Here is a 108,372-nt window from a genome sequence, read left to right as displayed (position 1 = left end):
CGAAGACTGGTAAGCTGCGCTTCGCGCAAGCGAAGGGTCAGCCGTGCGCGCAGTTGCTTTTGCAAGCAAAAGCGACGAGAGCGCACCAAGGTCTACAAATAAGAAACCCCCGCCGAGCAATCGGCGGGGGTTTTTCGTTGACCGTTTGAGTAAGGCTTGTTTCATTCGCCCCATGGGTAAAAAGTTTCAATATGTTGTCTACAAAATCACGTTCCCAAACGGGAAGATTTACATCGGGAAAGACGTCGGTACAGACGGCCATACGATCCGTTATTTCGGGACGTGGAATTACGCGAGAGTTGAACGTGACTTCACCAAAGACCAACTGGCCGACGTCACCATTCGGCGCGAAATTCTATTCGAAAGTTCTGACAAGGTTGAGGTCGGACGAATGGAGATGGAATTGATCGTCGAGCATGGAGCAAATGACCCCACGTTTGGATATAACGCCGTTCCAAAATTCAGGCCCTCGTTCAATTTTCCCCATACGTCGATGACGTCCAAGGGCTCCGCCCGGGATCATCGCAATCGCTCCCCCGGAGCGATAGCCACTCAGGGCTCCGCCCGTTCGTAACTCAAACGCCCTCCCAGAGCGTTTGCCGCGCCCAGGGGCGCGAACCGTTACTCACCCCACCGATAATTGAAACTCACCGATACCCGATCGAACTCGCTTGCGTTCATCACCACCTCGTGGCGCAGCCAGCTTTCCCAGAGCATCAGGTCACCGACCTCTGGTTTCAGGTAGATGAAGTTCTGCATCTCGCGCCGTGCGTCTTTGAGACGGGGCGGGGCGGCCATCATGCGCGAGTGGCGCGGATCTTCGAGGCGGAGCGCCGATGCGCCTTCGGGCATCGCCACATAGGTTGTCCCCGAAATAACCGAATGCGGATGGATATGGGCGGAATGGTAGGCCCCCTCGGGCAGGATGTTGATCCACAGATCTTCGAGGACGAGTTTGCGATCATCGAGGTTGAACTGCAAATCCTGCGCAAAGGCCGCGACGTGTTTGTCGAGCGCCTCCACCATGTCCTTGAACACCGGAAAGCGCCACGGCAGGTCGGTGAGCGAGGCATAGGAGGTATAGCCGGGATAGTTGTTTTCCTCGCACCACTGTTGACCCGCCTCGTCGTCCTCCGCGATGGAATAGCAGCTGTCGAACAGCTCCTCCTCGCTGATGTTCGCGCCGACCTCGTTGAGGCGGGCTTTGTACAGGCGGGTGACGAAGAGGCTTTCGATATCGGACATGGGATTTCCCTCGGAATGATGCGTGGACAACCAAAGGTCGCCGCCGCGTGACAAGAATGTCTTAAGCACAATCACCTAGTCTCGCAATCATTCGGCATTCTTTTGCCCCACCGATCTACGCACGACCCACGCATGACCCATTCAACGGCGGACCGCGCATTTGCTTCGATTGATCTCTCTCCTGTTGCCCGCGTTGATACCCTCGTGGCGCTTCTTCAAAACGGTCGAGGCCTCGCCGCGTGTCGAGTACCGATTGGGGCAGGGGACGCCGTGTGGGACGCAGTGGGGACCGTGGCAAGAGGCCCGCCCACGCCCTGCCCGCATCCCGTTTGTGCGCCAGTTGCGCCGCATGGTGTGGAACCCGCGGTGGAACGAGGCGCTGTACATGGTGTCGCTCTCCGAGCGCCTGATCATCGCGCCCTCGGCCCATAGTGTGGACCGCCTCAATGCGCTGATCGCGGCGGAAGTGGCGCCGCAGGCCGGTGGGGCGCTGCAATTTCGCATCGCCTTTCTCGACAAAGAGGGCGCACAGATTGTCAAAACCATCGAATATGAAAGCGACCCTGTGCCGCTCTCCCGTCTGCGTCAGGCGGCCGGCCGCAATGAGGCCCGCCCGTGAGTATGGCCCTGTCGCTGGCCGACACCGTGCGCCTCACCGAGGTGTTGCTGTCCCTTGCCATCATTCAACAAAGTGCCGAACACATGACCCGTGCGGGTACAGAGCGTCTGATCTTTGGCACCCGCGTCCTGATCGCGCTTGGCTTGCTTTTGGGCGGCAGCGCGGGACTGGCCATCGGGGCGCTCTTTGCCGTTGAACTGGGGATGCTGCACCGGTTTCAGGGGCCGTATAATGGCGGATCATCCAAAATGACGCTGCTGATCATTGCCTGTCTTGGCGCCTACCACCTTGCGCCCACCGATCGAACCCGCGAACTGGCCATGGCCTATCTCGCGGCGCAACTGACCCTGTCCTATTTCGTGTCGGGCTATGTCAAGGTGATCCGGCCCGAATGGCGCTCCGGCGCGGCGCTGACCGATGTGTTCCGCTTTTCGGCCTATCCCGTGTCGGAGCGGCTGCGCGAATGGGCCGGTCGCCCGCGCGTGCTGTGGGGGATGTCATGGGGCGTCATGGGGTTCGAACTGGCCTTTCCGCTCACCTTGCTCCATCCGCTTGCCCTCATGGCGGGGCTTTTGGTGGCGGCGTGTTTTCATCTGTCCAATGCGCTGTTCTTTGGCCTCAACCGCTTCTTCTGGATCTGGATCTGTGCCTACCCGTCGATCCTTTGGTTTCAGGATCGCGTGTTCGGGTGAGGGGGCGTGCGGGGCGCGTCCTGTCCTGAACGGCTCCGCACCCCAATAAATCCTAAGCTTTCGCTTGCCCCGCGTGATTGCATCCCCTATAGAGCGGCATCGCGCAGATTCCCCGTCAGGGGAGTCGTGTGCTTTGACATAACCCACTGGGCCGATGGTTACCCCGAAACGGGCGCCTACCAGTGCCACTAGGAACGAAGGAGAGGCGAACATGAACGCCCAAGAAATGCGTGCCAAAACGCCGGATCAGCTCCGCGAAGAATTGGCAAACCTGAAGAAAGAATCCTTTAACCTGCGCTTCCAGCAGGCCACGGGTCAGCTCGAAAACACCGCTCAGATTCGCAAAGCCCGCCGTTCGGCCGCGCTTGTGAAAACTATTCTGAACGAAAAAGCCGCAGCAGCGGCTGAATAAGGAGCGACACCTATGCCTAAGCGTATTCTTTCCGGGGTCGTAACCTCGAACCAGAACGAACAAACTGTAACCGTGTCTGTGGAGCGTCGCTTCAAGCACCCGGTTCTCAAAAAGACCATCCGTAAGTCCAAAAAATACCGGGCTCACGACGAAACGAACCAGTTCAACGTTGGTGATGCCGTCCGTATTCAGGAATGTGCGCCAAAGTCGAAAACCAAGCGCTGGGAAGTTCTCGTTTAATTCAGTTTGAACGGGCTTCCTCCCAGCTTAATCGAAACCCTGGGGAACTTGGCCGCTGCAGGCCACCTCATAGGTCGGGAGAAACTAAATGATCCAGATGCAGACCAATCTGGATGTAGCTGACAACAGCGGCGCTCGCCGTGTTCAGTGCATCAAGGTCCTCGGCGGTTCGCACCGTCGTTATGCGTCCGTGGGTGACATCATCGTCGTTTCGGTGAAAGAAGCCATTCCGCGCGGCCGTGTGAAAAAAGGGGACGTGCGTAAAGCCGTCGTCGTTCGCACAGCCAAAGAAGTTCGTCGTGATGATGGCACAGCGATCCGTTTCGATCGCAACGCTGCCGTGATCCTCAACAACAACAACGAGCCCGTAGGTACACGTATCTTTGGACCGGTTGTTCGCGAGCTTCGCGCCAAAAACTTTATGAAGATCATCTCGCTTGCTCCGGAGGTGCTGTAATGGCTGCTAAACTCCGTAAAGGCGATAAAGTCGTCGTACTTGCCGGTAAGGACAAGGGTAAAAAGGGCGAAATCGCGTCCATCAACCCCTCCAAAGGCAAAGCCATTGTGGAAGGCGTAAACGTCGCCATCCGCCACGCGAAACCGACACAAGGTGAAAACGGGGGCCGTCAGCCGGTCGCTATGCCCATCGACCTGTCGAACCTCGCACTTCTTGACAAAAACGGCAAAGCAACGCGCGTCGGCTTCAAATTCGAAGACGAGAAAAAAGTGCGCTTCGCCAAAACGACAGGGGACGTAATCTGATGCTCGACGCTGACACCTACACCCCGCGTCTCAAGTCGCTCTACAAGGACACCATTCGTGCCACGCTCAAAGAAGAGTTCGGCTACAAAAACGATATGATGATCCCGCGTCTGGACAAAATCGTTCTCAACATCGGTTGCGGCGCTGAAGCTGTGCGTGATTCCAAAAAAGCGAAATCCGCTCAGGAAGATCTCACCGCCATCGCCGGTCAAAAGGCACTCACCACAATCGCCAAGAAATCCATCGCTGGTTTCCGCGTTCGTGAAGACATGCCTCTTGGTACGAAAGTCACCCTGCGTGGCGACCGTATGTATGAATTCCTCGATCGTCTGATCACGATTGCTATGCCTCGTATCCGCGACTTCCGCGGCGTATCCGGCAAATCCTTTGACGGCCGTGGCAACTACGCCATGGGCATCAAGGAGCACATCGTGTTCCCCGAAATCAACTTCGACAAAGTCGACGAAGTTTGGGGTATGGACGTTGTAATCGCCACCACGGCGAAAACCGACGCTGAAGCCAAGAGCCTGTTGACCGCGTTCAACATGCCCTTCAACAGCTAATCGCGCGAGGAGTTTAGACACATGGCTAAGAAATCCATGATCGCACGAGAGGTCAAGCGCGAGAAATTGGTGGCAAAATATGCTGCCAAACGTGCCGCTCTCAAAGAGATCATCTATGATCAAGAGAAGCCGATGGAAGAGCGTTTCCGCGCCTCCCTGAAGCTTGCAGACCTGCCGCGCAACAGCTCGGCTACCCGTTTGCATAACCGCTGTCAGTTGACGGGCCGTCCTCACGCTTACTACCGTAAGCTCAAGGTCAGCCGGATCATGCTGCGGGAACTGGGCTCGAATGGCCAGATCCCCGGTATGGTGAAATCGAGCTGGTAAGGGAGAGATATTATGAACGATCCTATCGGCGATATGCTTACCCGCATCCGCAACTCTCAAATGCGCGGCAAATCCGTGGTCTCTACACCAGCGTCCAAGCTGCGTGCATGGGTCCTCGATGTGCTGCTCGATGAGGGCTACATCCGCGGTTACGAAGGTGGCACTGATGTCAACGGTCACGCGACCCTCGAAATCAGCCTCAAGTACTACGAAGGCACCCCTGTTATTCGTGAGCTGAAGCGTGTTTCCACGCCCGGCCGTCGCGTATACCTCGGTGTTAAAGACATCCCAACGGTCCGTCAGGGCCTCGGTGTGTCGATTGTCTCCACCCCCAAGGGTGTGATGTCGGACGCAAACGCTCGTGCCAACAATGTTGGCGGCGAAGTGCTTTGCACGGTCTTCTAAGGAGCGCGCAATGTCTCGTATTGGTAAAAAACCGGTCGACCTGCCCAGTGGCGTAACCGCTACTGTCTCCGGCCAGACCATCGAAGTTAAAGGTTCCAAAGGAACCCTTTCCTTCACCGCAACTGATGACGTCACCCTGACGCTCGGCGATAACGTTATTACTGTCACACCCCGTGGCAGCTCCAAACGTGCTCGTCAGCAGTGGGGCATGTCGCGCACAGTCATCGCCAACTTGGTGACCGGTGTGTCTGACGGCTTCAAAAAAGAACTCGAAATCAACGGTGTTGGTTATCGTGCGGCAATGCAGGGCAACACCCTGAAATTGTCTCTCGGTTACTCGCACGAGGTCAACTTCGAGGTGCCTGACGGTGTAACCGTTACCGCCCCGAAACAGACTGAAATCGTTGTGGAAGGTGCTGACGCACAACTCGTCGGCCAAGTCGCGGCAAACATCCGTGAATGGCGCAAGCCCGAGCCCTATAAAGGCAAAGGTATCAAGTACAAAGACGAGTACATCTTCCGCAAAGAAGGTAAGAAGAAGTAAGGACGCTCAAAATGGCAAACAGCAAAAGAGACCTGTTCTTGAAGCGCCGCCTGCGCGTCCGGAACAAACTTCGCAAGAGCAATGTCGGCAAGCTCCGCTTGTCGATCCATCGCTCCAACAAGAACATCAGCGCCCAGCTGATCGACGACGTTCAGGGTGTAACCCTCGCGTCCGCATCCTCGCTCGAGAAAGATCTCGGCGTGGTCGGAACGAACAATGTCGCCGCTGCTGCCAAAGTTGGCGCAGCACTGGCAGAGCGCGCCAAGAAAGCCGGCCACGAAGTATGTTACTTCGACCGCGGCGGTTTTCTCTTCCACGGTAAAGTGAAGGCCTTGGCCGAAGCGGCCCGTGAAGGTGGCTTGAAGTTCTAAAGCACATGTGGGGGACGGGGTTTCGTCCCCCCGATGATCCAGGTCGGGCGCGCCAGTTGCGCCCGTCACTGCGATCGAGATTAGCGGCGCGCAATGCGCCACCTTAAAAGGATAGTTCTATGGCAGAACGTGAAAACCGTCGTGGCCCACGCCGCGATCGTGAAGAAACACCAGAATTTGCTGATCGCCTGGTCGCGATCAACCGCGTTTCCAAAACCGTGAAGGGTGGTAAGCGTTTCGGCTTCGCCGCACTCGTCGTTGTTGGCGACCAAAAAGGCCGCGTTGGCTTTGGTAAAGGTAAAGCGAAAGAGGTCCCCGAGGCCATTCGCAAAGCCACCGAGCAAGCCAAGCGCCAGATGATCCGCGTTGCGCTCAAAGAGGGCCGCACATTGCACCACGACATGGAAGGTCGCCACGGCGCCGGTCGCGTTGTGATGCGGACCGCCCCACAGGGTACCGGTATCATCGCCGGTGGTCCAATGCGCGCCGTGTTCGAAATGCTCGGCATTCAGGACGTTGTTGCGAAATCCACCGGGTCCCAGAACCCCTACAACATGATCCGCGCGACGTTGGACGGCCTTCGTAAAGAAGCCTCCCCCCGTTCCGTGGCTCAGCGTCGTGGCAAAAAAGTCGCCGAAATCCTCCGCAAGGATGATGCTCCGGTTGCTGAAACCGCTGAAGCGTAAGGAGACGGACACATGGCTAAAACTATCGTTGTAAAACAGATCGGTTCCCCGATTCGTCGCCCCGCCAAACAGCGTGCGACACTTGTGGGTCTCGGCCTCAACAAAATGCACAAGACCCGCGAATTGGAAGATACACCTTCCGTACGCGGCATGGTGGATTCCATTCCCCACCTCGTCACGATCATCGAAGAGCGCGGCTAAGTCTTAACGCATATACCTCTACAACGCCCCGTGGTCCTGCCGCGGGGCGTTTTGCGTTTGTCCGCCCGCACGTGCCGTTCCCGCAGCTGTCTGACGGTGCCAATCGCCCCCCCTCTGATCGCGCGTTTCAGTCCCGCGTGCCCACGGTGTCCGGCCTGCGGCCCTCCCCACAATTAGCGAGTTTCCAAACCGCCCGTTATTTGTGCAGGATTTGCATATCGGCTAGTCCCAAATAGGGGGAAGTCAAACGCAACGGTTCTCTCTAGATGAGCGCAATCCGTGCAACTCCTGCACGAAAGCATCATGTATAGGACCGCTCACAATGGCGTTTATTTCCTCCTCACGGGCCGTTGCGTTCGGTCAATCACCCTCCCGCGTTCTTTTGGACGCCGTGTTGGCTCCGCTGCGCCGTTGGTCGGCCTATCGCGTCACATATCGCGCGTTGGCACGTCTTGACGATCAGATGTTGAATGACATCGGCTTGGCCCGTGGCCAGATCGAAACCCTGTCGCGCACCCTCGCGTCCAACCGCTGATCGACCGCGACGACCACCCTCCCTGTCGACGGACTTGAACGCCTCGCCCTCACCGGCGGGGCGTTTTGCATCTGACCCACGCCGCTCTCACCCGAACTTGATTTGCTCCCGCGTCCCCGCGCCCTATATTTTGCGGATAACACAACAGGGAGACACTCTCATGACGCACACACGCCGCTCGTTTCTTACCCACGCTGCCGCAGGCGGGATCATCACCGTGCTGCCGTTTGCCGCCCGCGCCGAACACCACATGGCCGACAGCTTTGCGGACGGGGCCGTGACGATCCACCCCGTCCACCATGCCTCCTTTGTGATGCAAACCCCCGCAGGGGTGATCTACGTCGATCCCGTGGGCGACGCGGCGGACTATGCCGACCTGCCCGCCGCCGATCTCATCCTTGTCACCCACGAACACGGCGACCACTACAATGCCGACACCCTCGCCGCCCTCAAAGGCACCGCGCCGCTGATCGTTAACCCCGCCGTGCGCGATATGCTGCCCGAGAGCCTCAAAGACGGCGCGATGGCGATGGCCAATGGCGACAGTCACACATGGGGCGGTGTCACCATCGACGCAATCCCCGCGCATAACACCACCGAAGACCGGATGAATTTCCACCCCACGGGGCGCGACAACGGCTATGTCCTGTCCATCGACGGGTTCCGGACCTATATTTCGGGCGATACCGAACCCACGCCCGAGATGCTCGCCCTGACCGATATCGACCTGTGTTTCCTGTGCATGAACCTGCCGTTCACAATGACGGCGGAACAGGCGGCGGAGGCGGTGGCGACCTTTAAACCCGCCTACGTCTACCCGTATCACTACCGTGGCCGCGACGATGGCACTCAGGACCCCGCGCATTTTGCCGAACTGGTCGGCGGGGCCTCCGAAGTCAGATTTGCCCCGTGGTATAAAGACGGCGAACTCGGATAGGGCGCAGCCCCATACCGATTGACATCCCCGCCCGCTCGCGCCCTATGAGCGGGCGGTTTCCATTGCGCACACCCCCTAAGGTGGCCGCCTGACACCCACGACTGAACGGTCTGCCACCGGAGCCCGCCCGATGAACCTCTTTCTCCTGACGGCCCTCGCCATGGTGGCTTTTGCCGCCAATTCGATCCTCAACCGTGTCGGATTGTCGGGCGGGGATATCGGTCCCGCAGGGTTTGCCCTGATCCGCCTCGCCTCAGGGGCGGTTGTCCTGTTGGCCCTCCTGCGGGCGCAAGGCCGCAACCGCCGTCCCCCACGCCCCACGCCCAACATCGCCACCGTTGCGGCACTGACCGCCTATATCGTCGGGTTTTCGTTCGCCTATGTATCGCTTGACGCCGGTGTGGGCGCGTTGCTGCTGTTCGGCGGCGTGCAACTCACCATGTTCCTCGGGGCCTTCTGGTCGGGACAAACCATCGCCGCGCGGCGATGGCTCGGCATGGCGATCTCGCTTGGCGGGCTGTGCGTCCTCGTCTGGCCGACAGGCGTCGTGCAGATGCCCCTTGGGGCCGTCGCGCTGATGCTCGGCGCGGCACTGGGATGGGGGATCTATTCCCTGATCGGCACCCGCGTGTCCGACCCGCTTGCCGCCACCGCATGGAATTTCGCCTACGCGCTGCCGCTCGCGGCGATCCTGTGCCTGCCGTTTGTGGGCGGCGAGCCGCTTGCCATGCAGGGGGTGATCACGGCCAGTGTCTCGGGCGCGCTGACGTCCGGTTTGGGCTATGCGCTCTGGTATCGCTTGTTGCCGCAACTTGGCGCAACCACGGCGGCACTGGCGCAACTCTCGGTCCCGGTGATCGCACTCGGCGCGGGCATAGCCCTGCTCGGAGAGCCCCTCACCCCCCGAGCCGTGATCGCCTGCGCACTGGTCTGCGGCGGAATAGCCTTTGCCCTGAGGGCCTCCTCGGCCTCAAAGCGTGACTAGGCGCGACTCGGGATGAGTGCGTCTATCAGGTCAATCTACAAACCATTAATTTTCTGGACAGATTACGCCGCCCATATAACATTGCGGAATGACTTAAGTTGAAGTGGAGCATGGTATGGTCAAGAGTAAAGACAAAAAATCAATGTTTGTAGGACAAAATATCTTTGATGTTGTGGAGGGGAAGTATGGGAGCGGTTGGGCCGCACTGAACGTAGAATTGAAGAGTTGGCATAGACATGAGTCAACTGGCGACTCGATTTTGCTAACTCACGAAGTAGAAAACTATGCTGAGTTTGAACACTATATAGAAGAACTCAAATTTCATTTGGATGAACTGAAACCAAAAGCAAAACGACATTTTTTGAAAATGAAAAAGGAGAGTTCTGCTTCCGATTGACGCCCCCACTTGCCAAGCAATCCCCCGCCGTTTATACGCCCCCAGTCGGGCATCAGTCCGTTAAGAATCAACATTTGTAAGCCGTGTTTGCCCACTCCGTCGCTGGAGGGCAGTTCCGGCAAAGGAGAAGCGACATGAAGCTACATGAATTGCGTGACAACGCAGGCGCCACAAAATCCCGCAAACGCGTTGGTCGTGGTCCAGGTTCCGGCACCGGTAAAATGGGTGGCCGTGGTATCAAAGGTCAGAAATCCCGTTCGGGTGTAGCGATCAAAGGCTACGAAGGCGGCCAGATGCCCCTCTACCAACGCCTTCCAAAGCGCGGCTTTAACAAACCGAACCGCAAAAAATTCGCTGTTGTGAACCTCGGTCTCATCGAGAAATTCGTGACCGAAGGCAAACTCGACGCCAAAGTCGAGATCAACGAAGATGCACTCGTCGCGTCCGGCCTCGTGCGCCGCAAGCTTGACGGCATCCGCGTTCTCGCCAAAGGCGACGTCAAATCCAAGCTGACGCTCAACGTCACTGGCGCCTCCGCATCCGCGATCGAGGCTGTTGAAAAGGCGGGCGGCACGCTCACCGTAGCAGTCAAGGCCGAAGCGGCAGCCGAATAAGGGTTGTGGTGAGGGGCCTCGCCCCTTACATCAGCTTGTAAGTTTTCCAAGCGCCGCCTGTCGGGAAACCGATGAGGCGGCGCTGTTCGTGAATAGAGAGACCTAAATGGCATCCGCAGCAGAACAGATGGCGTCGAACCTCAACTGGGGCACCCTTGGGAAGGCCAAAGAGCTTCGTCAGCGTATAGTATTCACCCTCGGTCTGTTGATCGTCTATCGTCTTGGCACATATATCCCCGTGCCGGGCATCGACGGCAACGCGCTCCGTGATTTTATGGAGCAAGCCTCCGCAGGTATCGGCGGTATCCTGTCGATGTTTACGGGCGGTGCATTGGGCCGGATGGGCATCTTTGCGCTCGGGATCATGCCGTATATCTCCGCATCGATCATCGTACAGCTTTTGACGGCGATGGTTCCCTCCCTTGAGCAGCTCAAGAAAGAGGGCGACGCGGGTCGCAAAAAGATCAACCAGTACACCCGCTACGGCACCGTGCTTCTGGCGCTGTTTCAGGCCTACGGTTTGGCCGCGTCGCTTGAGGCCGGTGATCTGGCGCATGAGGCGGGGTGGTATTTCCGTGCGGGTGTGATCATCACCCTCGTTGGCGGCACCATGTTCCTGATGTGGCTCGGTGAGCAAATCACCCAACGCGGTATCGGCAACGGGATCTCTTTGATCATCTTCGTCGGGATCGTCGCCGAAATCCCCAGTGCCTTGGCGCAATTCTTTGCCTCGGGCCGTTCGGGAGCGATTTCGCCGTTCGTGATCTTGTTCGTGATCGTTATGGTCGTGGCCGTGATCGCCTTTGTGGTGTTCATGGAGCGCTCGTTGCGCAAGGTCCACATCCAGTACCCGCGCCGTCAGCAGGGCATGAAGGTCTATGACGCGCAATCGAGCCACCTGCCGATCAAGGTGAACCCCGCAGGTGTGATTCCCGCGATTTTCGCCTCCTCTCTTTTGCTGTTGCCGACCACCATCGCGACCTTCTCGGGTCAGGGCGATCTTGGTCCCGTCATGTCGACACTTCTGGCCTACTTCGGTCCGGGGCAGCCGCTCTACTTCTTGTTTTTCACGGCGATGATCGTCTTCTTCGCCTATTTCTACACTGCCAACGTGTCGTTCAAAACCGACGACATCGCGCAGAACCTGAAAAACCAAAACGGCTTCATTCCGGGCATCCGTCCGGGGAAGAAAACCGAAGAGCACCTCGACTATATCGTCGCGCGTGTCCTCGTCCTCGGGTCCGCCTACCTCGCAGCCGTCTGTTTGCTGCCTGAAATTCTGCGGTCCCAGTTCGCGATCCCCTTCTACTTCGGGGGGACGTCGGTTCTGATCGTTGTTTCCGTTACGATGGATACGATTCAGCAAATCCAGTCTCATCTGCTGGCCCACCAGTATGAGGGGCTGATCGAAAAGTCGCAGCTGCGCGGGAGGAAGCGCAGCAAGAAAGGGACCGCAAGACGATGAATATTATTCTGCTTGGACCGCCTGGCGCGGGAAAAGGGACGCAAGCACAACGCCTCGTGGAGGAGCGCGGCATGGTGCAGCTGTCAACGGGTGACATGCTTCGGGAGGCCCGCACGTCGGGCACCGATATGGGCAATAAAGTCGCCGCAATTATGGACGCAGGGCAACTGGTTACGGATGAAATCGTAATCGGCCTGATCGAAGAGAAAATCCAACAGGGCAATGCCGCGGGTTTCATCTTTGACGGCTTTCCCCGCACCCTGGGCCAAGCAGACGCGCTCAACGAGCTTTTGTCGCGCAACGGCGCCCAACTCGAAGCGGTGATCCAGTTGGAAGTGGACGACAGCGCGTTGGTCCACCGGATCGTCAACCGCGCGAAAGAGGCGGTTGCCGCAGGTGGCAAGGCCCGCGCAGACGACAATGAGGACAGCCTCAAAACCCGTCTGATGGAATACTACAAAAAGACATCTCCCCTGATCGGCTACTACTACGCCCGCGGGGATCTGCGCACCGTTGACGGCCTGCAAGGCGTCGACGACGTTGCATCCGACATCGCCAAGGCGCTCGCGTAACCGCGACATCGACCCGAACTCTGAAACGAGGCGTCGCATCTGCGGCGCCTTTTTTCGTTGCTCCACGGCGCTTTGCCACCTAAAAACAGACATTAAAGTACGAGGAGTATGCAGGGTGCTTGGAAAACAATTCAAATGTGAATTTTCAGTCTCGGAAGCCATCGGCCAACTGGTCATCTGGATCCTGTTGACGATCGTAACCTTGGGTCTGGCGCTGTTCGTGATGCCCTACTACTTTTTGAAAGCGCCCCTGAACCGCACCTATGTTCTGGATTCCGATGGCGAGAAAATCGGGCGGGTGAGTGTCGAGGTTACCTTTGGTGACGTCTTGGGCCACGCGCTCGTCTGGTTGCTTTTGTCCATTGTAACGCTCGGCTTGGCCTACTTCATCTACTGGCCCGCCGTGATCAAGCGCCTTTTGAACGCGGCGAAAATCACAACGCTGTAGGGGATGAGGCGGACATGCCCTTGACGGTCCGCCAAAACCTCCGTATGGCACATCATCCCTCCTGGGATTAAAGATTCGCAAACGGGTCGCTCCCGACGCGATGATCATAGAATTCAGCTGACGCCCGCAGGTCGAGATACCCGCGGGTTTGACGTTGTGAAAAAAGGTTCTGGACTTACGGAACCGCAACGAAAAGGAAATACCACGTGGCACGTATCGCCGGCGTAAACATCCCGACTGCAAAGCGGGTTCCAATCGCCCTCACCTATATCACCGGTATCGGCAGCACCTCTGCTGAAGCCATCTGCGAAGCCGTAGGCATCGATCTCACCCGTCGTGTGAACGAATTGTCCGACGCCGAAGTTCTTGCTGTCCGCGAGCACATCGACGCCAACTACACCGTAGAAGGTGACCTGCGTCGCGAAACGCAGATGAACATCAAACGCCTGATGGATCTCGGCTGCTACCGTGGCCTGCGTCACCGTCGCAACCTCCCCGTACGCGGTCAGCGTACACACACCAACGCTCGCACTCGCAAAGGCCCCGCAAAGGCCATTGCCGGTAAGAAGAAATAAGGGAGATCTGATCAATGGCACGCGATACTCGTCGTACGACCAAGAAAAAGGTCTCCAAGAACATCGCCTCCGGCGTTGCTCACGTGAATTCGACCTTCAACAACACCAAAATCCTGATCTCAGACGTGCAGGGCAACGCGATCGCTTGGTCGTCTGCTGGCACCATGGGCTTCAAAGGCTCGCGCAAATCCACCCCTTACGCCGCTCAGATGGCTGCGGAAGACGTGGGTAAAAAGGCGCAGGATCACGGCGTTAAAACCCTCGAAGTCGAAGTGCAGGGCGCAGGCTCTGGTCGTGAGTCCGCGCTTCGCGCACTCGCCGCTGCCGGCTTCAACATCACATCCATTCGTGACGTGACGCCAATGGCGCACAACGGCTGCCGCCCACCAAAGCGTCGCCGCGTGTAATCACAGCGAACTATTTATGGATCGCGCACCATTCTGTGCGCGGTCCGTTTTTGCGTTTTTAGATCCCTCGGGACGTTTCTCGCTTACGGACATGGACGAGAAACAAGCATGGAGGCTACTGCATGATCCACAAGAATTGGGCCGAGCTCATTAAACCCCAGCAGCTTGAAGTGAAGCCCGGCAACGAGCCGGCACGTCAAGCCACCATCATCGCTGAACCGCTCGAGCGCGGCTTCGGCCTGACGTTGGGCAACGCATTGCGCCGCGTTCTGATGTCGTCGCTGCAAGGTGCGGCGATCACCTCTGTTCAGATCGACAACGTTCTGCACGAATTTTCCTCCATCGCCGGCGTCCGCGAAGATGTCACCGATGTGATCCTCAACCTCAAAGGCGTGGCTCTGCGCATGGAAGTCGAAGGGCCAAAGCGTCTTTCCATCTCCGCAAAGGGTCCTCTCGTTGTCACCGCCGGTGACATCTCCGAAAGCGCCGGTATCGAGGTTCTCAACAAAGACCACGTGATTTGCCACCTCGACGATGGTGCCGATCTGTTCATGGAACTGACCGTCAACACCGGCAAGGGCTACGTCGCCGCCGATAAGAACAAACCAGAGGATGCGCCGATTGGCCTCATTCCTGTGGATGCGATCTATTCGCCTGTGAAAAAAGTGTCCTACGACGTGCAGCCGACCCGCGAAGGTCAGGTGCTCGACTATGACAAACTCACGCTGAAAATAGAAACCGACGGGTCCGTGACCCCCGAGGACGCCGTGGCTTTCGCTGCGCGCATTCTTCAGGATCAGCTCGGCATCTTCGTGAACTTCGACGAGCCCGAAGCGGCCGGTCGCCAGGAAGAAGACGACGGCCTCGAATTCAACCCGCTGCTGCTCAAGAAAGTGGACGAGTTGGAATTGTCTGTGCGTTCGGCAAACTGCCTCAAGAACGACAACATCGTCTACATCGGCGATCTCATTCAGAAGACCGAAGCAGAAATGCTGCGCACGCCGAACTTCGGCCGCAAGTCGCTCAACGAGATCAAAGAAGTGCTTTCGGGCATGGGTCTGCACCTCGGCATGGACGTCGAAGAGTGGCCACCTGAAAACATCGAAGATCTGGCCAAAAAGTTCGAAGACCAGTTCTAAAGAATTTTCGGCCTCGGGACGCTGTTTCGGGGCCGGATTCGACCGCAGACGTGCTTGAACGTCGGGTCACAAAGTCTTGCAAGAGGTGAAAGGGACTGCCTCGAAGTCTTGTAAGTTTTGAACAAGCGGGTCGCATTCATGTGTATGTGGCCCCAAGGAGAGCCGGTGACACGCATCGCCGGTCAGACAAAGCAAAACGACGATTTAGGAGATACCAAATGCGTCACGCAAAAGGCTACCGCCGCCTCAACCGTACCCACGAGCACCGCAAGGCGCTCTTTGCAAACATGTCCGGCTCGCTCATCGAGCACGAGCAGATCAAAACCACGTTGCCAAAAGCCAAAGAGCTCAAGCGCATCATGGACAAGCTGATCACCCTCGGCAAACGTGGCGATCTTCACGCCCGCCGTCAGGCTGCCGCAGTGCTCAAGCAGGACAAAGATGTTGCGAAACTCTTTGAAATTCTCGGCCCGCGCTACGCAGATCGCCCCGGTGGCTACACCCGCGTTCTCAAGGCCGGCTTCCGTTATGGTGACATGGCGCCTATGGCCATCATCGAACTGGTTGACCGCGATCCGGCTGCAAAAGGTGCCGCTGACAAAGCCCGCCTAGCTGCTGAAGAGGCCGCCTACGCCGAAGAAGATTAATCTCTTCGACCAGACCAAGATCGGAAAGCCTCGCCTCACCGGCGGGGCTTTTTACTATGTCGTAAGGGCATGGGGCCAAGTTATTTCTTGATTTTCAAAGCGACAGTCGCCACTCTGCACCGGCCGCGAATGCAGTGTGACGGTGGTTTTGGTGCCGCGTTTTTGAACATATGTCCGCGGTCCGGTGCCTGAATGGCCGCCCCCAAATCAATATCGCCACCCCTGTCCAAGGTCCGTGTTCGATGTGTAAAGATTTAGTGCCAGTCGTGTAAATAAGGTAGAATTGCATATGAGTAGCCCCGCAGAAATGACCCGCCTGCTCTCGAAGTTGGGTGGGCTTAGTCCCTCCGGATACTCGACTGCGCTTCACATCCGCTACGCGTCGCCGCTCTTTATGGACCTGTCCTATCCGTCCGACTGGATCGAACATTACACCATCAACGCCTTTGCTTTGCGCGACCCGATGATCGCATGGGGGCTGAGCTGTGAGGGGACAACGCGGTGGAGCGAGACGGGATTGCCTGACCCGTTCAACATCATGGGACAGGCGGCGGATTACGGTCTTAAATACGGTGTGTCGGTGTCGTGTGGCGAGGTGCGCTCCCGCTCGATCGTCGCCTCTGCGCGGGCCGATCGCGAATTTACGGACGCAGAGATGAAAGAAATTGCTAAAATTGCCCGCATTCTTCATCAGGTGTCCGAACCGCGTCAGCAATTGACCCCCGCGCAGGTACAGGCCCTGCGTTGCATCGCGTCCGGGGACCGCTATGCCGCCGCGGCCTCGAAACTTGGCATTTCCGAAAGCGCCCTAAAGGCGCGTTTGGTATCGGCACGCGAGCGCCTGATGGCCCGCACCACCTCCGAGGCAATCCAGAAAGCCAAAGATATCAGGCTGTTGTAATTCGCAACGTGATCGGTGCGGCGGACACTTCCCTGTCGCGGGGCAACCGCGTAGGATTGCGCCATGAGTGATCTTTTCGCCCCCCACACTGCCGCTGCGGCGCCTGACGCCACCACCCGTCCCTTGGCGGACCGTTTGCGACCCAAGGTGTTGGCCGATGTTATCGGGCAACAACAGGTGCTTGGCGCCGATGCGCCGCTCGGCGTGATGCTGTCCTCCGGTTCCTTGTCCTCCATCATCTTCTGGGGGCCGCCCGGGGTCGGGAAAACCACCATCGCCCGTCTTCTGGCGCATGAAACCGACCTCGCCTTTGTCCAGATTTCCGCGATATTTTCCGGTGTTCCGGAGCTGCGCAAAGTGTTTGAGGCCGCAAAGCTGCGGGCGACGAACGGGCAGGGGACATTGCTGTTTGTGGACGAGATCCACCGCTTTAACAAAGCGCAGCAAGATGCGTTTTTGCCCCATATGGAGGATGGGACAATTTTGCTCGTCGGGGCGACCACAGAGAACCCGTCGTTCGAATTGAACGCCGCTGTGCTATCGCGCTCGCAAGTTATGGTGCTCACGCGTTTGAGTGTCGACGATCTGGCCAGGCTTGGCGCCCGGGCCGAACACGAGTTGGGCCGCAAGATGCCGCTTGATGAGGGTGCGAAACGCGCCCTTTGGGAGATGGCGGACGGCGACGGGCGCACGCTTTTAAACCTGATCGAGCAAATTATGGCGTGGACGGTGACGGGCGACCTCGACGCCGGTGAACTTGCCAAGCGCCTGATGCGCCGCGCGGCGAAATACGACAAATCGGGGGACGAACATTACAACCTGATTTCCGCGCTGCACAAATCTGTGCGCGGTTCCGACCCCGACGCGGCGCTCTATTGGTTCGGGCGGATGTTGGAGGGCGGCGAGGACCCCCGTTACCTCGCCCGTCGCCTGTTGCGCATGTCGGTTGAGGATATCGCGCTTGCAGATCCGCAGGCGCAAACCATTTGCCTGACCGCATGGCAAACCTTTGAGCGGCTCGGCTCGCCCGAGGGCGAACTGGCTTTGGCGCAGGCCGTGATCTATCTCGCCCTCGCGCCCAAAACCAACGCGGGCTACGTGGCCTATAAGGCCGCGCGGGATGCCGCACGCAAAACCGGATCAGAACCGCCGCCCAAACATATCCTCAACGCGCCGACACAGATGATGAAAGACCAAGGATACGGTGCGGGATACGCCTATGACCACGATGCCGAGGACGGGTTTTCGGGTCAGAATTTCTTTCCCGAAACGCTCCCGCGCACCCAGTTCTATCACCCCGTCGAGCGCGGGTTCGAACGGGATCTGGCCAAGCGGGTGGCCTATTTCCAGAAACTGCGCGAACAGCGCGAGAGTTGACATCTAGCGCGTTGCGACCCAAGACGGGCGGGAAAGGATCCTGACCTATGACACCGCTTGTTCAAGTTGCCATCGGGGGCGCAATCGGCGCCTCGGCCCGTTATCTGACGGGGCTTGGTATGGCGCGTGTGTTGGGCAAGGGATTCCCGTGGGGAACCGTGACGGTGAACTTTGTCGGCTCTGTGTTGATGGGGGTGGTCATCGTGGTTCTTGCCCATGAAAACGGCAACAGGTTTGCCCCGCTCATCATGACGGGCGTTCTTGGCGGCTTTACGACTTATTCGGCGTTTTCGCTTGATGCGATAACGATATTCGAGCGCGGCGAGATCGGGTTGGCAGCGGCCTATGTGATCGGCACACTCGTCCTCGCCCTCGGGGGAATTGCCCTCGGCCTATACGCTGCACGGAGTTTTTACGCATGAGCCGTGTCCAAACCATCATTATTGATGACGACCAACCAGAGCAGCGCCTTGACCGGTGGATGCGCAAGGTGTTCCCGCAGGTCAAACAAGGCCAGATTGAAAAGATGTGCCGCAAGGGCGATCTGCGTGTGGATGGCGCGAAAGCCAAATCCAACACACGGGTCGGACCGGGGACGGAAATTCGCATTCCGCCGCTGCCCGACACCAATGTGACCTACGCCAAAGAGACCACGCGCGTGTCCGACAAGGACGCGGCGATGATGCGTGACTGTGTACTGTACAAGGATGCGCACCTGATCGTCATCAACAAACCTGCGGGTCTTCCAACGCAAGGCGGGTCAAAACAGACGCGCCACGTCGACGGTTTGTCGGTCGCCCTTCAGGAGGACTTTGCGGAAAAACCGCGCCTCGTGCATCGTCTCGACAAAGATACCTCGGGTGTTCTGGTTCTGGCCCGCACGCCCGCGGTGGCGAGCAAATTGACCGAAGCCTTTCGCCACCGCAACACGCGCAAGATCTATTGGGCGCTCGTTGCGGGGGTTCCAACGCCCTACCTCGGCGAGATCAAATACGGTCTGGTCAAGGCCCGGGGTCGTGGCAAGGGCGGTGAGGGCGAAAAGATGATCGCCGTGCATCCGCGCGAAATTGACAGCACCGAAGGCGCCAAGCGCGCCCACACCCATTACGCCACGCTCTACCGTGTGGCCTCGCGGGCCTCGTGGGTCGCGATGGAGCCGATCACGGGCCGCACGCACCAGTTGCGCGCCCACATGGCCGAGATTGGCCACCCGATTGTCGGCGATGGCAAATACGGGGGCTCCGGTCAGGAAAACATGGGCGACGGATGGGGCGCACAACTGGGCGGTATCATTTCCAAAAAACTGCACCTGCACGCCCGTTCATTGACGTTCGAACATCCCGTGACGCGCAAACCGATCACGGTCACGGCGCCGCTGCCCGAGCATATGGCGCACTCGTGGGACACCTTCGGGTGGAGCGAAGATCTCGCCAGTCTTGATCCTTTCGAGGAGCTGCATTGATGAAGCTCGTTATCTTCGACGTTGATGGCACTTTGGTCGATAGCCAGGCGCATATCGTGTCGTCGATGACGGCGGCCTTTGCGGCTGTGAACCTGCCCTGTCCTGATCGCAATGCCATCCTGTCGATCGTTGGCCTGTCTCTGCCCTATGCTGTGGCGGATCTGGCGCCACAGGCCGATACGGACACCTGTGCGCGGATGGTCGCGGCCTACAAGGATGCGTTCAATGCCATCCGTTTGGACATGGGCGCGACAGGGTTCCCGCTCTACGCGGGGATCGAGACAGCGGTGCGAACCCTGGGGGCGCGTGAGGATGTGTGTTTGGCCATCGCGACCGGAAATAGCCGACGCGGGTTGAATGCGTTGATGGGTGACTGGGCGTTTTCGGATCTGTTTATCAGTACGCAAAGCGCCGATGAACATCCCTCGAAACCCAACCCGTCGATGGTTGCGGCTTGTCTCGCGGATGCGAATGTTGCGGCGGCGGATACGATTGTCGTGGGGGACACCACATACGACATGGAGATGGCCCGCGCCGCGAAATGCCACGGGCTTGGTGTGCTGTGGGGCTATCACGGGCGCTATGCGCTTTTGAGTGCGGGGGCGGCACGTGTACTGGATGACGTTGCAGGGCTGTCTGCGGCACTTGATGAAATTTGGAAGGGTTAGGCACGATGTCGGATTGGGCGGCGAAACGGTTTTGGACAGACACAACGGTCGTTCCCGAGGGGGACGGATTTGCTGTGCATCTTGACGGACGCCCCGTGCGCACCCCCGCCAAGGCCCCGTTGATTGTCCCGACCCAAGCTTTTGCCGACCTCATCGCGGCCGAATGGGACGGGCAAGACGGCAAAATCGACCCGGAGACAATGCCCGCAACCCGCAGTGCCAATGTCGCCATCGACCGTATCGGATCGGTCCATGCGGAGGTGGTCACGATGATTGCCGACTATGGCGACAGCGATCTGTTGTGCTACCGCGCCGTTTTCCCCGAAGCTCTCATCGAGCGTCAGGATGCGGTCTGGAACCCGCTTCTGGTTTGGGCCGAAACCGAATTCGGGGCACGTCTGGAAACCCGTGCGGGGGTGATGCACGTTCCACAATCGCCCGCCGCACTTGCGCGCCTGCACGCCGTTGTGGATGCGATGACCGCATTTGAGCTGGCCGCCTTTCATGATCTGGTCTCCTTGTCGGGGAGCCTTGTGATCGGGCTTGCCGCAACCCGCAATGCCCGGCCTGTCGAAGCGCTTTGGGACGCTTCGCGCCTCGACGAGACGTTTCAGATCGAACAATGGGGCGAAGACGAAGACGCCGCAGTCGAAGCCGCGATAAAACGCGAGAGTTTTTTGCGTGCCCATGAATTTTACCATGCGGTCCAAAATTAGGGCAATCCGTCTCAATATCGGGGTTTTTGCGGCTTAGTTTCAGGTAGACGTAGAGTAAACATGTGTTTTCCTTATAGCGCCCTTGACGATCTGGAATGAATCCTCTCAACTTAACGCATTGGAGGGGCGTTCGCCCAATTCGATGACGACACTGGCCGCACAGCGGTTGGAAAGAGCGCCGTTAAGGGCGCAATATCAGGAAGAGGTAAAAATGAAAAAATCCGTATTTTTTAGCGCACTGACGATTGCCGGTCTCGCGACTGGCGCGGCAATGGCTCAGGATGGTGGCTCCCCGACACTCGCCTCCGTCAAAGAGCATGGTGCGCTGAAGTGTGGCGTGAACACCGGCACACCCGGTTTCGCAGCCCCAGACGCGAATGGCGTTTGGAAAGGCTTTGACGTGGACTTTTGCCGCGCTGTTGCATCCGCAATCTTCGGCGATCCCGAAAAAGTTGAATACACACCGCTGAGCTCCGCTGTCCGCTTCACGGCGCTGTCGTCGGGTGAAATCGACGTTCTCGCGCGCAACACCACATGGACATTCACCCGCGATGTGGACCTGAAAAACACATTCGTCGGCGTAAACTACTACGACGGTCAGGGCTTCATGGTCCCCAAAGACCTCGGCGTGTCCTCCGCGAAAGAACTGTCCGGCGCAACCGTCTGCATCGAGACCGGTACAACAACCGAGCTCAACCTTGCTGACTACTTCCGCGTCAATGGCATGGAATACGAACCCGTACCCGTGGAAAGCTTCACCGAAGCCCAGACACAGTTCCTTGCCGGTGCATGTGACGTGTACACAACCGACGCCTCCGCGTTGGCCGCTGCGCGTTCCGCGTTCGAAAACCCCGAAGGCTACGTTGTCCTTCCGGAAATCATTTCCAAAGAGCCGCTCGGCCCGCTCGTTCGCCACGGCGACAGCGCATGGGGTGATCTGGTTCGTTGGACCCTCTATGCGATGGTTTCCGCCGAAGAGCTCGGCGTGACATCCGCAAACGCAGCCGAACTGGCACAGGGCACCGAAAACCCCGAGATCAACCGTCTCCTGGGGTCCGAAGGCGAACTGGGCGGGATGCTCGGTGTCGGAAACGATTGGGCTCTCAACGTGATTACCCAAGTCGGCAACTACGGCGAAAGCTTCGAGCGTAACATTGGCGAGAGCACACCAATCGGTCTCTCACGCGGCCTGAACGCCCAGTGGAAAGACGGCGGTCTCGTCTACTCCCCACCCTTCCGCTAAGTTTTTCTGAAAAGAGAAGGGCGCGGAACTTTCCGCGCCCTTCGATCATTTACCATCCCGCATAAGAACAAGACTCTTCACGGTCGCGGATACAAGCTGCACTGAATGAGGGGCTATCAGGGGAAAACAGGGGACCGTCTCACATGACGACTATGACTGATCCGCCGAAAGGCGAAGGCTTTCGCCTTAGTCAGCTGATTTACGACACGCGCTACCGTTCGATCACGATTCAGGTGATCGCGTTGCTCGTATTCATGATGTTTGCCGCATTTTTGATCCGCAATACGATCATCAATCTCGAAACGCTTGGCAAAGATATTGACTTTAGCTTCTTGGGCTATTCATCAAACTACGACATCAACCAACGTCTTATCCCGTATGTGTCGTCTGACACGCACCTGCGTGCGGCGGTTGTCGGGTTGCTCAACACGCTTCTTGTCGCGTTTATGGGCTGCATCCTCGCGACGGTCATCGGCGTTATTGCCGGCGTGCTGCGCCTGTCCAAAAACTGGCTGACCGCCAAAATCATGACCGTCTATGTCGAGACGTTCCGCAACATTCCGGTGCTGCTCTGGATTCTGGCCTTTATGGCGGTTCTGTCCGAAAGCCTGCCCGTCCCGCGGGCCTTTAAGGGGGCCGATGCAACAGCCTCTATGTGGCTTTGGGACAGTGTCGCCGTGACCAATCGTGGCACCTACATCCCGATGCCGGTCTGGGGCGCGAACTCGGCCTTTGTGGTTGTCACGTTCCTCTTGTCGCTTCTTGGCATGTGGATGTTCTCTAAATACGCTCTGCGCCGTTTTGAGGCCACGGGCAAAATCTTGCCGACATTCTGGATCAAGCTGGCGATCTTTGTCGTGCCATCTGTTGTGGTCTATTTCATTTTGGGCCGTCCGATCGGCCTGTCCTACCCCGAGTTCAAAGGGTTCAACTTTACCGGTGGTCTGCACCTGCGCAACTCGATGCTCGCACTCTGGCTCGCGTTGAGTTTCTACACGGGATCCTACATCGCCGAGATTGTCCGCTCTGGTATTCTCGCGGTCTCACAAGGCCAAACGGAAGCCGCCTATGCCTTGGGCCTGCGCCCGTCCCGGACCATGAACCTCGTGATCCTGCCACAAGCCCTGCGCGTGATTATCCCGCCGCTCATCTCGCAATACCTCAACCTGACCAAGAACTCGTCGCTCGCTCTCGCTGTGGGCTACATGGATCTGCGCTCGACCCTGGGCGGTACAACGCTCAACACCACAGGGCGTGAATTGGAAGCCATGTTGTTGATGATGTTGATGTACCTTGTTGTGTCGCTGTTCATCTCGTCGAGCATGAACCTCTACAACAAAGCTGTGAAGCTGAAGGAGCGGTAAGATGAGTGATACACATGCACAAACCGTCGCCTATGTTCGCGACACAATGCTTGACCAAAAACCCGCGCCACGTTCCCAGGTCGGAGCAATCCGGTGGGTGCGCGAGAACCTGTTTTCGGGGTGGTTCAATTCCATTCTCACCCTCGTGTCGATCTACGTTATCTTTAACATCGTTGCGGGATCGTTGCCGTGGATGGTGGGCGGTGTCTGGCACGCGGAAAGCCTGTCTGAATGCCGCGACATCCTGAATGCGAAATTCGGCAACACGCATTATGCCTGTTGGGCGGTTCTCACCGAGCGGTGGAATCAGTTGCTCTACGGATTCTACCCTGAAACGGAATACTGGCGCGCCAATCTGGCCTTCTTTTTGATGCTCGCCGCTATTGCTCCGATCTTGTTTGACGCCTTGCCGCGCAAACTTTTGTGGATCTCTCTGGCCTTCCCGTTCCTGATGGTCTGGCTCGTGTGGGGCGGATCCGTTTGGGGTCCCGTTGGTGCCGCCATCGGTTTCGCGATCGGCGCACTCGTGATGACGGCCCTCGCCAGATACGGTGACGTGCCTGCGATGTTCGGGGCGGTTTTGGCGGCGGTCGTGTGGTGGTTGTTCATCGGGCCATCCGTCATGGGCGGGGTCGAATCCCTGCTTCCGATCGGCCACCTGAAAGAGGTCGAGAGCCGCGAACTGGGTGGCTTTATGATTTGTGTGATCATCGGCATTGCGGGGATCGCCTTGTCGTTGCCCATCGGTGTCATTCTGGCGCTCGGGCGCCAGTCCGATCTGTTCATTGTCAAAATCATCTGCGTCGGCTTTATCGAGTTCATTCGTGGGGTGCCGTTGATTACACTGCTGTTCACGGCCTCGTTGATCCTCAACTACTTTTTGCCGCCGAACACCAATTTTGACCTGACCATCCGCGTGATCATCATGGTGACGATGTTCGCCTCTGCCTATATGGCCGAAGTGATCCGTGGCGGCCTCGCCGCCTTGCCCAAAGGACAGTATGAAGCGGCCGATGCGCTTGGCCTTGATTACTGGAAAGCACAGCGTCTGATCATCATGCCACAGGCGTTGAAAATCTCCATTCCCGGTATCGTGAACACCTTTATCGGGCTGTTCAAGGACACCACGCTCGTGATGTTTATCGGTATCTTTGACATGCTCGGCCTCTCGAATGCCATTCGTGCAAACTCCGCATGGAACGGGATTTATTGGGAGCTTTTCATCTTCATCGGTCTCGTTTTCTGGGCGAGTTGTTTCGCCATGTCGCAATATTCGCAGTGGTTGGAGCGCAAGCTTCGCACAGATCACCATTAAGAAAGGAGACCTAGAACATGTCTCTCGTACAAGAACGCACCATCGACCGCAGCCATATGCAGGTCTCCGACGAAGTCGCGATCCAGATTACCAATATGAACAAATGGTATGGTGATTTTCACGTCCTGCGCGACATCAACCTCACGGTTAATCAAGGTGAGCGGATCGTCATTGCGGGGCCGTCCGGCTCCGGCAAATCCACTATGATCCGCTGTATCAACCGCCTTGAAGAGCACCAGCAGGGTCAGATCATCGTCGATGGCACCGAGCTGTCCTCGGACCTCAAAAACATTGACAAAATCCGTTCGGAAGTGGGCATGTGTTTTCAACACTTCAACCTCTTTCCGCATCTGACCATTTTGGAAAACTGCACGCTTGCGCCCATGTGGGTCCGCAAAACACCTAAAAAGGAAGCCGAAGAACTGGCGATGCACTTCCTTGAAAAGGTGAAAATCCCCGAGCAGGCCGACAAATATCCCGGTATGCTTTCGGGCGGTCAACAGCAACGTGTGGCCATCGCCCGTTCGCTGTGCATGCAGCCACGTATCATGTTGTTTGATGAACCGACATCGGCGCTTGACCCCGAGATGATCAAAGAGGTGCTCGACACCATGATCGAGCTTGCGGAAGAGGGCATGACCATGTTGTGCGTGACACACGAGATGGGCTTTGCCCGTCAGGTCGCCAACCGCGTTATCTTTATGGACCAAGGGCAGATCGTGGAGCAAAACGAGCCCGAGGAATTCTTTAACAATCCGAAATCGGATCGTACAAAGTTGTTCCTCAGCCAGATCCTTGGTCACTAAACGACCGGAAATGGCGTATGGCCAGACAGACAAAAGGGCGCCCGATGTGGCGCCCTTTTTGCATGTTCCCGGCGTTTCTGCCTAGCGTTCCAGATCGCGCGGGGTGGTGAACTCGAGCACGCGGTTCTCGCCAAACCGGGCCTTCGCCCATGTTGCGACATCGACCTCGAACACGGTTGTGGCCGCGGTGGGATAGCGTACGAAATCGGGATGCGTGACGGGTTGTGCCGCAAAATGCGACACGAAATCACCGATGCCGGGATTATGGGCGATGAGCAAAACCGTGTTGCCCTTTGCCTGTGCAAGGGTGCGCAGAATCTGAAAATCGGGCGCATGGTAGAGCGCCTTTGTCGAGACCTGCATGGGGGAAATTCCCGCCGCATCCAACACGCACGCACAGGTCTGTGTGGTGCGCACAGAGGACGACAGCAGAACCGTGTCGGGGATGTACCCCGTATCGGCCAACCACCGCCCCATGGTCGCGGCATTGCGCAGGCCACGCTTGTTTAACGTGCGTTCGAAATCGGGCAGCAGGGGATCATCCCAACTTGATTTGGCGTGACGCATCACAATGAGGCGGAGGGTCATGGGTCAGCCCTGTGATTTCGCACTGGAGGGCGTGTCACGGATCAATGACCCCGCGCCGTGCTCGGTATACAACTCAAGCAGACAGGCATTGGGCGCACGCCCATCCAAAATAACCACCGCCCGTACGCCATCGCGCAGCGCATCGAGCGCGGTTTGGGTTTTCGGGATCATGCCGCCGGCGATGACCCCCTCTTCGGTCAAAGAGCGGATCTGGTCGGAATTGAGTGAGGTTAGCACCTCGCCATCGCTGCCTTTGACGCCTGACACATCTGTGAGCAACAAAAGTCGATCAGCGGTCAATGCGCCGGCAATGGCACCGGCCGCCGTGTCACCATTTACGTTGAATGTCTCGCCGTTTTTACCCGCACCAAGGGGGGCGATCACGGGGATGAGGCCCTCGTCGCCAAGCTCGCGGATGATGCGCGGGTCCATCTCGACGGGGGTGCCGACATAACCCAGATCAGCGTTGGTTTGCTCGCAAATCATCAGGTTCGCGTCTTTGCCCGAGATCCCGACCGCACGACCGCCTTGGCCGTTGATCGCCTGAACGATGCGCTTGTTCACGAGGCCGGACAGAACCATTTCGACGACTTCGACCGTGGCTTTGTCCGTGACGCGCTTGCCGCCGACAAAGGTGCTTTCAATGCCCAGTTTGTCGAGCATCTGGTTGATCATCGGGCCACCACCATGCACGATCACGGGCTTGACCCCGACCTGCTGCATCAAGACGATATCACGGGCAAAATCCTCCATCGCCTCGTCGGACCCCATGGCGTGCCCCCCGAGTTTGATCACCACGGTTGCGCCCTCATATCGCTGCAAAAACGGCAGGGCTTGGGAAAGGGTGCGGGCGGTTGCGATCCAGTCTCTGTTCATATCTTGCTTCTTCATATCCGTGGCATCCATAGAGGGCGTTGCCCCTCAATACCGCGAAGGGACCTGCCCCTGCAAGCAAACGTATGGATTGGACAAAAGAGCCGCCGGATCAGACCGCGTCGGGTTAAACCAGTGTGGCGATCACAGCGCGCAAAACGTCTACGCCCCATCCCTTTTCGGAGGATGTCACGATCATTTCGGGGTATGCGGCGGGGTGCTGTGCAATCTTGGAGCGGACCTGCGCCATGATTTTTTCGCGCTCGGCATCCTTGACCTTATCCGCTTTGGTCATCACCACCTGAAATGTGACGGCAGATTTATCAAGTCGCGCCATGATTTCCTCGTCCACCGACTTCACGCCATGGCGACTGTCGATGAGGACAAACGCGCGGCGCAATGTGGCGCGGCCCGACAGGTAGGCCTTGAGCAGGCGCTGCCATTTTTCGACCGTTTTGATCGGTGCTTTTGCGTAGCCGTAGCCGGGAAGATCGACGAGGTAGTGGCTTTCGGCGCAGGTGAAAAAGTTGATCTCCTGTGTGCGTCCGGGCGTGTTGGACGCGCGTGCAAGCGCCTTGCGGCCCGTGAGGGCATTGATCAGGGAGGATTTGCCCACGTTCGAGCGCCCCGCAAAGCACACTTCGATGCGATCGTCCGGCGGCATGCCGTCCATAGCGACGACGCCTTTGACAAAATCCGTCTCGCCCGCAAAGAGCAAACGGCCCTTTTCGAGGGCCGCCGCTTCGGGTTCTACAATGGGAAATGTGAGTTCCATGGGTGAGACGCGCCCGTTAGGACGCGTCCTCCTTTTTCTTTGAGCGCAAGGAGCCCATGATGTTGCCCAGAACCTCGGGTTTGTGGCCGTGGCTGCGCATGATCAGGTATTGCTGGATGAATGTGATGGTGTTGTTCGCGATCCAGTAAAGCACGAGGCCGGAGGCAAAGCTGCCGAGCATGAACATGAACACCCAAGGCATCCATGCCATGATCATTTTCTGGCTTGGATCGGTGGGCGCGGGGTTCAGCTTTTGCTGCAACCACATGGAAATCCCCAACAGAATTGGCAAGATGCCAAGGGACAGGATCGCAATGATCGAGCCGGGTTCGGGGGCTGCGAACGGAAGCAGGCCGAACAGGTTCAGGATCGACGAGGGGTCAGGTGCCGACAGGTCGCGAATCCACCCGAGCCACGGTGCGTGCCGCAGTTCGATGGTGACGAAAATCACCTTGTAGAGCGAAAAGAACACGGGGATCTGCAACAACAGCGGCAAACAACCCGAGGCGGGGTTCACCTTGTTCTTTTTGTACAGATCCATCATGCCGCGCTGCATTTTCTCGCGGTCGTCGCCGGCCTCTTCCTTGAGCTTTTCCATTTCAGGCTGCAGCTCTTTCATCCGCGCCATCGAGACGTAGGATTTATAGGCGAGCGGGAACATGATGCCCTTGATGATCAGCGTCAGAACGATGATCGACCAGCCCATGTTGCCGATGATGCCGTTCAAGGCGTGCAGCAGGCGGAAAATGGGTTTGGTGAAGAAGAAGAACCACCCCCAGTCAATCGAATCAACAAAGTGATAGACGCCGGTGTCGTCCTGATAGTGTTTGATGGCTTCCCATTCCTTTGCGCCGGCAAAGAGATAGGTGGTGTTTTCGACCGTAGCGCCGGGCTCGACCGTCTGCGCGGGGAGGCGGCTCTCGACCTGATAGATTTCGGGGTTGGCCACGTATTTGACGACGGAGGTAAAGGGCTGACCGGGTTGTGGGACAAGTGTGGTCATCCAGTTTTTATCGGTAAAGCCGATCCAACCGTTTTCCTCGACCTGCGCAACGGAGGCTTGCGCCCCCTCGCGGGCCACCATGTCGTAGTCTGCAATATCTTTGTAATCGGCCTCTTCGAGGGTTTTGTCCGTCAGGCGAACGAGGCCTTCGTGGAGGACAAAGTAGCGAGACACTTCGGGTGTGCCGTGGCGCGCAACGATGCCGTAGGCGGCCATGCGTTTGGCGTCTGCACCGGTGTTCTCAACCGACTGGGTGATGGTGAACAGATAATCTTTGTCGATGGCGATGGTGCGACGAAACATCAATCCTTTGCCGTTGTTCCACGCCAATGTGACCGGGGCGCCAACGCCCAGTGTATCACCGCTTTCAACGGCCCATTCGGTATTGGCTCCGGGAACATCCGTCCCCGTCAGATCGCCACCGGGGGCCCAACCGTAAACGGCGTAATAGGGCGCATCCGAGCCTACGGGCGTGAGCAGGGTTACGATCTCTTCGCTATCAAGCTCGACTTTGTAATCCTTGAGCGACAGGTCATCGATGCGGCCACCAACCAAGGAGATCGAACCCACAACGCGGTCTGTCTCGATGTCGATGCGTGGCGCGTCGGGCGTCTGCTCGGCGGTCTGGGGCGTAACCGTTGCTCCACCGGCCACCCCGTCGGCCGACGGTGGGGCGAGGGCAACCGTGCCATCTGCCGCAGTTTGAGTGTCGGCGCTGAGCTGCGCGACGGGTGCGTTCGGATCTGTGACTGGCTCGGGCGCAGGGAAAAAATAGGTCCACGTGAGCAACACGATCCCGCTGAGCACAACTGCAAGGATCAGATTCTTGTTTTGATCGTCCATTCCGGCCGCCTGATTATTGGAATTCCATCTGCGCAGGTTCAACCCGCCTAGAGCCCAAAGGTCAAGCAGTTTTGCCCGAAACTTGGGGGTTTTACTGGAAAGTGAACCCAATGGCGCGGGTTTGAGGGGCGTGGCTCCCGATCACCCGGCGCGGCGACCGATCCGTGGGGCGTCTTCGATTTTCTTGAGATGTTGCGCTACCCAGTCTTGAACGTGAGCCTCACGCAGCGGGCGCGACACCGAAAATCCCTGTACATAGCCACAGCCCAATTGCGCAAGCATGGCGTGCTCGCCCAAGGTTTCCACCCCTTCTGCCAAGGTTTCCAACTCCAGCCGTTCAGCCATAGTCAGAATAGCGGCAAGCATGTCTTGTTGTTCGCGGTCGATGTCACAGCGGGTGATGTAGGAGCGGTCGATTTTGATCCGGTCCACGGAAAACCGGCGGATATTGGCGATTGAGGCATGCCCCGTGCCATAATCGTCAAGGTCGATGCGACATCCGATCGCCTTGAGGGCGCGAATGTTGCGCGGAATGATGTCGTCGTCCGTGGCCGCAATCACGTTTTCCAGAACTTCGATTTCGAGACGGTCGGGCGACAATTCAAACCGGTCCAATTCCCAACTCAATTTTTCGACCAGTTTCGGATTGGCCAGCTCTGTGGCGGTGAAATTGACCGAAACAGATTTGATGCGCATGCCATTTTTGTCCCAACTTTGCAGCGCCGAAAGCGCGTGAAACCGAATGACCTCGCCCAGCCGCTCCAGAAGGCCCAACTCTTCGAGCATCGGGAGAAATTTTGCCGGTGCGATGACGCCGTTTTCGGGGTGCTCCCAACGGGCGAGGGCCTCCATGCCGGTGACCTCGCCTGTGTCGGTTGACACCTGTGGTTGGAACCACGGAACGATGTGCCCGTTTTCAAGCGCCATGGCGACCTCATCGGGGTCAAAGCTATGCTCGAGAGGGCGGTGGATGCGATCTGCCGAATAGGCGCGAATCGAGCCCGGGCCATTGTGGCTTGCGTCCAGGAGTGCGGCTTCGGCGGCATCAAGGTAGGCCGCGCCCGATTGCGCCGGTGCGCGTGTCGGCGTGCAAAAACCGATGGAGGCCGAGGCGTAAATTTTTGCGGAATCAATGGAATAGGGTTCTGCGAGGGCGGCCTGAATTCGTGAGGACAATTGAATGAGGGTTTCAAGGTCGGCGCGGCGCACGGGGGCAAGTGCGATTGCAAACCGTGTGCCGTCGAGTTTGGCAACCACATCATGTTCGCGCATGGTGTCGCCGATGCGGCGGGCCGCGATCTGTTGCAGCTTGTCGGTGGTTTCGGCCCCGTATGATGCCGAAAGTGCGCCGATGTTTTCAATTTCGACCATCAGGCAGGCGGTCGTGCGCCCATTGGTGTCGCGCATGTCCAAAATGCGGTCCAGTGCCTCAAGCACCGCAGGGCGCAGCGGCAATCCCGTGAGCCCGTCCTTGTTCGCGGCGGCCCGTGATCCTGCGTTATCAGACGCAAGCGCGTAAACCGCGGCGGGGAACAAAACGGTTGTGACGATGAGAGCGGCCTCCCCCCCGAACCAAAAGGCAGCGAGGAAAATTGCGGGGAGAAAGGCAACGCTTTGTGGTCTGAGAAACAGACGTCTAAAGGTTGCAAGATCCGGAGTTGTTAGCCGTTGTCGCACGCATGCCACCTCACTTGTCGCGCCGCCCCCCGCGGACGATCATCTTGCATGAATTAAACGCAAAAATATGGCGACTAAGTTAACGCAGCAGAGGAATATCCGTAGATTTTTTGACTTTTTCCTCGAGAGCCAATTCCGTAAAATCAAACAGCTTTGGGTCCAACATATGTGATGGGCGCACGTTGGTGAGTGCCTTGAACATCACCTGTCTGCGGCCCGGCGCATTCTTTTCCCACCCGTCAAGAATTTGTTTGACCTGTTGGCGTTGTAGCCCGTCTTGGGATCCGCACAGGTCGCACGGGATGATGGGGTAATTCATCGCGGTTGCGAATTTTTCACAATCGGCTTCGGACACATGGGCGAGGGGGCGATAGAGAAAGAGGTCGCCCTCTTCGTTCACCAGTTTCGGTGGCATCGTCGCAACGCGTCCGCCATGAAACAGGTTCATGAAAAAGGTTTCGAGGATGTCATCGCGGTGATGGCCAAGCACGACCGCCGAACAGCCCTCTTCGCGGGCAATCCGGTACAGGTTGCCACGGCGCAGGCGCGAACACAGTGCGCAAAAGGTGCGTCCTGCGGGGATTTTATCCATCACGATAGAATAGGTGTCCTGATATTCGATGCGGTGCGGAACGCCCATTTTCTCAAGGAACGCGGGTAAAACCGTTGCGGGAAAGTTGGGCTGACCCTGATCGAGGTTACAGGCGATCAACTCCACAGGGAGCAAACCGCGCCACTTCAATTCGTACAAAACCGCCAGAAGCGTGTAGCTGTCCTTGCCCCCCGACAGGCACACGAGCCATTTCGCGCCGCGTTCAACCATGCCGTATTGTTCGATCGCCTCACGGGTATTGCGCACAATGCGTTTGCGCAGTTTTTTGAACTCGGTGGTGGAGGGCGCACCATAAAAGAGCGGGTGAATATCGTCGAGGTCATCAGGCATCGGGAGTGTCTTTCGGTGGTTTGTTGGGGTCGGGGACAGGGTCGTAGCCTGTGCCGCCCATCGGGTGACAGCGCCCGATCCGCTTGGCTGCCAATATCGTTCCCTTGATCGCGCCGTGCTTTTCAAGCGCTTCCATCGCATAGGCGCTGCACGTTGGTTGATAACGGCAATTGAACCCGACGATGGGGCTGAAAACCAAGCGGTAGGCCCGAACAGGCAGGGAGACGACAAAGGCGAAGGGGGTCATGGATGTGTGCTCTGGCTGTCGCCATGTACCTTGCGCATGGCATAGCGCATATCTTTGAGCAGGAGATCAAAGGGGCGCGCAGAGGTGTCCACGGCTTTGCCGATCAACACATAGTCCCATCCATCATGGCCCAGTTCGGGCAAAACGGCTCGCGCAACTTCACGCAAGCGCCGTTTGGCGTGATTGCGTTTGACTGCGTTGCCGACTTTTTTGGAACAGGTATAGCCGACGCGGATTCCCGTTGCGGGATCCCCGTCGTCGCGCTTGCGCGCCTGAAGCAAAAAGCTTCCCGTGCCTTGACGCCGTGCGCGGGCCGCACGCAAAAAATCTGCGCGTTTGGCCAGTGTTGTCAGAGGCGTACGGGCGGTATCGTCAGAGCATGACAAAACCGCCGATCGCTGACCTTCGGTTCCGGCGATTGCCATTCCCTCGGGTGCATCCGGCGGTGTCATATTCGTCGAGCCCTAAGGGCTGCCCTTATGCGGACAGAGACTTGCGGCCGCGTGCGCGACGTGCGTTCAGGATTTTGCGACCCGCTTTGGTTGCCATACGTGCACGGAAACCGTGGCGGCGCTTGCGGACGAGGTTACTCGGTTGAAAGGTGCGTTTCATCGCGCCATCTCCATCGGTTTGGTCATGGCCCAAACCCCAAGTCGTGGGATTCGAAGGCCGACATTCATTGAAGCCCTGCGTTTAGGTGGCCCAAGGCGGCTTGTCAATTCGTGTCTTTGGGAATTCTGTAACATTTCCACCTGTAGAGACGAAAACACCGGCGAACTGCTCGCGACAGATCAACCGCGCGTGAGATCGGTGCAACACAAGGGCGTGGGAGGTGGCAATTGTGGTCCATTGAGCGCAGATAAACAACCAACAGCGAACCAGAGAGGCCATATGGCACATATAGACCCCCCAAAGACGCGGCGCCACACCGGCCCGTTGGTTGTTTTGATCGCAATTGCCATTGGCTTGGCGGTTTTGTTCCGTGATTCGCTCAGTTTTGAGGCGCTTGCGGAAAATCGCGAGGCGCTTTTGGCCTATCGTGATGCGCATTATGGCCTGTCCGTGGCCATTTTTATCGCCGCCTACACCAGTATTGTGGCGTTCTCGCTTCCCGGGGCGACGATTGCGACACTGACGGGCGGCTTTTTGTTCGCAACCTTTCCGGGGGCGGTGTTCAACATCATAGGTGCGACCACGGGCGCGTGTCTGTTGTTTCTCGCGGCGCGATGGGGCCTTGGTGACTGGCTGTCGGCCAAGATGGAGACGGGCTCCGCGCGTATTCAGCGGATCAAGCGCGGATTGGACAACAATCAGTGGTCGATGCTCTTTTTAATGCGCCTTGCGCCGGTGGTGCCGTTTTTTGTCGCCAATCTTCTCCCCGCCTTGCTCGGAGTGCCGTTTTCCCGCTTCGTGGTCTCGACGGCCGTTGGCATCATTCCGGGCGCGGTGATTTACACCTCCGTCGGTGCGGGGCTTGGTCAGGTGTTCGAGGCCGGTGAGACGCCTGATTTGGGTGTCATTTTTGAGCCGCATATCCTCTTGCCGATCCTTGGCCTGTGTGCCTTGGCGATCCTGCCGATATTTTTGAACTCCCGCAGCAAACAGGACCTGTAACCCATGAAAAAGATCAAAACAGATATTTGCGTCATCGGGGCCGGATCCGGTGGGCTGTCCGTCGCCTCCGGCGCGGTTCAAATGGGGGCATCCGTGGTCCTGATTGAAAAGGGCGAGATGGGTGGCGATTGTTTGAACTCGGGGTGTGTGCCGTCAAAGGCGCTGTTGCATGCCGCCAAAGAGGGCCGCAGTTACGCCGATGCTATGGCGCATGTTCAAAACACCATTGCCACCATCGCCCCCCACGATAGCCAGGAGCGGTTCGAGGGATTGGGCTGCACCGTGATCCGCGACCACGCACGGTTCACATCCCCCAAAACGGTTGAAGCAGGGGATACGGAAATTACCGCCCGCCGTTTTGTCATCGCCACAGGATCGCGCCCGTTCGTGCCGCCGGTCGAGGGGTTGGCCGATGTGCCATATCTGACCAACGAAAGCCTCTGGGCGCTGCGGGAGGCGCCGGCGCATTTGCTGATCCTTGGTGCGGGGCCGATTGGCATGGAAATGGCGCAGGCGCATCGCCGCTTGGGCTGTGACGTTACGGTGATCGAGGCGGCCACGGCCCTGTCGCGCGAAGACCCCGAAGCGGCTGCCCTCGTCATCGCCGCGCTCAAGGCCGAAGGCGTAAAGATCATCGAGGGCGACAAAGTGGTGCGCGTGTCGGGGGGGCGGCACGACATCACGCTTGATCTTGAAAGCGGCAACCGGATCACAGGGTCGCATCTTTTGGTGGCGACGGGTCGTGTGGCTAACTCCGAGAGCCTTGCTCTGGAAAAGGGCGAGATTAATCGCAACCGTGGAGGCATCAAAGTCGACGCGCGTCTGCGCACCTCGAACCGCCGCGCCTATGCGATTGGCGATGTGGTCGCGGACAACCTGCAATTTACACATGTGGCGGGCTATCAGGCGGGTGTCGTGATCCGGTCGCTTTTGTTCGGCCTGCCTGCCAAGGCCGCAACGCATCATATTCCGCACGCCACCTATACCGCGCCCGAACTGGCACAGGTGGGTTTGTCAGAGGCTGACGCCCGCGAGACGTATGGTGACAAATTGGAAGTTGTCCGCGCCGAGGTGTCTGGCAACGATCGCGCCATTGCCACCGACCGCGCAGGCGTGGGGTTCATCAAGGTCATGGTGGTCAAAGGGCGCCCTGTCGGGGTCACGATTGTCGGGCCGGATGCGGGCGAATTGATCCCGTTGTGGAGCTTGGCGTTGTCCGCAAAACTCAAGATGAGCCAGATCGCGGGCATGATTGCACCCTATCCCACACTTGCAGAGCTTAACAAACGCGCTGCGGGTGCCTATTTTACCCCTAGACTGTTCGACAATCCAAAGGTCAAAACAGTGGTGAAACTGGTTCAGCGGCTTTTGCCGTAACGGGACCGGAAAGGGTTTATGGGACTTTCGCGGTTTATCAACTCGCTGACAGGACGATTCCTGATGCTGACGATCATCTTTGTGATGGCCGCAGAGATCATGATATTTGTTCCCTCCATCGCACGCTTTCGCGAGGATTTCCTGCTGTCGCGTCTGGAACGGGCGCAAATCGCGTCGCTTGCGCTGTTGGCCAACGACAGTCTTGATATGGACCTTGAGGACGAGCTGCTCGCCAACGCGGACGTTTATAACGTCGTGTTGCGCCGCAATGAAATCCGTCAGCTTGTGCTGTCCTCCCCGATCCCTGAACAGATCTACGCGACCTATGATCTGCGTGACGCCTCGGCCTTTGAATTGATCCGCGATGCCACGGCGGCACTTTTGGATCCGACCAACCGCGTGATCCGTGTGATCGGCGATCCGGTGAAACAGGCGGGCCTGTTGATCGAGGTGACGTTACCAACCGAACCGATGCGCGATGCGATGGTGGACTACGGCATTCGCATTTTGATGCTCTCCGCGGCCATCTCGCTGTTCACGGCGCTGTTGTTGTTCCTCGCGGTGCGCGCCCTCATCGTGCGTCCGATCAAACGTGTGGTCGGCGCGATGACGCACTATGCCCAAGCGCCGGAGGATGCCCGCCGCATTATTGAACCCTCCGCCAAGGTCTATGAGCTGCGTGAGGCCGAATTGGCCCTGTGTTCGATGCAAACAGATCTGACGTCCTCACTGCGCCAAAAAGAACGGCTTGCGCAGCTCGGGGGGGCGGTTGCGAAAATCTCCCATGATCTGCGCAACATTCTGACCACGGCACAACTGTTCTCGGACCGTCTGGAAACCTCGCAGGACCCTGCGGTTATCCGGTCCGCGCCCAAGCTGATGAACTCGATCCAACGCGCCGTGAACCTGTGTGAAAGCACGCTTGCCTTCGGCAAGGCCGAAGAGCCGTCCCCGACCATGTCCGGTGTGCGCGTGGCGGAGCTTGTCGGTGATGTGATCGAGGGGGAACGCCTGTCTTCCGGTGACGCCGATATTTCATTCGCCGAGGATGTCCCCGCGACCATGGTGATGCGGGCCGATGCGGAACAGATGCACCGCGTGCTGTCCAACCTCGTGCGCAACGCCCGTCAGGCGTTGGCAACGCAACCCGATGGTGGCGAGATCAGTGTCGCCGCACGCGAGGACGAAAACGAATGGGTGCTCACCGTCTCTGACACGGGGCCGGGTCTGCCACCAAAGGCCCGCGACCACCTGTTCCAACCATTCCAGGGCGGCACACGCAAAGGCGGCTTTGGCCTTGGTCTCGCGATTGCTGCGGAATTGATCCGTGGACACGGTGGCAAATTGCTTTTGGAGCGCACGGATGAGACGGGTACGGTCTTTGGCATTCATTTGCCCAAAGGCTTTGTGACCGAAGCCATGCCGACCGCCGCCCATGCCCATGCACAGACCGGTGCAACAAAGGCCGCCGAGTAGGCATCCGTCGCCTGTGTTCCGACACTTTTTTAAAAATCATGACGAATGCCCCTTGCACCTGTGCGCCGCACTCGGTAAATCGCCCCCAGAGCGCACCCGTAGCTCAGCTGGATAGAGTACCTGACTACGAATCAGGGGGTCAGAGGTTCGAATCCTCTCGGGTGCACCATTTCCCTTTTTTGACCGTTTATGACTTTGGTCTTTGCGACAGGCATTGTCTCGAGTGCCCGTCAGTCGGAGTGACTTGTTTCACGATCGTTTGACCGGCGGCGGCTTTGTGTGTGACGGGACCCGATGGGAGTTATCTTGGCACGCTCCCCTAAGCGGCCTATGATGCAGGCGAAAACCGCTGACGGAGACACGCAGGTGGCGCAAAATACCCCACGTACAGATGGTCTAGAAAAGATCGCCCGCCGGAAGCTATCAGATCAACTGCTCGATAAACTGCATGGCATGATTGCGGCGGGGGTGTTGCACAACAGCGGGTTAATCACTCTCACTCAATCGGGCAACAATGCGTGGTTGCTGCGATGGCCTGTCACCTTGATCGGTCAAGCGATGCTTTCGGGGCAAAGGCCTAAGACATGACGGACCAAAATGATCACGAAATCGACGCTGTGGGTCTGTTGTGCCCGCTGCCTGTGCTCAAAGCCCGCAAGGCTTTGCTGACGATGCCCGCAGGGGCCGTGTTGCGTCTGGTCGCGTCCGACCCTGCTGCGGTGATTGATGTGCCGCACTTTTGCGCCGAGGCAGGGCATGACTTTATGTCGTTCGAGGACTCGGGTGATGTTCAGGTGTATCTGATCCGGCGTGGCTGATTTACCGGTCGAGGGCGGCCTCGGCTATGGCCAGATCTTCGGGGGTGTTGATGTTAAAAAACGGGTCGAGCCCGCCGTGGGCGGGAACGGGGACCACCACTGCGCCATGGGACCGTGCAAACCACCCCACACGCCGCTCTTCGCGCATTAGGGCGTCATAGATGGCCCCGCGCAGATGCACAGGCCACAGGCCTACAACGGGGTGCTGACGCTGCCCGTCGCCATCGGGACCTGCGGCAATGGAAAATCTGGCATCCCCCGCCCCCTGCGCCAGTTGCGCCACCAGACCATCCGGCAAAAACGGCGTATCGACGGGGGCGGTAAAAACCTGTTCCATCCCCAATTGTGCGGCCCACTCCAGTCCTGCAAGAATGCCGGCAAGCGGTCCGGGTCGGTCAGGAAGGCGATCGGGCAGGACGGGCAGGTTATGCGCGGCATAAAGAGCAGGGTCGCCATTGGCGCTAATGGCCACCGCCCCGCATTGCGCTGAAACGGCCTCAACCGAGCGCTGTAACAGGGTCACGTCACCAAGCCTCACAAGCGCCTTTTCCCCGCCGCCCATGCGCCGCGCCCGCCCTCCGGCCAATATCAACCCTGCGATCTGTGTCATGGTCTGCCTTTTGCCCCGAACCCACATCATCGGGCCACATCTTGGGCGCCTGACGGGTGGGTGTGTTTTGACTTTCACCGATGGGTGTCATTCTGTATTCCGCATGGGGAACTGACAAGGGATCAAACATGCTAGCCGTCGTTTCAGGGCGCGAACAAGGTGAGACAGACGCCGTCTTGCGGGCTGTCGCGGCCTCCTTGCGCGATCAGGGCGTGTGCGTCGCGGGCGCCGTTCAGGTCAACACGGATCCGTCGGGAGAGGCCGTGTGCGACATGGATTTACAGATCCTGTCCTCGGGCGCTCTCATCCGCATCAGTCAATCGCTTGGCCCCCATGCCCGCGGATGCCGGCTTGACCCCGACGGGTTGGAGCGGGCGGTGGCGGCGGTTGAGGCGGATCTGTCCACGCTCTCGCCGGACCTCGTGATCATCAACAAATTTGGCAAACAAGAGACCGACGGGCGCGGGTTCCGCGATGTGATCGGTCTGGCTTTGGCCGCAGGGATGCCCGTTATCGTTGGTGTCAGCCCGGGCAAACGCGCAGCTTTCGAGGCCTTTTGTGGAGGCCTTGCTGTGCCGCTTGCGGCCGATGTCGTGTCTGTTCTGGCATGGGTTGCGGCGCATATCAGATCTGATACGGACGCCGGATAAGGCACGTAGTTTCCATATCTCGGCCCGATTTTCGCCCCGTTCGGCTGTCAAATTCTGTGTAAGAAGATGAACAAAAGGACATTTGAGATGCTTGATATCGACCCCTTCACAGCACGTATCGAAGCCTTTGCCGCGACCCTGACGTCGGGACAAATCTACATGATGCTCGGCATCGGCCTCGGGTTGATTGTCCTGTCATTGTTGGCGATCGTGTTTCGAACACAGCGCGGCGTGCATATCGATCCCGCGACCCTAGACCTCAACGGCAAACACAAAAAGGGCCGCGCGGCGCGCAACGGTCAAGTTCTCGCCCGCTTCGACCAGATTTCCATATCAAAGGCGTAAAAGGATCGTCTGCGACAGTTTTTAAGAGGTTTCATTATGTACAAAATGGTTATTCAGGCGGTCATGCTCACGGCCGCAGCGGTCTTTTTTATCTTTTTCAAATCCGACAACCTGCGCCATGCATCGCAAACGGGGGACCTGTCTGCCCTCACATCCGGCGCGGTCCGATCGGCCTATGCGGATATCGATATGTCGGGGCCGGATCCGGTTTACTCGCAACCGTTTTATAAAAAATACGATCCGCGCAAACTGTGGTCCGAGCGCCCGAAAACGGTCAGGCTTTCGCCGAAATCAATACGTGTCGAGCCCGCTCAGGCCGGCGCCGATGTCACCGCAGCGTTGCGAGAAAAGGGCGTAAATCCCGACACCGTGTCAGTCGTGAAGCTGAAATAGGCAGGCGTGCAGGGCTAGAAATTAACCTCGACACCGGGCAATTTGATCTCTTTGAGCAGATCGCGCACTTCCTGACGGGCGGCCACATTGGAAATGTTCAACGCATTTTTCACGCCAACGTCTTTGAGGTCGAGCAAGGTCAAACCGCGGGGGAACAATTCGCGGAAAATCACGCGCTCCGAAAATCCGGGTGCGACGCGGAACCCGATCCGTTTGGACAGATCGTCCATCGCATCCCCGATCTTCTTTTTGTTGTGCATGTTTTGCGCACCGAGACGGTTGCGCAACACCACCCAATCAATCGGTTTTAGCCCCGCTTGGGCGCGCAACTGACGCGCATTCCACACCATTTCCGAGTACACAGAGGGGCCGAGGATTTTGTTGGTCTCCGGATCGACACGGGCCAAAAGGTCAAAGTCGATGAAACTGTCGTTGAGTGGTGTGACCAATGTATCGGCAAGCGAGTGCGCCACCTGGCTCAAGCGCGTATGCGAGCCGGGGCAGTCGATCAGTATGAAATCACATGTGTCCTCAAGGCCGGTAACAGCCAGAGACAGGCGACGGTCATAGAGGTTTTCACCCTCTTCGAGGTCGTCGGTATTGACGGCGGGCAGGTCGCGGTACTCAGGGGTCGGAAGGTCGAGCCCCTCACGCAAACAAAAGGACAAACGGTTTTCGAGGTAGCGTGCGAATGTCTTTTGACGTAGGTCCAGATCCAATCCGCCAACACGATATCCCATCCGCGATAGGGCCGTTGCGACATGCATGGAGACGGTTGATTTTCCGGCTCCGCCTTTTTCATTCCCAACAACGATAATATGTGCCACGTGCCCTGACCCCGTATGTGTCGCGCCCCTGTCAGATCGGGCGCGTGTCTCTCAATGAAGTTCCTGTATGCCGCTGATCCGCCCCCGTGCGCAAGGGCGTTTCGTGCCGGGCGGGGCGATCCGTGATGGGGATGCGACAGGCGGGCGCACAAACAAAAAGGCCCGCAGAATGTTCTGCGGACCCTTTGTAAAACAACAGGGGACTAAGCTTAGAAGCCGAGGCCGGAGTATTTGTTTTTGAACTTGGAGACGCGACCGCCCTGATCCATCAAACGGGTCGAGCCGCCGTTCCATGCGGGATGCACGGAGGGGTCGATGTCGAGGGACAGTTGGTCGCCTTCTGCGCCCCAAGTGGACTTCATCTTGAGCATGGTGCCATCGGTCATTTTGACGTCGATGATGTGGTAATCGGGATGTGTATCGGCTTTCATCGATCTTCTCCTTAGGCTTTGGACGCGAGCGGTTTGTAGTTGGTGACTTCTGCGATACGTGCGGATTTACCACGACGATCACGCAAGTAGTACAGTTTGGCGCGACGAACGCGGCCGCGACGCACAACTTCAATGCTGTCAATGTTGGTGGAGTGCAGCGGGAACATACGTTCCACACCTTCGCCAAAGGAAATCTTGCGAACCGTGAAGGAGCCGGAAATGCCAGCGCCGTTCTTACGGGAGATGCACACGCCTTCGTACATCTGGACGCGGGAGCGGGTGCCCTCGGTCACTTTGAAGCCGACGCGAATGGTGTCGCCAGCTTTGAAATCCGGAATTTTATGGCCGAGAGCTTCAATCTGCTCGGCTTCCAGTTGTGCGATAAGGTTCATCGCTTTCTCCAATTGTTCTCGTGGTTTATGTCCACGAATGTTTCGCGCGTCCCAGAGCTCCGTGTCTTCTTTCGGGTCATCATATGCCCGCCGGAGAATTCGGTCGACTTTACTTGTTGGTGTTTTGATGTGGTCCACACTGAGGCCGAAGAAAGCACCCGAACGAACAGCAAAACAGTCCACACACCGATTCCGGTGCCAGACGGGCGGTGTATAGGGCGCATTCATCCGCCGGGCAAGATGATTCTGGCCTTATTTCTTTGGGGATTTCGCGGGGTTTTGCGCGGCGTAGTCGGCCCACATATCGGGGCGGCGCTCTTTGGTGATTTTCTCCGCGATTTTCTGACGCCACTGTGCAATTTTCCCGTGGTGGCCCGACATCAGAACCTCGGGGATGGGAAGTCCGCGCCATTCGGCGGGCTTGGTGAACTGCGGGTGCTCAAGCAGACCGTTCGAGTGGCTTTCTTCCTCTATGCTCTCGGCGTTTCCAAGCACCTCAGGCAACAAGCGCACGGTGGCGTCGATCATCGCCTGAGCCGCGATTTCCCCGCCCGTTAGGACAAAATCACCAAGACTGACCTCTTCGATCCCGTAGTGATACAGAACGCGGTCGTCCAATCCCTCGAAGCGGCCACAGATCATCGTGACGCCCTGTGCCTTTGACCACCGTTGTGCGGTGGCTTGGTCGAACCGCTTGCCGCGTGGCGACAGGTAAACGAGCGGCCAGTCCGCGCGGTTTGGCGGGGTGCCGTCCTGAGCGAAATCAATCGCCTCGCCCATCACGTCGGGGCGCAACACCATGCCCGCGCCGCCTCCGGCGGGGGTGTCGTCCACGTTGCGGTGCTTGCCGATGCCAAACGCGCGCAGATGGATTTTCTCCAACTGCCATTTGCCCTCGCTCAACGCTTTTCCCGTGAGGCTTTCGCCAAGCACGCCGGGGAATGCTTCGGGAAACAGCGTGATGATCTTGGCCGTCCAGACCCCCGCCAGATCGGGAGTGTCGGTCATCAACTCGCGCGGGCGCAAGGTCTGGCGCACCGCGAGGCGACCGTGGGATTTTGGCTTGGGGGTGTCATCTGTCATGGACGCCTCATAGTGCAAATCTTCGCGCAGGAAAACGCTTTTGCCGTGATTTAGTCTTTGGATGTGTCGCCATTGATAATTGCACGCTTTTGCGCCCAATAGGCGGGGCCGAAGATTGGCGCACAATTGAGCGCGTGGAGCCGTTCACGCGCATCGCCACCGGGATAGGTGTTTTCGTTTTCGGGCAGATGCAGAGCCTCAAAGAGGGGCGCCAAACCCAGTTGCGCAAGAACAGGGCGTACTGGATGGCCCGCATCGGCGACATCACAGTGCGTTATCGGCACCTCGGGGAGCCTGTTGCGGGTGTCGTCGATGACCGCCGCGTGGTCTGCGGCTGTCTGGTACCGTTCCATAAATTGCGCATAGCTCACGCGGTAGCGGTCTTTTTTGAGGCGCTGCCAGTAACACGAGGCAAGCCACCCCGTGCGCCGCGTCGAGAAATAGATCTCGAAAGGGGCGGTTTTCCCCATGACCGACTGCCATGCGTTGTGTAATTCTTTGAGCACCACGGGGGCGGCGGCGTAGTGAAAGACCCGTTTGTAGCCAATACCGTAGCCCGACAGGCTTTCGTTCGAAAGCAGGATGGGACGCGGATCGTCACGGTCCAGATCGTCAAAGAATTCTGTGGCCTCGGTGGCGACGATGGCGCGTGTTTCCTTGCCCCGCGCCGCGGAAAATTCTTTGGCCGCCCCCGCCAAAAGCATCTGCGGGATATCCCGGGCCAGATGAAGCTCGACATGCGGGTCAAGCAGATCGCGGTTGATGCGCAGTGTTTCTTGCAGCGTTGTTGTGCCCGTCTTGTGAAATCCGGGGTGAACAAGGATTCGGCGCATTACTCGAACAGGCCCTCGGGGGGATCCGCGATGATGCGCCGTGCAGAGAGATCTACGGTGGGGACATGGGCGCGGGTAAAGGGCAGCAGGACCGACGCCTTCAACGTGGGGCCGCTCACCTCCAACAGATCACCCGCCCCGTGGTTCAACACATCGGTGATCTTGCCCAAAACCGTGCCGCCGGTGTCGCAGACCTCCAGACCGATGAGGTCGGCATGGTAAAACTCGTCATCCGGCAGGGAGGGCAGGGCATCGCGACTGGCGTGAAGCGTCACACCACGCAGCGCGTCCGCCTCCTCTTTGGTCTCGACCCCGCCAATACGGGCGGAAAACCCGTTTTTGATCGAGCGCGTCAATGTGATGTCAAAGCTACGTTTGCCGTCTTCGGACATCAGCGTGCCGTAGGTGGCGATATCCTCGGGGACGGCGCAAAACGACTTGATGCGTACATCGCCGTGGACGCCGAACGAGCCGGCGATGGCCCCTACTATGATCATATTCTGTGTCATTTTGCCCTCATGGCGGTTGCGATGGTCGCGAAATCTGTTGCGCTAACTTCGAACATACTTTGACGAAACGCCATACCCCAATTGTGTGTCGAGTGGACGAATGTGAGGTGGTCTAGCATCGGACGCACAGGCACCTCGCGCACCGTTTCATAAGCCGCCGCCCGCATCCACGCGTCCCGCTCCATGACGGGAAACGCCGCAAAAACAGGCGCGTCCCCTGTCACCTCGCCAAGCGCGGTAAAGGCCTGAACAGGGGCGCCCCCAAATGTGTCGCGCGGGCTGTAATAGGCAAATTGGTCGCCCTTTGCGAGTTTGCGCACCGCGGCCTCTTTGCCGTGGGAAAAGGCGCAGAACCCGTTTTCCTGTGCAATTAAAACGTGGCCGCGATGGGCGACCCCGATCCAGTATTTCGTCATGCTCACCCCAAACAAAAACCCGAACGCGAGGGTGTCGCGTTCGGGTTCAGTCTAATCGCAAAAAAGGTGCGCTGACGAGGTTTACTCCTCGGCGGCTGCTTCTTGTGCAGGTGCGGCAGCAGCTTCAGCGGCCTCGGCAGCTTTGGCTGCTTTTTCTTCGGCGCGGGCCACGGCTTTTTTGCCTGGTGTGCCTTTGGTTGGGTTGGCGCGTTCTTTTTTCGCAACAACGCCAGCCGCTTCGAGCATGCGGGAGATACGGTCGGTTGGCTGTGCGCCTTCGCCGAGCCAGTATTTTACGCGCTCGACGTCCATCTGTACGCGCTCTTCGTTGTCTTTGGCGAGCAGTGGGTTGTATGTGCCGAGTTTCTCGATGTAGCGACCATCGCGTGGCATACGTGCGTCAGCAGCAACGATGCGGTAAAAAGGGCGCTTTTTGGAACCGCCGCGGGCGAGCCGGATTTTCATAGCCATGATTAATTCTCCTATTGATAGCTATTGAGCTTGGGTTTTTCTCTGAAAAACCTCAGCAATCTTGGTGTTGTTTGTGGTGTTGAATGACTTCCTGAATAATGAACTTCAGGAATTTCGTTGCGAATTCCGGATCGAGGTTGGCGCGTTTCGCCAGATCTTCGAGCCGTGCGATTTGGGTTTCTTCCCGCGCCGGATCGGAGGGCGGAAGGTCGTATTCGGCCTTGAGCTTGCCCACTGCCTGGGTCTGGGCAAAGCGCTCGCCAAGGGTATAGACGAGGATGGCGTCGAGACGGTCGATGCTGTCACGATGTTCGGCCAGAATTTCTTGGGCGCGGCTGACGGGATCACTCATGCGTAGGCCTCCATTCCGCCGTCTTGCAATGCGGCGGGGTCGGGGTGGCGATAGACAAGGCAATCCTCGTCGTCGGGTGTGGCCGCTGTCGTATCGACGAATGCGCCAAGGCGTTCGGCAAGGGCGATAGAGCGGGTGTTTGCCGCGTCGATGTAGGACACGAGTGTCTCGCGCCCCATCTCGCCGTAGGCCCAGTCGCGCGCGGCCGTGGCCGCCTCAAAGGCGTATCCGTAGCCTTCTGCGCCCTCACAGAGCATCCACCCCAATTCGACTTCGGGGAAATGCGGTGGTTTGCCGATGGCGACCTGACCGAGGAATGCACCGTCCTCAGTGCGCTCAACGCCCCATGCGCCGTGATCGAACAGCGCCCATTGCGCGATGTCGCCACAAAAGGCGAACCATGCTTTGCGACGCTCCATTGGTCCGCCCATAAACCGCGCACGCTCCGAGGCAAACGCCGCGGCATAGGCATCGAAATCACTGGCGCGATGGGCGCGCAGTGTCAGACGTTGCGTGGTTATGGTGGGCGCGTGGGTCACGTTATTTCTTCTTTCCGAAACCGGACAGACCGGGGGGCAGGGCGCTGCCGCCGAGGCCGGGAAGTCCGCCGCCGATGCCGCCCCCCATGCCGCCAAGCGCACCAAGGCCGCCCGCGCCACCGAGTGCTTTCGCCGCCGCTTCCATTGCTTTGGGGTCGTTCATGTCGGGCATGTCAGGCATATCGCCCTTGCCGCCAAACATGCCTTTGACGGCCTGTTTGAGCATGCCGCCTTTGCCCATTTTCCCCATCTTTTTCATCATGTCGGCCATCTGGCGCTGCATTTTGAGAAGTTGGTTCAATTCGGGGACTTCGAGACCTGCACCTTTGGCGATGCGTTTCTTGCGGCTGGCCTGCAACAGCTGCGGGTTGGCGCGTTCGAGTTTGGTCATGGACTGGATCAGGGCGATCTGGCGTTTGAACACGCTTTCGTCAAAGCCGCTGTCCTTGATCTGTGACGCGGCTTTTTTCATGCCGGGCATCATGCCCATGATGCTTTCCATGCCGCCCATTTTTTGCATTTGCTCAAGCTGCATCTTGAGGTCGTTCATGTTGAACCGACCCTTTTGAAAGCGCTTCATCATGCGTTCGGCGTGTTCGGCCTCAATGGTCTCCTGGGCTTTTTCGACGAGGGATACGATGTCGCCCATGCCAAGGATACGGCCCGCGATCCGCTCGGGGTGGAATTCCTCAAGCGCATCCATTTTCTCGCCAAGGCCGACAAACTTGATCGGCTTGCCCGTGACGGCACGCATGGACAAAGCTGCACCACCGCGCCCGTCGCCATCCATACGGGTGAGGATCACACCCGTGATGCCGATGCGCCCGTCGAAATTCTCGGCGGTGTGTACCGCATCCTGACCCGTCAGGCCGTCGACAACCAGAATGGTTTCGCGCGGGGTGGCGATGTCGCGCACGGCCTCGACTTCGGCCATAAGAGTGTCGTCGATTGACAAACGGCCCGCGGTGTCGAGCATGTAGACGTCATAGCCGCCCATGGTCGCCATCTGCTTGGCCCGTTTGGTGATCTGTGCGGGGGTCTCGCCCGCCACGATGGGCAAGGTATCGACGCCGATTTGCTCGCCCAGCACGCGCAACTGTTCCATCGCCGCAGGACGGTAGACGTCGAGCGAGGCCATCAGAACGCGCTTGCTTTGCTTTTCCTTGAGGCGCTTGGCCAATTTGGCTGTCGTGGTGGTTTTACCGCCACCTTGCAAACCGACCATCAGGATCGGCGCAGGGGGATTGTCCACTTTCAACGCGCCGATATCGGCCTCGTCACCGGCAAGGAAATGCACCAACTCGTCGTGGACGATTTTCACGACCTGCTGACCGGGGGTCACGGATTTGGTGACGGCCTGACCGGTGGCTTTTGCCTCGACGGCCTTGACGAAATCACGCGCAACGGACAGTGAGACGTCTGCCTCAAGCAAGGCCACGCGCACTTCGCGCAGTGCGGTTTTCACATCGGCTTCGGACAGCGCCCCTTGTTTGGTGAGCTTGTCGAAGACGCCCGAGAGGCGATCTGACAGATTTTCAAACATTATGGCGGTCTCCCTACCTGTTGACGATGTGCTTCATCCGGGGACGAAGCGGTGAAATGCAAACGCCGAATGGATTTTGGCCCCCGTGGGCGAAACTCGCTGACGGGGGGCGATCCTGGCGCGTGGGCCTGAGGACCGGAAGAATTTGCGCTTCCGGAAAATGTTGTGCTGCGTTTACGCGCGGGGACAATGTGAGTCAAGAGGGCAGGGGTGTGGCCGGCCTGCGCGATTTTTCGTGGCGAAGGACTGGCATGTTCTGCGCTACGGTCTAACTGGGGCGGGTAATCGGGAGGCCATGATGGACCGTATTTTGATCCTTGGCAGCGGCCGCGCCGCGCCGCAAGCCGCGCAGTGGGACCTTGGTGCCTTTGACGCCGTGGTCGCCATTAACAACGCGTGGCGGGCGGTGCCGCAGTGGACGCACCACATCCACCCTGACGACTTTCCCCCCGAACGTTGCCCCGATGTCGTCGCTGCGGGGCAGCAAGTTATTACAAGCCCACAGTATGTTCCCGCGCAAAATGCCTATGGCGGCTTTGTCTATGCCGGTGGAACGATGGCGTTTACCGCCGCTTATTGGGCGCTTCATGCGTTACGTCCGAAAGTGATGTGTTTTTTCGGTTGCGACATGGTGTATCCGGCTACGGCACAGACCCATTTTTATGGCACGGGATCAGCGGATCCACTGCGCGATGATCCGACGTTGAAATCCCTGCCGGCCAAAGCGCGGCGGTTGCAGTATTTCGCAGCGGCGCAAGGTTGTGCCGTGGTCAATCTGAGCGATACGGACAGTGTCCTGCCCTATCCGCGTCAGGATGTGCGGGCGCTGTCCGGTCCCGTTGCGCCCCTTTCATTCGACGCGGCACAGGCCGCCTTGGCGCACCGTATGGAGGAACAGGCGGGGTATTATGTGCCGTCAGGAATGTACTGGACCGAATTGGCACGATTCTCCCAGAACACTCTGGACGCCATCGATGCGGCGTGGATCGCGGCGTTCAGGGATTAAGCGCAGCCGCCGCGCCAAAAGGCATATGCCGCGCCCTGATTTCCCTTGCACTTTTGCAGGGCGAGGGTGATTTAGGGCGATACGTCAGCAACTTTGCACAGGTAGCACGCCATGATGTCTGAAAACTGGGATGAGATTCGCACCGCATTTCAGGTGGCCAAATTGGGGACCGTGTCGGGGGCCGCACAGGTTCTCGGCGTCCACCACGCCACTGTGATCCGTCATATTGATGCGCTCGAGGCGCAGCTTGGTGTCAAGCTGTTCCAGCGTCATGCCCGTGGCTATACCCCGACCGAGGCCGGTACGGACCTGTTGGCGGTTGCACAGGCCACGGACGACCAGTTTTCGCAACTGGCCAGCCGGATCAAGGGGCGCGGTGAAGATGTGTCAGGCGAACTGGTCGTCACATCGCTGCCCGGAATGGCATCCGTGATCGCGCCCGTGTTGGCCGAGTTTCAGGCCGCCTATCCCGATGTCATCGTGCGCTATTTGACGGGAGAGCGCGTGTTCCGCCTTGAGTACGGCGAGGCCCATGTCGCCATCCGTGCGGGCAAACCGCCACAGGAACCCGACAATGTGGCACAGCCGTTTTACGTTCAGGAGGTCGCTCTTTATGCGCACCGTTCCTACCTTGACCGGTTCGGGCATCCCGCGCCCGATCGTCTGATGGCCGAGTTGCGCTTTGTCGGCCACGATGACCCTGCGCACCGTGCGCCGTTTATGACGTGGCTGCATGAACAGGTTACGCCAGACCGGATTACCTTTCGAACATCCGAGGCGGATGCCATGACCCAAGCCATTCTGTCAGGCGTCGGTGCGGGGTTTATGTTGATTCAGGAGGCTGCCACGCATAGCGATCTGGTCGAATTGATGCCGGCGCGCCCTGAATGGGCGAGCGCCAGTTGGCTCGTGACCCATGTTGATTTGCACCGCACCCCGAAAGTTCAGGCCTTTCTTACCCTGCTCAAAGACCGCGCAAAGGAGTGGCCCTGTGCCTCATAAAGCATCCGACCATGATCGGCGGCAGGGCCACATCGCCATGCTCGTCTTCTCGTTTCTGGTGGCGGGGTCGTTTTCGCTCGGCTCAATGGCGGCCAATGAAATCTCGCCCTTTGCGCTCAACGGTGTGCGATTCATCATCGCGTCTATTGTGGTCGGGATGTTGGCGCTGTTCACCGGCGGCATCCCGCGTGACGCGATGCGAGCCCCGTGGCGCTACGCCATTTTGGGCGGGTTGTTCGCGCTCTATTTCGTGATGATGTTCGAGGGGCTCAAGACCGCAACGCCCGTGTCGACGGCAGCGGTGTTTACCCTCACGCCCGTGTTCGCGGCGGGGTTCGGCTATCTCATCATGCGCCAGATCACCACGCGCCGTATCGCGCTTGCTTTGGCCGTGGGGGCGTCGGGGGCGCTTTGGGTCATTTTTCGCGCGGATCTGTCGGCCTTGCTTGCCTTTGAGGTCGGGCGCGGCGAGGCGGTCTATTTCATCGGCGTTGTTGCCCATGCGCTTTATACGCCACTGGTGCCAAAGTTTTCACGCGGGGAGCGCACCTTTGTGTTCACCTTTTTCATTCTGGTCGCGGCGACGATTGTCCTGTTGGCCTTCGGGTGGCGTGACATTGCGGCGACCGAATGGGCTGCACTGCCCCCGATTGTCTGGATCACGCTTGGCTATGTCTCGATCGTGGCGACCACGACCACCGCGTCGCTTCTGGCGTTTGCTTCGGTGCGGCTCGCCTCGGCCAAGGTCATGGCCTACACCTATCTCACGCCGTCATGGGTGATCGTATGGGAAATCGGGTTGGGCCACGGGGTGCCGTCGGCGCTTGTCTTTGGCGGGATCGGCCTGACCATCCTTGCGCTCTATTTGTTGCTCAAACACGAGGCGTGAGGGCGCTACGCGGTGGCGTCACCGTCGTCGCGCAGTTCATGCGCCAGAAACCGCTCCAACCCGTCGAGGTCGAATGCCTCGAACTGGCCAAATCCCTGCATCCACACGCTTGCGGCCCGCATGGCATCGGGATCAAGTTTGCACCACTTGACCCGTCCACGCTTTTCTTGGGCAATCAGGCCCGCGCGGGTCAAAATCGTCAGGTGTTTGGACACGGCGGCCAGTGACATCGCAAACGGTTCGGCCACATCGGTCACAGCCATATCATCCTCGAGCAGCATGACGAGGATCGCCCTGCGGGTCGGGTCGCCCAAAGCGGCGAAGATGAGGTCAAGGTCAGGTGCCATATGTCAAAGCGATAGGCAGGGCGTGGGCATTGGTCAACCATTTGGTTGAATAACGTATTTGCCGCCGTTCGCACCCAAAGGGCCGATCCGACCGGATGTGTGGAATTGATACGTCATATATTTCAGTGGCTTGGCCTGATTTATGCCTTATTGACTCTGATGCGCCTGCACCCTAGTTTCCGCCGCAACGACCTTAGGGGGCAAAACGTCTATGAGCGACCCGCATGATCCAAAGCGTCTACGCGCACTGGAAGAGCGGATCGCGCAGGCGAAGGGGGCGCAAGTTCCAAAAACCTCCAAGGGTGAAGAGCACTTTTCCCAAGCCAATATGGCATGGCGGATGGTGATCGAACTGGTTGCCGGTTTAGGTATCGGTTTCGGCATTGGGTACACCCTTGACGGGGTGTTCGGGACAATCCCGATTTTCCTTTTGCTGTTTGTAGGATTGGGTCTTGCGGCCGGCGTCAAAACGATGATGCGCACGGCGAACGAGATCCAGAAGCAACAGTTGGCAGACGCCGACGAACAGAATAACGCGGGCAATTCCGCACACGACGAGAGGGATTAAAATGGCTGAAGAAGCACACGGCTCCGAAGGCGGTCTGGCGATCCACCCGATGGATCAGTTCAAGGTCACTCCTCTGTTCGGTGATGGCCCTATCCACTGGTACACTGTTACGAACGTGACGCTCTGGATGGGCATTGCCGTTCTGTGTGTCATCGGTCTGTTGGTGTTCGGGTCGCGTGGTCGCGCCGTTGTTCCTTCGCGTATCCAGTCTGTCGCCGAGCTGATGTACGGCTTTGTACACAAAATGGTCGAGGATGTGGCCGGCAAGGATGCCATCCGCTACTTCCCCTACATCATGACGCTGTTCTCGTTCATCGTGTTCTCCAACATGCTCGGCCTCATCCCGCTGTCCTTTACGACCACCACGCACATCGCTGTCACCGCCGTTCTCGCGATGTTGGTGTTCACATTTGTGACCGTGCTCGGTTTTGTCAAAAACGGCACCAAGTTCCTCGGTCTTTTCTGGATCACCTCCGCACCGCTTCCGATGCGTCCGGTCCTCGCGATCATCGAGTTGATTTCCTATTTCGTGCGTCCTGTGAGCCACTCTATCCGTCTTGCGGGTAACATGATGGCCGGTCACGCCGTGGTGAAAGTATTCGCAGGCTTCGCCGCGATCACGATCATCTCTCCCGTTTCCGTTCTGGCGATTACCGCCATGTACGGCCTCGAGCTACTCGTAGCCTTCATTCAGGCTTACGTGTTCACCATCCTGACGTGTGTGTATCTGAAAGATGCGCTGCATCCCTCACACTAACAAGCACGTCACGAAAACTACTAACCAATTCCAAAAAACGTAAGGAGATAGGAATATGGAAGGCAATATCGCAGAAATGGGTCAATTCATCGGTGCAGGTCTTGCAGGCATCGGTTCGGGCGCAGCAGCAATCGGTGTTGGTACCGTTGCCGGTAACTACCTCGCAGGCGCTCTGCGTAACCCATCCGCAGCTGCTTCGCAGACTGCGACCCTCTTCATCGGCATGGCTTTTGCAGAAGCGCTCGGGATCTTCTCGTTCCTCGTCGCTCTTCTGTTGATGTTCGCCGTCTGATCTGACGCTCCATCCTTACGGCAGGGTGGGTCGCTTCGTCGGCCCACCCTCGCGTAACACGGGGTCCCTTTGGCCAAGCCAGAGGATTAGGACAGAGTCAGGAGGACAAGATGGCAACAGAGACGCACGGGGCCGAAACCCACGCTGCTGACGCTGCACATGACGCCGCAAACGGCGCTATGGATGCAGCACACGGTGCTGCCGAAGTTGGCATGCCGCAGCTGGACTTTTCGACGTTCCCGAACCAGATTTTCTGGCTTTTGGTCACGCTCGTCGTGATCTATTTCGTGCTGTCGAAAATCGCTTTGCCGCGCATTTCTAGTGTGCTCGCAGAACGGTCCGGCACGATCATGAATGACATTGCCGCCGCCGAAGAGCTCAAGCTCAAGGCTGTGGATGCGGAAGATGCCTATAATCAGGCACTGGCAGAGGCGAAAGCCGAAGCACAGCGGATTGTTCAGGACGCACGTGACGCGATCCAGGGTGATCTGGACGTCGCAATCGCAAAAGCGGACGCAGATATTGCAGCGAAATCTGCAGAATCAGCAAAAGCCATCGCGGAAATTCGCGAGGGCGCAATGGACGCCGTAAAAGACGTCGCCAAAGACACTGCCAAAGAAATCGTGGCGGCTCTCGGTGCGAAAGCCGACGCCAAATCGATCACTGCGGCCATCAACGCGCGGCTGAAAGGGTAAGATTATGAAAAAGCTTGTAGCTCTTATCGCCATCACAGCCGCGACACCGGCCTTCGCGGCCTCGGGTCCATTCTTCTCGTTGCACAACACCAACTTCGTTGTGTTGCTTGGTTTCCTCGTATTCGTCGGCGTGCTGGTGAAATTCGGTGTTCCCGGCATGATCGTGGGAATGCTCGACAAGCGCGCGACAGACATCCGTTCCGAGCTCGACGAAGCCCGCGCCCTGCGCGAAGAGGCCCAGTCGGTTCTCGCCTCCTACGAGCGCAAACAGCGCGAAGTTCAGGAACAGGCGGATGCCATCGTGAAGCAAGCCAAGCTCGACGCTGAAGCTGCTGCGACCAAAGCCAAAGAAGACCTCAAAACGTCCATCGCCCGTCGTCTGGCCTCGGCTCAGGAGCAGATTGCCTCCGCCGAAGCTTCCGCCATCCGCGATGTCCGTAACACCGCTGTCACCGTTGCAATCGGTGCTGCGCAGGATGTCATTGCCAAGAACATGACAGCCGCCGAGGCAAATACGCTCATCGATGACGCCATCGCAGAAGTGAGCGCGAAACTTCACTGATCGGACGCTTTGCGCCCTCCATCAGACCCCGAATTGACAAAGCCCCGCCAACATTGGCGGGGCTTTTTCGTGCGTAACGTTACTTTTTACAACTGGATCAATGCCGGCCTTGCTCGTGGTCGAACCGCAGTTTTGCGATCTCTTCGTTGCGCTCGAACTTTTGCTGATCGGTCAGGGCCATTTCCACATAGTTCAGATGCTGTGTGACCGCGGCACGGGCGCGTTCGGGATCGCGTGACTGCAGGGCCGCATTGATGTTGCGGTGTTGATCCAACAGTTGGGCGCGGTTGGTGCGCTGTTTGAACATGATAGACCGGTTGTAAAATACGCCCTCGCGCAGCAAATCGAACATCGAGCGCATCATGTGCAACATGATGACGTTATGGCTCGCCTCGATGATCGACAGGTGGAACTCGGCATCCAACCGTGCCTCATCCGTCGGGTTCCGTTTGGGATGGGCGGCTTCCATTTTGTCAAAAATGGTCTGGATCACACGTAGATCGGTATCGGAGGCAAATCGTGCCGCGCGTTCGGCGGCCAATCCCTCCATGTCGCGGCGAAAGGCGATGTAGTCGAACACCGCCTCATCGTGTGCGCCGAACAGTTGAACGAGGGCGGGGGAGAACGCCGAGCCGAGCACATTGGCGACATAGATGCCCGCGCCCGCTTTGGCCTCCAAAAGCCCCTTGTCCGATAGTGTGGCCACAGCTTCGCGAATCGACGGGCGCGACACGCCCATCCGCTCCGACAGATCGCGCTCGGAGGGCAGTCGCTCACCGGGGCGCAGGATGCCGCGTAAAATCAACAGCTCGATCTGTTGCACGACAGAGGCGCTCAGTTTCGCGGCATCAATTTTCTGGAACGGCATGGCGACCTCGCGTTTGAATTGGTCAGATTATATGACCGCATGAGACGGGGCGCCATAAAAAAGGGCCGACCAAAAGCCGACCCTTTCCAGACTTCGAAATCTGTCTGCTTAGGTCATCGGTGTGATGATGATCTCGACGCGACGGTTCTGGGCGCGGCCCTCGGCATTGAGGTTGGTGGCCACTGGTGCATCTTCGCCGCGACCATAGGCCTGAATGCGGCCCGATGAGACGCCGTTGGCGGTCAGAATGGTCGACACCGCAGAGGCGCGGCGGCTCGACAGCTCCTGATTATACGTGGCCGAGCCGGTGTTGTCGGTGTGGCCGACGACCTGAACCGTGGTGTTGGGATAGTCGCGCAGGTTATAGGCGAGTGTGCGCAAATCGGATTGCAGGCTCGGCACGACAACCGCGCTGTCTACGGAGAACAAGATGTCCTGTGGCAAAGTCACGATCAACTCGGAGCCGGTGTTGACAATTTGGACCTGATCGCTGCCAAGGTCATTGCGCAGATCGGCGGCCTGACGGTCAAGCTGTTGACCGATTGCCCCGCCAATGGCGCCACCAATGGCGGCCCCGACAGCGGTTTTCACCAACTTGTCGTTACCGGAGGACAGGCCTGCCAATCCGCCGATGACGGCGCCTGCAATGGCACCTTGTTTGGCGTTGGCATTGGGGTTGTCGGACACCATAGGCTCCATGCAGCCGCTCAGGAATACCGTGGCGGCGAGTGGGGCGGCAATTAGGAAACGGGACTTCATTGAAGGACCTCTTTTGAAACTTCTGCTCGTATAACGCTTCTAGCGCTGACAAGTTCCTATCGCACCTGTGAATAGTTGTGATTGTGCCATTGTGGCGGGTTCCTGCTTATGGGCTATCGGTCAATGCGTCTGCCTGTGTCGCCTCATAGGCCAATAGGGCGCGTTTGACGGGCAAGCCCCAGTGATAGCCACCAAGATCGCCGGATTTGCGTAACACGCGGTGGCACGGAATGAGCCATGAGACGGGATTGCGCCCCACGGCGGTGCCGACCGCACGGACCGCCTTGGGATTGCCCACGGCCTGTGCGATGTCGGAATAGGTTGTGACCTTACCCGAGGGGATCGACAGCAACGCCTCCCAGACTTTGATCTGGAACGGAGCGCCAATGAGATGCAGGTGCGCCGCCCCCCCGCCAAGAGCGGCCCTTACGTGCGGGGCGACGTGGTCGGGCGCCTCGTGAAAGGTGGCGGCGGGCCACCGTGCGGTCAGGTCGGTCATGGCGGCCTCGCGGGAGGTCTCGGATGAAAACGCCAAACCACACATTCCGCGCGGTGTTGCCATGGCAAGCGCCTCACCAAACGGCGTGTCGAACCATCCGTAGGAAATGGTCATATCCGCGCCGGACCGTGCAAATTCACCGGGGGTCATCGCCTCCCACCGTAGAAATAAATCATGCAAGCGTCCCGCGCTCGACAGGCCTGCGGCATCGGCAGCCTCGACCATGGTGTGATGGGTTTGAATGAGTGATTTCGCCGTGCCAAGCGTGAGGTATTGTTGATAGCGTTTCGGGGACACGCCCGCCCATTTCGAAAAGGTCTTTTGAAAGTGGTGGGGGCTCATGCCCAACTCCCGTGACAGCGCGTCAAGCGACAGGGGAGTGTCAGACGCGTCAATCAGGTCTATTGCCCGCCGGATCACGTTGTAGTGGTAACGATCGGAAAGCGGGCTTTCGGAAATCGGGGCTGTGTCTGGCTGTGTCTGAGGGGGGACGTTGGTCACGGTCGATCCTTTATGGCTTGGACCGTACCTTAGCGTGATCGCGTGTAAACACCGACCCGAAACTTGGCCAATTGCGCTGTGCTCCCCTCACGACAGGGGTGCATCGCCATGCCTCACGCCACCATACGACGTGCCGCAACAGCGGAGCGCGGTTTAAGCAAGCCGACTTCGCGGGTGTTCAAAACCATGCGTGCCGTGACCATCGTGTCAAGGTTGCTGCCTATGGCGTCACGCATGTCTTGCTCGGTGTCGCGTCCCAAAAGATCGAGGCACTGCGTATCGGGAAACAGGCTTTCCAACCACACCCCCTCGGCCAGAACCACCTCGTGTTGGTCGAATAGGAGGTGACATAGCGGCGCATTGGGTGTGGGGCTGACAAAGTCCTCTTCGGCTTCGGTGGCCATGGAGCCAACGGGGGCAAGGACTTCCTCCTCGGCGAAATAAAGCGGAACAAGAGGCGAGCGCATCAGAATTTGATGATGTGGTGACAAAACCAGATCGTGTTCAGGGGTCCGTTTGCCAAATGCGCCTGCAAAGATGCGGATTGGCGGGGCATGGGACGCCTCGCTGCGCCCGACCCATCGCAGGGGTTTATACCCGTTGTCGCGGGTCAAGAGCAGATCCCCCGACCGCAGCCATTCAACGGGTTGCGGTCCCTCGCTCGTCTCCAACATGACGCCTGTGCCAAAGCCCGAAATGCCATCCCGCGGGTTTTGGCCAATCGTGCGCGGCTCATGCGCGAGTAGGGGATGAGCCATTGCGCCGCCGTCAATTGTTGGCCCGCCCGTCCGGTTTTTCCCGTCTCCCCGATCTCGCCCGTCGCCCCAGTGATCGCCCATGTGATCGTGCATCCTCAAACTCTGTGTGCATTCGAGGCCCATTTTTCGCCGTTTTTATAAACAGCGGATGAATGGGGTCTGGTTCTTTTCTGAAAGTTTTACGAAAATGCCTGTCGTCAATCCGGTGCTTGCCCTGAGGCGCACATCGGGGCATAGGTCTCCCCATGATCAAACAGCTGGATTACAAAACGATATACGAGATTTTCGCGCGGTTCCGCACGGCCGAGGCCGAGCCGAAGGGCGAGTTGGATCACGTGAACGCCTATACGCTCGTTGTTGCCGTGGCTCTCTCGGCGCAGGCGACCGACAAGGGCGTGAACAAGGCGACGGCGGAGCTGTTCAAAATCGCCGACACGCCGCAAAAAATGCTCGATCTTGGCGAAGAGGCCCTGATCGAACATATCAAAACCATCGGCCTGTTCCGCACCAAGGCCAAGAACGTGATCAAGCTGTCTGAGCGTCTGGTCGCGGAATTCGACGGTGATGTGCCTTCGTCACGTGCCGCTTTGGAAAGCCTTCCCGGTGTGGGGCGCAAGACCGCGAATGTGGTGCTGAACATGTGGTGGCACGTCCCGACACAGGCCGTCGATACGCATATTTTCCGCTTTGGCAATCGCTCCGGTGTGGCCGTGGGCAAAGATGTCGTCGCGGTCGAACGCGCGATCGAAGACCATATTCCCGCAGAATTTCAACAACATGCGCATCACTGGATGATCCTTCACGGTCGCTACACATGTAAAGCGCGTAAACCTTTGTGTAGCACCTGCCTGATACGGGACCTGTGCGACTTCGAGGAGAAGAACATTGACTAAAGCCTATCAGATTGTCGGTATCGGCAATGCCATCGTTGACGTGATCACACATGCGTCCGACAGCACACTCGACCTTTTAGGGATCGAAAAAGGCATCATGCAACTGGTCGAACAGGGCCGTGGCGAGATGCTATATGGTGCGATGAACAACCGCGTGCAGACCCCCGGTGGCTCGGTCGCCAACACCCTTGCGGGCTTGGGCAATCTCGGCCTGAAAACGGGTTTCATCGGGCGGGTCCATGATGATGCACTGGGGCGCTTTTATGCCGCCGAAATGGCCACGGATGGCTGCGCCTTTGTGAATGCGCCGGTCGAGGGTGGTGAGTTGCCCACGTCGCGCTCAATGATTTTCGTGTCGCCGGACGGTGAGCGGTCGATGAATACCTACCTCGGGATTTCGTCAGAAATTTCCGAAGCCGATGTCCGCGCCGATGTTGCCGCCGAAACCGACATCATGTTCCTTGAGGGCTACCTTTATGACAAGGACAAGGGCAAACACGCCTTTGATCAGGCCGCGAAACTGACCAAAGCTGCGGGCGGCAAGGTGGGTATTTCACTGTCTGATCCGTTCTGCGTCGACCGTCACCGCGCCGATTTTCGCACCTTTGTGAAATCGATGGATTTCGTGATTGGCAATGAACATGAATGGGAAAGTCTCTATGAGACCGACCTGTCCTCGGCGCTTGAACTGGCGGCGTCCGAATGCGGTCTCGTTGTGTGTACGCGCGGCGGTGGCGGGGTGATTTTGGTGCGTGGCGACGAGGAGGTCGTCGTGCCAGTAACCCGCGTTCAGCCCGTAGATACCACAGGTGCGGGCGACCAATTCGCCACAGGGTTCCTGTACGGCTATGCAACGGGTCAGAGCCTTGAAACCTGCGGGCGCATGGGCTGTGTGGCCGCGGCCGAAGTGATCTCCCACATCGGGCCGCGCCCCGAAGCCGACCTCAAGGCGCTGTTTGCAAGCAACGGGCTGATCTGAGCGCGGCACGAAATGTCGTATCCGGCCACGTAAAATGGCGCGTAGGGCGGCCCCCCAGGCGCCATTTTTCAATCCTCATCCGATTAGTGGCTTAGTGCGCTTGCGCCCAATTGTCGCCGATGCCTGCGTCCACGACAATCGGAACGTCGAGTTTGACGGCGGGGTCCGAGGCGGTTTCCATAACACCCTTAACGACCGCAATCACAGCGTCACAGGCGTCTTCGTCCACCTCGAAAATCAATTCATCGTGGACCTGCAACAGCATGGTTGCGGGCAGGTTTTTGATGGCGTTCGGCATCCGGATCATGGCGCGACGGATGATGTCGGCGGCGGTCCCCTGAATCGGGGCGTTGATCGCGGCGCGTTTGGCAAAACCCGCTTGCGGTCCTTTCGCGCTGATCTCCGGTGTGTGTATTTTGCGCCCGAACAGTGTGGTTACGTATTTGTGGTCTTTGGCAAAGGCCACGGTTTCGTCCATGTATTCCTTGATGCCGGGGAAGCGTTCGAAATAACGGTCGATGAACCCTTGGGCCTCGCTGCGCGGGATGCGCAGGTTGCGGGCAAGGCCAAAGCCCGAAATACCGTAGATGACGCCGAAGTTGATGGCTTTCGCTTGACGACGAACCATCGGGTCCATGCCCTCGATCGGGACGCCGAACATCTCGGATGCGGTCATGGCGTGGATGTCCAACCCGTCGCGAAACGCCTGCTTGAGGCTGTCGATGCGGGCGACATGGGCGAGGATGCGCAGTTCGATCTGCGAGTAGTCGAGAGAGACAAGTTTTTTGCCGCGATCCGCCACAAAGGCCTCGCGGATGCGGCGGCCTTCGTCCGAGCGGACGGGAATATTTTGCAGGTTCGGGTCCGAGGAGGCGAGCCGCCCCGTCACAGCGCCCGTCTGGATGTAGGAGGTATGCACGCGGCCCGTGTCGGGATGGATGTAGGTTTGAAGCGCGTCCGTGTAGGTCGATTTCAACTTGGACAATTGCCGCCAATCCAGAACCCGCGCGGGCAAATCGTGGCCCTCGGAGGCGAGGTCTTCGAGAATGTCCGCCCCCGTGGCATAGGCGCCTGTTTTGCCCTTTTTGCCGCCCTCCAACCCCATTTGATCAAACAGGATTTCGCCAAGCTGTTTGGGCGATCCGACGTTAAACGCCGTGCCGGCGAGGTCGTGGATTTCGGCCTCGAGCCCCGCCATTTTTTGTGCAAACGCGTTGGACATGCGCGACAGCACATCGCGGTCGACCTTGATCCCTGCCATCTCCATTTGCGCCAAGACGGGCGACAGCGGGCGCTCCAGTGTTTCATAGACGGTGGTGACGCTTTGCGCATGCAGTTTGGGTTTGAAAATCTGCCACAGGCGTAGCGTGACATCGGCGTCCTCGGCGGCGTATTTCACGGCCTTGTCGAGGTCCACTTTGTCAAAGGTGATTGCCGATTTCCCGGAGCCAAGCAGATCTTTGGTCGGGATCGGTGTGTGGTTCAGATACCGCTCGGACAACGCATCCATACCATGATTATGGAGACCCGCATGCAGCGCGTAGGACAACAGCATCGTGTCGTCATAGGGCGCAACACGGATGCCATTACGGGCGAAAATCTTGGCGTCATATTTCATGTTCTGGCCGATTTTCAGGATGGTCTCATCCTCAAGCACGGGGCGCAGGGCATCCAGAACCATATCGAGCGACAGTTGCCCGTCCACAAGGTTCGAGCCGCCAAACAGGTCGTCTTCGCCCATCGTATGCCCGACAGGGATGTAGCATGCTGTGCCGGCCTCGACACAAAGCGAGATGCCCACAAGGTCCACTTGCATGGCGTCAAGGCCCGTCGTCTCGGTGTCCACGGCGACATAGCCGCGTTCATAAATGGCGTCGATCCACCGCTCGAGTGCGCCCATGGTGCGGACGTGTTCGTAGGCGTCGACGTCGATGGGGGGCATTTCGGGTTCGGCGGCCTGGCGTGGGGTCGCGGTCGGGGCGTCCTCTATCACGGGCGGTGCGATTTTGAACCGCTCCGCCACGCGCTTGACGATGGTGCGAAACTCCATCTGTGCGAGAAAGTCGAGCAAGGCCTCCGTGTCGGGGTCCTGCACCTCGAGGCTGTCGAGGGAGAAATCGAGCGACATGTTGCAATCAAGCTGTACCAAATCGCGCGAGATGCGGATCAGCTCGGCATTGTTGACGAGCGACTCGCGGCGTTTGGGTTGCTTGATCTCTTCGGCGCGGGCCAGAAGCGTGTCGAGGTCGCCATACTCATTGATCAAAAGGGCGGCGGTTTTGATGCCGATGCCCGGCGCGCCCGGGACGTTATCGACGCTGTCCCCCGCAAGTGCCTGCACATCGACGACGCGCTCGGGACCCACGCCGAATTTTGCCTCGACGCCTTCGCGGTCGATCCGTTTGTTTTTCATCGGGTCGAGCATTTCAACGCCGTCACCGATCAGTTGCATCATGTCTTTGTCCGAGGAAATGATCGTGACGCTGCCCCCTGCATCGCGGGCTTGATGGGCGAGGGTGGCGATAATGTCATCGGCCTCGTACCCTTCGATCTCGATGCACGAGACGTTGAAGGCGCGGGTGGCCTCGCGGGTCAGCGGGAACTGTGGGCGCAAATCTTCGGGGGCGGGGGGGCGGTTGGCCTTGTACGCGGGATAAAGGTCGTTGCGAAATGTCTTTCCCGAGTGGTCAAAGATTACGGCGGCGTGGGTCGGCGCGTCCGCACCCGTGTTGGCCTCGATGTAGCGGTAGAGCATATTGCAAAACCCCGCCACGGCCCCAACGGGCAAACCGTCGGATTTGCGCGTCAGCGGCGGAAGTGCGTGATAGGCGCGAAAGATAAAGGCCGAGCCGTCGATCAGATGCAGGTGGTGTCCCTTGCCGAATGCCATAGTCGTGCCTTTCCATGTGCGCGTTTGCGCGGATCATAGTGGGCGGCGCGGGGGCTGCAACCATGCGTGAGGCAATATGGCGAAATTCGGGGAGATGTGATGCGTGACGATGGAATCCTCCGCCGCATTAGGCCGCCATTGCCCGTGCGCCGTCGATCATGGTGGCGGCAATGAAATTGACAACCGCGAACCACGCGGCGGACACTTCGGCGGTCCACAGATCACCCGCTTGGGCGGCAAGCGTGTCCAGAAGCACCTCGCCCAGAACGATATAGTGTTTCTCTTCGACGCCATAGGTCGCATGGTCATGGCCGAGTTTGCGCAACAGCGGTGTCAGCATCTCCGGGGTGTCGAGGGATGACAGCGCCAGTTGCATCATCGCTTCAAGCTTGACCGCTTGCGCACGCGCGGTTCCCGGAAACAGGGCGCGGATATCGGGGGCGGTGACAAACAGACGTGTGTAGAAATCTTCGTAGAGCTCGGGGCGAACGGCGGTCACGGCCTTGTAACTGTGCTTTACCAGTTCGATTTTGTTGCGCGACAGCATGGACCGCCTCCTCTTTACATACAAAAGAAGGCGTATCATGCGTCCATTAAAATAGTCCGAAGCTATGCCGCGACGTAAAAATTACTCAGCGTCAGACAGTTTGGAGCTTTCGTGAATGAATTTTTTGTCACAGTAGCCGCATTCGACATAACCGCGCTCTTTGGACATCGACAGCCAGACGCGGGGATGACCCAATGCCCCCTCGCCGCCATCACAGGCCACTTTCCACTTGGAGACAACTTCGGTTTCTGGGGCTTGGATGGTCATTGTGTGTCGCTCTTTTCTGTCGTCATTGCGTAGACGGTCTGCATATTCGCGCGGGGCTTGCGCGGGCGGTGGGAGTTGCCCATCGGGACCGAAGGGCCTAAGTCAGGTGCGTATGATAACGATCCGTGCGGGCGCGACAAGCGATTGTTGTGCAAGCTTCGCGCTGTGAGGGAGAGGCCATGACCGGCAATGCAATCGAAATCAAAGGCCTGCGCAAAATCTACCGCGGCGAAGGGGGCGCAGGCCCCAAAGAGGCGCTCAAAGGCATTGATCTGAACATCCCCAAGGGATCGATTTTCGGCCTGCTTGGTCCCAATGGTGCAGGCAAATCGACGTTGATCAATATCCTCGCGGGATTGACGATCAAAACCGGGGGGCATGTTAAAATCTGGGGCTTTGACCAGGATATCAATCCGCGCCAAAGCCGTGCCGCGATCGGTGTGATGCCACAAGAATTGAACCTTGATCCGTTTTTCCCGCCGCGCGAAGCATTAGAGGTGCAGGCGGGCCTGTATGGTGTGCCGAAAAAAGACCGGTGGTCAGACGAGATCCTTGAACTTGTCGGATTGACGGATAAAGCGAATGCCTATGCCCGCACCCTGTCGGGCGGGATGCGCAGACGGTTGTTGCTTGGCAAGGCGCTTGTACACAAACCGCAAATCCTTGTGCTGGATGAACCGACGGCGGGGGTTGATATCGAGCTGCGCCAGATGCTGTGGCAAAACGTGCGCCGCCTGAATGAGGAGCGCGGGATGACCATTATTCTCACCACGCACTACCTCGAAGAGGCGCAGGAAATGTGTGACGAAATCGCGATTATCAACCATGGTGACATGATCGTGCGTGACACGACCAAAAACCTGTTGGGCCGCATGGATGCCAAGACCTTGTTGATTGAACCCGAAGGCACCGCGCCTGCGGATTTTGACCTGCCAACGGGGGTGAGTTTCGAGCGTAAAAAGGATGGGGTGTTGTCGTTCACCTATTCGCGCGCACAGGCCTCGGCCAACGATGTTCTGGATGCGGTAAAGGCCCAAGGGGTCGTTATCGGTGACGTGCGTACGCAAGAACCGGATTTGGAAGACGTATTTGTCGACCTCACGTCGGGGCGCTGATTGAGTCGCACTGTCTCTTGGGATTGGAATTGAAACGGGCGGCCTTTATGTGGGGGCCGCCCGTTTTCGTGAGGTTTGATTAGCTCGTGGTGAGCGGCCCAACGGGTTCACCGCCCAAGAGATGCACGTGAAAATGCGGCACGTCCTGCAAGCTGTCGCGCCCCGAGTTGGTGATCAGGCGGTAGCCGTTCCCACCATGGGCCTCGGACAGGCCGAGTTGTTTGGCAACGGCACCCACAGTGCGAAAGAAATCCAGTTGCTCGGCATCTGACGCGGCCTGAACAAAGTGATCAAAACAACGGTACGGACCTTTGGGAATCACCAGGATATGGCATTTTTTCTGCGGGGAGATGTCGGGAAACGCGATGGCATGTTCGCTCTCGAACACCGGTGCCGACGGGATCTCGCCGCGCAGGATCTTGGCAAAAATGTTCTGGTCGTCGTAGTCATAGGGCATGTGAAGTCTTTCCTTGGGCCGTGTCGCGCCGCGCTTTAGTCGGCGAACAGGTGCGGGGTTGCCACGATATCCTGCGCGTCCTCGATGGAAATGTCGAGGAACCGTGCAATGCAGGCGGCATTGTCGTCGTCGGAATTGTTCTGGCGCATGAGAAAGTAGTTCTCGTAGTCCTGATCGCGGATCCGGTCGGCCTCGTGGTTGATATCGCTGCGGATTGTGGGCAACAGGCGTTCAAGCGCATCTTTGGGGGTTGCCTCGCCCGCCAACCCGACCCGTTTGGCATGGCCGGCCAGATAGTCCGGCGTGTAGTCGCATTCGATTTCCAACATCCGCGTGCCGGAACGATCGGCGTAAAAGTCATTGATCAACTCAAAACCACTGGGATCTATGCAGATCAGCAACCGGTCGGTTTCGTAGTAGTCGAACAGCATCCGCACCCATGCGCGGCGGTGGCGTGAGCGTTTCCAAAGGCTTTTCTCGATGCCGCCCAGATCGGGTAGCGGGGTGTCCTCTTCGTTAAAGAGGTATTCAAGGCTCGGAAGGTTGGATTTTTCGCGGATTTTAGACACCAACCGTTTGGCGACGTGCCACTTTTTACACGTCACGATCAATAATTCGCGGTCGCGCCCCAAGGTGCTTTCCGATTCCCAGAACCGTTGGCCAAACCGGCGCCCGATCCGGCCGCGCCCCGTGAGAAACTGAAACAAGGACCGCCCCTCGTTCGAAATCTTGAACTCGACGTTTTGCGCGACAAACAAATCGCCAAGACGCTTTTTCAATGTGGTGGCATCGGGTGAAATTTTTCGCGCAAACAGATAGTCTTGTGACAAAAGCATGTCGTAGTGGTCGTTATAAAACACCACCGGCATACCGTAGTCGGTGAACATCAAAAAGGTGAGCGTGCGGTTTCTGATCTCGCTCTCGGGGACAAGGTGGCGGACCAGCGTTTGAAAAAACGTCTCGTCGGGAATCCACGTTTTGCGGAAAAAGGCCATGACATCGGGGCGTTTGCGGGTGAAATCGAGAATCCATTCGATCGTCCGGCGGCGCAAACACCACCATTGGGATCCGATCATCACGCGCAGGTCGGCGGGGATATCACGCCTGAGCCCGAGTTTCTCTTGCAGTGCCATGCTTTTATAAAACAACCACTTATGGGTGCGTTCGTTGAACACATGGCGATAGATCAGGCGCTCTTCCTTGATCCCTGTCTTGATCCAGTCACTTTCGAAAAAATCGAAGCTTTCAACATAGTCGGCATCATCGCGGTCCAGAAAGTCGTGCATGAATTCGGCGGTTTTGACCGACATGCAATCCCCCGAAACCATGTAGAAATGGGTCGCGCGGGGAAAGGCTTTCTCGGCGGCCTCGACCGCATAGAGGGTCGCCTGAACAAGGCTCCATGCGCCCCAACCACATTTGATCCGTTTGGTGGCAAAGGTGACATTGGGGTTCGTGGCAAGTGCGGATTTTATGATGTGAAAGGCATCTTTGCCGCCGCGCGCATCGAAATGGATCGAAATATAGTCACCTGCTGCGGTCAGGCGTTTGGCCTGCTGCACAATGGCATCAGGATTTTTGTGGCACAGTAGAATGAATGCAATTCGTGCCATATTGGAACCAGTAACCTCATTTTTGCCCTATTGTGTCTATATAGGCGTAACCAAACATTGAATAGACAAGGCAAATTTGCTTTTAAAGCATAAAACGCTGCTATGGGTGCAGTTACGAGGAGTATTTGTAAATATGGGCTTTCCCGGAACCTGGATGACCGAGAGCGAAAGCGTCGTCTATCGCGTCGTGCCGAAATGCGCGTGCTCGACCATTGGTCAGATTATGTACTACTCGGATCATGGTGAGTTTTTTGATGGTGACATCCATGACAGCACTGAAAAGTTGCACAAATGGGCGCAAGAGGACAGTCAGCCTCTTATTGAGGCCAACGTAAAGTCCCATGCCTCTTATGCGTTCACCTGTGTGCGCAATCCCTATACCCGTGTACTCTCGTCGTTTTTCGACAAGATTTGCGGCATTCAGCGCAATGGCCGCCGGTATCGCGGCAACCTCGTGCCTAAGCTGATCCAACAATACGGTATCGAGGTGGGCGGCGATGATGGGAAGGACGAGTTTGACCAAATCGCGTCGTTCCGCCGGTTCTTGCTGTTCGTGCGCGACACCATCCGGTGGCGCCGTCCGATGGACCCCGACATCCATTGGTCGGGCATGTCCGGCCATGTCGCGACGTTTATTGCCAACGGCGGGACATACGACAAAATCTTTTTCACCGAAAAGTTCAATGAGGGCATGCAAGACGTCCTCGATCACATTGAAACGAAGCATGTCGTGGATCTTTCTGCGATCCCGCGGTTCAACGAGAGCGAAGGTCACGGACCCAAGAGGTTGCACCCTGTCGAGGACTATTTCGATGACCTGTCGATGCACCTGATGTGGGAAATTTTTCACCGCGATTTCCAACTGTTCAAATACGATTTTGAAAATCCGGGAAACAAGATGCCTCTGTTCGACGTCGATCTTGCGGAAGTTCACGCCAAACTCGGCGACTGATCCCCCCCCTTGTTTCGAGACAACAAACGCGCCCTCGCAAGAGCGGCGCGTTTTTCATGTCTGGCCGAGATATCCCAAAGCGGCGCGATCAATACGACAGGCGAGAGCCTCGAAATCCGTATCGCCGGAATGAAGAGCGGGGTGGGCCATGCCGATGACCAGATTTGTCAAATCAAAAGCCGCCAGTTCGGGATGTTCTACGCCGTGTTTGCGCAAAAGTCCGGCAACGGTGCGATTGATTTCGGCCTTGATTTCTTGGGTGTCGGGATCCGGGGGCAGGTGCGCTTCGAGGCGTTCAAGCACATCGGCGCGTCCATGGGTGTGAACATGGTGATGGATCGCGGCCCGCACCATACGGCGCACAGCAAAATCAAGGGGATGACCGTCGACATACTGCGCCATCGCCAGAATGTCGTCGCGCATCTCACGGCGCAGATCACGGATCAATTCGCCGATGATCGCGTCCTTGGAGGGGAAGTATTGATAGAGTGACCCGATGGAGACGCCCGCGCGTTCGGCGACCAGATTTGTGGTCAATGCCGTCGGTCCGCCATGCTCCAAAATGTGAGCCGCCGCTTCGAGGATTGCCTGATAGGTGGCGCGGGCGCGGGCTTGGCGCGGTGTTTTCTTGGGTTTCGGGACAAAATCAGAGTGGGTCACGGGATGCGAGTTTCCAGTATGTGAGTTTTTACTCATGTTTGACGCGAAACGGTTAAGGAGGCAATCCCTGTGAAGCTTGATGGTAAAAAGATACTGGTGACGGGAGGCACGCGTGGCATCGGTGCGGCGCTTGTGTCGCAATTGCGTGCCAAAGGGTGCCGCGTTCTGGTCGTGGCGCGTGACGAGGCACAGCTTGCGGTGCTTGAACGCGACGGGGTGGACACGCTTGCCGCCGATCTCTCAGACCCTGATATGCCGCGTGCGATTGCGCGATGGGTTGCCGCCGAGCACCCTGATTGCGATGTGCTCGTCAACAATGCCGCCATTATGGATCACACGTTTTTGACACGAGATCCCTTGGCCAAACTGAACCGGATCGAGCAGGAAATCCGGATCAATCTCACCGCGCCATTGCAGCTCTCGACGGCCATGTTGCCCGTGCTTTCGACACGGCCTCAGGCGGCGATTGTCAACGTCACATCCGGTTTGGCGCTGACGCCGTTGCCCAATGCGGCGGTCTATTGCGCCACCAAGGCGGGCGTGCGCATGTTTACCAAAGCGCTGCGCCATCAAATCAGGGCGGAGCAGTGGGACATTCAACTGAGCGAGGTCTTGATGACACGGGTCGACACCACACTGTCGGAGGGCGCCCCCGAGGGAAAATACCCGCCCGACCGCGCTGCCGCCGACCTCATCCGCGGGGTCGAGGCGGGGCGAAGGGAGATCTTTATCGAAAAGGTGGCGCTCCTTCACCGTATCTGGCGCCTTTCACCCGCATTGGCGGACCGCATCATCGGTCGCCATGTCGGGGCCACTGCGTAAGCGCATTCCCGTTTTAAAGGAGACCCCTTGCATGTCCCACGATCATAGTCACAGCCACAAGCACGGCCATAGCGGCCACAGTCACCCCCATATCGACCCCGATGCGGGGGACGCGCGGGTTGCCGCGGCGGTGGCGGTAAACCTGTTGCTCACGGTCGCACAGATCATTGGCGGCGTTGTCTCGGGGTCAATGGCGTTGATTGCGGACGCTATTCACAATTTGTCCGATGCGGTGTCGCTTATCATTGCCTTTGCGGCGCGTAAAATCGCACGAAAGCCACGCGACGGGGATATGACGTTCGGCTATGGTCGCGCCGAAATCGTGGCGGCGATGGTCAATTACACCACGCTGATCGTGATCGCCGTCTATCTTTTGGCCGAGGGCGTGGCGCGGTTTTTCAATCCGCCCGAGGTTGAGGGGTGGATCGTTGTTTGGATCGCGGCCATCGCCTTGGTTATTGACCTGATCACGGCGGCGCTCACCTATGCGATGTCAAAGGAGAGCCTGAACATTCGTGCGGCGTTTTTGCACAACCTTGCGGACGCGGGATCGTCGGTCGCGGTGATCGTCGCGGGCGGGCTGATCCTGTTGTACGACTGGCGCCTGGCCGACCCGATCATCACCGTGGCCATTTCCCTTTATATCCTGTGGCACGCCTTTGTCGAAATCCGCCCCGTGGTGCGTATACTGATGCTCGGAGCGCCAAGCGGGGCGCGGGCCGAAGACGTGCGTGCGGCGATCGAAGGCATCAGCGGTGTCGTGGGGGCGCACCATGTGCATGTGTGGCAGATCGACGAGCAGCGCACATCCGTCGAGGCGCATGTGGTGATAGAGACTGACCCCGCGCCGATCCTGAGTGCGATCAAATCAATGCTCGCGGACCAGTTCGCCATTGCCCATTCCACATTGGAGGTTGAAAAGCCCGGACAGGGGTGCGCGGGCGTTGCGTCAGAGAGCGGGGGCGAGATCGGCCATCCAGCCTAGGCCCTCGTCGGTGCGTTTTCGGGGGGTGTATTCCGCCGACACCCACCCTTTGTAACCGCGCTTTTTGATGGCTTTGAAAAACGCGGCAAAGTCAAACTCGCCCTTGTCCGGTTCACCGCGATCCACGGGGCAGGCAATCTGGATGTGGCGGACCAAATCGCCGTAGTCGTCCCAGGCCTTCATCACATCGCCCGTCATGTGGTGGATGTGATAGAGGTCGAATTGCAGCCCGACATTTGGCCTGTCTATCTCGCGGATCAGGCGGGCGGTCTCGGCCAGATCGGTTAGAAAATACCCCGGCATGTCGTGCGCATTGACGGGCTCAACGGTCAGGCTGCGACTCGGGGCATGTTGCGCGGCCCATGTCAGGTTGCGTTTGAATGTTTCGGTCGCAACCACGCCTTTTGCCTTACCCGCCATCACAAGCATGTGGTCAGAACGCAAAAAATCCGCAAACCGGAGCGCACGTTTGAAATCCTTGCGAAAACGGTCCTCGCCCATCGGCACGGCGGCAAACCCGCGCTCGCCACCCGCCCAGTTTGGCGGCGGCGTGTTGAGCGAGACCATGGCAAGGTTCAATTCGGCAAGGCGACGAGCAATTTCGGAGGCGGCCTCGTCATAGGGAAGCAACACCTCAACCGCCTCAAACCCCGCCGCTTTGGCTTCGGCAAAGCGCTCAAGGAACGGAAGCTCTTTGAACATGAACGTGAGGTTGGCGGCGAATTTCATGGCGTTACAGCGCACTTGCCGGGGCGATGGGGAAAAAGATCCCACCCGACCACAGGCCGAACATCACGGTGCCGTTGACCTCGTGTTCGACGCCCAAATCGACAAGTCGAAAGAAGCTCTTGCGATCAATCAGCGCGTCAAGCCGTGACCGGATTTCAACATAGGGTGCGGGGTCGCCGTCGCGTGTGTCAAACCGCAGCGGATGGTCCGGTCCCGCGGCGCACCTATCGCCCACAGAGGTGTGAAAAGTGAGGTTCTGTGCCTCCCCTGCGCCGGAAACGTCAAAGTCGACGGCTAAAAAGGGCGCGTCATCGACGGTAATGCCGACCTTTTCGACGGGCGTGACAAGGAAATAGGCGTCGCCTTCGCGTTTGAGGACGGTGGAGAATAGCCGCACCAATTGCGGACGCCCGATAGGGGTGCCGAGGTAAAACCATGTGCCATCACGGGCAATGCGCATGTCCAGATCACCGCAAAACGGCGGGTCCCAACGATCCACGGGCGGCAATCCGCGCCCTTTGGCGGCCCGTACGGCGGCGGCGATACTTTCGGCGGAGACGCTCACGGTAATTTCACCTTTCTCACGGTTTTGCCATTTGTGTCTGGCGCGATACCTGTCACTAATAGGCACAACCATAGTGACACGAATTCGTAGAAAAGGTGAAGTGATGTCTGATCAAGATCTTGTGCCACAGATCGAAGCCCTCGGCGTGAAGCTCAACGCGGCCAAAGCCTCGATCACGCGTCGCTTTATCGGGCAGGATGCCGTGGTCGATCTGGTGCTGTCGTCCTTGCTGTGTGGCGGTCACGCGTTGTTGTTGGGCTTGCCTGGTTTGGGAAAAACCCGCCTCGTGGACACGCTCTCGACCGTTATGGGTCTTGATGGCGCACGTGTGCAATTTACCCCCGATCTGATGCCTGCGGATATTCTTGGCTCCGAAGTGTTGGAAACCGCCGCCGATGGCACGCGGTCATTCCGCTTTATCGAGGGGCCGGTTTTCTGTCAGCTTTTGCTGGCCGACGAGATCAACCGCGCTTCGCCGCGCACCCAGTCCGCCCTTTTGCAGGCGATGCAGGAAAAATCCGTGACCATTGCGGGGCAGCCCCATGACCTCGAGGCCCCGTTTCATGTCCTTGCCACGCAAAACCCGTTGGAGCAGGAGGGGACATATCCCTTGCCCGAGGCGCAGCTTGACCGGTTTCTGGTGCAGGTGGATGTCGGCTATCCCGACCGCGATACCGAGCGCGACATTCTGATTGCGACAACGGGCGCAGATGAGGACGAGGCCCATGCGGTTTTCACCGCTGCCGAACTGATTGCCGCGCAAAAGCTGTTGCGCAAAATGCCTGTGGGCGAACAGGTGGTGGAATTGATTCTCGATCTGGTGCGGGCCTGTCGCCCCGAGACGGCCGATGCGCCCGAGGTGGTGAATGCGTCTGTGGCATGGGGGCCGGGCCCGCGTGCCGCTCAGGCCTTGATGCTGACCTGTCGGGCGCGTGCGTTGCTTGACGGGCGGTTGGCCCCGTCCCCCGAGGATGTTCTGGCGATGGCACAACCCGTGTTGATCCACCGTATGGCGCTGACCTTTGCCGCCCGCGCACGGGGTGAAAACCTCGCGTCGATCATTGCGCAGGTGGCGGATCTGACGGCCCGGGAACGGTCCGTCGCGTGAGCCATTCCGCCCTCTCCACCCTGCGCACCCGCGCCGAGGCCCTCGCCGCCCCGCTGCCCGATTTACAAGCACAGGCCGAACGCCTTGCGCGGACGCTTTTGCTCGGGGGGCACGGGCGTAGACAGGTGGGGACGGGCGACGAGTTCTGGCAATACCGTCCCGTACAGACGGGCGATAGCGCCCGCGCGATTGACTGGCGGCGCTCGGCGCAATCAGATGCGCAATTCGTGCGTGAAAAGGAATGGCAGGCGGCGCAATCCGTGCATCTTTGGGTGGATCGTTCGGCGGCGATGCAATTCAGTTCTGCACAGGAGTTGGGGTCCAAAGGCGACCGTGCGGCGGTGCTTGCTCTGGCCCTGTCGATCTTGTTGATGAAGGGCGGTGAACGTGTTGCCTTGGCGGCGCTTGGCGCCCCGCCACGCATTGGCGCACTGCAACTGACACGCATCTCCGAGGCGCTCACATCCACTGACACGGCTGACTATGGCGCACCGGATGCGACGGGGTTTATGCCCCATGCCAACGCCGTTTTGATCTCTGATTTCATGGGGCCGATTGCGGCGGTCGAGGCGGCTGTGGCCACATGTGCGGACCGCGGCATCAAAGGCGCGTTGTTCCAGATCCTTGATCCCGCCGAAGAGGCATTCCCCTATCAGGGGCGCACGATTTTCACATCCATGGGCGGTGCGGTGTCGCATGAAACGCGTCGTGCGGGCGACCTGCGTGACCGTTACCGCGACCGCTTGGCCGAACGCAAAGACCGCCTGTCGATCCTTGCGAAACGTGCGGGATGGCAGTTTGACACCCATCACACCGATGGGTCGGCCCAGGCGGCGCTTTTGTGGCTTTATACCGCGCTTGAGGGGCCGCGCTGATGCTTGTCCTCGGGCCGATCGGGTTTGCTGCCCCGTGGATGTTGCTTGGCCTGGCCGCTTTGCCGGTCTTGTGGGTGTTGCTGCGGGCCGTGCCGCCCGCGCCGGTGCGGCGCAGGTTCCCCGGGGTCGCGCTTTTGCTCGGTTTGGCCGATGAAGAGGTCGAGACAGATCGCACGCCGTGGTGGCTGTTGGCGGTGCGCATGATGGCCGTTGCGGCGTTGATCGTGGCCTTTGCGGGGCCTGTGTTGAACCCGCGCACGGAACGTAGCGGCTCCGGCCCGCTTGTTGTGCTGCTTGATGCCTCATGGGCTTCTGCGCATGATTGGGCGTTGCGGATGGGGCGGGTGTCGGCGGCTCTGGACGAGGCGGCTGCGGATGATCGGACCGTGGCGATTGTGGCAGCTACGGACCTGCCTGCCGGAGGACTTGAGTTTTCAGCCGCGAGGGAGTGGCGCTCGCGTCTTGCGGGGTTTGCCCCACAGCCCTTTCTCCCCGACATGACGGCTGTTGCGGCGGTGCTGTCCGCGTCGGATACCGCATTCGATACCCTGTGGGTGTCGGACGGGTTGGCGCGTGCGGGCCGTACGTCTGTGTTGGATGTTCTGAAAGAAAAGGGCGATGTGTCGGTGTTTGAAAATCCGCGCCCTGTTCTTGCGCTTGGCCCCGCAACGGTCTCGGCGCAGGGCGTGACTGTCCCCGTTTTGCGCCGCGATGGGGCGGGGGTGGATACGGTGCCGGTGATTGCCCGTGGGCCCGATCCCGCAGGGGTCGAGCGGATTTTGGCGCGTGTTGATGTGGCGTTCGCGGCCGGTGAGACGCAAGGCGCCGCTGTGTTTGAATTGCCCCCCGAATTGCGCAATCGCGTTACCCGGTTCGAGGTCGACGGACATCGCTCCGCCGCCGCTGTGCGTTTGGCCGATGATCGTTTGAAGCGGCGCGAAGTGGGGCTTGTCACTGTGCGCGAAAGCCGTGAGGGCTTGGAACTTTTGTCGCAACTCCACTACATCCGTACGGCGTTAAGCGACAAGGCGGATGTGATTTCGGGGGGATTGAATGACCTCGTCTCGGCCAACCCTGATGTGATTGTACTGGCCGATATCGCACGCCTGTCGGATGGTGAGACGGCGGATCTTCTGAACTGGATGGCCGATGGCGGGCTGTTGCTGCGCTTTGCCGGACCGCGCCTTGCCGCGTCGGATGTGGCGCGTGAGGATGACGACCCGTTGATGCCTGTGCGGCTGCGCGCGGGCGGGCGTACCATTGGCGGCGCGATGTCATGGGGCGCGCCTAAAACGCTTCGGGAATTTGCCGATACCTCGCCGTTTTACGGACTTTCTGTTCCCGATGATGTCAGCGTTTCGGCACAGGTCATGGCGCAACCCGATCCCGACCTTGCGGCGCGGGTGATTGCAACTCTCGCCGATGGCACGCCGCTTGTGACACGTAAATCCGTGGGCGCGGGACAGGTCGTGTTGTTCCATGTCACCGCCAATGCGGAATGGTCGAATTTGCCCTTGTCGGGTCTGTTCGTGTCGATGCTGGACCGGTTGAACACCTCAACGGGCGGGGCCGCATTGAACGAGGCGGACCTGTCGGGTCAGGTGCTGCAACCGCTCAGCCTTCTGGACGGGTTTGGCGCCCTGCGCGATGCGCGTAATCATGCCCCGACCGAGGGCGATGCCTTTGCATCTGCCGTCGCTTCGGCTGCGACCCCGCCGGGGCTGTACCAATCGGCACAGGCCGTGCGGGCGCTCAATGTGATTGCGCACGAGACAGCCTTGGCGGCGGTTATCTGGCCGGCAGGCACGGTTGTGACGGGTGTTGTGGCATCCGCGGAACGGCTGTTGAAACCGCTGCTTTTACTGGCCGCACTTGCGCTTTTAGCGGTTGATCTGTTCGCCTCGCTTACCCTGTCGGGTCGGTTGCGTGGTCCGCGTGCTGTGGCGGCTGTGATTGCCCTTGCCGTGGGGCTGCCCACCCCGCAGGCGCAGGCGCAGGACACCAACGAAGCCTTTGCACTGGCTGCCACCAACGAGGTTGCTTTGGCCTATGTCCTCACGGGGGATGACACGCTTGATACCATGTCGCGGGCGGGTCTGTTTGGGGTGTCGCAGATGCTGACACAGCGGACCTCTGTCGAACCTGTCGCCCCCGTTGGTGTCGATCTTGAGACGGATGATCTCGGGTTTTTCCCGTTGCTGTATTGGCCTGTCTCCGTGGATCAACCAACGCCATCGGCAGAGGCCTATGCGCGGCTGAATGCCTATTTGCGCACGGGCGGCACGATCTTTTTCGATACGCGCGATGGTGATATTGCCAGCTTTGGTGCGGCAACGCCCACGGGGAACAAGTTGAAAACCCTTGCGGCGGCTCTCGATATTCCGCCGTTGGAACAGGTCCCCGCTGATCACGTTTTGACCCGTACCTTTTATTTGCTACAGGATTTTCCGGGGCGCTACACGGGTGGCGACCTTTGGGTCGAGGCCGCGCCGGCCGATGCGCAAGGGGTCGAGGGCATGCCGTTTCGCAACCTCAACGATAATGTGACCCCTGTTATCATTGGCGGCAACGATTGGGCGGCGGCATGGGCGATGGACGAGACAGGGCGTGCGCTGCGTCCCGTGGCACGCGGGTTCGGCGGCGAACGCCAACGCGAGATCGCCTATCGGTTTGGTGTGAACCTCGTGATGTACCTCCTCACGGGCAATTATAAATCCGATCAGGTCCATGTGCCTGCGTTGCTTGATCGGTTGAGCCAATGATCCGCGACATTTCTCTCGATCCGTTTGTGCCGCTGATGGGGCTCGCCGTGATGGCGGCTGTGGCTTTTGTCCTTTTGGCCTTTGCCGCGTGGCGCGGGTTGAACGGGTGGCCGTGGCGGACGTTTGCCGCGTTTGGCATTTTGACCGCGCTTGCCAACCCGGCGTTGCAAGAGGAACAGCGCGACCCGCTCACCGATATCGTGATCCTTGTTGTGGACGAAAGCGCCTCGCAATCCCTCTCGGATCGCAGCGCCCAAGTGGCCACGGCCCGCACCGCAATCGAGGCGCAGATTGCGCGACATCCCGACACGGAACTGCGGGTGGTGACTGTGGGGGACGGGGCGGATAATCGTGGCACGCTGTTGATGACGCGACTGGCCGAGGCAATGGCGAACGAGCCGCGTGGACGGCTTGCGGGGGCCATCATGCTTTCGGATGGTCATCTCCATGATGCAGGTGTCGTGCCTGATTTTCCTGCGCCATTGCACCTGTTGATGACGGGCCGCCCCACCGATTGGGATCGCCGGTTGTTGGTGCAAAATGCGCCCGCGTTTGCCATCCTTGACGAAGAGGTCGTCCTGACGCTTTTGGTCGAGGATCAGGGGGACGTACCACCGGATGCCGGTGACACCTCTGAAATCGTGGTGGCCATTGATGGCGGGGATCCCCAAACCTACACGATCCCTGTGGGGCGTCCCATTGCGGTGCCTGTGATGTTGCCGCATGGTGGCATGAACGTGATTCAGTTTACCCTGCCACAGGCGCGTGGCGAACTCACGGCCCGCAACAATTCCGCGATGGTGCAAATCAATGGCGTGCGGGACCGGTTGCGTGTGCTGCTTGTCTCGGGCGAGCCGCACAACGGGGAGCGGACATGGCGCAACCTGTTGAAATCCGACGCCTCTGTTGACCTTGTTCACTTTACCATTTTGCGCCCCCCCACCAAACAGGATGGCGTTCCGGTCGACGAATTGTCCCTGATCGCCTTTCCAACCCGTGAGTTGTTTATGGAAAAGGTCGATGATTTCGATCTGATCATTTTTGACCGCTACAAATTGCGCGGGATTTTACCGGGGGACTATCTCGATAACATTGCGCGGTATGTCGAGGACGGCGGCGCGGTGTTGTTCGCGGCGGGGCCGGATTTTGCAACAGCTGATAGTATCTACCGCTCGGCCTTGTCGCGGGTGATCCCCGCCGCACCCACGGGCATCGTGATCGAGGAGGGCTATACGCCGCGCCTGACCGAAACGGGCGCGCGTCATCCCGTGACCGAAGGGTTGGGAGGGCTGACCCCGGCTACGGATAAGCCAGACTGGGGGCGGTGGTTCCGCCAGATCGAGCTTGAGCCCCGTTCGGGTGAGGTTGTGATGTCGGGGGCGGAGGGGCGTCCGCTTTTGGTGCTTGACCGTGTGGGCGAGGGACGTGTTGCGGTGCTCGGCTCGGATCACGCATGGCTGTGGACCCGCGGTGTCGAGGGCGGCGGTCCGCAGTTGGAGTTGCTGCGCCGTTTGGCCCATTGGATGATGAAAGAACCGGAGTTGGAAGAGGAAGCCCTGACCGCCACGGCACAGGGCAACACCATGACCATCACGCGCCGCACCTTGGCCGAGGGCGCGCGTTCGGTCACGATTGTCACGCCCGATGGAACCACCGAAACGGTGGCGTTGGACGAGGTCAGCCCCGGTCGTTTTGTGGCCGAATATGAGGGCGCACAGATGGGGCTGTATCGTCTCACCGAGGGGGGAGAAGAGGCGGTGATGGTCCTTGGTCCCGCGGCCCCGCGTGAGTTCGAGGAAACGATTGCGACGGGTGAACGGCTTGCCCCTGTTGTTGCGACAACGCGCGGTGGGGTGGTTGCCTTGACAGACGGGATGCCGGATATCCGCCGTGTCGCCGAAGGGCGTCCGGCCTCAGGGCGCGGGTGGATCGGGATTACGCCGCGTGATGCCTATCTGACGCAATCCACATCGCTCAAACCGCTGTTGCCGCCTTGGGCGTGGTTGTTGATCCTGTCGGCGTTGACCGTGTTTGCATGGCTGCGCGAGGGGCGTAGGTAAGAGCGCAATTTGGCGCAATGCTGTCCGGAGTGGCGGGGTCGCTACGTCTCGGGTTCCATCAATACGAGGCGCGAGGCGGAGGCAAATTCGCGGCGCAGCAGGATAAAGACGGTCACACAGGTTGTGACGATCAATCCAACCGGCCCAAGCAGCCACCCCAAAGCCCCGAGTGCGAAATACACGCCGCGCAACCCGCGGTTAAACGCGCGGGCGGCGGCAATGTTCAGCTCACCGGCCTTGCGTGCGCGCGGCAGGGTTTCGAGGGCTTCGATTTCGTTGGGGACAGAGGCCATGACAACGCCGCAGTAACCGAACAGGCGGTTGGACCAGATGAATTTCAAAAATGCATTGGTGATCAGGATCAGGGCCAAAAGGATTTTGACCTCCCAGATGATTGCAGGGGCGGTGAGCGTCAAATCCTGCGCCACACCGCGCAAACGTTCGGTGTTGGCCAGAACCGCAAGTCCCCCGCCGATGGCGATGAGACAGGCCGAGCCGAAAAACGCGGTGCCTTGGCGTAGGCTGTCGAGCACGGCGGCGTCGAAAATGCGCGGTTGCCGGGTGATCATCTGCACCATCCACATGCGTCTGTAGTCGGCCATGAGGTGAGAGGTGGAGCGATGTTTTGCGGGGGGATTCTCGATAATAAAGCCGATGCCAATCCATGCCGTGAGCAAAAGACCGACAGCGACCGCATCAAGAGCGGAGAAAAATTGAAGTTGATCAAGAAGTTCCATGCAGGAAGGTCTAGCGCGATGGATGACATGTTGCCATAGGGAAAAATTGGTTATAAAAAATTACCAATCTCGATATGACGTCATTTTCGGAGCTGCCTATGGATATGCCGACCCCCAATGCCGCCGTGCTTGCGCGCAAACCCGAATTGGTCACACGTCTGCGGGCGGTGTTGCCCGCAAGTGCCGTGATCGACGCGCCCGAAGAGGTCCGTGCCTACGAATGTGACGCGCTGACCGCATATAAGTGTGCACCCTTGGTGGCGGTGTTGCCGCGCTCGACCAAAGAGGTCTCTGACGTTATGCGCATTTGCCATGACATGGGCGTGCCTGTGGTGCCGCGCGGCGCGGGGACGTCGCTTGCGGGTGGGGCGTTGCCAACGGCGGATGCGGTGATCCTTGGTGTGGCGCGTCTGCGCGAGGTGATCGAGATCGATTACCCCAACCGGTTTGTGCGGGTTCAATCGGGCATGACCAATCTCAGCGTCACAGGGGCCGTCGAGGGCGACGGGTTTTTCTACGCGCCTGATCCGTCGAGCCAACTGGCCTGTGCCATTGCGGGCAATATCGCGATGAATTCGGGCGGCGCGCATTGCCTCAAATACGGCGTGACAACCAACAACCTGCTTGGCGTTACGATGGTGATGGCCGATGGCGAGATCGTGGAGATCGGCGGGGCCTATTCGGACGCGGCTGGCCTTGACCTGCTGGGGCTGATTTGCGGTTCGGAGGGGCAGTTGGGTGTTGTGACCGAGGCCACCTTGCGCATTTTGCCCAAACCCGAGGGCGCGCGTCCGGTGTTGATGGGGTTTGACAGCAATGAGGTGGCGGGGGCCTGTGTGGCGGATATTATCCGTGCGGGGCTGAACCCCGTGGCGATCGAGTTCATGGATCGTCCGATCATTCGCGCGACCGAGGCGTTCGCCAAAGCGGGCTATCCCGATTGCGAGGCGCTTTTGATCATCGAGGTCGAAGGCTCGGCACAGGAAATGACGGACCAATTGGCCCGCATCATTGAAATTGCCAAACGTCACGATCCTGTCGAGATACGCGAAAGCCAAAGTGCCGAAGAGGCCGCGCGGATCTGGCTTGGCCGGAAATCGGCGTTCGGGGCGATGGGGCAAATGGGCGATTATATCTGTCTCGACGGCACTATTCCGGTGGGTGAACTGCCCACGGTGCTGCGCCGCATCGGGGAGCTGTCAGAGCAATACGGGCATATGGTCGGCAACGTGTTCCACGCGGGTGACGGCAACATGCATCCGCTTATCCTGTTCAACGCAAATGAAGCGGGCCAGTTGGAAAGCGCCGAAGCGCTCGGGGCAGAAATCCTCAAACTCTGCGTCGATGTGGGCGGCTGTTTGACGGGCGAGCACGGGGTTGGTGTCGAAAAGCGCGATCTGATGACCCACCAGTTTACCGCCGACGACCTCGACACCCAAATGGCGGTAAAGGACGTGTTCGATCCGACGTGGATTTTGAACCCGTCAAAGGTGTTCCCGCTTGCGGTTTCCGATCTGCGGAGGACGCAGGCATGAGTATTCTTGGTGCGAAACACCCCGAATTTGCGGCATGGGAAGCCGAGATTTGTGCGGGTGTGCAAGGCGGTGGACCGTTTGCGGTTCACGGTGGCGGAACGCGCAGGATCGGCCTTTGCGAGGGCGCATCCCTTTCGGCCGCTGATGCGACATGGGACTATGATCCCGGTGCGTTGACCTTGACCGTTGCGGCGGGGGTTCCGGTGGAGGTGATCGACAAAATGCTTGCCACCGAGCGTCAACGCATAGCGTTCGAGGTGCCGGATCTGCGCGGTCTTTTGGGACGTGACGGGATATCGACCATCGGCGGGATCGTGGCAACAAACGCCTCGGGTCCACGCCGCGTGGGTGTCGGCGCGTGCCGCGATTTTTGCCTTGGCGTGGGGTTCGTCGACGGGCGCGGACGGGCTATCAAAAACGGTGGGCGGGTGATGAAAAACGTCACGGGGCTCGATCTGGTAAAGCTGATGGCGGGGAGCCACGGCACGCTTGGCCTGCTCACCGAAATCAGCCTGAAGGTACAGCCCGTTCCCGAGATGGCGGCGACTTTGATCATCGAAGGTCTGTCCGAACCAGAGGCCGTGGCCGCGATGTCGGCGGCCCTTGGCACGCCCTTTGACGTGACAGGTGCGGCGCATCTACCTGCGGGTGTCGGCGTGGCGGCACGGACGTTGATCCGCCTCGAAGGGTTTGAAAGTTCGGTGGCCTACCGCATGGGGGCCTTGCAAACGGCGCTTGCCGCATTCGGGGATAGTGCGGTCGACTGGGATTCGGTGACAAATGATGAGACATGGAGCGCGATCCGTGATGTGGCGCGGTTCCATGGAACCGACGGCGATGTGTGGCGCGTGTCGGTGAAACCCTCCGATGCCCCCGCGTTGGTGGCCGCGGTACAGCCCGAGGATGTCCTCTATGATTGGGGCGGTGGGCGGCTTTGGCTGCTCACGCAGGCGGGCATGGATGTGCGCACAAAAATGGGCGCGGGTCATGCCACGTTGATCCGGGCGAGCGACGGGACAAAGCGCCGCCTTGGCGTGTTCCACCCCGAGAACGCGGTGGTGGCGAAACTATCCGGGGGCTTGCGCCGCAAGTTCGATCCAGATCAGAAATTCAATCGCGGGATGATGGGCTGATGCAGACCAACTTTACACCGGAACAGCTTGCCGACCCTGCCATCGAGCGGGCCAATGAAATTCTGCGGTCCTGTGTGCATTGCGGATTTTGCACCGCGACCTGCCCGACCTATGCGGTTTTGGGCGACGAGTTGGATAGTCCGCGTGGACGTATTTACCTCATTAAGGACATGTTGGAAAACGACCGCCCTGCGGATGAAAAGACCGTCAAACACCTTGATCGGTGCCTGTCGTGTCTGGCCTGTATGACCACGTGCCCATCAGGTGTACATTACATGCACCTCATTGATCACGCGCGGGTGCATGTCGAAAAAACCTACAAACGCCCGCTGATGGACCGGCTGTTGCGGTGGACATTGGCCCGGATCATTCCCTATCCAAATCGGTTCCGCCTCGCCCTTTTGGGCGCCAGGATCGGCAAGCCGTTTCGGCACCTGATCCCTGACCCGCGCCTGAAGGCGATGTTGGCAATGGCGCCAAAGGTCATCCCCCCCGTGTCGCGCAATGATGACGCACAGGTGTTTCCCGCGCAGGGTGTGCGCAAACAGCGTGTGGCCCTGATGACGGGATGTGCGCAAAAGGCGCTCGATACCGATATCAATGACGCGACCATTCGCCTGCTCACGCGGCTTGGCTGTGACGTGGTTGTGGCCAAGGGGGCGGGGTGTTGTGGCGCGTTGACCCATCATATGGGCAAGGAAAGCCTGTCGCACGGCTCAGCGGCCAAGAATATTTCGGCGTGGATGACCGAGGTCCGCGGCGAGGGATTGGATGCCGTTGTCATCAACGCCTCGGGGTGTGGCACGACGATAAAGGATTACGGACATATGTTCCGCAACGATCCTCTGGCCGGGGACGCCGCGACGGTGGCAGGTCTCGCAAAAGACGTCTCCGAAGTTCTGATGACCCTTGATCTGGCGTCTCATTGCGAGGGGGCGCAGGAGATGAAAGTGGCCTATCACGCGGCCTGTTCATTGCAGCACGGACAGCAGATCAAGACCTATCCAAAGGACCTTCTCAAACAGGCGGGATTCGCCATCACAGAGCCCCGTGATTCGCACCTTTGCTGTGGATCTGCCGGCACCTACAATCTTTTGCAGCCCAAAATTTCACAAAATCTTAAGGACCGTAAAATAAAAACACTCTCGGAGAAAACCCCAGATGTAGTGGCTACTGGAAACATTGGCTGCATGATGCAGTTGGGGGGCGGCATGAATGTCCCTGTGGTCCACACGGTTGAACTGCTTGATTGGGCAACAGGCGGACCAAAACCGCCCAAATTGTTCTCAAACCTGACATAATCGCGCCTAGATGGCTCTCTAGAGCTAAGTCCGAACAGGACATGGGGACGACTGATGGTGAGATTTCTGACAATCCTGGTCTTGGCTTTGTTTACAGGCCAGGCACATGCGGATAGCCAGCTGAAGAAGTTTAGGACTGTGGATGATAGCCGTGGATGGGAAGCCGTCGGACGTCTTGATTTTGCGGGGGAAAGCTTTTGTACGGGTGCGTTGATTACACCGTCACTGGTGTTGACGGCGGCGCATTGCCTTTATGATATCAATACGCATCAACGGCATGATCCCTCGGTGATCACCTTTCGGGCGGGGTTCCGGAACGGCCACGCACAGGCCTACCGCAATGTGCGGCAAGTCATTGTTCACCCCGAGTTTTCCATCAATGCGGGAAATAAAAAGGGGCGTTTGACCCGCGATCTGGCCTTGATTGAACTGGATCGCCCTGTGCGCGATGGAACGGTTATTCCGTTCGAGGTCGCGTCCTCCGCGAAAAGCGGGGAACAGGTTGGTGTTGTCTCCTATGCCCGCTACCGCTCACAGGCCGCGTCACTTCAGGAAACCTGTCGTGTTCTGGCCAAACAGGGTGGCGTGCTCGTCACCTCATGCGACGTCGATTTTGGCTCGTCCGGTGCGCCGATTTTCTCCATGGCCAATGGACGGCCCAAAATTGTCTCCGTTGTCTCCGCCAAGGCGCAGTTTCAGGGGCGCAAGGTCTCTGTCGGGACCGCACTTGAGGGTCAGTTGGACCGCTTGATGCAACTCGCATCGAGTGACCGGCGGTTCTTCCAAAAGGTCGACGCCGATCTGCCGGACGATCTGTTGGACGGCATTTCCGGCACCACCTATGTCGTTGGTACGATCGAAGATTGATAGAGGCGCTTTGCCGCCCCTTGAAACCGAATTCTTCCATTCCCAGATCTGATTGGTCGGACGCCTTTGACAGGGTCCGGTCATTCGCCTGTCCCGCGCATGATGCGCCAAGGGAAGGCTCAATCTACGGATCGCTCAATGGAGGATACCCATGCGAAATTTTGATCTTGCACCACTGTACCGTGCGTCTGTCGGCTTTGACCAGATTGCCGACCTTATGGACCGGATGCTGACCCAAGACGTCAGCCAACCCAGTTATCCACCCTTTAACATCGAGAAAACAGCCGAAGACGGTTGGCGTATTTCGCTCGCTGTTGCGGGGTTCGCCTCGGACGAGATTGCCATCGAGCAACGCGAAAATGCCTTGGTGATTTCTGCGCGTAAATCGGAAGATGCGGGTGAGGCGGGTAAAACCTATCTGCACCGAGGCATCGCTACCCGTGCGTTTGAACGCCGTTTCCACCTTGCCGATCATGTGCGGGTGACGGGCGCATCGCACGAGAACGGGATGTTGCATATCGCCTTGGTGCGCGAAGTTCCCGAAGCCCTCAAACCGCGCCGGATCGAGATCGCCAAGGGCGCAACCGTGTCGCCAAAGGCGATTGGGGCCGATGCCGCACACGAGACCGTTGAGGTCTAAACCGATCTGAAGCCGAGGCGTGTCACCCTCCCTCGACCTTGCCTCATCGCGCCCGCAGTGTCCTCGCTGCGGGCGCAGCTATGTGGGGTCAATGACTTGCAAATTATGCGCGGATTTATGTCAGCCGTATTGACTTAAATTGCAATCTGCGCGACACCTTTGAGTCTATCGGGAGGAGTGCCATGTCGCTTAATCACCTATTCGCCAATCGCACATCGCGCATGTCGGCGTCTGAAATCCGTGAGCTGTTAAAGCTGCTCGATCAGCCTGACATCATCTCGTTTGCGGGTGGCATTCCCGACCCCGCGTATTTCCCCCGCGAGGCCTTTGGCGAGGCGATGGCCGCTGCGCTCTCTGAACAGGCGGCGGGGGTTGCGTTGCAATATTCAACCTCCGAGGGCTACACGCCGCTGCGCGATTGGATCGCCGCGCATATGGCGACGCTTGGCGTGCCATGTACGCGCGACAACATCCTCATCACCGCCGGATCGCAACAGGCCCTTGACTACCTCGGAAAACTCCTTCTCGACCGGAACGACACGGCGCTTGTCGGCTGGCCTACCTATCTGGGTGCCTTGGGGGCGTTCAACGCCTATGAGCCGCGCTATGACCGCCTTGATCCTGCCGACAATCGCGCCCCTGACCAGATCGTGACCGAGGCCTCCGTCGCAGGCGGACGCGTGAAGTTTTCCTATCTCTCGCCCGATTTCGCAAACCCGACCGGCATTACCCTGAGCGAAGCCGAACGCCGCACGGTTCTGGCCCGCGCCGAGGCGCTTGACTGCGCCGTGATCGAGGATGCGGCCTATCAGTCGCTGCGCTATGACGGCGACCCGATCCCCGCCATATTGGCGCTTGAGATTGCACAAAAGGGCGACATCGAAGCCTGCAGAACGATCTACCTCGGCTCATTTTCCAAAACCCTTGCCCCCGGATTGCGGGTCGGTTGGGTGGTCGCGGCCAAACCCGTAATTGCGCAACTTGTCTTGACCAAACAGGCGGCAGATCTGCAAACCGCGACGATCAACCAGATCGCTGTGGCACATGTGGCGACCTCGGTGTTCGATAGCCATGTTGAAACGTTGCGCGCGGTGTACGGCGAACGGATGCACGCGATGCTCGATGCCCTTGCGGATCATATGCCGGAGGGCGTGACATGGAACACGCCCGAGGGGGGGATGTTCGTCTGGGTGTCCTTGCCCAATGGGATCGACGGTAAAGCCTTGTTGCAAAAGGCGCTTGCGGCCAATGTGGCCTTTGTCCCCGGGGGGGCGTTCTATGCGGATGGCTCGAATGCCAATACGCTGCGCCTCAATTTCTCGATGTCTCCCGCCGCTAAAATTGTCGAAGGGGTGGCGCGTTTGGGCAAAGTCATTTCGGCGGAGTTGGCGTAGGCACTGGTGCGCCCGAGCCGCAATGCGTAATCTGTCACGATGATCGATACAGGTTTCATTTTGACGGTCGCCTTGCCCGTGGCGGGCATGGCCGCACTGGGCTACTACCTCCCGCGTCTGTTGACCCCCTCGCGGGTGCGCCGCCAACGACACGCGGTCTATGCGACATTTTGCGCGGCTGTTACCCTGTGGTTGGGCGCGGCCGTTATGATGGCGGGGCTGTACGGATCGGGCGGCGCGCCTGTGGCGACCGCGGGGGCCATCGCCCCTGTTGCCACGGGGGTCTATTTTCTCAAACGCGCGGCGTCTTCGGTGATCGTTTGGGGGCCGATGTTGGCCCTTGGGTGGTTTTCCGTTGCGCAACGCATCGAGCGGGCCAAGGCGCAAGACGGGATATCCATGGATCAGAGTGATCCGAATGCCCGATAGGCCTCGCAACTTGCGCATGTGCAGCGTAAACTTGCCACAAAAGTCATTCGAGGACGAACCATGATCGGTTTCTTGCGCTTGTTCCTGTTCGGGTTCGCCGGTCTCACCGTGCTGTACCTGTTGCTCGTAATCTACAATCGTTCGCTGACCCGCGAAAAGTTGGAGGATGAATGGGCCGAAAAGGGTGAAATCGGCGACCGCGATACCTATGTCGAAAACGGACTGAAGGCATACAAATCCTCGTTTCGGCCAAAGCTATTGCTCTTGGTCTACATCCTTCCGCTGATCGCCTTTGGCGCGGTCTTTTTTATGACGAATTTCATGTGAGGCCTGCCGCCAATGCGCTACGTTAAATGGACCTTTATTGCCCTCCTCGCACTCTTTGTGGGCGGGTTTTTCCACTATGTTTTACCGCAGCATGATGTCGTGCGGATCGTGAATACCTATGAAGAGCGTCAAGATCTTTCGGGGTGGACCACGATGTTCTGGCAAGCGCCCGACAACGGGTCCACCACCACCCAGACCCGCGATGTTCAGTTTATTCAGGCCGTGTATCCCGATGGGAAAACAATGGTCTACCGCAATGAAGACACGGGGTGGGGGTGGCCGCCGTATTTCAAATTCGATACGGCGAACCTCTATACCGAGGCCAATGACGCGATCTCGACCAAGGCGGCCCCTGAATGGTACTCGGTAACACATTACGGGTGGCGCAACGAAATCCTGTCGATTTTCCCAAACGCCATCGCGTTCAAAGCGGTCGAGGGACCCGATGCCCGTATTACGCCGTGGTTTAACATCGTATTCCTGACCTTCTTTGCAGCCATGCTTTTGCTCCTTCGCCGGATGTGGCTGCAGTTTCGCGAACGGACGATTGACCCGCTTGTCGAGGATGTGGACGAGGCGTGGGATGAGGCCAGTGCGCGGACACGCGACACGGCGCGTGGCATAAAAGGGTGGTTCAGAAAAAAACGCTGATCCGCCTGATCAAATCCTAAAGGGCCTCAGATCAAAGCCGCCTTTGGTCGCCTGTGTTAAATCCAGAACGCACGCGAAAAAGGAGCATGTGATAACCCATCCAATTCACCCCCTGTCCGTTGCTGCCCTCGTCACCGTGGGCGCACTTGTTGCGGCCCCTGCGACCCCCTATTCGGGGGAGACATTTGTGACCTGTAACCTTAACCCCGATGGCGACAACTTTCTCGCGTTGCGCGAATGCGGGTCGTCGAAATGCGACATGATCATGCGCTTGCCGCCCGACACATTTCTGGAGTCGATGAACCCCGCTGACGGGTCGCGGTGGCGCGAGGTGATCGTACTCGACGGGCTACAGGACGACAGCTACGCAGGCCCATCGGGATGGGTCTACGACAAATACATTTGTGCTGTGAGCTACCGGTGAACAGTCCCTTACGGCGTGCGCATTAGCCCTCGCCGTAAGGCACCCAGATGGTTTTGATCTCGGTTGATTGCGCAAGCCAGTCACGCGCGGGGTAGCTGCGGCTTTGGCCGTTGTTCACCCATGTGCGTTTGAGGTTGCCCGCACTTTCGCCTTCGATTGTGGCCGACAGATCGGCGGATGAGAATGACCAAACCGCGTCCACATCCAGATGGCCCGCCATTGGTTTGGCCAATTCGGCGTGGTTCCCCGTGAGAATGTTCACCACACCTGCGGGGACATCGGAGGTGTCGAGCACCTGATAGAAATCCGTTGCGGCAAGGGGATAGGCCTCGGACGCCACGGCCACCACGCGGTTGCCCATAGCAATGGCGGGGGCGATCACGTCGATCAGGCCGCCAAGCGGGCGATCATCGCAAAACGCACCAATCACCCCCACGGGGTCTTTCATGGCGAGTGCCACGCCGCGCATCGGTACGGGTTTGGCCGCGCTGTCGTATTTGTCGCACCACGCCGCATAGGTGAACAGCGTTGAAATGGCAGCCTCGACTTCGGCCTGTGCCTTGCCGTTCGGTGTTCCCGTGAGGGCGGCAATCCGTGCGGCGAATTCATCGCTGCGGGCAGACAGGTTTTCGCCGATGTAATACAGGATTTGCGCACGCAGGTGTGCGGTGGCCTTGCCCCACCCCTTGGCGGCGTGCGCGGCCTCAACGGCGTTGCGCACATCTTTGCGGCTGGCCAAGGAGGCATGGCCAAGCAACTTGCCTTTGGGCGAAAACACCGCCTCGGAGTAGCCACTATCGGGGCGTGATTGTTTGCCGCCGATATAGAGTTTCGAGGTGCGGTCAAGGTCGAGCACGGCCACGGTATCGGGTTTGAGATGCTTGGTCGCGGGTTTGATCGCCACGGCTTTGCCCGCGGGTTTGGTATAGGCCATCATGCCTTCCCATCCGCCCTCACGCCCAAACCCGCTTTCGCGTACGCCGCCAAATCCGGCCGCTGCGTCGAACATGTTGGCGCCGTTGATCCAGACTACCCCTGCGACCAGTTTGGGCGCAATGTCGAGCGCAAGGTTGATGTTCTCGGACCACACGGACGCGGCGAGGCCGTAGCGCGTGTCATTGGCGACCTGCACGGCCTCGGCGGGGGTGCGAAAGGTGGTCGATACCAAAACCGGCCCGAATATTTCCTCCTGCATCAGCATGGATGAGCCGTGCAATCCCGTGACCAGTGTGGGCGGGTAATAACAGCCCTCGGGCGCGGGGCAGGGTTGATGCACCGTGCCTTCCGCGCCACCCGTTGCCATCAGTGTTTTGATCCGCTCAAGCTGTACCGGATCGACGATTGCGCCAACGTCGATGCATTTATCAAGCGGGTTGCCGATGCGCAGTTTTGCCATGCGTTCAATCAGGCGGCGATGGAATTCCTCCGCGATGCCCTCTTGGACCAAAAGGCGCGACCCGGCGCAGCAAACCTGTCCCTGGTTGAAAAAGATCGCATCGACCAAGCCCTCGATGGCGCTGTCCATGTCGGCATCTTCGAACACGATGTAGGGGGATTTTCCGCCCAATTCCAACGTGAGCGATTTTCCCGTTCCGGCAGTGGCCGCACGGATCGCCCGCCCGACACCGGTTGATCCGGTAAACGCGATTTTATCGACATTCGAAGCAACTAATGCGGCACCGGTGTCACCGTCGCCCGTGATGATGTTGACCACCCCTTTGGGCAGGCCGGCCTCGGTGCAGATGTCGGCAAAAACCATCGCGGTGAGCGATGTGAATTCGGCGGGTTTGAGCACAACGGTGTTGCCCGCCGCGATTGCAGGAGCGATTTTCCATGCAAGCATCAAAAGCGGGAAATTCCACGGGATGATCTGGCCGCAAACGCCAAGCGCCTCGCGGTCGCGCATTTCGTCGTCCATCAGTTGGGCGATGCCCGCGTGATAGTAAAAGTGGCGTGCGACCAATGGAATGTCCACGTCGCGGGCCTCACGGATCGGCTTGCCGTTGTCCAGGGTCTCCATGACCGACAAAAGCCGCGCATGTTTTTGCACGAGCCGCGCGATGGCGTAGAGAAATTTGGCGCGTTTATGCCCGCCGAGTTTCGCCCATTTGGGTTGGGCCTTGCGTGCGGCGGCCACGGCGGTGGCGACCTCGTCAGGGGTGGATTTGGTCAGGCCCGCAAGGCGCTCGCCCGTGGCGGGGTTCATCACGTCGATGTCGGCGCGCAATGGCCCCCATGTGCCGTCTACATAGTTGCCCGCGATGCCGCCGCGCGCCTTTAGCCATGCAAGCGCTTCGCCCGCACTTTCAGGAGCTGCGCCGTAGTCCATCGTCTCGAAAATATCTTTAACGGTCATTTTGTCCCTAAACATTGATGTCGCCCGCAAGCCAGTCTTTGACGAATTCTTCTATGCCGAGCGCTTTCCATTGTAGGTCGCCCTCAATCGGGTAGAACGCCCAAATCTCGGGTGATCCACGGCGATAGACGAACTCGATCCCGCCGATCCCTGCGCGACCGATGTAAAGCGTTTGTCCGTCCTCGGATTCGCGGATCATATCCTGCGCGTAGATAAAGGCGTGCTCTCCCGCTTCGTCCACTTTGCCATGTGAGAAATGTTTGAAATAGGCTTTTGCTTCGGGCCAGGTCAGGTGGTTGAGACTCATGTTCTTATCCAATCGGGTGACGCCATGCGGCGGAATAGTGACCCGTCACGTGATGCTCGAGTTGACGTTCGATATCGCCCAAAAGGGAGGACGCGCCAAAGCGGAACAGATGAGGTGACAGCCAGTGGTTTCCTAACTCTTCTTTGATCAAGGACAGGTAAACGAGCGAGTCTTTGGCCTTGGAAATGCCGCCGGCGGGTTTGTACCCGACGCGGTAACCTGTGCGCTCGTAATAGTCGCGGATGGTGCGGATCATGGTCAGCGATACGGGCAGGGTGGCGTTGACGCTTTCCTTGCCTGTCGAGGTTTTGATGAAATCGGCACCGGCCATCATGCAGACATAGGAGGCGCGGGCGACATTGCGCAGCGAGCCAAGTTCCCCCGTGGCCAGGATCGCTTTGACGTGAGCCTCGCCACAGGCGGTGCGAAAGGCCCGCATCTCGTCGTACAGGGCCTGCCAGTTTCCGGTCAGGACGTGGCGGCGCGAGATCACGATGTCGATCTCTTTCGCGCCCGCTCTTACGCTCTCTTCGATCTCCTTTACGCGCAAATGAAATGGCGACAGGCCCGCCGGAAATCCGGTGGACACAGCCGCCACTGGAATGCCCGTTCCGTCCAATGCGGCCACGGCGGTTTCGACCATGTCGTGATAGACGCATACCGCGCCTGTGGTGACGGGCGGCATGTCGAGTGCGGCCATAATATCCGCCCGAACAGGGTGCGCGGCCTTGGCACAAAGGCGCTTGACGCGGCCCGTGGTGTCGTCGCCCGATAGGGTGGTCAGGTCGATCATGGTGATCGCCTTGATCAGCCATGCCGCCTGATGATCCTTCTTGACGCTCCGGCGTCCGGGCAATGTGGCGCAGCGCCGCTCGATGGCGGAGGTATTGGCCTGAACGCCGCGCACCCAATCAAGGTCGAGGTCCATCCCCGGATTGCGCGGCTCATGGACTTGCGGCAGATGCGAAATCGCCTCGGGCGTTTCGGTGTGAGGGGCGGCGGTCTGTGTGGCGGTCATCGGGGGATCCTTCTTTCCGCTTCAAATCTGACAGGTCTTTATTCCAAAGGCAAGAATTTGACCTCTTGGTCAAACGGGTTGAATAACGCCTTTCTGGTTTTTCTCACGATAGCGACGCGGCGTTATATCGAATTGCGCCCGAAACAGGCGATGAAAGTGGCTCATGTTGGAAAGTCCGAGCGCCTCGGCAATTTCGGGTAACGTGTCGGGGGTCCCCGCCAAAAGCCGTGCGGCGTGCGCCATGCGGCGGGCGTTGATATAGTCGGAAGGGGTCATGGCAAAGTGCTTTTGCATCGAACGCGACACATGCGCGTGGGATTTTCCCGTGGCGGCCACAAATCCGGCCGCACCGCCCTGAAGCGTGGCGGGATCTTCGGCGGCGATGACTGCGGTTCTGAGCCATGCGGGAATGCCCTCCGGCATATCGCGAGTGTCGCCCGAAAGCTCCGCGATCAAAGGCAGCAAAAAGGCTTCGAGGTGGAGCGTGGTGCGCGGCGCGGATTCAAGGGTGATCGCCGCCGACGACAGCCGCGACAAGGCGCGAATTCCGCGATGCAAATGCACCGGTGCGTGTCCTGACGGGGGGAAATAGCGGTTTGCTTGGGGGTAGCGTGCGAGTAGCGCATCGACCTCGCCTGCGGGGACAATGACATTAACGATGTGACAGGCCTCGCCCACGCCCTGTAGCCCGTGGGGTGTTCCGCACGGCATAAATACCAGATCGCCCTCGACCAAAGTTTGCTTTTGATCCTCAAGGTACAGGCGCGCCTTGCCGTTCACCAACCAGAATAGCTCATGGTAGTCTTGGGTATGCAAAACCTTGGGGCGGGCGCGGTCCAGAACCGCACGCGACAGGTGAAACGCGGCGCCATGGTCCAGAATGTTTTTGTGACGAAGGTGAAGCTGTGTCATGTGCGTAGTCTAGCACACTTTATGTCTCAAAATATCATTTAGTTTAAAACGCCACTGTTCGAGCGTCTTTTATTGATCTTTTGCGAGGGCTTCGGCCACGAGTCCCGGTTGGATGACGGTGATGCCGTCCCGTTTGGACAGGGTTGCGATATCCTCGTCGTAGCCCGCCGTAATCTCGTTAATATCGTCATCGCTCCACCCGTCAATGCCGTCCTCGGGGCCGACAATATTGATCTGTTCGTACTTGTCGAGAAACGCGAGGGCGATGCGCTCAAAGGCGTCCTGAGTGGTGGGGGGGAATTTGCGGGCATAGGCATACAGGCGTTCGCTCCCTTCGGTCGAGAGCATCTCGCGGACCGCAGAGAGGGGCGCACGCATGGTCACATCGCTGTCCAGATCGCCAAGATGGCGCAAAATGCGCCCCCAGACGAGCGGCGCGTCCTCTTCGGTCCACAGGGTCAGTGGCACATTTGGAACGGCGTCCTGAATACGGTTGATACAGGGCAGCCACGACACGTTGTGCGCGGGTACATGTTTGGCAAACCAGTTGGCCTGACCCGATGCGCGCCCCTTATCAAGGACGCTGCCCACTAAGGTCGCGGGGTTGATAATGGACATCGAGACGCGCAGCTCGGCACCTGAAAAAACGCCTGCAATGCGCCGTACACGGTCGGCCACGCCCGCATAAAGCATCTGTTCCTCGAACGCGTGTTCAACCGGACCGCACCATTGTTCATCGACCATGATCAGGCCGCGCGGGTTGGCATCTCCCGCCAGACTTTTGATAAAGGCGGTGCTGTCCTCCACCGTGGCGGCCTGGCCGTCAAGACGCATCACCATGTCGTCGACCTGTGTGCGGTACGCATTCACAGGAGGGGCGATGACGTCGTGGCGACGATAGACCCGCTCGTTTTTGCGCACAGCCTGAACCAGACGCGGGGTCTTGGTAAAATGTACACCGATATGCAGGTGAACCTTCATCTCTCGTCTCCTCTTTCGCACGTCTTAGTGTGCGGTTTCCCCGCGCTCAACTGTAAAGAAAAATTCCGTGTCCGCGTCTTTGTCAATCACATCATCCGGTACGCACTCCGGGCCGTTCAAAAACACGTTGGCCCCGAAATGCGAATGCAGCCGGCTGAGTTTTTCCATACGCGCCCCCGTCAGTTCCCCGTAGAAATTCGTGTAGGTTTCGGTGGCACGTAATTCGGCGATCTTGGTTTGGTGGGCGCGCACACAGGCGGCGTGCTGTGCGGCGATGTCAGGGTCGGACAAAAGCCGGTCGTATTCCGCACGCAGTTTTGGCAACATGCGTTGGATGGACGTCTCTTGTTCGCAATTGTTGTTCATCCGGAACCAGTAGGCAAGGCCCTGATCGCGGTCGACGTGGTTCACGCGTCCGCGGTCGCGTTTGACCAAAAAGCTTTCCGCCGAGCGCACAGCGTAGTGATTGAGTTGCACCAGATCATAGCCGTAGGTGTCTGCGGTGGACCGCCATGCGTTGCGAAATTCGGTGCGCGGCATCGGTTTCCCCGATCCGTTATACCACCGGATTTTATCCCAGATTTGTGGCTTGAGCCCTTTGGGGCGGTGGACGCCCAATTTCTTGAACAGGCCGATATTTTTGAACAGGGTTTTAAAGCCCCACGCTTGGTGTGGTTTGTTGGCAAACTCGGGGGCGGCGCGGTCGAATTGTTCCAACAGGAACTGGTCCTCGTACCCCTGTACATCCGCGTTGCCAAACAGCCGCCATGTACACGAGATCAGATTGGCATCAGGCAGGGCGGCAAAGAGGGCGCTCATGGTGCCATCGCCAACCTTGACGTTGATGAACTCGTCCACGTCCATCGAAATGGCCCAATCCACACCGGACACGACCTCTTCGTGTTCGGCGGCCTGAAGGGCGGCGTGTTGTGGCTTGAGATCGGTGCCTTTGAACGGGTTTTCGCGGTGCTGCACATAGCCTTTTTCCTGAAGCAGATCGAGAAAGGTATCGGTCCCGTCGGTGCAGTCATTGGTGTAGACCAGAAATCCCTCGATCCCGATGGCGCGGTGATAGGCGAGCCATTCAAGGATAAAAGGCCCCTCGTTTTTCATGCAGGTCACAATCGCCACCGAGTTGTCGCCACGGGGGGCTTTGGCAACGGTTTCCTTGGGCATCAACACGGGTTGATAGCCCCATTCGGAGGCCGACATGGCGATCAGCGGGGCGTGTTCGATGAGCGATGATTTGGGGACGATTTTGGAGACGGAGGGCGCGCGGTGGCGCAGCCCCATGTAGCGGTAGAACTCGTATCCGGCTTTGGGATTTGCGCCCCCCACACGGATCAGGCGAAACACCGATCCGGAGCCAAGGCGGGCAGGGGCCGCACACCACCGCGCACGGCGGCGGGTCTCGTCAAACTGGATACAGATGTGATCGGCAAAAGAGGGCTCGTCGCCTTTGGCCCGCCACGGATAGGCCTGTCGTCCGAGCAATTGCACCACCCCGTTCGGCGCGGTCTGTGCGAGGTCGAACATCGTGATTGGCCCGCTTTTGGGTACCAGATCATAGACCTCGATATTGGCCACTGCGCGGGCCTGTTCGAGGTACTTGCGCCGCAAAAGCTCGTAGACCAGAACATCGGCAAGCGGGGCGGCCCATGCATCGGGCGCGGGAATGTCCATGCGGTCCTTGCCCGGCGCGCCGGGGGTTGAGAACGGATGCGCCTCAGGGGGCAGGGTGTCTTTGCCAAGCGGCACCGTGGTGTGCAGGTGGATCACCGTCAGGTCGGTGTCGAGCGCCGCAATCCCGTCGCGCAGTTCATCGCAAAAGGCGGCGTTGCGGGTCGGGTCGGCGCGGTCGAGAATGACAGCGCCCGTGAGGGCCTGATGGGTGATGTGGAACCGCAGCCAGTCCAGAACCGTTCGGGCGCTTTCGCCGTTGCGGGTCGAGAGCGCGACGTTGCGCCCGCGCATGAGCTCGGGTTCAGGGGCGCTGAGGGCAATCTCATGTGTGTTGAACGTCACGGGCGCCTGCTGTGTCACCCCTGTGACCCATGCGGCATTGCCGACGGATTTGACGTCTGATCGGGGCAATAGCCCCGCCGCTGTTTCGTCGGAGATGACGCTGGAGTGGTGAAAGAACAGTTCCGTGATCTCCCCCGACACAATCGCGTCGAGTAAAATAATGTCCCCAAAGACCTGTGCTTCCAAGGTATGTGCGACGTAATCAGCCATCGGTCTTTTTGCTCTCTGCGTGTTTTAGCATTTCGATATGGGCCATAAACCGGGTGCCCGAGGGGGCAACGGAGCTGGGCATAAGTTCGCATTGCCAGAACAGATCCACGATCGCTTTGTCCTTTTTGAGGCGGGCAAGGCGGTCGCGGTGGTAACGCACACAATCCGCGTGCAGCGTGTCGAATTCGGTCAGCGCCGCCCGCGCGGCGCGACTCGCGTCAAGCATCGGTGCGATCCGTTTGTCCTCAACCGTATTGAAATTGCGCAAGGCCCAGTACCCGGCATCAACCGGCTTTCGCACATGGTTTGGCAGGCCACGGTCGGATTTAAGAATGAACTCTTCGATCGAGCGCACCGAGTAGTGGTTCAACCACGCACGTTCATCTTTTTGCGGCACGCCAAGCAGGTGGATCAGCCCTTCCATCTCGTTGAATGTCGGGTGGGCTTTCATCCCCGAGGCGAGCGCCCAGGTCGCGCGGCCTTTCGGTCGGTGGATGCCGAGCCCGTTAAAGGCGGAGGGGCGGTGCAAGGATTTGAACAGATGCCCCATCGGCACAGGCATGCCGTTCGCGCCGCCACGTGTAAACCGCTCGGTAACGGGGCGGTCGACCCACTCCGCATGGCCGCCATTGCCGAACAAATGCCACCGCAGTGGTACGGCGTCGATCCCCTCGGGCAAGAGCGTGTCAAGCGTCGCCCCCTCGGTCAGAACGAGGTATTCGTCCGCGTCAAAAAACATCGCCATGTCGGCATCACGGTAGACAGGGTGATCCTGCAACAGCCGTAGGGCTTGCCATTGCACGGCTTTGCCCGCTTTCGGCGTGAACGGAAGGTGGGTGATGATCCCTGCCGCATCCAAGGCATCAAGCAGTGTGTCGGATCCGTCAAGGCAGTCGTGTGAGGCAATGAGGAAGTGCGAAAACCCGTGGGCGCGGTGGTGCGCAATCCAGTCAAGAAGCCACGGCCCCTCGTCGCGGACGCATGTGATCCCAACTGCACTCAAACTCGCACCCACCTGTTGCTCCAAGGCCCGTTTGTGGGCGTGCGCCCGCTGCGTGAGACGCCTGTTTTTATTGTATGATTGGTCTCATATGGGGGGCGCTAAGTCAAGTTGGGTGAGAGGCTGTTCTGCATGTGATGACAATACTTTACGCTTTGGTTCAGCGTGGGTAATCTAAATAAAATTACATATGGTCGCTCCCGAAACACGTAGATAGGTCTCCGCGACCATGTTATCCGTGAGTGTACAATAACGAGGAGCGCTCTCAGCGCTAAAGGCATTTATTATGGCGAACCTTCCCGAAATTGCGTCTCTTTGGATCGGCGGACGATTGAGTTGGTTGGAGCAGCTTTGTTTGAAAAGCTTCGCAGATATGGGGCATCACATCACCCTTTATTCCTACGAACCCATTCCCAATGTCCCGCACGGAGTGCATGTCGGGGATGCCGAAGAGATCTACCCGTCGACCCCGATGCTGCGCCATGTGCGGACAGGAAGCCCCGCAATCCATGCCGATATGTGGCGGCTGAACCTACTCAAGAAAACCGACAAGATTTGGGTCGATGCGGACATGTATTGTCACCGTGCTTTCGATGATCCGTCAGGGTTTGTGTTTGGTTGGGAAAAACCGGGCTTGGTGTGTAATGCCGTTTTGGGACTGCCGCGCGAGAGCGCGACGCTCAACGGGCTTCTGGCTTTTTTCAAAGACGAATATGCTATTGCCCCATGGTTGAAGCCTTGGCAAATCCGTGAGTTGGAGGAGGAGCGTGACGCCGGGCGCCCGGTCCATATGACGGCCCAGAATTGGGGCTTCACGGGGCCTGCTTCGGTGACCCATTTTTTGCGAGAGACGGGAGAGATCGAACACGCCCGCCCCGAAGCCGCATTCTATCCTGTAAGCTATCCGGACCGGAATCATATGATTATCAGCCGCTTTAACGTCGAGGAACGGTTTACCGACGAGACGCGGGGGGTGCATTTCTGGGCGCGCCGTATGAAGCCGCGGCTTGAGGAGAAGGAAAACAATCGCCCGCGTCGCGGATCCTTCATGGACCGGCTGTTGGGCAAGCACGAGATCAATCCTGATGATGCGCTGATCTTGCCCAAGGCGGTGAAGATAGAAACGCGGTCGCCAGAGGATGAGGCGCAATTTCGCGCAGAGGTCGGCCTCGCTGCGATAAAGAGCGACGCATCTATGGATAAGCTGTGCCGTGATTTCCTCGTCGATAAGCAGTTCATAAAGGAATGCCGCGACACCATCGTGCAAAATGCACCCAGATTATTTGCACCGGAGGCACAGTAATGGCACTTTTCGACGCGATGTTGGCCAATTACCCGCATCGCCGCCACTTTTTGCAAACGGTGAACCTGCCGGCGTTCGACCCGCCGCAGCGCCGTTTCTTGTATATGAAGATGCACAAGGCCGCGTGTACAACCGTGCTTGCGACCTTGATGAAGCAACTCGCCGCGACAAAAAATATCGTTGAGGAGCTGTCGATGGAGCGTGTCCATGCCCCGCCCCAATCGTTGCTGCTCACCGGGCCGCGGGGGGTGTCGAATGCGATGGTTGAGGCGGCGGTGCAAAGTGACGATGTGTTCAAATTCACCATCGTGCGCGAACCGGTTGCCCGCACGGTGTCTGCGTGGGCGGATAAGGTCGACGTGGCGGGCAAACAACGCGCCAACCTTATGGCCTATCTCGGGCGGCCCGCCGATGCGCCACTCTCGCTGTCGGCTTTTATCGACATTTTGGCCCATGATGAGGGCGCGCGCGATCTGGACCGTCACTGGCGATCACAGCGGTTGGAAATGTCCTACGACCAAATCCCCTATGATTATGTCGGTGTGGTCGAGGATATGGCCCCCGCAATGGCGCATATCACTGCGGTGATTTTTGGCGCAGAGGCGGCGGATCAGATCGAGGATACGCGCCGGTCCTTTGGCCATCAAACCACTTCGCGAAGTTGGCGTGACACGCTCACGGCGCAGGATGTGAAAAACCTTGAGGCGGCATTCGGGGCCGATCTCGATATGTATGAACAGGTGACGCGTCGCCTGAGAGGGCAACGGTAATGGCCACGGACGTTTCGCCGGAGCCGGGCAAAGACGCGTGGCGTGCCTCCTTGCGCGAGGTTGGCGCACGCGAGGGGTTCTACGAGGAACTCGGGCCACAGCATACAGCCCTGTTGGTGAACCGTGGCGATACGCTGATCGTGACGTTCGAAAATCTTGACGACGTCTATTCGCGTGGCGAGGGAAAGATGCCGTGGGGGTATGGGTTCGTAGAAAAACGCGGGTGGTCGATGCTTGGCATGATGGCCCACGATTGGACATGGTACCGCGACGAGGCCGTGTATGATTTCTTTGACCGCCTGAAAGCCGAAGGGTTCTTTGACCGCTACAAGCGTGTGATTTTTTACGGCGCATCCATGGGGGGCTATGCCGCCGCGGCGTTTTCGGCCGTCCACCCGGGGGCCGGTGTGGTGCTTATTTCTCCGCAGGCCACATTGGCGCGTGCGGATGCCTCCTGGGAAACCCGCTACCGCAAGGCATGGGCGCGTGATTTTTCCACACGCTACGGCTATGCGCCCGACATGGTGAAAAGTGCCGCCTATGTTTATCTTTTCTATGATCCCCTGTCGCCACTCGATGCGATGCACGCGGCACTGTTTCGCGGAGAGAACCTGCGCAAGATGCGATGCCGTTATTTCGGCCACCGCATTGCGTCGCTTTGGGGGCAACTCGGCATTCTGACGCCCGTTGTCGAAGGGGCGATTTCCGGAACGCTTACGGACGCGGAGTTCTACCATTTGCTACGGGGGCGCCGTGAAAACCGCCGTTATCAAAAAGAGATGCTTGACCGGCTGCAAAAGGCGCAACGCCCCGCGTGGGTCGCGCAATATTGCGAGGCCGTGATTGCACGCGCTCCGGGCCCAGTGTTTCGTCAGGCATTGAAAAAGGCCCGTGCGGCATTGGGGGCGCCCCCAAAGTAACGGGTTGCTTATCTGTTAGCGGTCGGGGCTGAACTTCGGGGATGTGACCGAGCCGCGCAGGACAAGATCCGGTGCGATCAACTGTTCGGTCGTGGCCAGTGCGCCATCCTTTTTCTCGATCATGTTGAACAGTCGGGAAATGGCGGTTTTTCCGATGATGGAGCGTGGTTGGCGGATGGTGGTCAGCGGTGGCGAGACATAGGTCGCCTGCGGCACGTCATCAAAGCCGATGACAGAAAAATCGAGCGGCACATTGTAACGGCGGGCTGCGAGCGCGTTCATCACCCCAATCGCCGTCGTGTCATTGACGCACATAAAGGCGGAGGGCAAATGATCGCGCATGAACAACAGCTCAACAGCATGTTCGCCCGAGGCCGTTGTCCCGTCGCCTTTTACAATGATCCGGTTGTCCGGGGGGACGCGGGCGGCGTCCATGGCGGCGTCGAACCCTTGGCGGCGGCGCTGATAGGCAATGCGCATTTGCGTGTCACCGACAAATGCAATGGTGCGATGCCCTGCGGCCAACAGGTGTTCCGTGGCTTTGCGGGCCCCCGCGCAATCATCGACGCCGACATAGGGGAAGGTGCCGTCCTGAATGGGTTCGAACGCGGCAACGGTCGGGGGCAGGGGCATGGCGCTCACGGCGTCACCCGTGGGCAGGCGTCCGGTAAACAGGATCATGCCCGCCGCCTGATGTGAGGTGACATATTTGAGGTAATCAATAGCGCGTTCGGGATCGTTTTGGGTGTGTCCGATCAGGATCGCATGGCCGCGTGCGCGGGCCTCTGTTTCAATCCCGATCAGGGTCGAGGAAAAATTCGGATCGCCAATGTCGGGCGCAAGGACCAGAATGATGTTGGAGCGCCCCATGCGCAGGCTGCGGGCCATCGCATTGGTCGTGTACCCCGTCACAAGGATTGCCTGATTGACCTTTTTGCGGGTGGTTTCGGCCACGCGCTCGGGCGAGTGGACCGCGCGACTGACCGTGGCGATGGATACGCCTGCGATGCGGGCGACATCTTCGATTGTGGCCTGATCTTTGGGTGCCACCGATGTCTCTCCCCTGATTGGTCAGTCTGGTGTGTGGTTGTGTGTCGTCGGTCATGGCAGAAAGTCAGCCGTTACACCAGTGTTGCTGCGTCTATGTAAACCTTTACATCACTCATGAAAAGGTTTACAGATTCTACAGGGAGAAGTTTGAATACTTCTGGGAGGAACTATGTCTGACGCGCCGGGTGATGCGCGTGCCGTCGTTTTGGCTGCGCGTGGAATATCTAAATCTTTCAATGACGTGCCTGTCCTTTTCAGTGTCGACTTCGACATCCGTGAGGGCGAGATCCATGCGTTGATGGGCGAGAACGGCGCAGGGAAATCCACGCTCGTCAAAATCCTCTCGGGGTTTGAGGCGCCTACATCAGGGGTGTTGTGCCTTGATGGTGTTGAGGTTGATTTGCCGCCCGATGGTCTGGCTGAATCACTGGGTATCGCGCTCATTCACCAGGAGATGAACCTTGCCGATCACCTGACCGTGTCCGAAAGCCTGTTTCTGGGTCGTGAAATCACCCGCTTCGGCCTTTTGGATCGCAAGGCGATGCGGGCAAAGACCCGTGAAGCACTTGATGAACTCGGCGCGAACATCCATGAAAACACACTGATTTCCGATCTCACCATTGCGGATAAGCAAATGGTCGAAATCGCCAAGGCCATTAGCCGCAATGCGCGGGTGATCTTTATGGACGAGCCAACGGCGGTCTTGTCGCAAGAGGAAGTGGACCGTCTTTTCGTGCGGGTCCGCAAGCTGCGCGCGCAGGGGGCGAGTTTCGTGTTTGTCTCTCACAAGCTCGATGAGGTCATGGCGTTGACCGACCGTGTAACGGTGTTGCGCGATGGTCAGTGGATCAAAACGGAAGAGACCCGAAACCTCGATAGCGAGATGATCGCGCAGTTGATGGTCGGGCGTGAATTGTCGAGCCTTTATCCGTCAAAATCCGAACCCGATGTCGATGCGCCTGTTGTTCTGAAGGTGGATGGCCTGAGCACCGGATTCGTGAAAAATGCGTCCTTTGCCTTGCGTAAGGGTGAGATACTGGGGTTTTCCGGCCTGATCGGCGCGGGTCGCACCGAGTTGATGGAGGCTATTATCGGGTTGCGCCCCCGCGCCTCTGGTACGGTCGAGGTCAACGGCCTGCCGCTTCATGCCAATGACATGGGGACGGCGACGGCGATGGGCGTGGCCTATATGACCAAGGACCGCAAGGGAAAGGGGCTGTTGCTCGGCGAGGGGATGACCCCGAACCTGACGCTGCAATCGTTGGACCGCCATGTGCGCCGCGGACTTTTGTCGCCCGCAAGCGAGGTCGTGGCCATGGACCGTGCCAAGCGGCGGTTCGACATCCGTGTACGCGATGCCCGCGTGATGGCGGGGCGCATGTCGGGCGGTAATCAGCAAAAACTGCTGTTGGCAAAAATCATGGAAACCGAACCGGGGATTGTCATCATCGACGAGCCGACGCGCGGGATTGACGTCGGCACCAAGCAGCAGATTTACCAATTCATCTCCGTCCTCGCCCATGAGGGGCATTCGGTCATCGTGATTTCATCCGAGATGCCCGAAATCATCGGACTATGCGCCCGTGTCGCGGTGATGCGCGAAGGGGCACTTGTCGAGGTGCTCGATGGGGATGACGTCAACGAAAATCAAATCATGCGTGCGGCTGCGGGCCTGCGCAAAGCCAGTTAAGCGGCGCAAAGACCGCCAAAGGGAGAGACACGTGAGCCAAACACCAGACCCACAAAGCAAGACACAAAAATCGCTACTCGCGAGCATGGATATGCGTGCCGTAGCACCGTTTATCGCGCTTGTTTTGCTGTTGATCGTCGGCGCGATGGTCAATCCGAACTTTATCTCGGTAACAAACCTTGCAAACGTGGCAACGCGATCGGCCTTTATTGCCGTGATCGCGGTTGGTGCGACCTTTGTCATTTCGTCCGGCGATCTTGATTTATCGGTCGGCTCGATGGTGGCCTTTGTTGCCTCTGTGATGATCCTGTTTATGAATTCGGGCGTGATCGAAAATCCGTATCTGATGATCATGGCGGCGATGCTACTGGCCTCGGCGCTTGGTGCCGCCTGCGGGTTTCTCAACGGTGCGGTGACGACATGGGGGCGGATCGAGCCGTTTATTGTGACGCTCGGTACGATGGGAATTTTTCGTGGCCTAACCACGTGGCTAAGTCAGGGCGGGGCGATCACCCTGAGTTCGATGGAGCAACAGGATGCTTATCGCCCCGTCTATTTTGCCCGTTTCATGGGCCTGCCGATCCCGATCTGGGTCATCTTGGCCGTGACCGTTATCGCCGCCGTCATCATGTACCGTACCCGCTATGGCCGCCATGTGGTTGCCGTGGGGTCCAACCGCGATGTCGCACGCTATTCGGGCATCAACGTCGACCGTGTGCGCATGACCGCGTTTATCATACAGGGGATCTGTGTGGCGATTGCCGTGATCCTCTATGTGCCGCGTCTCGGTTCGACATCCGCAACCACCGGCACGATGTGGGAGCTGCAGGCCATCACCGCGGTGGTGGTGGGAGGGACCGCGCTCAAGGGCGGCGCAGGTCGTGTTTGGGGAACCATTTGCGGTGCCTTTATCCTCGAACTTGTGGGCAACATCATGCTGCTGTCGAGCTTTATCTCCGAGTACCTGCTCGGTGCCATTCAGGGCGCAATCATCATCATTGCAATGCTTGTGCAGCGCTCGCTGTCGCGCAAGGCATAACAGGCCGTAACGGACGCCGGCCTACGTTAAAGCGTCCATTTAGGGAGGAAGAACATGAGAAAATCTGTATTGGCTGTCGCCCTCGCGTCAGTGTCATTCGTCGGAACCGCATATGCCGCCGACATGAAGATCGGGGTTTCCATCCCCGCCGCCGATCATGGTTGGACTGCGGGCGTTGTGTATCACGCCAACCGCATTGCCGAGAAACTCGAGGCCGCCTATCCCGACCTCGACGTGATCGTCAAAACATCACCCGATCCCGCGTCACAGGCCAACGCGCTTCAGGATCTGGAAATTCAGGGCATCGACGCACTCGTCATTTTGCCAACCAACCCTGACCCGCTTGTGAACGCGATCAAGGAAGTGAAAAACAAGGGCACGTTCGTGGCTCTGGTGGATCGCGCCCCGTCCAACAACGACCTGTCCGTGCGCGACCTCTACGTCGCGGGTAACAACTTTGCCTTGGGCGAAGTGGCCGGTGATTATATCGAAGGCCGCACTCCTGACGCCAAAGTGGTCGTCATTCGCGGCATGCCCATCCCGATCGACCAAGAGCGTCAGGACGGCTTTGACGCAGGGATCGCAGGGTCCGGCATCGAGGTTCTCGACCGCCAGTTCGGCAACTGGAACCGCGATGACGCGTTCAAGGTTATGCAGGACTTTCTGACCAAATACGAACACATCGACGTGGTGTGGTGTCAGGATGACGATATGTCCGTTGGTGTGCTTCAGGCCATCGAACAATCCCAACGCACCGACATTCAATATGTGATCGGCGGCGCAGGGTCCAAAGACATGATCAAGCGGGTTATGGATGGCGATGCAATGATCCCCGTGGACGTGCTCTATCCGCCAGCGATGATCGGCACCGCGATGGAAATGACGGCTGCGGCGCTCTTTGCCAACGTGCCAACAGCGGGCGTTTACACCATCGACGCCACCCTGGTCACACCAGAAAACGCCGCAGACTACTACTTCCCCGACAGCCCGTTCTAAGGCCGTCATGCCAAGAAAAACGAACGGGGGCGCATCATGCGCCCCCGTTTTTTGTCACCTGTTTTCTTCTTGGGGTGTGTCGTGGTGGGGGCGGACCTCACCGCTTCCCGCGACTGCGCTTTCCGCCGCGCATCCCGCCGCGTCCACCTGTGCTGCGCCCACCGGCGTTTTTGGATGTCTCGACAGCGGCGTCGACGTCGGATTGTCGGGCGAGCGGGTCATCGGCAATCGTCAGTTCGACGGCTTCCAGACGCTTGACCTCGTCGCGCAGGCGCGCGGCCTCTTCGAATTCGAGGTTCTCGGCGGCTTTGCGCATGTCGACCCGTAGCCCGTCCAGAACGGCCTGAAGGTTCTGGCCCGCCATCGGTTTGTCGATGGTCGCCGTGACGCGGTTCATGTCGACATCGCCTTTGTACAGGCCCGCCAGAATGTCCTCGACGTTCTTTTTGACCGTCTGCGGGGTGATGCCGTGTTCGAGGTTATAGGCCATTTGCTTTTCGCGGCGGCGTTCGGTTTCCCCCATGGCGCGTTCCATCGATCCGGTGATGCGGTCGGCATAGAGGATCACGCGGCCTTCGGCGTTGCGTGCGGCGCGGCCGATGGTTTGGATCAGCGAGGTCTCGGAGCGCAAAAAACCCTCTTTGTCCGCATCGAGAATGGCAACGAGGCCACATTCGGGGATGTCCAGACCTTCGCGCAAAAGGTTGATCCCGATCAGCACATCGAACGCCCCGAGCCGCAGGTCGCGCAGGATCTCGATCCGCTCGATCGTGTCGATATCGGAGTGCATATAGCGCACGCGAATACCTTGTTCGTGCAGGTATTCGGTCAGGTCTTCGGACATGCGTTTGGTCAGTGTTGTGACCAGAACGCGGTAGCCCGCAGCGGCCTGTTTGCGCACTTCATCGAGCAGATCGTCGACCTGTGTTTCCACTGGGCGGATTTCGACGACAGGGTCCAAAAGACCCGTAGGGCGAATGATCTGTTCCGTGAATACACCGCCGGTTTGTTGCAATTCCCACGCGGCGGGCGTGGCGGAGACAAAGACCGATTGCGGGCGCATGGCATCCCATTCCTCGAACTTGAGAGGTCGGTTGTCCATGCACGAGGGCAGGCGGAACCCGTGTTCGGCCAGTGTCATTTTGCGTCTGAAGTCACCCTTGTACATGCCGCCGATTTGCGGCACCGACACGTGGCTTTCGTCGGCAAACACGATTGCATTGTCGGGGATGAATTCGAACAGGGTGGGGGGCGGCTCCCCCGGGGCGCGGCCCGTGAGGTAGCGCGAATAGTTCTCGATGCCGTTGCACACACCCGTGGCCTCCAACATCTCGATGTCGAAATTACAGCGCTGCTCAAGGCGCTGCGCCTCCAACAATTTGCCTTCGTTGTTGAGTTGGTCCAATCGCATCCGCAGCTCTTTTTTGATGCCTTGAACCGCTTGCTTCATCGTTTTTTGCGGTGTGACATAGTGCGAGTTGGCGTAGACGCGGACCTGCGTAAATGTGTCGGTTTTGGCACCTGTGAGCGGATCGAACTCCGTGATGCTTTCCAACTCTTCGCCAAAGAACGATAGCTTCCACGCGCGGTCGTCGAGGTGAGCGGGCCAGATTTCCAAACTGTCGCCGCGCACGCGAAAGGTGCCGCGGGCAAAGCCGTGGTCATTGCGTTTGTAAGCCTGTGCGATGAGGTCGCCCATGACCTCGCGTTGGTTGTATTCATGGCCCACATGGAGGTCTTGTGTCATGGCGCCGTAGGTCTCGACGCTACCGATGCCGTAAATGCACGACACCGAGGCAACGATGATCACGTCGTCGCGTTCCAACAGGGCGCGGGTGGCCGAGTGGCGCATCCGGTCGATCTGTTCGTTGATCTGGCTTTCCTTCTCGATGAAGGTGTCCGAGCGCGCGACATAGGCCTCGGGTTGATAGTAGTCATAGTAGGACACGAAATATTCGACGGCGTTGTCGGGGAAAAAACCTTTGAATTCGCCGTAGAGCTGTGCGGCGAGGGTTTTATTCGGCGCAAGGATAATGGCGGGGCGTTGGGTTTCCTCGATGACCTTGGCCATGGTGAACGTCTTGCCCGTGCCTGTGGCCCCAAGCAGGACCTGATCGCGCTCGCCTGCGTTGATCGCCGCCGATATTTCCCTGATCGCGGTCGGTTGATCCCCCGCGGCCTCAAAGTTTGTGTGCAGGACAAACCGTTTGCCGCCCTCCAGTTTGGGGCGGTTTTTTACATCCGGGGCAGGGGAGTGCAGGATTGGTTGGTCCATGGCGGGTATGTTCGGTCCTTCGCTGGGGCGAAAAATAGCGGCAAATGGCGTAAAACGTGCAGTCCTCTATATCTGATCCCTTTTTGTTCCCGTTTCAAGGGCGCGAGGGCAGGGTGTCGAAGGTTAATGAATGGTTACTCTTTTAAGGATATTTTTAGGAACACAATGCAACCTTAAGTAAAATTAGATCTTGCTTTGAGTTAAATCGTGCGACTACAGTGTAGAGGCAAGCAGCAATACGACTGATCCGGTTTCGGGCGCAACGCCCCACCCACCCCAAGCTCCCGCCCCGAAACCGGACAGTCACCCTTGCCCCTCCCGATCATCCCTGCCTGATTGACGCCGACGTCCGCGATGCATCCATCCACTCGCGAGGTTCCGTGCCGGTTCGTGTTGTGCGCCGTCCTGTCAACGGAGGGCTTGAAACGCGCGACAGAACGGAGGATAACGCCACTAGAAACAAAGAGGAGTCGTCGATGCGCGCTCGTATTTATCAGCCCGCCCGCAACGCCATGCAGTCCGGCCAAGCCAAAACCAAAGAATGGATTTTGGACTTCGCGCCCGCGTCGGCCCGCGATATCGACCCGCTGATGGGGTGGACCTCGTCAACGGATACGCAAACGCAAGTGCGCATGAAATTCGACAGCAAAGAGGCTGCCGTTGCTTATGCGACCGAAAACGGCATTGAACACATCGTTCAAGAGCCACACAAACGCGCCCATAATGTGCGTCCCGGTGGCTACGGCGATAACTTTGCCACCAGTCGCAAGCAGGTCTGGACGCACTAACCGCGCCCGATTTCGAGGCATGGGCTTGACGCGCCTTCGGGTGGCGACGCTCCTGTGTGCCATACGGCGGGCCACGAAGTGGATTGTAGCGAGGCGGCCCGGTGGGTCGCCTTTTGCGTGCAACACGCATCGGTGGGGCCAAGCTGCCTATAGGGGCGGAGGGCAAAAAGGGGGATGCCATTGCCGTACCGTACCGCGCCCTGCCTTGCTTTAAAAACTTGACATCCAGGGGTGCATTTACACATTGAACCGCATGTCGCCTTCGGGATCTGTCCCGTGACGGGGCTGCGCCATGGGCATCGAGCCACAAATCTGGTCCCGCCCCGTGCGGGCTTTTCTGACAATGATCGTGGGGTGCCTTCGGCGAAGCTGCGACGGAGTACGTATGACAGTTAGACGGCACATAGCGTCTTTGCGTGATTTATCGGTCGCCACGAGGCTTCTGTACGTCGTCGAACAGGTGGTCGCGCACGCGATGCTGCCGTTGGTCTGCGTCCTTTTGGTTCTGCGCGCGCGCAAGGAACCTGCGCATTTGCGGCATTTGTCGCACCGGATCGGTTGTGGCCCAACGGGACCGCGTGGCGCGGTATGGATCTATGCGGCGTCTTTGGGTGAAACGCGGGCCGCCAGTCCCCTGATCCGGCGCCTTAGGGCCGAAGGGTTCACCATCCTTTTGACCCATCAATCCCCCGCAGGACTGGCCGAGGGAGCGCGACTTTTTGCAACAGATGACGGCGTTACGCAATGTTACGTCCCGTTGGATTTGTTCTGGGCGGTGCGGTTGTTTCTGCGCCGCGCCCGCCCTGTCGCTCTGGTGGTCATGGAGATCGAACTCTGGCCGGCGATGCTGTTCGAAACTGTGCGCAAAGGCATTCCGGCCGTGATGGCAAACGGCAATCTTCTGGAACGATCCATCGGGAACGGACGCGGAGTGCATCACCAGATCCATAAGCTATACCACCTGTTCAGCCACATTTTCACGCGCACAGAGGCCTACCGCGATCGCTATGTCCGCATTGGCGTCGATCCGTCCCGCGTGACCGTGGTGGGGGATATGAAATTTGACCAATGGATTGACCCTGTCCACCTTGGCCTCGCGCGAAAATTGCGGACAGGCATGGTCGGGGCCGGGCGTGTGTTGATGATTGCCTCATCGGTCGAGGCCGAGGAGCGTTTTCTTGTGCCGATGGTGGCGCGGCTTTTGGCGGCGGATACGGGGTTGCGGGTGTTGTGGGCGCCACGAAGCCCGCAGCGATTTCAGGCTGTGAAGGACGCTCTTGCGGCTTTGGGCATTCCGGTGGCGCTGCGTTCTGCATTGGGACCGGATATGGAAGGCGTCATGCCAGAGGCACAGGTTCTTGTCGGTGACAGCACAGGCGAGATGAACGCCTATTATCCCGTGGCCGATCTGGTCTTTGTCGGGGCCAGTCTCGTGGATCATGGTGGACACAACATCATCGAGCCGATGGCACTCGGACGTCCTGTCGTGATGGGGCCATCGACCTACGGTATTGATTTTATGGCGGAACCTGCGCGGCGTGCGGGTGCCTTTGAAAGCCTGCCCGATGCCACCGCATTGGAGACCCGCATCGCAAGCTTGTTTGCGGACCCGCCTGCGCTTGCAAAAATGGCTGCGGCCGCGGCGGCATTCTCCGCTGGTAAAACGGGTGCTGCCCAACAGACATTTGCCGGCCTGTCGGCCCTCCTGCCGCCCTGTGCCAAAGGAGCCTCGCGATGAACCGCAAGAAACAGCTATTGTGCGTCATTCCCCATAGCCCTGCGTTCGACAGCTGTTTTCCGCTGTTGGAGCGCCTGCACGCGCGAGGGCGTATTGCGCCGTTCATCCTTTTGGGACCGCGGCTGCGCAAGGTCGAACCCCGTGCCGAGGCGGCAATCCGCGCGGCGGGCCTGTCCTACAAGGCGGCGTCACTTTTGCGCTTGGAGCTTTGGGCCGCGCTCGACATTCTGCGTGCCGATGCGGTGTTGACCCATTCCGATCCCCGCGCCTATGGCGGCAAATTCCGCCCGCGTGACTCCGTGATTACCGGAGCGAAAAAGCCCACTGTGTTCGTTCAACATGGTATGGTTCAGGCGGGTTTGCATTACGGTGGCGCCAAGCCGGTTTGGGACTTTCATGCCGGTTTGATACTGACGTGGACGCAGCTACCTGATCCGCATGCGCCGTTCTTTGCCCACGACATCGCGGACCGTCTGCGCGTTACGGGTCTGATTAAAACCAACCGT

General features: G+C 58.7%; 127 protein-coding genes and 1 tRNA gene (2 of these 128 running past the window's edge). 83 read left to right on the top strand and 45 right to left on the bottom strand.

Annotated elements, in window-relative coordinates:
• Positions 1–13: the 3' portion of a 50S ribosomal protein L16 gene (gene rplP / locus ACN0Q0_RS11935; protein WP_062217289.1), read on the top strand. 401 nt of this gene lie to the left of the window's left edge; only the last 13 of its 414 coding nucleotides appear in the window; its start codon lies off the left edge, out of view; its stop codon occupies positions 11–13.
• Between the two features lie 159 nt (positions 14–172).
• Positions 173–574 (top strand): GIY-YIG nuclease family protein, encoded by a 402-nt coding sequence (locus tag ACN0Q0_RS11930; protein WP_417243618.1) that lies wholly within the window; start codon positions 173–175, stop codon positions 572–574.
• A gap of 47 nt (positions 575–621) precedes the next feature.
• Here the strand turns inward: ACN0Q0_RS11930 and ACN0Q0_RS11925 are convergent, their stop codons facing one another.
• A complete protein-coding gene (locus ACN0Q0_RS11925) occupies positions 622–1,245 on the bottom strand; it encodes a TIGR02466 family protein (protein WP_417243617.1) in 624 nt (207 codons plus the stop codon).
• Positions 1,246–1,405: 160 nt separating this feature from the next.
• On the opposite strand from ACN0Q0_RS11925, the gene ACN0Q0_RS11920 reads away from it, so the two are divergent.
• From ACN0Q0_RS11920 to ACN0Q0_RS11750, 35 genes are all read left to right on the top strand, one after another.
• Positions 1,406–1,864 (top strand): hypothetical protein, encoded by a 459-nt coding sequence (locus ACN0Q0_RS11920; RefSeq protein WP_417243616.1) that lies wholly within the window; start codon positions 1,406–1,408, stop codon positions 1,862–1,864.
• A gap of 2 nt (positions 1,865–1,866) precedes the next feature.
• Positions 1,867–2,556 (top strand): HTTM domain-containing protein, encoded by a 690-nt coding sequence (locus ACN0Q0_RS11915; protein ID WP_417243632.1) that lies wholly within the window; start codon positions 1,867–1,869, stop codon positions 2,554–2,556.
• A gap of 211 nt (positions 2,557–2,767) precedes the next feature.
• Positions 2,768–2,968 (top strand): 50S ribosomal protein L29, encoded by a 201-nt coding sequence (rpmC, locus tag ACN0Q0_RS11910; protein WP_417243615.1) that lies wholly within the window; start codon positions 2,768–2,770, stop codon positions 2,966–2,968.
• A 12-nt stretch (positions 2,969–2,980) separates the two neighbouring features.
• A complete protein-coding gene (gene rpsQ / locus ACN0Q0_RS11905) occupies positions 2,981–3,208 on the top strand; it encodes a 30S ribosomal protein S17 (protein WP_417243614.1) in 228 nt (75 codons plus the stop codon).
• Between the two features lie 88 nt (positions 3,209–3,296).
• Positions 3,297–3,665 (top strand): 50S ribosomal protein L14, encoded by a 369-nt coding sequence (rplN, locus tag ACN0Q0_RS11900; RefSeq protein ID WP_007255210.1) that lies wholly within the window; start codon positions 3,297–3,299, stop codon positions 3,663–3,665.
• Positions 3,665–3,970, top strand: coding sequence for a 50S ribosomal protein L24 (gene rplX / locus ACN0Q0_RS11895; protein ID WP_417243613.1), 306 nt, complete (start codon positions 3,665–3,667; stop codon positions 3,968–3,970). The genes rplN and rplX overlap by 1 nt, the downstream gene beginning before the upstream one ends.
• On the top strand, positions 3,970–4,533 hold the full coding sequence (rplE, locus tag ACN0Q0_RS11890) for a 50S ribosomal protein L5 (protein ID WP_417243612.1): 564 nt from the start codon (positions 3,970–3,972) through the stop codon (positions 4,531–4,533). The genes rplX and rplE overlap by 1 nt, the downstream gene beginning before the upstream one ends.
• 21 nt (positions 4,534–4,554) lie before the next feature.
• A complete protein-coding gene (gene rpsN / locus ACN0Q0_RS11885; protein WP_417243611.1) occupies positions 4,555–4,860 on the top strand; it encodes a 30S ribosomal protein S14 in 306 nt (101 codons plus the stop codon).
• A gap of 12 nt (positions 4,861–4,872) precedes the next feature.
• Positions 4,873–5,265: a 30S ribosomal protein S8 gene (rpsH, locus tag ACN0Q0_RS11880; protein WP_417243610.1), complete on the top strand. Its 393-nt coding sequence runs from the start codon at positions 4,873–4,875 to the stop codon at positions 5,263–5,265.
• 10 nt (positions 5,266–5,275) lie between these two features.
• On the top strand, positions 5,276–5,809 hold the full coding sequence (gene rplF, locus ACN0Q0_RS11875; RefSeq protein ID WP_417243609.1) for a 50S ribosomal protein L6: 534 nt from the start codon (positions 5,276–5,278) through the stop codon (positions 5,807–5,809).
• An 11-nt stretch (positions 5,810–5,820) separates the two neighbouring features.
• Positions 5,821–6,180 carry a 50S ribosomal protein L18 gene (rplR, locus tag ACN0Q0_RS11870; RefSeq protein WP_417243608.1) on the top strand — a complete coding sequence of 120 codons (360 nt, stop codon included), beginning with the start codon at positions 5,821–5,823 and terminating at the stop codon, positions 6,178–6,180.
• Positions 6,181–6,299: 119 nt separating this feature from the next.
• Complete coding sequence (gene rpsE, locus ACN0Q0_RS11865) at positions 6,300–6,866, top strand: 30S ribosomal protein S5 (RefSeq protein ID WP_417243607.1); 567 nt, start codon at positions 6,300–6,302, stop codon at positions 6,864–6,866.
• A gap of 12 nt (positions 6,867–6,878) precedes the next feature.
• On the top strand, positions 6,879–7,067 hold the full coding sequence (gene rpmD / locus ACN0Q0_RS11860) for a 50S ribosomal protein L30 (RefSeq protein WP_417243606.1): 189 nt from the start codon (positions 6,879–6,881) through the stop codon (positions 7,065–7,067).
• Between the two features lie 322 nt (positions 7,068–7,389).
• Complete coding sequence (locus ACN0Q0_RS11855; protein ID WP_417243605.1) at positions 7,390–7,602, top strand: DUF1127 domain-containing protein; 213 nt, start codon at positions 7,390–7,392, stop codon at positions 7,600–7,602.
• 160 nt (positions 7,603–7,762) lie between these two features.
• Complete coding sequence (locus ACN0Q0_RS11850) at positions 7,763–8,539, top strand: MBL fold metallo-hydrolase (RefSeq protein ID WP_417243604.1); 777 nt, start codon at positions 7,763–7,765, stop codon at positions 8,537–8,539.
• Positions 8,540–8,669: 130 nt separating this feature from the next.
• Positions 8,670–9,524 (top strand): DMT family transporter, encoded by an 855-nt coding sequence (locus ACN0Q0_RS11845; RefSeq protein ID WP_417243603.1) that lies wholly within the window; start codon positions 8,670–8,672, stop codon positions 9,522–9,524.
• Positions 9,525–9,639: 115 nt separating this feature from the next.
• On the top strand, positions 9,640–9,921 hold the full coding sequence (locus ACN0Q0_RS11840) for a hypothetical protein (RefSeq protein WP_417243602.1): 282 nt from the start codon (positions 9,640–9,642) through the stop codon (positions 9,919–9,921).
• Positions 9,922–10,055: 134 nt separating this feature from the next.
• Positions 10,056–10,535, top strand: a complete 480-nt coding sequence (gene rplO / locus ACN0Q0_RS11835; protein ID WP_417243601.1) for a 50S ribosomal protein L15 — start codon at positions 10,056–10,058, stop codon at positions 10,533–10,535.
• A gap of 106 nt (positions 10,536–10,641) precedes the next feature.
• Entirely contained in the window at positions 10,642–12,000 is a 1,359-nt protein-coding gene (secY, locus tag ACN0Q0_RS11830) for a preprotein translocase subunit SecY (protein ID WP_417243600.1), read from the top strand.
• On the top strand, positions 11,997–12,572 hold the full coding sequence (locus tag ACN0Q0_RS11825) for an adenylate kinase (protein ID WP_417243599.1): 576 nt from the start codon (positions 11,997–11,999) through the stop codon (positions 12,570–12,572). The genes secY and ACN0Q0_RS11825 overlap by 4 nt, the downstream gene beginning before the upstream one ends.
• Before the next feature lie 115 nt (positions 12,573–12,687).
• The gene (locus ACN0Q0_RS11820; protein WP_417243598.1) at positions 12,688–13,020 is read left to right on the top strand and encodes a DUF6693 family protein; all 333 of its coding nucleotides are present in this window, start codon (positions 12,688–12,690) and stop codon (positions 13,018–13,020) included.
• A gap of 206 nt (positions 13,021–13,226) precedes the next feature.
• Positions 13,227–13,595 (top strand): 30S ribosomal protein S13, encoded by a 369-nt coding sequence (gene rpsM / locus ACN0Q0_RS11815; RefSeq protein ID WP_417243597.1) that lies wholly within the window; start codon positions 13,227–13,229, stop codon positions 13,593–13,595.
• 14 nt (positions 13,596–13,609) lie between these two features.
• Positions 13,610–14,002, top strand: coding sequence for a 30S ribosomal protein S11 (gene rpsK / locus ACN0Q0_RS11810; RefSeq protein WP_062220444.1), 393 nt, complete (start codon positions 13,610–13,612; stop codon positions 14,000–14,002).
• Between the two features lie 122 nt (positions 14,003–14,124).
• Positions 14,125–15,141: a DNA-directed RNA polymerase subunit alpha gene (locus ACN0Q0_RS11805; RefSeq protein ID WP_417243596.1), complete on the top strand. Its 1,017-nt coding sequence runs from the start codon at positions 14,125–14,127 to the stop codon at positions 15,139–15,141.
• A gap of 218 nt (positions 15,142–15,359) precedes the next feature.
• The gene (rplQ, locus tag ACN0Q0_RS11800; protein WP_417243595.1) at positions 15,360–15,788 is read left to right on the top strand and encodes a 50S ribosomal protein L17; all 429 of its coding nucleotides are present in this window, start codon (positions 15,360–15,362) and stop codon (positions 15,786–15,788) included.
• A 289-nt stretch (positions 15,789–16,077) separates the two neighbouring features.
• Complete coding sequence (locus ACN0Q0_RS11795) at positions 16,078–16,689, top strand: autoinducer binding domain-containing protein (RefSeq protein WP_417243594.1); 612 nt, start codon at positions 16,078–16,080, stop codon at positions 16,687–16,689.
• 63 nt (positions 16,690–16,752) lie between these two features.
• On the top strand, positions 16,753–18,066 hold the full coding sequence (locus ACN0Q0_RS11790) for a replication-associated recombination protein A (RefSeq protein WP_417243593.1): 1,314 nt from the start codon (positions 16,753–16,755) through the stop codon (positions 18,064–18,066).
• A gap of 47 nt (positions 18,067–18,113) precedes the next feature.
• On the top strand, positions 18,114–18,488 hold the full coding sequence (gene crcB / locus ACN0Q0_RS11785; RefSeq protein ID WP_417243592.1) for a fluoride efflux transporter CrcB: 375 nt from the start codon (positions 18,114–18,116) through the stop codon (positions 18,486–18,488).
• Complete coding sequence (locus tag ACN0Q0_RS11780; RefSeq protein ID WP_417243591.1) at positions 18,485–19,528, top strand: RluA family pseudouridine synthase; 1,044 nt, start codon at positions 18,485–18,487, stop codon at positions 19,526–19,528. The genes crcB and ACN0Q0_RS11780 overlap by 4 nt, the downstream gene beginning before the upstream one ends.
• Positions 19,528–20,196: an HAD-IA family hydrolase gene (locus tag ACN0Q0_RS11775; protein WP_417243590.1), complete on the top strand. Its 669-nt coding sequence runs from the start codon at positions 19,528–19,530 to the stop codon at positions 20,194–20,196. Before ACN0Q0_RS11780 ends, ACN0Q0_RS11775 begins: the two co-directional genes overlap by 1 nt.
• 5 nt (positions 20,197–20,201) lie before the next feature.
• Positions 20,202–20,912: an ATP12 family chaperone protein gene (locus tag ACN0Q0_RS11770; protein ID WP_417243589.1), complete on the top strand. Its 711-nt coding sequence runs from the start codon at positions 20,202–20,204 to the stop codon at positions 20,910–20,912.
• Between the two features lie 211 nt (positions 20,913–21,123).
• Positions 21,124–22,155, top strand: a complete 1,032-nt coding sequence (locus ACN0Q0_RS11765) for an amino acid ABC transporter substrate-binding protein (protein WP_417243588.1) — start codon at positions 21,124–21,126, stop codon at positions 22,153–22,155.
• A gap of 143 nt (positions 22,156–22,298) precedes the next feature.
• Positions 22,299–23,519, top strand: coding sequence for an amino acid ABC transporter permease (locus ACN0Q0_RS11760; protein WP_417243587.1), 1,221 nt, complete (start codon positions 22,299–22,301; stop codon positions 23,517–23,519).
• A 1-nt stretch (position 23,520) separates the two neighbouring features.
• Positions 23,521–24,834, top strand: a complete 1,314-nt coding sequence (locus tag ACN0Q0_RS11755; protein WP_417243586.1) for an amino acid ABC transporter permease — start codon at positions 23,521–23,523, stop codon at positions 24,832–24,834.
• Positions 24,835–24,851: 17 nt separating this feature from the next.
• Positions 24,852–25,640 carry an amino acid ABC transporter ATP-binding protein gene (locus ACN0Q0_RS11750; RefSeq protein ID WP_417243585.1) on the top strand — a complete coding sequence of 263 codons (789 nt, stop codon included), beginning with the start codon at positions 24,852–24,854 and terminating at the stop codon, positions 25,638–25,640.
• 81 nt (positions 25,641–25,721) lie between these two features.
• Here ACN0Q0_RS11750 and ACN0Q0_RS11745 read toward each other — a convergent pair whose 3' ends face one another.
• The 9 genes from ACN0Q0_RS11745 to rpmH all read right to left on the bottom strand — a co-directional run bounded on the left by ACN0Q0_RS11745 (position 25,722) and on the right by rpmH (position 33,201).
• Positions 25,722–26,228, bottom strand: a complete 507-nt coding sequence (locus ACN0Q0_RS11745; protein ID WP_417243584.1) for a SixA phosphatase family protein — start codon at positions 26,226–26,228, stop codon at positions 25,722–25,724.
• A 3-nt stretch (positions 26,229–26,231) separates the two neighbouring features.
• Positions 26,232–27,119: an acetylglutamate kinase gene (gene argB / locus ACN0Q0_RS11740; RefSeq protein ID WP_417243583.1), complete on the bottom strand. Its 888-nt coding sequence runs from the start codon at positions 27,117–27,119 to the stop codon at positions 26,232–26,234.
• Positions 27,120–27,228: 109 nt separating this feature from the next.
• A complete protein-coding gene (yihA, locus tag ACN0Q0_RS11735; RefSeq protein ID WP_417243582.1) occupies positions 27,229–27,876 on the bottom strand; it encodes a ribosome biogenesis GTP-binding protein YihA/YsxC in 648 nt (215 codons plus the stop codon).
• 16 nt (positions 27,877–27,892) lie between these two features.
• Positions 27,893–29,722, bottom strand: coding sequence for a membrane protein insertase YidC (gene yidC / locus ACN0Q0_RS11730; protein WP_417243581.1), 1,830 nt, complete (start codon positions 29,720–29,722; stop codon positions 27,893–27,895).
• A gap of 141 nt (positions 29,723–29,863) precedes the next feature.
• A complete protein-coding gene (locus ACN0Q0_RS11725; protein WP_417243580.1) occupies positions 29,864–31,399 on the bottom strand; it encodes an EAL domain-containing protein in 1,536 nt (511 codons plus the stop codon).
• A 79-nt stretch (positions 31,400–31,478) separates the two neighbouring features.
• Entirely contained in the window at positions 31,479–32,342 is an 864-nt protein-coding gene (gene ttcA / locus ACN0Q0_RS11720; protein WP_417243579.1) for a tRNA 2-thiocytidine(32) synthetase TtcA, read from the bottom strand.
• Positions 32,335–32,589 carry a membrane protein insertion efficiency factor YidD gene (yidD, locus tag ACN0Q0_RS11715; protein WP_417243578.1) on the bottom strand — a complete coding sequence of 85 codons (255 nt, stop codon included), beginning with the start codon at positions 32,587–32,589 and terminating at the stop codon, positions 32,335–32,337. Before yidD ends, ttcA begins: the two co-directional genes overlap by 8 nt.
• Positions 32,586–33,041: a ribonuclease P protein component gene (gene rnpA / locus ACN0Q0_RS11710; protein ID WP_417243577.1), complete on the bottom strand. Its 456-nt coding sequence runs from the start codon at positions 33,039–33,041 to the stop codon at positions 32,586–32,588. Before rnpA ends, yidD begins: the two co-directional genes overlap by 4 nt.
• Before the next feature lie 25 nt (positions 33,042–33,066).
• Positions 33,067–33,201, bottom strand: coding sequence for a 50S ribosomal protein L34 (rpmH, locus tag ACN0Q0_RS11705; RefSeq protein ID WP_012177012.1), 135 nt, complete (start codon positions 33,199–33,201; stop codon positions 33,067–33,069).
• A 279-nt stretch (positions 33,202–33,480) separates the two neighbouring features.
• Here rpmH and ACN0Q0_RS11700 point away from each other — a divergent pair, with 279 nt between their 5' ends.
• The 6 genes from ACN0Q0_RS11700 to ACN0Q0_RS11675 all read left to right on the top strand — a co-directional run bounded on the left by ACN0Q0_RS11700 (position 33,481) and on the right by ACN0Q0_RS11675 (position 37,874).
• Positions 33,481–34,203: a TVP38/TMEM64 family protein gene (locus ACN0Q0_RS11700; RefSeq protein WP_417243576.1), complete on the top strand. Its 723-nt coding sequence runs from the start codon at positions 33,481–33,483 to the stop codon at positions 34,201–34,203.
• Between the two features lie 3 nt (positions 34,204–34,206).
• Positions 34,207–35,580: a dihydrolipoyl dehydrogenase family protein gene (locus ACN0Q0_RS11695; protein ID WP_417243575.1), complete on the top strand. Its 1,374-nt coding sequence runs from the start codon at positions 34,207–34,209 to the stop codon at positions 35,578–35,580.
• 63 nt (positions 35,581–35,643) lie between these two features.
• Entirely contained in the window at positions 35,644–37,056 is a 1,413-nt protein-coding gene (locus tag ACN0Q0_RS11690) for a sensor histidine kinase (RefSeq protein ID WP_417243574.1), read from the top strand.
• Between the two features lie 92 nt (positions 37,057–37,148).
• Positions 37,149–37,225 (top strand) — tRNA-Arg (locus ACN0Q0_RS11685).
• Positions 37,226–37,422: 197 nt separating this feature from the next.
• A complete protein-coding gene (locus tag ACN0Q0_RS11680) occupies positions 37,423–37,644 on the top strand; it encodes a hypothetical protein (RefSeq protein ID WP_417243573.1) in 222 nt (73 codons plus the stop codon).
• Positions 37,641–37,874, top strand: coding sequence for a sulfurtransferase TusA family protein (locus ACN0Q0_RS11675; RefSeq protein WP_417243572.1), 234 nt, complete (start codon positions 37,641–37,643; stop codon positions 37,872–37,874). Before ACN0Q0_RS11680 ends, ACN0Q0_RS11675 begins: the two co-directional genes overlap by 4 nt.
• A 1-nt stretch (position 37,875) precedes the next feature.
• Here ACN0Q0_RS11675 and mobA read toward each other — a convergent pair whose 3' ends face one another.
• Complete coding sequence (gene mobA, locus ACN0Q0_RS11670) at positions 37,876–38,484, bottom strand: molybdenum cofactor guanylyltransferase MobA (RefSeq protein WP_417243571.1); 609 nt, start codon at positions 38,482–38,484, stop codon at positions 37,876–37,878.
• Positions 38,485–38,612: 128 nt separating this feature from the next.
• Between mobA and ACN0Q0_RS11665 the strand changes: the two genes are divergently transcribed.
• From ACN0Q0_RS11665 to ACN0Q0_RS11655, 3 genes are all read left to right on the top strand, one after another.
• Positions 38,613–39,134, top strand: coding sequence for a DUF2478 domain-containing protein (locus tag ACN0Q0_RS11665; protein WP_417243570.1), 522 nt, complete (start codon positions 38,613–38,615; stop codon positions 39,132–39,134).
• An 87-nt stretch (positions 39,135–39,221) separates the two neighbouring features.
• A complete protein-coding gene (locus ACN0Q0_RS11660) occupies positions 39,222–39,479 on the top strand; it encodes a hypothetical protein (RefSeq protein WP_417243569.1) in 258 nt (85 codons plus the stop codon).
• 36 nt (positions 39,480–39,515) lie between these two features.
• Positions 39,516–39,872, top strand: a complete 357-nt coding sequence (locus tag ACN0Q0_RS11655; RefSeq protein ID WP_417243568.1) for a hypothetical protein — start codon at positions 39,516–39,518, stop codon at positions 39,870–39,872.
• A 14-nt stretch (positions 39,873–39,886) separates the two neighbouring features.
• Here the strand turns inward: ACN0Q0_RS11655 and ACN0Q0_RS11650 are convergent, their stop codons facing one another.
• The 11 genes from ACN0Q0_RS11650 to ffh all read right to left on the bottom strand — a co-directional run bounded on the left by ACN0Q0_RS11650 (position 39,887) and on the right by ffh (position 47,268).
• Positions 39,887–40,699, bottom strand: coding sequence for a division plane positioning ATPase MipZ (locus ACN0Q0_RS11650; protein ID WP_417243567.1), 813 nt, complete (start codon positions 40,697–40,699; stop codon positions 39,887–39,889).
• Positions 40,700–40,908: 209 nt separating this feature from the next.
• The gene (gene rpmE / locus ACN0Q0_RS11645) at positions 40,909–41,130 is read right to left on the bottom strand and encodes a 50S ribosomal protein L31 (RefSeq protein WP_417243566.1); all 222 of its coding nucleotides are present in this window, start codon (positions 41,128–41,130) and stop codon (positions 40,909–40,911) included.
• An 11-nt stretch (positions 41,131–41,141) separates the two neighbouring features.
• Positions 41,142–41,522 carry a 50S ribosomal protein L19 gene (gene rplS, locus ACN0Q0_RS11640; protein ID WP_417243565.1) on the bottom strand — a complete coding sequence of 127 codons (381 nt, stop codon included), beginning with the start codon at positions 41,520–41,522 and terminating at the stop codon, positions 41,142–41,144.
• Positions 41,523–41,774: 252 nt separating this feature from the next.
• A complete protein-coding gene (gene trmD / locus ACN0Q0_RS11635) occupies positions 41,775–42,605 on the bottom strand; it encodes a tRNA (guanosine(37)-N1)-methyltransferase TrmD (protein ID WP_417243564.1) in 831 nt (276 codons plus the stop codon).
• Between the two features lie 50 nt (positions 42,606–42,655).
• On the bottom strand, positions 42,656–43,438 hold the full coding sequence (locus ACN0Q0_RS11630) for a hypothetical protein (protein WP_417243563.1): 783 nt from the start codon (positions 43,436–43,438) through the stop codon (positions 42,656–42,658).
• Positions 43,438–43,947, bottom strand: a complete 510-nt coding sequence (gene rimM, locus ACN0Q0_RS11625; RefSeq protein WP_417243562.1) for a ribosome maturation factor RimM — start codon at positions 43,945–43,947, stop codon at positions 43,438–43,440. The genes ACN0Q0_RS11630 and rimM overlap by 1 nt, the downstream gene beginning before the upstream one ends.
• Positions 43,944–44,363, bottom strand: a complete 420-nt coding sequence (locus ACN0Q0_RS11620; RefSeq protein ID WP_417243561.1) for an EVE domain-containing protein — start codon at positions 44,361–44,363, stop codon at positions 43,944–43,946. Before ACN0Q0_RS11620 ends, rimM begins: the two co-directional genes overlap by 4 nt.
• Before the next feature lie 81 nt (positions 44,364–44,444).
• Positions 44,445–44,834, bottom strand: a complete 390-nt coding sequence (gene rpsP, locus ACN0Q0_RS11615) for a 30S ribosomal protein S16 (RefSeq protein WP_417243560.1) — start codon at positions 44,832–44,834, stop codon at positions 44,445–44,447.
• Between the two features lie 52 nt (positions 44,835–44,886).
• Complete coding sequence (locus ACN0Q0_RS11610) at positions 44,887–45,186, bottom strand: chorismate mutase (protein ID WP_417243559.1); 300 nt, start codon at positions 45,184–45,186, stop codon at positions 44,887–44,889.
• Positions 45,183–45,725: a GNAT family N-acetyltransferase gene (locus tag ACN0Q0_RS11605; RefSeq protein WP_417243558.1), complete on the bottom strand. Its 543-nt coding sequence runs from the start codon at positions 45,723–45,725 to the stop codon at positions 45,183–45,185. Before ACN0Q0_RS11605 ends, ACN0Q0_RS11610 begins: the two co-directional genes overlap by 4 nt.
• Before the next feature lies 1 nt (position 45,726).
• A complete protein-coding gene (gene ffh, locus ACN0Q0_RS11600) occupies positions 45,727–47,268 on the bottom strand; it encodes a signal recognition particle protein (RefSeq protein WP_417243557.1) in 1,542 nt (513 codons plus the stop codon).
• A 295-nt stretch (positions 47,269–47,563) separates the two neighbouring features.
• Between ffh and ACN0Q0_RS11595 the strand changes: the two genes are divergently transcribed.
• From ACN0Q0_RS11595 to ACN0Q0_RS11585, 3 genes are all read left to right on the top strand, one after another.
• Positions 47,564–48,274 (top strand): hypothetical protein, encoded by a 711-nt coding sequence (locus tag ACN0Q0_RS11595; RefSeq protein ID WP_417243556.1) that lies wholly within the window; start codon positions 47,564–47,566, stop codon positions 48,272–48,274.
• 111 nt (positions 48,275–48,385) lie between these two features.
• Complete coding sequence (locus tag ACN0Q0_RS11590; protein WP_417243555.1) at positions 48,386–49,276, top strand: LysR family transcriptional regulator; 891 nt, start codon at positions 48,386–48,388, stop codon at positions 49,274–49,276.
• A gap of 37 nt (positions 49,277–49,313) precedes the next feature.
• Positions 49,314–50,165, top strand: coding sequence for a DMT family transporter (locus ACN0Q0_RS11585; RefSeq protein WP_417243631.1), 852 nt, complete (start codon positions 49,314–49,316; stop codon positions 50,163–50,165).
• Positions 50,166–50,170: 5 nt separating this feature from the next.
• On the opposite strand, the gene ACN0Q0_RS11580 is transcribed toward ACN0Q0_RS11585, so the two are convergent.
• Complete coding sequence (locus tag ACN0Q0_RS11580; RefSeq protein ID WP_417243554.1) at positions 50,171–50,512, bottom strand: ArsR/SmtB family transcription factor; 342 nt, start codon at positions 50,510–50,512, stop codon at positions 50,171–50,173.
• A 211-nt stretch (positions 50,513–50,723) separates the two neighbouring features.
• Here ACN0Q0_RS11580 and ACN0Q0_RS11575 point away from each other — a divergent pair, with 211 nt between their 5' ends.
• The 5 genes from ACN0Q0_RS11575 (at position 50,724) to ACN0Q0_RS11555 (ending at position 53,386) form a co-directional block, all read left to right on the top strand.
• Entirely contained in the window at positions 50,724–51,080 is a 357-nt protein-coding gene (locus tag ACN0Q0_RS11575; RefSeq protein ID WP_417243553.1) for an AtpZ/AtpI family protein, read from the top strand.
• Between the two features lies 1 nt (position 51,081).
• Positions 51,082–51,837, top strand: coding sequence for a F0F1 ATP synthase subunit A (locus ACN0Q0_RS11570; protein WP_417243552.1), 756 nt, complete (start codon positions 51,082–51,084; stop codon positions 51,835–51,837).
• A 55-nt stretch (positions 51,838–51,892) separates the two neighbouring features.
• A complete protein-coding gene (locus tag ACN0Q0_RS11565; RefSeq protein ID WP_417243551.1) occupies positions 51,893–52,129 on the top strand; it encodes a F0F1 ATP synthase subunit C in 237 nt (78 codons plus the stop codon).
• 110 nt (positions 52,130–52,239) lie between these two features.
• Positions 52,240–52,824: a F0F1 ATP synthase subunit B' gene (locus ACN0Q0_RS11560; protein WP_417243550.1), complete on the top strand. Its 585-nt coding sequence runs from the start codon at positions 52,240–52,242 to the stop codon at positions 52,822–52,824.
• A 4-nt stretch (positions 52,825–52,828) separates the two neighbouring features.
• Positions 52,829–53,386 (top strand): F0F1 ATP synthase subunit B, encoded by a 558-nt coding sequence (locus ACN0Q0_RS11555; RefSeq protein ID WP_417243549.1) that lies wholly within the window; start codon positions 52,829–52,831, stop codon positions 53,384–53,386.
• Positions 53,387–53,483: 97 nt separating this feature from the next.
• Here the strand turns inward: ACN0Q0_RS11555 and ACN0Q0_RS11550 are convergent, their stop codons facing one another.
• The 4 genes from ACN0Q0_RS11550 to ACN0Q0_RS11535 all read right to left on the bottom strand — a co-directional run bounded on the left by ACN0Q0_RS11550 (position 53,484) and on the right by ACN0Q0_RS11535 (position 56,771).
• Entirely contained in the window at positions 53,484–54,254 is a 771-nt protein-coding gene (locus ACN0Q0_RS11550) for a FadR/GntR family transcriptional regulator (protein WP_417243548.1), read from the bottom strand.
• Between the two features lie 108 nt (positions 54,255–54,362).
• Entirely contained in the window at positions 54,363–55,013 is a 651-nt protein-coding gene (locus ACN0Q0_RS11545; protein ID WP_417243547.1) for an OmpA family protein, read from the bottom strand.
• 106 nt (positions 55,014–55,119) lie between these two features.
• A complete protein-coding gene (locus ACN0Q0_RS11540) occupies positions 55,120–56,013 on the bottom strand; it encodes a methylated-DNA--[protein]-cysteine S-methyltransferase (protein WP_417243546.1) in 894 nt (297 codons plus the stop codon).
• 113 nt (positions 56,014–56,126) lie between these two features.
• A complete protein-coding gene (locus tag ACN0Q0_RS11535) occupies positions 56,127–56,771 on the bottom strand; it encodes a Hint domain-containing protein (RefSeq protein ID WP_417243545.1) in 645 nt (214 codons plus the stop codon).
• Positions 56,772–57,016: 245 nt separating this feature from the next.
• Between ACN0Q0_RS11535 and nth the strand changes: the two genes are divergently transcribed.
• Together nth and ACN0Q0_RS11525 are read left to right on the top strand one after the other, a co-directional pair.
• Positions 57,017–57,664, top strand: a complete 648-nt coding sequence (nth, locus tag ACN0Q0_RS11530) for an endonuclease III (RefSeq protein WP_417243544.1) — start codon at positions 57,017–57,019, stop codon at positions 57,662–57,664.
• A complete protein-coding gene (locus tag ACN0Q0_RS11525; protein WP_417243543.1) occupies positions 57,657–58,643 on the top strand; it encodes an adenosine kinase in 987 nt (328 codons plus the stop codon). Before nth ends, ACN0Q0_RS11525 begins: the two co-directional genes overlap by 8 nt.
• A gap of 91 nt (positions 58,644–58,734) precedes the next feature.
• Here ACN0Q0_RS11525 and polA read toward each other — a convergent pair whose 3' ends face one another.
• From polA to ACN0Q0_RS11510, 3 genes are all read right to left on the bottom strand, one after another.
• On the bottom strand, positions 58,735–61,533 hold the full coding sequence (gene polA, locus ACN0Q0_RS11520) for a DNA polymerase I (RefSeq protein WP_417243542.1): 2,799 nt from the start codon (positions 61,531–61,533) through the stop codon (positions 58,735–58,737).
• A gap of 127 nt (positions 61,534–61,660) precedes the next feature.
• A complete protein-coding gene (locus ACN0Q0_RS11515) occupies positions 61,661–62,080 on the bottom strand; it encodes a globin domain-containing protein (RefSeq protein ID WP_417243541.1) in 420 nt (139 codons plus the stop codon).
• Positions 62,081–62,161: 81 nt separating this feature from the next.
• Positions 62,162–62,347 (bottom strand): zinc-finger domain-containing protein, encoded by a 186-nt coding sequence (locus ACN0Q0_RS11510; protein ID WP_417243540.1) that lies wholly within the window; start codon positions 62,345–62,347, stop codon positions 62,162–62,164.
• Between the two features lie 179 nt (positions 62,348–62,526).
• Between ACN0Q0_RS11510 and ACN0Q0_RS11505 the strand changes: the two genes are divergently transcribed.
• A complete protein-coding gene (locus tag ACN0Q0_RS11505; protein ID WP_417243539.1) occupies positions 62,527–63,462 on the top strand; it encodes an ABC transporter ATP-binding protein in 936 nt (311 codons plus the stop codon).
• 79 nt (positions 63,463–63,541) lie between these two features.
• Here ACN0Q0_RS11505 and ACN0Q0_RS11500 read toward each other — a convergent pair whose 3' ends face one another.
• Both ACN0Q0_RS11500 and ACN0Q0_RS11495 read right to left on the bottom strand, forming a co-directional pair.
• The gene (locus ACN0Q0_RS11500; RefSeq protein ID WP_417243538.1) at positions 63,542–63,919 is read right to left on the bottom strand and encodes an HIT domain-containing protein; all 378 of its coding nucleotides are present in this window, start codon (positions 63,917–63,919) and stop codon (positions 63,542–63,544) included.
• Positions 63,920–63,954: 35 nt separating this feature from the next.
• Positions 63,955–65,532, bottom strand: coding sequence for a DUF5928 domain-containing protein (locus tag ACN0Q0_RS11495; protein ID WP_417243537.1), 1,578 nt, complete (start codon positions 65,530–65,532; stop codon positions 63,955–63,957).
• A 133-nt stretch (positions 65,533–65,665) separates the two neighbouring features.
• On the opposite strand from ACN0Q0_RS11495, the gene ACN0Q0_RS11490 reads away from it, so the two are divergent.
• Positions 65,666–66,484 (top strand): sulfotransferase family protein, encoded by an 819-nt coding sequence (locus ACN0Q0_RS11490; protein WP_417243536.1) that lies wholly within the window; start codon positions 65,666–65,668, stop codon positions 66,482–66,484.
• Positions 66,485–66,538: 54 nt separating this feature from the next.
• On the opposite strand, the gene ACN0Q0_RS11485 is transcribed toward ACN0Q0_RS11490, so the two are convergent.
• Positions 66,539–67,144, bottom strand: coding sequence for a TetR/AcrR family transcriptional regulator (locus tag ACN0Q0_RS11485; protein WP_417243535.1), 606 nt, complete (start codon positions 67,142–67,144; stop codon positions 66,539–66,541).
• A 69-nt stretch (positions 67,145–67,213) separates the two neighbouring features.
• Here ACN0Q0_RS11485 and ACN0Q0_RS11480 point away from each other — a divergent pair, with 69 nt between their 5' ends.
• Together ACN0Q0_RS11480 and ACN0Q0_RS11475 are read left to right on the top strand one after the other, a co-directional pair.
• Positions 67,214–67,966 carry an SDR family oxidoreductase gene (locus ACN0Q0_RS11480; RefSeq protein ID WP_417243534.1) on the top strand — a complete coding sequence of 251 codons (753 nt, stop codon included), beginning with the start codon at positions 67,214–67,216 and terminating at the stop codon, positions 67,964–67,966.
• Between the two features lie 31 nt (positions 67,967–67,997).
• Entirely contained in the window at positions 67,998–68,951 is a 954-nt protein-coding gene (locus ACN0Q0_RS11475) for a cation diffusion facilitator family transporter (protein ID WP_417243533.1), read from the top strand.
• On the opposite strand, the gene ACN0Q0_RS11470 is transcribed toward ACN0Q0_RS11475, so the two are convergent.
• Both ACN0Q0_RS11470 and ACN0Q0_RS11465 read right to left on the bottom strand, forming a co-directional pair.
• Positions 68,916–69,680, bottom strand: a complete 765-nt coding sequence (locus ACN0Q0_RS11470) for a hydroxypyruvate isomerase family protein (protein ID WP_417243532.1) — start codon at positions 69,678–69,680, stop codon at positions 68,916–68,918. The two genes, ACN0Q0_RS11475 and ACN0Q0_RS11470, sit on opposite strands and share 36 nt — an antisense overlap.
• Positions 69,681–69,684: 4 nt before the next feature.
• A complete protein-coding gene (locus ACN0Q0_RS11465; RefSeq protein ID WP_417243531.1) occupies positions 69,685–70,245 on the bottom strand; it encodes a DUF1285 domain-containing protein in 561 nt (186 codons plus the stop codon).
• Positions 70,246–70,348: 103 nt separating this feature from the next.
• On the opposite strand from ACN0Q0_RS11465, the gene ACN0Q0_RS11460 reads away from it, so the two are divergent.
• Genes ACN0Q0_RS11460 through ACN0Q0_RS11445 form a run of 4 tightly spaced genes read left to right on the top strand, consistent with a single transcriptional unit; the run spans position 70,349 to position 77,050 of the window.
• Positions 70,349–71,353 (top strand): AAA family ATPase, encoded by a 1,005-nt coding sequence (locus tag ACN0Q0_RS11460; RefSeq protein ID WP_417243530.1) that lies wholly within the window; start codon positions 70,349–70,351, stop codon positions 71,351–71,353.
• Positions 71,350–72,228, top strand: coding sequence for a DUF58 domain-containing protein (locus tag ACN0Q0_RS11455; protein WP_417243529.1), 879 nt, complete (start codon positions 71,350–71,352; stop codon positions 72,226–72,228). The genes ACN0Q0_RS11460 and ACN0Q0_RS11455 overlap by 4 nt, the downstream gene beginning before the upstream one ends.
• On the top strand, positions 72,228–74,990 hold the full coding sequence (locus ACN0Q0_RS11450) for a DUF4159 domain-containing protein (RefSeq protein ID WP_417243528.1): 2,763 nt from the start codon (positions 72,228–72,230) through the stop codon (positions 74,988–74,990). The genes ACN0Q0_RS11455 and ACN0Q0_RS11450 overlap by 1 nt, the downstream gene beginning before the upstream one ends.
• Positions 74,987–77,050 carry a hypothetical protein gene (locus ACN0Q0_RS11445; protein WP_417243527.1) on the top strand — a complete coding sequence of 688 codons (2,064 nt, stop codon included), beginning with the start codon at positions 74,987–74,989 and terminating at the stop codon, positions 77,048–77,050. Before ACN0Q0_RS11450 ends, ACN0Q0_RS11445 begins: the two co-directional genes overlap by 4 nt.
• 41 nt (positions 77,051–77,091) lie before the next feature.
• Here the strand turns inward: ACN0Q0_RS11445 and ACN0Q0_RS11440 are convergent, their stop codons facing one another.
• Positions 77,092–77,787, bottom strand: a complete 696-nt coding sequence (locus ACN0Q0_RS11440; protein ID WP_417243526.1) for a DUF599 domain-containing protein — start codon at positions 77,785–77,787, stop codon at positions 77,092–77,094.
• A 98-nt stretch (positions 77,788–77,885) separates the two neighbouring features.
• Here ACN0Q0_RS11440 and ACN0Q0_RS11435 point away from each other — a divergent pair, with 98 nt between their 5' ends.
• From ACN0Q0_RS11435 to ACN0Q0_RS11390, 10 genes are all read left to right on the top strand, one after another.
• Complete coding sequence (locus ACN0Q0_RS11435; protein ID WP_417243525.1) at positions 77,886–79,322, top strand: FAD-linked oxidase C-terminal domain-containing protein; 1,437 nt, start codon at positions 77,886–77,888, stop codon at positions 79,320–79,322.
• The gene (locus ACN0Q0_RS11430) at positions 79,319–80,455 is read left to right on the top strand and encodes an FAD-binding protein (RefSeq protein WP_417243524.1); all 1,137 of its coding nucleotides are present in this window, start codon (positions 79,319–79,321) and stop codon (positions 80,453–80,455) included. Before ACN0Q0_RS11435 ends, ACN0Q0_RS11430 begins: the two co-directional genes overlap by 4 nt.
• The gene (glcF, locus tag ACN0Q0_RS11425) at positions 80,455–81,756 is read left to right on the top strand and encodes a glycolate oxidase subunit GlcF (RefSeq protein WP_417243523.1); all 1,302 of its coding nucleotides are present in this window, start codon (positions 80,455–80,457) and stop codon (positions 81,754–81,756) included. Before ACN0Q0_RS11430 ends, glcF begins: the two co-directional genes overlap by 1 nt.
• 138 nt (positions 81,757–81,894) lie before the next feature.
• Positions 81,895–82,623 (top strand): trypsin-like serine peptidase, encoded by a 729-nt coding sequence (locus ACN0Q0_RS11420; protein WP_417243522.1) that lies wholly within the window; start codon positions 81,895–81,897, stop codon positions 82,621–82,623.
• Between the two features lie 151 nt (positions 82,624–82,774).
• Positions 82,775–83,263: an Hsp20 family protein gene (locus tag ACN0Q0_RS11415; RefSeq protein ID WP_417243521.1), complete on the top strand. Its 489-nt coding sequence runs from the start codon at positions 82,775–82,777 to the stop codon at positions 83,261–83,263.
• Positions 83,264–83,445: 182 nt separating this feature from the next.
• Positions 83,446–84,657, top strand: a complete 1,212-nt coding sequence (locus ACN0Q0_RS11410) for a PLP-dependent aminotransferase family protein (RefSeq protein ID WP_417243520.1) — start codon at positions 83,446–83,448, stop codon at positions 84,655–84,657.
• Positions 84,658–84,696: 39 nt separating this feature from the next.
• Positions 84,697–85,086, top strand: a complete 390-nt coding sequence (locus ACN0Q0_RS11405; protein WP_417243519.1) for a hypothetical protein — start codon at positions 84,697–84,699, stop codon at positions 85,084–85,086.
• A gap of 60 nt (positions 85,087–85,146) precedes the next feature.
• Positions 85,147–85,413 (top strand): hypothetical protein, encoded by a 267-nt coding sequence (locus ACN0Q0_RS11400; protein WP_417243518.1) that lies wholly within the window; start codon positions 85,147–85,149, stop codon positions 85,411–85,413.
• A gap of 12 nt (positions 85,414–85,425) precedes the next feature.
• Positions 85,426–86,064, top strand: coding sequence for a DUF1523 family protein (locus tag ACN0Q0_RS11395; protein ID WP_417243517.1), 639 nt, complete (start codon positions 85,426–85,428; stop codon positions 86,062–86,064).
• An 88-nt stretch (positions 86,065–86,152) separates the two neighbouring features.
• A complete protein-coding gene (locus ACN0Q0_RS11390) occupies positions 86,153–86,488 on the top strand; it encodes a hypothetical protein (RefSeq protein ID WP_417243516.1) in 336 nt (111 codons plus the stop codon).
• A gap of 22 nt (positions 86,489–86,510) precedes the next feature.
• Here ACN0Q0_RS11390 and ACN0Q0_RS11385 read toward each other — a convergent pair whose 3' ends face one another.
• The 7 genes from ACN0Q0_RS11385 to ACN0Q0_RS11355 all read right to left on the bottom strand — a co-directional run bounded on the left by ACN0Q0_RS11385 (position 86,511) and on the right by ACN0Q0_RS11355 (position 95,300).
• Positions 86,511–88,844 carry an aldehyde dehydrogenase family protein gene (locus ACN0Q0_RS11385; RefSeq protein ID WP_417243515.1) on the bottom strand — a complete coding sequence of 778 codons (2,334 nt, stop codon included), beginning with the start codon at positions 88,842–88,844 and terminating at the stop codon, positions 86,511–86,513.
• Between the two features lie 7 nt (positions 88,845–88,851).
• Positions 88,852–89,151, bottom strand: a complete 300-nt coding sequence (locus ACN0Q0_RS11380) for a hypothetical protein (protein ID WP_417243514.1) — start codon at positions 89,149–89,151, stop codon at positions 88,852–88,854.
• 4 nt (positions 89,152–89,155) lie between these two features.
• On the bottom strand, positions 89,156–90,169 hold the full coding sequence (deoC, locus tag ACN0Q0_RS11375) for a deoxyribose-phosphate aldolase (protein ID WP_417243513.1): 1,014 nt from the start codon (positions 90,167–90,169) through the stop codon (positions 89,156–89,158).
• A gap of 69 nt (positions 90,170–90,238) precedes the next feature.
• Entirely contained in the window at positions 90,239–91,081 is an 843-nt protein-coding gene (locus ACN0Q0_RS11370; protein WP_417243512.1) for a helix-turn-helix domain-containing protein, read from the bottom strand.
• A gap of 69 nt (positions 91,082–91,150) precedes the next feature.
• Positions 91,151–92,062 carry a hypothetical protein gene (locus ACN0Q0_RS11365; protein WP_417243511.1) on the bottom strand — a complete coding sequence of 304 codons (912 nt, stop codon included), beginning with the start codon at positions 92,060–92,062 and terminating at the stop codon, positions 91,151–91,153.
• A 24-nt stretch (positions 92,063–92,086) separates the two neighbouring features.
• Positions 92,087–94,297: a glycosyltransferase family 2 protein gene (locus tag ACN0Q0_RS11360; protein WP_417243510.1), complete on the bottom strand. Its 2,211-nt coding sequence runs from the start codon at positions 94,295–94,297 to the stop codon at positions 92,087–92,089.
• Positions 94,290–95,300 (bottom strand): glycosyltransferase family 2 protein, encoded by a 1,011-nt coding sequence (locus ACN0Q0_RS11355; protein ID WP_417243509.1) that lies wholly within the window; start codon positions 95,298–95,300, stop codon positions 94,290–94,292. The genes ACN0Q0_RS11360 and ACN0Q0_RS11355 overlap by 8 nt, the downstream gene beginning before the upstream one ends.
• A 283-nt stretch (positions 95,301–95,583) precedes the next feature.
• Between ACN0Q0_RS11355 and ACN0Q0_RS11350 the strand changes: the two genes are divergently transcribed.
• The 3 genes from ACN0Q0_RS11350 to ACN0Q0_RS11340 are packed head-to-tail and all read left to right on the top strand — an operon-like array spanning position 95,584 to position 98,290.
• Positions 95,584–96,600, top strand: coding sequence for a hypothetical protein (locus ACN0Q0_RS11350; RefSeq protein ID WP_417243508.1), 1,017 nt, complete (start codon positions 95,584–95,586; stop codon positions 96,598–96,600).
• Positions 96,600–97,370 (top strand): sulfotransferase family 2 domain-containing protein, encoded by a 771-nt coding sequence (locus tag ACN0Q0_RS11345; protein ID WP_417243507.1) that lies wholly within the window; start codon positions 96,600–96,602, stop codon positions 97,368–97,370. Before ACN0Q0_RS11350 ends, ACN0Q0_RS11345 begins: the two co-directional genes overlap by 1 nt.
• Positions 97,370–98,290 carry a phosphoadenosine phosphosulfate reductase gene (locus ACN0Q0_RS11340; RefSeq protein WP_417243506.1) on the top strand — a complete coding sequence of 307 codons (921 nt, stop codon included), beginning with the start codon at positions 97,370–97,372 and terminating at the stop codon, positions 98,288–98,290. Before ACN0Q0_RS11345 ends, ACN0Q0_RS11340 begins: the two co-directional genes overlap by 1 nt.
• A gap of 15 nt (positions 98,291–98,305) precedes the next feature.
• Here the strand turns inward: ACN0Q0_RS11340 and ACN0Q0_RS11335 are convergent, their stop codons facing one another.
• Positions 98,306–99,340 (bottom strand): LacI family DNA-binding transcriptional regulator, encoded by a 1,035-nt coding sequence (locus ACN0Q0_RS11335; protein ID WP_417243505.1) that lies wholly within the window; start codon positions 99,338–99,340, stop codon positions 98,306–98,308.
• Between the two features lie 169 nt (positions 99,341–99,509).
• On the opposite strand from ACN0Q0_RS11335, the gene ACN0Q0_RS11330 reads away from it, so the two are divergent.
• The 3 genes from ACN0Q0_RS11330 to ACN0Q0_RS11320 are packed head-to-tail and all read left to right on the top strand — an operon-like array spanning position 99,510 to position 103,065.
• The gene (locus ACN0Q0_RS11330; protein WP_417243504.1) at positions 99,510–101,030 is read left to right on the top strand and encodes a sugar ABC transporter ATP-binding protein; all 1,521 of its coding nucleotides are present in this window, start codon (positions 99,510–99,512) and stop codon (positions 101,028–101,030) included.
• Between the two features lie 31 nt (positions 101,031–101,061).
• Entirely contained in the window at positions 101,062–102,069 is a 1,008-nt protein-coding gene (locus tag ACN0Q0_RS11325) for an ABC transporter permease (protein ID WP_417243503.1), read from the top strand.
• 54 nt (positions 102,070–102,123) lie between these two features.
• Positions 102,124–103,065, top strand: coding sequence for a substrate-binding domain-containing protein (locus tag ACN0Q0_RS11320; protein ID WP_417243502.1), 942 nt, complete (start codon positions 102,124–102,126; stop codon positions 103,063–103,065).
• Positions 103,066–103,162: 97 nt separating this feature from the next.
• On the opposite strand, the gene uvrB is transcribed toward ACN0Q0_RS11320, so the two are convergent.
• Positions 103,163–105,340: an excinuclease ABC subunit UvrB gene (gene uvrB, locus ACN0Q0_RS11315; RefSeq protein ID WP_417243501.1), complete on the bottom strand. Its 2,178-nt coding sequence runs from the start codon at positions 105,338–105,340 to the stop codon at positions 103,163–103,165.
• A 476-nt stretch (positions 105,341–105,816) separates the two neighbouring features.
• On the opposite strand from uvrB, the gene ACN0Q0_RS11310 reads away from it, so the two are divergent.
• The 3 genes from ACN0Q0_RS11310 to ACN0Q0_RS11300 form a co-directional block, all read left to right on the top strand.
• Positions 105,817–106,128, top strand: coding sequence for an ETC complex I subunit (locus ACN0Q0_RS11310; protein ID WP_417243500.1), 312 nt, complete (start codon positions 105,817–105,819; stop codon positions 106,126–106,128).
• Positions 106,129–106,513: 385 nt separating this feature from the next.
• The gene (locus ACN0Q0_RS11305) at positions 106,514–107,866 is read left to right on the top strand and encodes a 3-deoxy-D-manno-octulosonic acid transferase (protein WP_417243499.1); all 1,353 of its coding nucleotides are present in this window, start codon (positions 106,514–106,516) and stop codon (positions 107,864–107,866) included.
• Positions 107,863–108,372 carry the 5' portion of a hypothetical protein gene (locus ACN0Q0_RS11300; RefSeq protein ID WP_417243498.1) on the top strand. The gene runs 576 nt beyond the window's last position, so the window shows 510 of its 1,086 coding nt (coding positions 1–510); the start codon lies at positions 107,863–107,865; the stop codon falls past the right edge of the window. Before ACN0Q0_RS11305 ends, ACN0Q0_RS11300 begins: the two co-directional genes overlap by 4 nt.

This window comes from Celeribacter sp. (genome assembly GCF_048259695.1).
Classification (GTDB): domain Bacteria; phylum Pseudomonadota; class Alphaproteobacteria; order Rhodobacterales; family Rhodobacteraceae; genus Celeribacter.
This window is presented reverse-complemented; position numbering and strand designations above follow the sequence as displayed.

Excerpts from the sequence above, each read along its gene's own strand:
- ACN0Q0_RS11930 (WP_417243618.1), top strand. The coding sequence starts at position 173 with ATGGGTAAAAAGTTTCAATATGTTGTCTACAAAATCACGTTCCCAAAC.
- ACN0Q0_RS11925 (WP_417243617.1), bottom strand. The coding sequence starts at position 1,245 with ATGTCCGATATCGAAAGCCTCTTCGTCACCCGCCTGTACAAAGCCCGC.
- ACN0Q0_RS11915 (WP_417243632.1), top strand. The coding sequence starts at position 1,867 with ATGGCCCTGTCGCTGGCCGACACCGTGCGCCTCACCGAGGTGTTGCTG.
- rpmC (WP_417243615.1), top strand. The coding sequence starts at position 2,768 with ATGAACGCCCAAGAAATGCGTGCCAAAACGCCGGATCAGCTCCGCGAA.
- rpsQ (WP_417243614.1), top strand. The coding sequence starts at position 2,981 with ATGCCTAAGCGTATTCTTTCCGGGGTCGTAACCTCGAACCAGAACGAA.
- rplN (WP_007255210.1), top strand. The coding sequence starts at position 3,297 with ATGATCCAGATGCAGACCAATCTGGATGTAGCTGACAACAGCGGCGCT.
- rplX (WP_417243613.1), top strand. The coding sequence starts at position 3,665 with ATGGCTGCTAAACTCCGTAAAGGCGATAAAGTCGTCGTACTTGCCGGT.
- rplE (WP_417243612.1), top strand. The coding sequence starts at position 3,970 with ATGCTCGACGCTGACACCTACACCCCGCGTCTCAAGTCGCTCTACAAG.
- rpsN (WP_417243611.1), top strand. The coding sequence starts at position 4,555 with ATGGCTAAGAAATCCATGATCGCACGAGAGGTCAAGCGCGAGAAATTG.
- rpsH (WP_417243610.1), top strand. The coding sequence starts at position 4,873 with ATGAACGATCCTATCGGCGATATGCTTACCCGCATCCGCAACTCTCAA.
- rplF (WP_417243609.1), top strand. The coding sequence starts at position 5,276 with ATGTCTCGTATTGGTAAAAAACCGGTCGACCTGCCCAGTGGCGTAACC.
- rplR (WP_417243608.1), top strand. The coding sequence starts at position 5,821 with ATGGCAAACAGCAAAAGAGACCTGTTCTTGAAGCGCCGCCTGCGCGTC.
- rpsE (WP_417243607.1), top strand. The coding sequence starts at position 6,300 with ATGGCAGAACGTGAAAACCGTCGTGGCCCACGCCGCGATCGTGAAGAA.
- rpmD (WP_417243606.1), top strand. The coding sequence starts at position 6,879 with ATGGCTAAAACTATCGTTGTAAAACAGATCGGTTCCCCGATTCGTCGC.
- ACN0Q0_RS11855 (WP_417243605.1), top strand. The coding sequence starts at position 7,390 with ATGGCGTTTATTTCCTCCTCACGGGCCGTTGCGTTCGGTCAATCACCC.
- ACN0Q0_RS11850 (WP_417243604.1), top strand. The coding sequence starts at position 7,763 with ATGACGCACACACGCCGCTCGTTTCTTACCCACGCTGCCGCAGGCGGG.
- ACN0Q0_RS11845 (WP_417243603.1), top strand. The coding sequence starts at position 8,670 with ATGAACCTCTTTCTCCTGACGGCCCTCGCCATGGTGGCTTTTGCCGCC.
- ACN0Q0_RS11840 (WP_417243602.1), top strand. The coding sequence starts at position 9,640 with ATGGTCAAGAGTAAAGACAAAAAATCAATGTTTGTAGGACAAAATATC.
- rplO (WP_417243601.1), top strand. The coding sequence starts at position 10,056 with ATGAAGCTACATGAATTGCGTGACAACGCAGGCGCCACAAAATCCCGC.
- secY (WP_417243600.1), top strand. The coding sequence starts at position 10,642 with ATGGCATCCGCAGCAGAACAGATGGCGTCGAACCTCAACTGGGGCACC.
- ACN0Q0_RS11825 (WP_417243599.1), top strand. The coding sequence starts at position 11,997 with ATGAATATTATTCTGCTTGGACCGCCTGGCGCGGGAAAAGGGACGCAA.
- rpsK (WP_062220444.1), top strand. The coding sequence starts at position 13,610 with ATGGCACGCGATACTCGTCGTACGACCAAGAAAAAGGTCTCCAAGAAC.
- ACN0Q0_RS11805 (WP_417243596.1), top strand. The coding sequence starts at position 14,125 with ATGATCCACAAGAATTGGGCCGAGCTCATTAAACCCCAGCAGCTTGAA.
- rplQ (WP_417243595.1), top strand. The coding sequence starts at position 15,360 with ATGCGTCACGCAAAAGGCTACCGCCGCCTCAACCGTACCCACGAGCAC.
- ACN0Q0_RS11795 (WP_417243594.1), top strand. The coding sequence starts at position 16,078 with ATGAGTAGCCCCGCAGAAATGACCCGCCTGCTCTCGAAGTTGGGTGGG.
- ACN0Q0_RS11790 (WP_417243593.1), top strand. The coding sequence starts at position 16,753 with ATGAGTGATCTTTTCGCCCCCCACACTGCCGCTGCGGCGCCTGACGCC.
- crcB (WP_417243592.1), top strand. The coding sequence starts at position 18,114 with ATGACACCGCTTGTTCAAGTTGCCATCGGGGGCGCAATCGGCGCCTCG.
- ACN0Q0_RS11780 (WP_417243591.1), top strand. The coding sequence starts at position 18,485 with ATGAGCCGTGTCCAAACCATCATTATTGATGACGACCAACCAGAGCAG.
- ACN0Q0_RS11775 (WP_417243590.1), top strand. The coding sequence starts at position 19,528 with ATGAAGCTCGTTATCTTCGACGTTGATGGCACTTTGGTCGATAGCCAG.
- ACN0Q0_RS11770 (WP_417243589.1), top strand. The coding sequence starts at position 20,202 with ATGTCGGATTGGGCGGCGAAACGGTTTTGGACAGACACAACGGTCGTT.
- ACN0Q0_RS11765 (WP_417243588.1), top strand. The coding sequence starts at position 21,124 with ATGAAAAAATCCGTATTTTTTAGCGCACTGACGATTGCCGGTCTCGCG.
- ACN0Q0_RS11760 (WP_417243587.1), top strand. The coding sequence starts at position 22,299 with ATGACGACTATGACTGATCCGCCGAAAGGCGAAGGCTTTCGCCTTAGT.
- ACN0Q0_RS11755 (WP_417243586.1), top strand. The coding sequence starts at position 23,521 with ATGAGTGATACACATGCACAAACCGTCGCCTATGTTCGCGACACAATG.
- ACN0Q0_RS11750 (WP_417243585.1), top strand. The coding sequence starts at position 24,852 with ATGTCTCTCGTACAAGAACGCACCATCGACCGCAGCCATATGCAGGTC.
- ACN0Q0_RS11745 (WP_417243584.1), bottom strand. The coding sequence starts at position 26,228 with ATGACCCTCCGCCTCATTGTGATGCGTCACGCCAAATCAAGTTGGGAT.
- argB (WP_417243583.1), bottom strand. The coding sequence starts at position 27,119 with ATGAAGAAGCAAGATATGAACAGAGACTGGATCGCAACCGCCCGCACC.
- yihA (WP_417243582.1), bottom strand. The coding sequence starts at position 27,876 with ATGGAACTCACATTTCCCATTGTAGAACCCGAAGCGGCGGCCCTCGAA.
- yidC (WP_417243581.1), bottom strand. The coding sequence starts at position 29,722 with ATGGACGATCAAAACAAGAATCTGATCCTTGCAGTTGTGCTCAGCGGG.
- ttcA (WP_417243579.1), bottom strand. The coding sequence starts at position 32,342 with ATGCCTGATGACCTCGACGATATTCACCCGCTCTTTTATGGTGCGCCC.
- yidD (WP_417243578.1), bottom strand. The coding sequence starts at position 32,589 with ATGACCCCCTTCGCCTTTGTCGTCTCCCTGCCTGTTCGGGCCTACCGC.
- rnpA (WP_417243577.1), bottom strand. The coding sequence starts at position 33,041 with ATGACACCGCCGGATGCACCCGAGGGAATGGCAATCGCCGGAACCGAA.
- rpmH (WP_012177012.1), bottom strand. The coding sequence starts at position 33,201 with ATGAAACGCACCTTTCAACCGAGTAACCTCGTCCGCAAGCGCCGCCAC.
- ACN0Q0_RS11700 (WP_417243576.1), top strand. The coding sequence starts at position 33,481 with ATGGCACATATAGACCCCCCAAAGACGCGGCGCCACACCGGCCCGTTG.
- ACN0Q0_RS11695 (WP_417243575.1), top strand. The coding sequence starts at position 34,207 with ATGAAAAAGATCAAAACAGATATTTGCGTCATCGGGGCCGGATCCGGT.
- ACN0Q0_RS11690 (WP_417243574.1), top strand. The coding sequence starts at position 35,644 with ATGCTGACGATCATCTTTGTGATGGCCGCAGAGATCATGATATTTGTT.
- ACN0Q0_RS11675 (WP_417243572.1), top strand. The coding sequence starts at position 37,641 with ATGACGGACCAAAATGATCACGAAATCGACGCTGTGGGTCTGTTGTGC.
- mobA (WP_417243571.1), bottom strand. The coding sequence starts at position 38,484 with ATGACACAGATCGCAGGGTTGATATTGGCCGGAGGGCGGGCGCGGCGC.
- ACN0Q0_RS11665 (WP_417243570.1), top strand. The coding sequence starts at position 38,613 with ATGCTAGCCGTCGTTTCAGGGCGCGAACAAGGTGAGACAGACGCCGTC.
- ACN0Q0_RS11660 (WP_417243569.1), top strand. The coding sequence starts at position 39,222 with ATGCTTGATATCGACCCCTTCACAGCACGTATCGAAGCCTTTGCCGCG.
- ACN0Q0_RS11655 (WP_417243568.1), top strand. The coding sequence starts at position 39,516 with ATGTACAAAATGGTTATTCAGGCGGTCATGCTCACGGCCGCAGCGGTC.
- rpmE (WP_417243566.1), bottom strand. The coding sequence starts at position 41,130 with ATGAAAGCCGATACACATCCCGATTACCACATCATCGACGTCAAAATG.
- rplS (WP_417243565.1), bottom strand. The coding sequence starts at position 41,522 with ATGAACCTTATCGCACAACTGGAAGCCGAGCAGATTGAAGCTCTCGGC.
- trmD (WP_417243564.1), bottom strand. The coding sequence starts at position 42,605 with ATGACAGATGACACCCCCAAGCCAAAATCCCACGGTCGCCTCGCGGTG.
- ACN0Q0_RS11630 (WP_417243563.1), bottom strand. The coding sequence starts at position 43,438 with ATGCGCCGAATCCTTGTTCACCCCGGATTTCACAAGACGGGCACAACA.
- rimM (WP_417243562.1), bottom strand. The coding sequence starts at position 43,947 with ATGACACAGAATATGATCATAGTAGGGGCCATCGCCGGCTCGTTCGGC.
- ACN0Q0_RS11620 (WP_417243561.1), bottom strand. The coding sequence starts at position 44,363 with ATGACGAAATACTGGATCGGGGTCGCCCATCGCGGCCACGTTTTAATT.
- rpsP (WP_417243560.1), bottom strand. The coding sequence starts at position 44,834 with ATGGCTATGAAAATCCGGCTCGCCCGCGGCGGTTCCAAAAAGCGCCCT.
- ACN0Q0_RS11610 (WP_417243559.1), bottom strand. The coding sequence starts at position 45,186 with ATGAGTGATCCCGTCAGCCGCGCCCAAGAAATTCTGGCCGAACATCGT.
- ffh (WP_417243557.1), bottom strand. The coding sequence starts at position 47,268 with ATGTTTGAAAATCTGTCAGATCGCCTCTCGGGCGTCTTCGACAAGCTC.
- ACN0Q0_RS11595 (WP_417243556.1), top strand. The coding sequence starts at position 47,564 with ATGATGGACCGTATTTTGATCCTTGGCAGCGGCCGCGCCGCGCCGCAA.
- ACN0Q0_RS11590 (WP_417243555.1), top strand. The coding sequence starts at position 48,386 with ATGATGTCTGAAAACTGGGATGAGATTCGCACCGCATTTCAGGTGGCC.
- ACN0Q0_RS11585 (WP_417243631.1), top strand. The coding sequence starts at position 49,314 with ATGCTCGTCTTCTCGTTTCTGGTGGCGGGGTCGTTTTCGCTCGGCTCA.
- ACN0Q0_RS11580 (WP_417243554.1), bottom strand. The coding sequence starts at position 50,512 with ATGGCACCTGACCTTGACCTCATCTTCGCCGCTTTGGGCGACCCGACC.
- ACN0Q0_RS11575 (WP_417243553.1), top strand. The coding sequence starts at position 50,724 with ATGAGCGACCCGCATGATCCAAAGCGTCTACGCGCACTGGAAGAGCGG.
- ACN0Q0_RS11570 (WP_417243552.1), top strand. The coding sequence starts at position 51,082 with ATGGCTGAAGAAGCACACGGCTCCGAAGGCGGTCTGGCGATCCACCCG.
- ACN0Q0_RS11565 (WP_417243551.1), top strand. The coding sequence starts at position 51,893 with ATGGAAGGCAATATCGCAGAAATGGGTCAATTCATCGGTGCAGGTCTT.
- ACN0Q0_RS11560 (WP_417243550.1), top strand. The coding sequence starts at position 52,240 with ATGGCAACAGAGACGCACGGGGCCGAAACCCACGCTGCTGACGCTGCA.
- ACN0Q0_RS11555 (WP_417243549.1), top strand. The coding sequence starts at position 52,829 with ATGAAAAAGCTTGTAGCTCTTATCGCCATCACAGCCGCGACACCGGCC.
- ACN0Q0_RS11550 (WP_417243548.1), bottom strand. The coding sequence starts at position 54,254 with ATGCCGTTCCAGAAAATTGATGCCGCGAAACTGAGCGCCTCTGTCGTG.
- ACN0Q0_RS11545 (WP_417243547.1), bottom strand. The coding sequence starts at position 55,013 with ATGAAGTCCCGTTTCCTAATTGCCGCCCCACTCGCCGCCACGGTATTC.
- ACN0Q0_RS11535 (WP_417243545.1), bottom strand. The coding sequence starts at position 56,771 with ATGGCTCATCCCCTACTCGCGCATGAGCCGCGCACGATTGGCCAAAAC.
- nth (WP_417243544.1), top strand. The coding sequence starts at position 57,017 with ATGATCAAACAGCTGGATTACAAAACGATATACGAGATTTTCGCGCGG.
- polA (WP_417243542.1), bottom strand. The coding sequence starts at position 61,533 with ATGGCATTCGGCAAGGGACACCACCTGCATCTGATCGACGGCTCGGCC.
- ACN0Q0_RS11515 (WP_417243541.1), bottom strand. The coding sequence starts at position 62,080 with ATGCTGTCGCGCAACAAAATCGAACTGGTAAAGCACAGTTACAAGGCC.
- ACN0Q0_RS11510 (WP_417243540.1), bottom strand. The coding sequence starts at position 62,347 with ATGACCATCCAAGCCCCAGAAACCGAAGTTGTCTCCAAGTGGAAAGTG.
- ACN0Q0_RS11505 (WP_417243539.1), top strand. The coding sequence starts at position 62,527 with ATGACCGGCAATGCAATCGAAATCAAAGGCCTGCGCAAAATCTACCGC.
- ACN0Q0_RS11500 (WP_417243538.1), bottom strand. The coding sequence starts at position 63,919 with ATGCCCTATGACTACGACGACCAGAACATTTTTGCCAAGATCCTGCGC.
- ACN0Q0_RS11495 (WP_417243537.1), bottom strand. The coding sequence starts at position 65,532 with ATGGCACGAATTGCATTCATTCTACTGTGCCACAAAAATCCTGATGCC.
- ACN0Q0_RS11490 (WP_417243536.1), top strand. The coding sequence starts at position 65,666 with ATGGGCTTTCCCGGAACCTGGATGACCGAGAGCGAAAGCGTCGTCTAT.
- ACN0Q0_RS11475 (WP_417243533.1), top strand. The coding sequence starts at position 67,998 with ATGTCCCACGATCATAGTCACAGCCACAAGCACGGCCATAGCGGCCAC.
- ACN0Q0_RS11470 (WP_417243532.1), bottom strand. The coding sequence starts at position 69,680 with ATGAAATTCGCCGCCAACCTCACGTTCATGTTCAAAGAGCTTCCGTTC.
- ACN0Q0_RS11460 (WP_417243530.1), top strand. The coding sequence starts at position 70,349 with ATGTCTGATCAAGATCTTGTGCCACAGATCGAAGCCCTCGGCGTGAAG.
- ACN0Q0_RS11450 (WP_417243528.1), top strand. The coding sequence starts at position 72,228 with ATGCTTGTCCTCGGGCCGATCGGGTTTGCTGCCCCGTGGATGTTGCTT.
- ACN0Q0_RS11445 (WP_417243527.1), top strand. The coding sequence starts at position 74,987 with ATGATCCGCGACATTTCTCTCGATCCGTTTGTGCCGCTGATGGGGCTC.
- ACN0Q0_RS11440 (WP_417243526.1), bottom strand. The coding sequence starts at position 77,787 with ATGGAACTTCTTGATCAACTTCAATTTTTCTCCGCTCTTGATGCGGTC.
- ACN0Q0_RS11435 (WP_417243525.1), top strand. The coding sequence starts at position 77,886 with ATGGATATGCCGACCCCCAATGCCGCCGTGCTTGCGCGCAAACCCGAA.
- ACN0Q0_RS11430 (WP_417243524.1), top strand. The coding sequence starts at position 79,319 with ATGAGTATTCTTGGTGCGAAACACCCCGAATTTGCGGCATGGGAAGCC.
- glcF (WP_417243523.1), top strand. The coding sequence starts at position 80,455 with ATGCAGACCAACTTTACACCGGAACAGCTTGCCGACCCTGCCATCGAG.
- ACN0Q0_RS11415 (WP_417243521.1), top strand. The coding sequence starts at position 82,775 with ATGCGAAATTTTGATCTTGCACCACTGTACCGTGCGTCTGTCGGCTTT.
- ACN0Q0_RS11410 (WP_417243520.1), top strand. The coding sequence starts at position 83,446 with ATGTCGCTTAATCACCTATTCGCCAATCGCACATCGCGCATGTCGGCG.
- ACN0Q0_RS11405 (WP_417243519.1), top strand. The coding sequence starts at position 84,697 with ATGATCGATACAGGTTTCATTTTGACGGTCGCCTTGCCCGTGGCGGGC.
- ACN0Q0_RS11400 (WP_417243518.1), top strand. The coding sequence starts at position 85,147 with ATGATCGGTTTCTTGCGCTTGTTCCTGTTCGGGTTCGCCGGTCTCACC.
- ACN0Q0_RS11395 (WP_417243517.1), top strand. The coding sequence starts at position 85,426 with ATGCGCTACGTTAAATGGACCTTTATTGCCCTCCTCGCACTCTTTGTG.
- ACN0Q0_RS11385 (WP_417243515.1), bottom strand. The coding sequence starts at position 88,844 with ATGACCGTTAAAGATATTTTCGAGACGATGGACTACGGCGCAGCTCCT.
- ACN0Q0_RS11380 (WP_417243514.1), bottom strand. The coding sequence starts at position 89,151 with ATGAGTCTCAACCACCTGACCTGGCCCGAAGCAAAAGCCTATTTCAAA.
- deoC (WP_417243513.1), bottom strand. The coding sequence starts at position 90,169 with ATGACCGCCACACAGACCGCCGCCCCTCACACCGAAACGCCCGAGGCG.
- ACN0Q0_RS11370 (WP_417243512.1), bottom strand. The coding sequence starts at position 91,081 with ATGACACAGCTTCACCTTCGTCACAAAAACATTCTGGACCATGGCGCC.
- ACN0Q0_RS11365 (WP_417243511.1), bottom strand. The coding sequence starts at position 92,062 with ATGAAGGTTCACCTGCATATCGGTGTACATTTTACCAAGACCCCGCGT.
- ACN0Q0_RS11360 (WP_417243510.1), bottom strand. The coding sequence starts at position 94,297 with ATGGCTGATTACGTCGCACATACCTTGGAAGCACAGGTCTTTGGGGAC.
- ACN0Q0_RS11350 (WP_417243508.1), top strand. The coding sequence starts at position 95,584 with ATGGCGAACCTTCCCGAAATTGCGTCTCTTTGGATCGGCGGACGATTG.
- ACN0Q0_RS11345 (WP_417243507.1), top strand. The coding sequence starts at position 96,600 with ATGGCACTTTTCGACGCGATGTTGGCCAATTACCCGCATCGCCGCCAC.
- ACN0Q0_RS11340 (WP_417243506.1), top strand. The coding sequence starts at position 97,370 with ATGGCCACGGACGTTTCGCCGGAGCCGGGCAAAGACGCGTGGCGTGCC.
- ACN0Q0_RS11330 (WP_417243504.1), top strand. The coding sequence starts at position 99,510 with ATGTCTGACGCGCCGGGTGATGCGCGTGCCGTCGTTTTGGCTGCGCGT.
- ACN0Q0_RS11320 (WP_417243502.1), top strand. The coding sequence starts at position 102,124 with ATGAGAAAATCTGTATTGGCTGTCGCCCTCGCGTCAGTGTCATTCGTC.
- uvrB (WP_417243501.1), bottom strand. The coding sequence starts at position 105,340 with ATGGACCAACCAATCCTGCACTCCCCTGCCCCGGATGTAAAAAACCGC.
- ACN0Q0_RS11310 (WP_417243500.1), top strand. The coding sequence starts at position 105,817 with ATGCGCGCTCGTATTTATCAGCCCGCCCGCAACGCCATGCAGTCCGGC.
- ACN0Q0_RS11305 (WP_417243499.1), top strand. The coding sequence starts at position 106,514 with ATGACAGTTAGACGGCACATAGCGTCTTTGCGTGATTTATCGGTCGCC.